Annotated in this window: 97 protein-coding genes and 1 pseudogene; 45 read left to right on the top strand and 53 right to left on the bottom strand. The window is 72.5% G+C overall.

The window, feature by feature from the left end; genetic code table 11:
- Nucleotides 1–94 precede the first annotated feature (94 nt).
- Both LZ495_RS03400 and LZ495_RS03395 read right to left on the bottom strand, forming a co-directional pair.
- Nucleotides 95–3,577, bottom strand: coding sequence for a S8 family serine peptidase (locus LZ495_RS03400; RefSeq protein WP_235050311.1), 3,483 nt, complete (start codon nucleotides 3,575–3,577; stop codon nucleotides 95–97).
- A gap of 328 nt (nucleotides 3,578–3,905) precedes the next feature.
- Nucleotides 3,906–5,021, bottom strand: coding sequence for a DUF8094 domain-containing protein (locus tag LZ495_RS03395; protein ID WP_235050310.1), 1,116 nt, complete (start codon nucleotides 5,019–5,021; stop codon nucleotides 3,906–3,908).
- A 227-nt stretch (nucleotides 5,022–5,248) separates the two neighbouring features.
- Here LZ495_RS03395 and efeO point away from each other — a divergent pair, with 227 nt between their 5' ends.
- On the top strand, nucleotides 5,249–6,376 hold the full coding sequence (gene efeO, locus LZ495_RS03390) for an iron uptake system protein EfeO (protein ID WP_235050309.1): 1,128 nt from the start codon (nucleotides 5,249–5,251) through the stop codon (nucleotides 6,374–6,376).
- Nucleotides 6,377–6,491: 115 nt separating this feature from the next.
- The gene (efeB, locus tag LZ495_RS03385) at nucleotides 6,492–7,940 is read left to right on the top strand and encodes an iron uptake transporter deferrochelatase/peroxidase subunit (protein ID WP_235050308.1); all 1,449 of its coding nucleotides are present in this window, start codon (nucleotides 6,492–6,494) and stop codon (nucleotides 7,938–7,940) included.
- On the opposite strand, the gene efeU is transcribed toward efeB, so the two are convergent.
- The 4 genes from efeU to LZ495_RS03365 form a co-directional block, all read right to left on the bottom strand.
- Nucleotides 7,913–8,815, bottom strand: a complete 903-nt coding sequence (gene efeU, locus LZ495_RS03380; RefSeq protein WP_235050307.1) for an iron uptake transporter permease EfeU — start codon at nucleotides 8,813–8,815, stop codon at nucleotides 7,913–7,915. The two genes, efeB and efeU, sit on opposite strands and share 28 nt — an antisense overlap.
- Nucleotides 8,816–9,097: 282 nt before the next feature.
- Nucleotides 9,098–10,369: an HRDC domain-containing protein gene (locus tag LZ495_RS03375; protein ID WP_235050306.1), complete on the bottom strand. Its 1,272-nt coding sequence runs from the start codon at nucleotides 10,367–10,369 to the stop codon at nucleotides 9,098–9,100.
- A gap of 209 nt (nucleotides 10,370–10,578) precedes the next feature.
- Nucleotides 10,579–11,319, bottom strand: a complete 741-nt coding sequence (locus LZ495_RS03370) for a response regulator transcription factor (protein ID WP_235050305.1) — start codon at nucleotides 11,317–11,319, stop codon at nucleotides 10,579–10,581.
- 266 nt (nucleotides 11,320–11,585) lie between these two features.
- Entirely contained in the window at nucleotides 11,586–12,185 is a 600-nt protein-coding gene (locus tag LZ495_RS03365; RefSeq protein ID WP_235050304.1) for a DUF3000 domain-containing protein, read from the bottom strand.
- Nucleotides 12,186–12,286: 101 nt separating this feature from the next.
- Here LZ495_RS03365 and hemE point away from each other — a divergent pair, with 101 nt between their 5' ends.
- Nucleotides 12,287–13,366 (top strand): uroporphyrinogen decarboxylase, encoded by a 1,080-nt coding sequence (hemE, locus tag LZ495_RS03360; RefSeq protein WP_235050303.1) that lies wholly within the window; start codon nucleotides 12,287–12,289, stop codon nucleotides 13,364–13,366.
- A 94-nt stretch (nucleotides 13,367–13,460) separates the two neighbouring features.
- Here the strand turns inward: hemE and LZ495_RS03355 are convergent, their stop codons facing one another.
- The gene (locus LZ495_RS03355) at nucleotides 13,461–14,693 is read right to left on the bottom strand and encodes a DUF4349 domain-containing protein (protein WP_235050302.1); all 1,233 of its coding nucleotides are present in this window, start codon (nucleotides 14,691–14,693) and stop codon (nucleotides 13,461–13,463) included.
- Nucleotides 14,694–14,965: 272 nt separating this feature from the next.
- Here LZ495_RS03355 and hemG point away from each other — a divergent pair, with 272 nt between their 5' ends.
- From hemG to LZ495_RS03335, 4 genes are all read left to right on the top strand, one after another.
- Entirely contained in the window at nucleotides 14,966–16,495 is a 1,530-nt protein-coding gene (gene hemG / locus LZ495_RS03350) for a protoporphyrinogen oxidase (RefSeq protein ID WP_235050301.1), read from the top strand.
- Nucleotides 16,488–17,246 carry a hydrogen peroxide-dependent heme synthase gene (gene hemQ, locus LZ495_RS03345; RefSeq protein WP_235050300.1) on the top strand — a complete coding sequence of 253 codons (759 nt, stop codon included), beginning with the start codon at nucleotides 16,488–16,490 and terminating at the stop codon, nucleotides 17,244–17,246. The genes hemG and hemQ overlap by 8 nt, the downstream gene beginning before the upstream one ends.
- Nucleotides 17,247–17,528: 282 nt before the next feature.
- A complete protein-coding gene (locus LZ495_RS03340; RefSeq protein ID WP_235050484.1) occupies nucleotides 17,529–18,041 on the top strand; it encodes a methylated-DNA--[protein]-cysteine S-methyltransferase in 513 nt (170 codons plus the stop codon).
- A gap of 89 nt (nucleotides 18,042–18,130) precedes the next feature.
- Nucleotides 18,131–18,688 (top strand): DUF4291 family protein, encoded by a 558-nt coding sequence (locus tag LZ495_RS03335; RefSeq protein WP_235050299.1) that lies wholly within the window; start codon nucleotides 18,131–18,133, stop codon nucleotides 18,686–18,688.
- Nucleotides 18,689–18,776: 88 nt separating this feature from the next.
- On the opposite strand, the gene LZ495_RS03330 is transcribed toward LZ495_RS03335, so the two are convergent.
- From LZ495_RS03330 to msrB, 4 genes and pseudogenes are all read right to left on the bottom strand, one after another.
- The gene (locus LZ495_RS03330) at nucleotides 18,777–19,625 is read right to left on the bottom strand and encodes a TIGR04222 domain-containing membrane protein (RefSeq protein WP_235050298.1); all 849 of its coding nucleotides are present in this window, start codon (nucleotides 19,623–19,625) and stop codon (nucleotides 18,777–18,779) included.
- Nucleotides 19,626–19,718: 93 nt separating this feature from the next.
- A pseudogene (locus LZ495_RS45420) lies at nucleotides 19,719–21,112 on the bottom strand (MbnB/TglH/ChrH family RiPP precursor modification enzyme).
- A 32-nt stretch (nucleotides 21,113–21,144) separates the two neighbouring features.
- Nucleotides 21,145–22,212: a TIGR04222 domain-containing membrane protein gene (locus LZ495_RS03315; protein ID WP_235050296.1), complete on the bottom strand. Its 1,068-nt coding sequence runs from the start codon at nucleotides 22,210–22,212 to the stop codon at nucleotides 21,145–21,147.
- 115 nt (nucleotides 22,213–22,327) lie between these two features.
- A complete protein-coding gene (gene msrB, locus LZ495_RS03310) occupies nucleotides 22,328–22,744 on the bottom strand; it encodes a peptide-methionine (R)-S-oxide reductase MsrB (RefSeq protein WP_235050295.1) in 417 nt (138 codons plus the stop codon).
- Nucleotides 22,745–22,914: 170 nt separating this feature from the next.
- On the opposite strand from msrB, the gene LZ495_RS03305 reads away from it, so the two are divergent.
- Nucleotides 22,915–24,435, top strand: a complete 1,521-nt coding sequence (locus LZ495_RS03305) for a carboxylesterase/lipase family protein (RefSeq protein ID WP_235050294.1) — start codon at nucleotides 22,915–22,917, stop codon at nucleotides 24,433–24,435.
- Here LZ495_RS03305 and murC read toward each other — a convergent pair.
- The 3 genes from murC to LZ495_RS03290 all read right to left on the bottom strand — a co-directional run bounded on the left by murC (nucleotide 24,422) and on the right by LZ495_RS03290 (nucleotide 27,469).
- Complete coding sequence (gene murC, locus LZ495_RS03300) at nucleotides 24,422–25,855, bottom strand: UDP-N-acetylmuramate--L-alanine ligase (protein ID WP_268822194.1); 1,434 nt, start codon at nucleotides 25,853–25,855, stop codon at nucleotides 24,422–24,424. The genes LZ495_RS03305 and murC overlap by 14 nt on opposite strands.
- 116 nt (nucleotides 25,856–25,971) lie before the next feature.
- A complete protein-coding gene (locus tag LZ495_RS03295) occupies nucleotides 25,972–26,445 on the bottom strand; it encodes a type 1 periplasmic-binding domain-containing protein (protein ID WP_235050293.1) in 474 nt (157 codons plus the stop codon).
- Between the two features lie 241 nt (nucleotides 26,446–26,686).
- A complete protein-coding gene (locus LZ495_RS03290; protein WP_235050292.1) occupies nucleotides 26,687–27,469 on the bottom strand; it encodes a pyrimidine reductase family protein in 783 nt (260 codons plus the stop codon).
- 31 nt (nucleotides 27,470–27,500) lie between these two features.
- Between LZ495_RS03290 and zapE the strand changes: the two genes are divergently transcribed.
- A complete protein-coding gene (gene zapE / locus LZ495_RS03285; RefSeq protein WP_235050291.1) occupies nucleotides 27,501–28,592 on the top strand; it encodes a cell division protein ZapE in 1,092 nt (363 codons plus the stop codon).
- Here zapE and LZ495_RS03280 read toward each other — a convergent pair.
- A complete protein-coding gene (locus LZ495_RS03280; protein ID WP_235050290.1) occupies nucleotides 28,589–29,227 on the bottom strand; it encodes a phosphatase PAP2 family protein in 639 nt (212 codons plus the stop codon). The two genes, zapE and LZ495_RS03280, sit on opposite strands and share 4 nt — an antisense overlap.
- Nucleotides 29,228–29,830: 603 nt before the next feature.
- Here LZ495_RS03280 and LZ495_RS03275 point away from each other — a divergent pair.
- From LZ495_RS03275 to LZ495_RS03260, 4 genes are all read left to right on the top strand, one after another.
- The gene (locus LZ495_RS03275) at nucleotides 29,831–30,706 is read left to right on the top strand and encodes a PPK2 family polyphosphate kinase (protein WP_235050482.1); all 876 of its coding nucleotides are present in this window, start codon (nucleotides 29,831–29,833) and stop codon (nucleotides 30,704–30,706) included.
- Nucleotides 30,707–31,216: 510 nt separating this feature from the next.
- Nucleotides 31,217–32,977, top strand: coding sequence for a cholesterol oxidase substrate-binding domain-containing protein (locus LZ495_RS03270; RefSeq protein WP_235050289.1), 1,761 nt, complete (start codon nucleotides 31,217–31,219; stop codon nucleotides 32,975–32,977).
- 161 nt (nucleotides 32,978–33,138) lie between these two features.
- Complete coding sequence (locus tag LZ495_RS03265) at nucleotides 33,139–33,675, top strand: SMI1/KNR4 family protein (RefSeq protein ID WP_235050288.1); 537 nt, start codon at nucleotides 33,139–33,141, stop codon at nucleotides 33,673–33,675.
- Between the two features lie 476 nt (nucleotides 33,676–34,151).
- Nucleotides 34,152–34,679: a hypothetical protein gene (locus LZ495_RS03260; protein ID WP_235050287.1), complete on the top strand. Its 528-nt coding sequence runs from the start codon at nucleotides 34,152–34,154 to the stop codon at nucleotides 34,677–34,679.
- Between the two features lie 10 nt (nucleotides 34,680–34,689).
- Here the strand turns inward: LZ495_RS03260 and treZ are convergent, their stop codons facing one another.
- Nucleotides 34,690–36,444 carry a malto-oligosyltrehalose trehalohydrolase gene (treZ, locus tag LZ495_RS03255; protein WP_235050286.1) on the bottom strand — a complete coding sequence of 585 codons (1,755 nt, stop codon included), beginning with the start codon at nucleotides 36,442–36,444 and terminating at the stop codon, nucleotides 34,690–34,692.
- A 372-nt stretch (nucleotides 36,445–36,816) separates the two neighbouring features.
- On the bottom strand, nucleotides 36,817–39,231 hold the full coding sequence (treY, locus tag LZ495_RS03250; RefSeq protein WP_308267558.1) for a malto-oligosyltrehalose synthase: 2,415 nt from the start codon (nucleotides 39,229–39,231) through the stop codon (nucleotides 36,817–36,819).
- Nucleotides 39,232–39,361: 130 nt separating this feature from the next.
- Between treY and LZ495_RS03245 the strand changes: the two genes are divergently transcribed.
- Nucleotides 39,362–40,495, top strand: a complete 1,134-nt coding sequence (locus LZ495_RS03245; RefSeq protein ID WP_235050285.1) for an Rv3169 family protein — start codon at nucleotides 39,362–39,364, stop codon at nucleotides 40,493–40,495.
- A 70-nt stretch (nucleotides 40,496–40,565) separates the two neighbouring features.
- On the opposite strand, the gene LZ495_RS03240 is transcribed toward LZ495_RS03245, so the two are convergent.
- From LZ495_RS03240 to LZ495_RS03230, 3 genes are all read right to left on the bottom strand, one after another.
- A complete protein-coding gene (locus LZ495_RS03240; RefSeq protein ID WP_235050284.1) occupies nucleotides 40,566–42,029 on the bottom strand; it encodes a dihydrolipoyl dehydrogenase family protein in 1,464 nt (487 codons plus the stop codon).
- Between the two features lie 86 nt (nucleotides 42,030–42,115).
- Nucleotides 42,116–44,239 (bottom strand): glycogen debranching protein GlgX, encoded by a 2,124-nt coding sequence (glgX, locus tag LZ495_RS03235; protein WP_235050283.1) that lies wholly within the window; start codon nucleotides 44,237–44,239, stop codon nucleotides 42,116–42,118.
- A gap of 185 nt (nucleotides 44,240–44,424) precedes the next feature.
- On the bottom strand, nucleotides 44,425–44,640 hold the full coding sequence (locus tag LZ495_RS03230) for a hypothetical protein (protein ID WP_235050282.1): 216 nt from the start codon (nucleotides 44,638–44,640) through the stop codon (nucleotides 44,425–44,427).
- 381 nt (nucleotides 44,641–45,021) lie between these two features.
- On the opposite strand from LZ495_RS03230, the gene LZ495_RS03225 reads away from it, so the two are divergent.
- Entirely contained in the window at nucleotides 45,022–46,515 is a 1,494-nt protein-coding gene (locus LZ495_RS03225) for a DUF5919 domain-containing protein (RefSeq protein WP_268822192.1), read from the top strand.
- Between the two features lie 90 nt (nucleotides 46,516–46,605).
- Here LZ495_RS03225 and LZ495_RS03220 read toward each other — a convergent pair whose 3' ends face one another.
- From LZ495_RS03220 to LZ495_RS45205, 13 genes are all read right to left on the bottom strand, one after another.
- Nucleotides 46,606–46,959 (bottom strand): winged helix-turn-helix domain-containing protein, encoded by a 354-nt coding sequence (locus tag LZ495_RS03220; RefSeq protein WP_308267557.1) that lies wholly within the window; start codon nucleotides 46,957–46,959, stop codon nucleotides 46,606–46,608.
- A 246-nt stretch (nucleotides 46,960–47,205) separates the two neighbouring features.
- Nucleotides 47,206–47,826, bottom strand: a complete 621-nt coding sequence (locus LZ495_RS03215) for a LysE family translocator (RefSeq protein ID WP_235050281.1) — start codon at nucleotides 47,824–47,826, stop codon at nucleotides 47,206–47,208.
- A gap of 83 nt (nucleotides 47,827–47,909) precedes the next feature.
- The gene (locus tag LZ495_RS03210; RefSeq protein ID WP_308267556.1) at nucleotides 47,910–48,806 is read right to left on the bottom strand and encodes an aminoglycoside phosphotransferase family protein; all 897 of its coding nucleotides are present in this window, start codon (nucleotides 48,804–48,806) and stop codon (nucleotides 47,910–47,912) included.
- A 103-nt stretch (nucleotides 48,807–48,909) separates the two neighbouring features.
- The gene (locus LZ495_RS03205) at nucleotides 48,910–49,659 is read right to left on the bottom strand and encodes a sirohydrochlorin chelatase (protein WP_235050280.1); all 750 of its coding nucleotides are present in this window, start codon (nucleotides 49,657–49,659) and stop codon (nucleotides 48,910–48,912) included.
- A gap of 42 nt (nucleotides 49,660–49,701) precedes the next feature.
- Complete coding sequence (locus tag LZ495_RS03200; RefSeq protein WP_235050279.1) at nucleotides 49,702–50,607, bottom strand: ABC transporter permease; 906 nt, start codon at nucleotides 50,605–50,607, stop codon at nucleotides 49,702–49,704.
- Nucleotides 50,594–51,415 (bottom strand): ABC transporter ATP-binding protein, encoded by an 822-nt coding sequence (locus LZ495_RS03195; RefSeq protein ID WP_235050278.1) that lies wholly within the window; start codon nucleotides 51,413–51,415, stop codon nucleotides 50,594–50,596. The genes LZ495_RS03200 and LZ495_RS03195 overlap by 14 nt, the downstream gene beginning before the upstream one ends.
- 96 nt (nucleotides 51,416–51,511) lie before the next feature.
- Nucleotides 51,512–52,654, bottom strand: coding sequence for an ABC transporter substrate-binding protein (locus tag LZ495_RS03190; protein ID WP_235050277.1), 1,143 nt, complete (start codon nucleotides 52,652–52,654; stop codon nucleotides 51,512–51,514).
- 112 nt (nucleotides 52,655–52,766) lie between these two features.
- Nucleotides 52,767–54,119, bottom strand: coding sequence for a sulfate adenylyltransferase subunit 1 (locus LZ495_RS03185; RefSeq protein ID WP_235050276.1), 1,353 nt, complete (start codon nucleotides 54,117–54,119; stop codon nucleotides 52,767–52,769).
- Nucleotides 54,120–55,043 (bottom strand): sulfate adenylyltransferase subunit CysD, encoded by a 924-nt coding sequence (gene cysD / locus LZ495_RS03180; RefSeq protein WP_235050275.1) that lies wholly within the window; start codon nucleotides 55,041–55,043, stop codon nucleotides 54,120–54,122. It abuts the gene before it with no gap.
- Between the two features lie 78 nt (nucleotides 55,044–55,121).
- Complete coding sequence (locus tag LZ495_RS03175) at nucleotides 55,122–55,820, bottom strand: phosphoadenylyl-sulfate reductase (protein ID WP_235050274.1); 699 nt, start codon at nucleotides 55,818–55,820, stop codon at nucleotides 55,122–55,124.
- Nucleotides 55,817–56,017, bottom strand: a complete 201-nt coding sequence (locus tag LZ495_RS44635) for a hypothetical protein (RefSeq protein ID WP_235050273.1) — start codon at nucleotides 56,015–56,017, stop codon at nucleotides 55,817–55,819. The genes LZ495_RS03175 and LZ495_RS44635 overlap by 4 nt, the downstream gene beginning before the upstream one ends.
- Nucleotides 56,014–57,699, bottom strand: a complete 1,686-nt coding sequence (locus LZ495_RS03165; RefSeq protein ID WP_235050272.1) for a nitrite/sulfite reductase — start codon at nucleotides 57,697–57,699, stop codon at nucleotides 56,014–56,016. Before LZ495_RS03165 ends, LZ495_RS44635 begins: the two co-directional genes overlap by 4 nt.
- A gap of 131 nt (nucleotides 57,700–57,830) precedes the next feature.
- Entirely contained in the window at nucleotides 57,831–57,914 is an 84-nt protein-coding gene (locus LZ495_RS45205) for a putative leader peptide (protein WP_358358745.1), read from the bottom strand.
- Between the two features lie 258 nt (nucleotides 57,915–58,172).
- Here LZ495_RS45205 and LZ495_RS03160 point away from each other — a divergent pair, with 258 nt between their 5' ends.
- Nucleotides 58,173–58,658 (top strand): MarR family winged helix-turn-helix transcriptional regulator, encoded by a 486-nt coding sequence (locus LZ495_RS03160; RefSeq protein ID WP_235050271.1) that lies wholly within the window; start codon nucleotides 58,173–58,175, stop codon nucleotides 58,656–58,658.
- A 20-nt stretch (nucleotides 58,659–58,678) separates the two neighbouring features.
- Here LZ495_RS03160 and LZ495_RS03155 read toward each other — a convergent pair whose 3' ends face one another.
- Nucleotides 58,679–60,322 (bottom strand): acyl-CoA dehydrogenase family protein, encoded by a 1,644-nt coding sequence (locus LZ495_RS03155; RefSeq protein ID WP_235050270.1) that lies wholly within the window; start codon nucleotides 60,320–60,322, stop codon nucleotides 58,679–58,681.
- An 18-nt stretch (nucleotides 60,323–60,340) separates the two neighbouring features.
- On the opposite strand from LZ495_RS03155, the gene LZ495_RS03150 reads away from it, so the two are divergent.
- The 8 genes from LZ495_RS03150 (at nucleotide 60,341) to LZ495_RS44630 (ending at nucleotide 71,242) form a co-directional block, all read left to right on the top strand.
- The gene (locus tag LZ495_RS03150) at nucleotides 60,341–61,630 is read left to right on the top strand and encodes a YihY/virulence factor BrkB family protein (RefSeq protein ID WP_235050269.1); all 1,290 of its coding nucleotides are present in this window, start codon (nucleotides 60,341–60,343) and stop codon (nucleotides 61,628–61,630) included.
- A 273-nt stretch (nucleotides 61,631–61,903) separates the two neighbouring features.
- Entirely contained in the window at nucleotides 61,904–62,974 is a 1,071-nt protein-coding gene (gene rsgA / locus LZ495_RS03145; protein WP_235050268.1) for a ribosome small subunit-dependent GTPase A, read from the top strand.
- A 229-nt stretch (nucleotides 62,975–63,203) separates the two neighbouring features.
- Nucleotides 63,204–64,193 (top strand): membrane protein insertion efficiency factor YidD, encoded by a 990-nt coding sequence (gene yidD, locus LZ495_RS43750; RefSeq protein WP_268822191.1) that lies wholly within the window; start codon nucleotides 63,204–63,206, stop codon nucleotides 64,191–64,193.
- Between the two features lie 1,196 nt (nucleotides 64,194–65,389).
- Nucleotides 65,390–66,568 (top strand): acyl-CoA dehydrogenase family protein, encoded by a 1,179-nt coding sequence (locus tag LZ495_RS03135; RefSeq protein ID WP_235050267.1) that lies wholly within the window; start codon nucleotides 65,390–65,392, stop codon nucleotides 66,566–66,568.
- Nucleotides 66,569–66,738: 170 nt separating this feature from the next.
- Nucleotides 66,739–67,230: a hypothetical protein gene (locus LZ495_RS03130; protein ID WP_235050266.1), complete on the top strand. Its 492-nt coding sequence runs from the start codon at nucleotides 66,739–66,741 to the stop codon at nucleotides 67,228–67,230.
- Nucleotides 67,227–68,156, top strand: a complete 930-nt coding sequence (locus LZ495_RS03125; RefSeq protein WP_235050265.1) for a caspase family protein — start codon at nucleotides 67,227–67,229, stop codon at nucleotides 68,154–68,156. Before LZ495_RS03130 ends, LZ495_RS03125 begins: the two co-directional genes overlap by 4 nt.
- Nucleotides 68,156–69,862, top strand: coding sequence for a type 1 periplasmic-binding domain-containing protein (locus LZ495_RS03120; protein WP_235050264.1), 1,707 nt, complete (start codon nucleotides 68,156–68,158; stop codon nucleotides 69,860–69,862). The genes LZ495_RS03125 and LZ495_RS03120 overlap by 1 nt, the downstream gene beginning before the upstream one ends.
- Nucleotides 69,863–70,036: 174 nt before the next feature.
- Complete coding sequence (locus LZ495_RS44630; RefSeq protein ID WP_235050263.1) at nucleotides 70,037–71,242, top strand: cytochrome P450; 1,206 nt, start codon at nucleotides 70,037–70,039, stop codon at nucleotides 71,240–71,242.
- Between the two features lie 13 nt (nucleotides 71,243–71,255).
- Here the strand turns inward: LZ495_RS44630 and LZ495_RS03110 are convergent, their stop codons facing one another.
- The 4 genes from LZ495_RS03110 to LZ495_RS03095 all read right to left on the bottom strand — a co-directional run bounded on the left by LZ495_RS03110 (nucleotide 71,256) and on the right by LZ495_RS03095 (nucleotide 74,610).
- Nucleotides 71,256–71,801, bottom strand: a complete 546-nt coding sequence (locus tag LZ495_RS03110) for an ATP-binding protein (RefSeq protein WP_235050262.1) — start codon at nucleotides 71,799–71,801, stop codon at nucleotides 71,256–71,258.
- Between the two features lie 343 nt (nucleotides 71,802–72,144).
- Entirely contained in the window at nucleotides 72,145–73,626 is a 1,482-nt protein-coding gene (locus LZ495_RS03105) for a hypothetical protein (protein WP_235050261.1), read from the bottom strand.
- A 63-nt stretch (nucleotides 73,627–73,689) separates the two neighbouring features.
- Nucleotides 73,690–74,112, bottom strand: coding sequence for an alternative ribosome rescue aminoacyl-tRNA hydrolase ArfB (gene arfB, locus LZ495_RS03100; RefSeq protein WP_235050260.1), 423 nt, complete (start codon nucleotides 74,110–74,112; stop codon nucleotides 73,690–73,692).
- A gap of 57 nt (nucleotides 74,113–74,169) precedes the next feature.
- The gene (locus tag LZ495_RS03095; RefSeq protein WP_235050259.1) at nucleotides 74,170–74,610 is read right to left on the bottom strand and encodes a hypothetical protein; all 441 of its coding nucleotides are present in this window, start codon (nucleotides 74,608–74,610) and stop codon (nucleotides 74,170–74,172) included.
- A 344-nt stretch (nucleotides 74,611–74,954) separates the two neighbouring features.
- On the opposite strand from LZ495_RS03095, the gene LZ495_RS03090 reads away from it, so the two are divergent.
- The 7 genes from LZ495_RS03090 to LZ495_RS03060 all read left to right on the top strand — a co-directional run bounded on the left by LZ495_RS03090 (nucleotide 74,955) and on the right by LZ495_RS03060 (nucleotide 82,234).
- A complete protein-coding gene (locus LZ495_RS03090) occupies nucleotides 74,955–77,063 on the top strand; it encodes a S9 family peptidase (protein ID WP_235050258.1) in 2,109 nt (702 codons plus the stop codon).
- A gap of 227 nt (nucleotides 77,064–77,290) precedes the next feature.
- A complete protein-coding gene (locus tag LZ495_RS03085; RefSeq protein ID WP_235050257.1) occupies nucleotides 77,291–77,593 on the top strand; it encodes an urease subunit gamma in 303 nt (100 codons plus the stop codon).
- 74 nt (nucleotides 77,594–77,667) lie between these two features.
- Complete coding sequence (locus tag LZ495_RS03080) at nucleotides 77,668–78,045, top strand: urease subunit beta (RefSeq protein ID WP_235050477.1); 378 nt, start codon at nucleotides 77,668–77,670, stop codon at nucleotides 78,043–78,045.
- A complete protein-coding gene (locus LZ495_RS03075; RefSeq protein WP_235050256.1) occupies nucleotides 78,042–79,763 on the top strand; it encodes an urease subunit alpha in 1,722 nt (573 codons plus the stop codon). Before LZ495_RS03080 ends, LZ495_RS03075 begins: the two co-directional genes overlap by 4 nt.
- Before the next feature lie 114 nt (nucleotides 79,764–79,877).
- Nucleotides 79,878–80,567, top strand: coding sequence for an urease accessory protein UreF (locus tag LZ495_RS03070; protein WP_235050255.1), 690 nt, complete (start codon nucleotides 79,878–79,880; stop codon nucleotides 80,565–80,567).
- Complete coding sequence (gene ureG, locus LZ495_RS03065; protein ID WP_372498512.1) at nucleotides 80,557–81,381, top strand: urease accessory protein UreG; 825 nt, start codon at nucleotides 80,557–80,559, stop codon at nucleotides 81,379–81,381. The genes LZ495_RS03070 and ureG overlap by 11 nt, the downstream gene beginning before the upstream one ends.
- 7 nt (nucleotides 81,382–81,388) lie before the next feature.
- Nucleotides 81,389–82,234, top strand: a complete 846-nt coding sequence (locus LZ495_RS03060) for an urease accessory protein UreD (protein WP_235050254.1) — start codon at nucleotides 81,389–81,391, stop codon at nucleotides 82,232–82,234.
- Nucleotides 82,235–82,303: 69 nt separating this feature from the next.
- Here the strand turns inward: LZ495_RS03060 and LZ495_RS03055 are convergent, their stop codons facing one another.
- Entirely contained in the window at nucleotides 82,304–82,708 is a 405-nt protein-coding gene (locus LZ495_RS03055) for a hypothetical protein (protein WP_235050253.1), read from the bottom strand.
- A gap of 194 nt (nucleotides 82,709–82,902) precedes the next feature.
- Here LZ495_RS03055 and LZ495_RS03050 point away from each other — a divergent pair, with 194 nt between their 5' ends.
- On the top strand, nucleotides 82,903–84,072 hold the full coding sequence (locus LZ495_RS03050; protein ID WP_235050252.1) for a serine hydrolase domain-containing protein: 1,170 nt from the start codon (nucleotides 82,903–82,905) through the stop codon (nucleotides 84,070–84,072).
- 48 nt (nucleotides 84,073–84,120) lie between these two features.
- A complete protein-coding gene (locus LZ495_RS03045; RefSeq protein WP_235050251.1) occupies nucleotides 84,121–84,900 on the top strand; it encodes a hypothetical protein in 780 nt (259 codons plus the stop codon).
- 19 nt (nucleotides 84,901–84,919) lie between these two features.
- Here the strand turns inward: LZ495_RS03045 and LZ495_RS03040 are convergent, their stop codons facing one another.
- Both LZ495_RS03040 and LZ495_RS03035 read right to left on the bottom strand, forming a co-directional pair.
- Nucleotides 84,920–85,267 (bottom strand): hypothetical protein, encoded by a 348-nt coding sequence (locus LZ495_RS03040; RefSeq protein WP_235050250.1) that lies wholly within the window; start codon nucleotides 85,265–85,267, stop codon nucleotides 84,920–84,922.
- Nucleotides 85,257–85,847 carry an RNA polymerase sigma factor gene (locus tag LZ495_RS03035; RefSeq protein WP_235050249.1) on the bottom strand — a complete coding sequence of 197 codons (591 nt, stop codon included), beginning with the start codon at nucleotides 85,845–85,847 and terminating at the stop codon, nucleotides 85,257–85,259. The genes LZ495_RS03040 and LZ495_RS03035 overlap by 11 nt, the downstream gene beginning before the upstream one ends.
- Before the next feature lie 281 nt (nucleotides 85,848–86,128).
- Here LZ495_RS03035 and LZ495_RS03030 point away from each other — a divergent pair, with 281 nt between their 5' ends.
- A complete protein-coding gene (locus LZ495_RS03030) occupies nucleotides 86,129–86,707 on the top strand; it encodes a hypothetical protein (protein WP_235050248.1) in 579 nt (192 codons plus the stop codon).
- Nucleotides 86,708–86,893: 186 nt separating this feature from the next.
- Nucleotides 86,894–88,048: a hypothetical protein gene (locus tag LZ495_RS03025; RefSeq protein ID WP_235050247.1), complete on the top strand. Its 1,155-nt coding sequence runs from the start codon at nucleotides 86,894–86,896 to the stop codon at nucleotides 88,046–88,048.
- A gap of 93 nt (nucleotides 88,049–88,141) precedes the next feature.
- On the opposite strand, the gene LZ495_RS03020 is transcribed toward LZ495_RS03025, so the two are convergent.
- A complete protein-coding gene (locus LZ495_RS03020; RefSeq protein WP_235050246.1) occupies nucleotides 88,142–88,738 on the bottom strand; it encodes a TIGR03086 family metal-binding protein in 597 nt (198 codons plus the stop codon).
- 286 nt (nucleotides 88,739–89,024) lie between these two features.
- On the opposite strand from LZ495_RS03020, the gene galE reads away from it, so the two are divergent.
- Nucleotides 89,025–89,981, top strand: a complete 957-nt coding sequence (galE, locus tag LZ495_RS03015; RefSeq protein ID WP_235050245.1) for a UDP-glucose 4-epimerase GalE — start codon at nucleotides 89,025–89,027, stop codon at nucleotides 89,979–89,981.
- A gap of 274 nt (nucleotides 89,982–90,255) precedes the next feature.
- Nucleotides 90,256–90,612, top strand: a complete 357-nt coding sequence (locus tag LZ495_RS03010; protein ID WP_235050244.1) for a hypothetical protein — start codon at nucleotides 90,256–90,258, stop codon at nucleotides 90,610–90,612.
- Nucleotides 90,613–90,676: 64 nt separating this feature from the next.
- Here LZ495_RS03010 and LZ495_RS03005 read toward each other — a convergent pair whose 3' ends face one another.
- The 5 genes from LZ495_RS03005 to LZ495_RS02985 all read right to left on the bottom strand — a co-directional run bounded on the left by LZ495_RS03005 (nucleotide 90,677) and on the right by LZ495_RS02985 (nucleotide 96,821).
- Complete coding sequence (locus tag LZ495_RS03005; protein WP_268822315.1) at nucleotides 90,677–91,651, bottom strand: LacI family DNA-binding transcriptional regulator; 975 nt, start codon at nucleotides 91,649–91,651, stop codon at nucleotides 90,677–90,679.
- 97 nt (nucleotides 91,652–91,748) lie between these two features.
- Complete coding sequence (locus LZ495_RS03000) at nucleotides 91,749–93,266, bottom strand: GH1 family beta-glucosidase (protein WP_372498511.1); 1,518 nt, start codon at nucleotides 93,264–93,266, stop codon at nucleotides 91,749–91,751.
- A 109-nt stretch (nucleotides 93,267–93,375) separates the two neighbouring features.
- Entirely contained in the window at nucleotides 93,376–94,329 is a 954-nt protein-coding gene (locus LZ495_RS02995; protein WP_372498510.1) for a carbohydrate ABC transporter permease, read from the bottom strand.
- Between the two features lie 5 nt (nucleotides 94,330–94,334).
- Entirely contained in the window at nucleotides 94,335–95,309 is a 975-nt protein-coding gene (locus LZ495_RS02990) for a carbohydrate ABC transporter permease (RefSeq protein WP_372498509.1), read from the bottom strand.
- A 198-nt stretch (nucleotides 95,310–95,507) separates the two neighbouring features.
- Nucleotides 95,508–96,821, bottom strand: a complete 1,314-nt coding sequence (locus tag LZ495_RS02985) for an ABC transporter substrate-binding protein (RefSeq protein ID WP_235050242.1) — start codon at nucleotides 96,819–96,821, stop codon at nucleotides 95,508–95,510.
- A 372-nt stretch (nucleotides 96,822–97,193) separates the two neighbouring features.
- Between LZ495_RS02985 and LZ495_RS02980 the strand changes: the two genes are divergently transcribed.
- Both LZ495_RS02980 and LZ495_RS02975 read left to right on the top strand, forming a co-directional pair.
- A complete protein-coding gene (locus LZ495_RS02980; protein WP_235050241.1) occupies nucleotides 97,194–97,394 on the top strand; it encodes a type II toxin-antitoxin system VapB family antitoxin in 201 nt (66 codons plus the stop codon).
- Nucleotides 97,395–97,399: 5 nt separating this feature from the next.
- Nucleotides 97,400–97,810, top strand: a complete 411-nt coding sequence (locus LZ495_RS02975) for a PIN domain nuclease (protein ID WP_372498508.1) — start codon at nucleotides 97,400–97,402, stop codon at nucleotides 97,808–97,810.
- A gap of 37 nt (nucleotides 97,811–97,847) precedes the next feature.
- On the opposite strand, the gene LZ495_RS02970 is transcribed toward LZ495_RS02975, so the two are convergent.
- Both LZ495_RS02970 and LZ495_RS02965 read right to left on the bottom strand, forming a co-directional pair.
- Complete coding sequence (locus LZ495_RS02970) at nucleotides 97,848–99,518, bottom strand: N-acyl-D-amino-acid deacylase family protein (RefSeq protein WP_235050239.1); 1,671 nt, start codon at nucleotides 99,516–99,518, stop codon at nucleotides 97,848–97,850.
- Nucleotides 99,515–100,741, bottom strand: a complete 1,227-nt coding sequence (locus LZ495_RS02965; RefSeq protein ID WP_235050238.1) for an amidohydrolase family protein — start codon at nucleotides 100,739–100,741, stop codon at nucleotides 99,515–99,517. Before LZ495_RS02965 ends, LZ495_RS02970 begins: the two co-directional genes overlap by 4 nt.
- A 124-nt stretch (nucleotides 100,742–100,865) precedes the next feature.
- Here LZ495_RS02965 and LZ495_RS02960 point away from each other — a divergent pair, with 124 nt between their 5' ends.
- Nucleotides 100,866–101,498: a TetR/AcrR family transcriptional regulator gene (locus tag LZ495_RS02960; protein ID WP_235050237.1), complete on the top strand. Its 633-nt coding sequence runs from the start codon at nucleotides 100,866–100,868 to the stop codon at nucleotides 101,496–101,498.
- Between the two features lie 50 nt (nucleotides 101,499–101,548).
- Here the strand turns inward: LZ495_RS02960 and LZ495_RS02955 are convergent, their stop codons facing one another.
- Nucleotides 101,549–102,712, bottom strand: a complete 1,164-nt coding sequence (locus LZ495_RS02955) for an aromatic ring-hydroxylating oxygenase subunit alpha (protein WP_235050236.1) — start codon at nucleotides 102,710–102,712, stop codon at nucleotides 101,549–101,551.
- 197 nt (nucleotides 102,713–102,909) lie between these two features.
- On the opposite strand from LZ495_RS02955, the gene LZ495_RS02950 reads away from it, so the two are divergent.
- Nucleotides 102,910–103,800: an alpha/beta fold hydrolase gene (locus LZ495_RS02950; protein WP_235050235.1), complete on the top strand. Its 891-nt coding sequence runs from the start codon at nucleotides 102,910–102,912 to the stop codon at nucleotides 103,798–103,800.
- A 138-nt stretch (nucleotides 103,801–103,938) separates the two neighbouring features.
- On the opposite strand, the gene LZ495_RS02945 is transcribed toward LZ495_RS02950, so the two are convergent.
- Nucleotides 103,939–104,328, bottom strand: coding sequence for an ATP-binding protein (locus tag LZ495_RS02945; RefSeq protein ID WP_235050234.1), 390 nt, complete (start codon nucleotides 104,326–104,328; stop codon nucleotides 103,939–103,941).
- A 342-nt stretch (nucleotides 104,329–104,670) separates the two neighbouring features.
- Between LZ495_RS02945 and LZ495_RS02940 the strand changes: the two genes are divergently transcribed.
- The 4 genes from LZ495_RS02940 to LZ495_RS02925 all read left to right on the top strand — a co-directional run bounded on the left by LZ495_RS02940 (nucleotide 104,671) and on the right by LZ495_RS02925 (nucleotide 110,326).
- Nucleotides 104,671–105,546: a helix-turn-helix domain-containing protein gene (locus LZ495_RS02940; RefSeq protein WP_235050233.1), complete on the top strand. Its 876-nt coding sequence runs from the start codon at nucleotides 104,671–104,673 to the stop codon at nucleotides 105,544–105,546.
- Nucleotides 105,543–105,797 (top strand): DUF397 domain-containing protein, encoded by a 255-nt coding sequence (locus LZ495_RS02935; protein WP_235050232.1) that lies wholly within the window; start codon nucleotides 105,543–105,545, stop codon nucleotides 105,795–105,797. Before LZ495_RS02940 ends, LZ495_RS02935 begins: the two co-directional genes overlap by 4 nt.
- 247 nt (nucleotides 105,798–106,044) lie before the next feature.
- The gene (locus LZ495_RS02930; protein ID WP_235050231.1) at nucleotides 106,045–109,521 is read left to right on the top strand and encodes an AfsR/SARP family transcriptional regulator; all 3,477 of its coding nucleotides are present in this window, start codon (nucleotides 106,045–106,047) and stop codon (nucleotides 109,519–109,521) included.
- 40 nt (nucleotides 109,522–109,561) lie between these two features.
- On the top strand, nucleotides 109,562–110,326 hold the full coding sequence (locus LZ495_RS02925; protein WP_235050230.1) for a hypothetical protein: 765 nt from the start codon (nucleotides 109,562–109,564) through the stop codon (nucleotides 110,324–110,326).
- Between the two features lie 192 nt (nucleotides 110,327–110,518).
- Here LZ495_RS02925 and LZ495_RS02920 read toward each other — a convergent pair whose 3' ends face one another.
- Together LZ495_RS02920 and LZ495_RS02915 are read right to left on the bottom strand one after the other, a co-directional pair.
- Nucleotides 110,519–111,388, bottom strand: a complete 870-nt coding sequence (locus LZ495_RS02920) for an ABC transporter permease (RefSeq protein ID WP_235050229.1) — start codon at nucleotides 111,386–111,388, stop codon at nucleotides 110,519–110,521.
- A 124-nt stretch (nucleotides 111,389–111,512) separates the two neighbouring features.
- Nucleotides 111,513–112,484: an ATP-binding cassette domain-containing protein gene (locus LZ495_RS02915; RefSeq protein ID WP_235050228.1), complete on the bottom strand. Its 972-nt coding sequence runs from the start codon at nucleotides 112,482–112,484 to the stop codon at nucleotides 111,513–111,515.
- Nucleotides 112,485–112,617 lie beyond the last annotated feature (133 nt).

Genomic DNA, 112,617 nt, shown 5'->3' with positions numbered 1-112,617 from the left:
CCACGGGCACGGGCTGGGGGAGGGGCAGGGGCCCGGCTGGGGCCGTGGCCGGGCCGCGCCCCCTGCCCGTCGGCAGAGGGCGCGGCCCGGGCCGTTACGCGATCACCTGGTACGCGCGGATCACCGTCACCACCGCGCTGTTCCCGGCTGCGTCCGTCCCCGAGATGCGCAGCGAGACATAGCCCGGAGCGGCGACCCCCGGCACGTTCAGCACCTGGTTGTTCGGCCCGAAGCCGGCCACCTGGGTCCAGGTCTGCCCGTCGTTCGTGGACATCTCCGCCTTGGCCGTGGCCAGGCTCACGTAGCCGTTGCCGAAGCCCGGCTGCGTCTCGAACGGCACCAGGCACATGAGCGGCGTGCCGGTCTTCACCCGGTTGTAGTCGTCGAGCGTGTCCGCACCGCAGATCGTGCGCGGCGCCATGATCGGCAGCGCGGCGGCCTGCGTGCCGGGGGTCGTGGACGTGCCGAACGTCCACGTGGCCCGGACCCGCGGGGAGAGGGTGGAGTAGGCCGTCGTCCGGGATATGTCCGCGTCGACCGTCACGGTGCTCGTCCCGGGCGGCAGCGCGACCTGCATGCCCGCGCCCTGGGTCCAGGGCTGCACGGCGAGTTGCTGCGTCCCGGCTCGGACGGTCACCTTCGAGGACGCGTCCACCGGGCTCAGCGTCTTGCCGCCGCCCCACGAGTCGCCGAAGAAGTCCACCGCCCCGGTGCGCCAGAAGTCGTCGGCGTGGCGCCCCGGTTGCCCGAACGTCAGGACGTCGCCGATGCGCGTGCCGACGGTCTGCGGCAGCACCGGGCCGACCACGGCCGCGCCGCGCACCTGCGACGTGGACGAACCCGGGCTGTAGGACTGGAAGTTGCGGTCCAGCATCGTGTTCGGCTCGCCGCCCGCCGCCTGGATCGAGAACAACGTCCCCCAGGAGATGTCCGGTGCCGCGGTCAGGTATTCGTCGACCCGGTACGGCACGGTGACCGGCGTCGGGAAGCTGATCCGCATCGGCACGCCCTTGTACGCCGCGTCGTGCCCGAGCATCCCGCCGCCGCTCGGCGCCACGCCCTGCGCCTTGTAGCGCCCGGCCAGATGCGCACTGCCGGCCTTCGTGGCCGCGACGCCCGGCACCGACGGCACACCGTTCTCGCGCGCGTCCAGCACCTCGTACCGGTACGGGCTCGACGCGGTCCCGTTCGTCCACGTGGTGCGGTTCAAGTACGTCAGCCCCGGCGCGGCGACCGGCATCACGCGGTTCGTGTGCAGCCCGCCGGTGGCCGACGTGGTGCTGCCCCGGCCGCCGAACCACAGCACCTCGCCGAACGACGGGTGCCGTGCGACGACCGTCTGCGACTCGATCGCGGCGCCCGCGGTGTCCACGGTCACGCCCATCGGCTTCATCTGCCGCGCGTCCACGGTCCAGGCCACCGGGCCCGCCCCCATCGACACCGTGCGGAACGCGAAGTCGAATGCGGTCGTCGCACCGCCCGCGTCCTTCGCGGTCAGCACCGCGCGGGCCAGGTAGTCGAACCCGTCGAGCATGCACGGATCCGCACCCGCGGCGTCCGGCGTGCAGTCCAGCGCACCGTCGACCAGGGTGAAGTTCCGGTACAGGTTGTTGCGGCCGCTGTGCAACAGCACGGTGCCCGAGGCGGGTTGGCCGTTGCGGTCGAGCGCGGTCAGGGTGAGCCGGTGCTTGGCGGGCGCGATGTGCACGGAGACCGGGAAGACGCTGCGTACCTTGCCCGCGGTGTCGGTCGCGGTGACCACCGCCACGTACGTGCCGGGCGGTGCGAGGTCGCCGCGGACCGTGACATCGGCCTTGTACGCCGCACCGGCCGCGAGAGTGGCCTGCGCGGCGGTCATCGCGACCAGGCCCGCGGGCGCGGCGGTGCCCTGCTCGGTGTAGGCCTGCACGCCGAAGTTCAGCGCGGCCGCGGAAGTGCCGCCGTTGAACAGCGTGGTGCCGTTCTGCACGGACTGGCCCGCCGGGTGCGGTGCGGGCACGTTCACCTGGCCCACGAGGTACGGCACGATGTCGCGCTGCAGCGCAGCCCCGATGTCGAGATGCCCCGCGCCCTGCTCGAACACCGTCAGACCGGGCATCGGACGGGCCGACGCGGTCAGCGCGCCCTTGATGTACAGGCTCGCCCAGGACGGGTGCTGCTGCTTGATGAGCGCGGCCGCCCCCGCCGCCACCGGGGTGGCCATCGAAGTGCCGTTCGCCGACGTGTAGTACTGGTCCACCGGGATGCCCATGCCGGTGCCCGCGGCCCGGCCGGCGACGGTGTTGGTGCCGGGCGTGACCAGGTCGGGCTTCGCGAGGTTGTCGAACTTCGTCGGGCCGCGGCCGGAGAACGACGCGATCCCGTCGCCGCCCCGGCCCGCGCCGACGGTCAGCGCCGCGGCCGCGGTACCCGGCGACGTGACCGTGCGGGCGCTCGGCCCGTCGTTGCCCGCGGCGACCACGAACAGCGTCCCCGCGAACAGCGCATAGGAGTTGATGGCGGAGACGATCGGGTCGTCCTTCTGGGCCGGGCCGCCGATGCTGAGGTTGACGATGTGCGCGCCCTGCGTCTGCACCGCCCACTCGATGCCCGCCAGGATCGCCGACTGGGGGCAGCCGGAGTTGCAGATCCGGCCCTGCACGAGCTTGGCTCCGGGCGCGATGCCCTTGTGCCGGCCGCCCGACGCGGCACCGCTGCCCGCGATGATCGTGGAGACGTGCGTGCCGTGGCCGTTCGTGTCGACGATGCCCGCGCCGGTGAAGTCCTTGGCCGCGATCACCACGCCCTGCAGGTCCGGGTGCGTCGGGTCGTACCCCGTGTCGAGCACCGCGACGACGGCCCCCGCACCCGTGTAGCCGGCCGCGGCCGCGGGAGCGGCGTTCACCAGTTTGTCGATCGCGGCGTCCTGCAGCTCGGCCTTGCCGTCCGGCCACAGCTTCGCGGCCTTGCCGCCGCCGAGCGGCGCCCGCGGGTCGCGCTGCCGCGCCGGCGGCTCCGCGCCCACGAGTTCCTGCCACGTACGGGCGGCCTGGGACTTGTCCACGGTCAGCGCGTCGGTGTCGATGCGCGCGAACGACCGGCTCTTCGCCATGCCCCGCGGCGGCGCCGCATCGGCCGCGACACCGGCCGGCCGCCGGGCCAGCACCGGCAGGACCGCGGTACTGGCGTCGTCGTAGCCCCACGCGATGAGTTGCGTGACGTCGAAGAACCCCGGGGCGATCTTCCCGGCGGCCACGGCCGCGACCGCGTCCGCGGGGAGCACGGCGATGCCGCGCTCGTCGTCGACCACGGTGAACGCCACATCCTGGCGCCCGGGCCCCGGCGCGACCTGGGCGGTCCGCCGTCCGCCGACCGTGCGCACGGTGACCTTGTCGCCGGTGATGAGCGTGACGGTCGCATCGCGGACCGGGTCCGCGGCGGGGCGGTCCCCGCTCAGGACGCCGAGCGACGACACCACCGCGGGGTCCGGCGCGCCCGGCGGCGCGGGGTCCGCGGCCAGTGCGGGTAACGGCGCCGCCAGCAGGGCCAGGAAGCCGGCGGCCGCCCCAGCGGCCTTCGTCCGACCGGATATTCGCATGTGCTTCCTCTCGCCCGGGCACCGAACGTGCCGGGGACGTTCCGGGAACGTGCAGGGAAGCGGCGCACCGAGCCCGCCCGGGCACCGCCGTGAGGTCTGTGCGTGGGGCAAGGTGACGCAGGTGGAGCAGGCGCTGCGACAGCGCGCCAGCAATCTGACATACAGTCAGTTCGGCTACAAGACGGAGGGGTTGGCGCCGCGCGACGCGGACCTTCCGGTGGGCGGAGCGCACGCATCCGCGGCTTTTCGCCGGTCGGAACACGCGAACATGCGCCGCACGAACGGGGCACGGTCCGCTTCGAATCAGCGGCCGGATCAGCGCTCCGGGTCAGCGGGCCGGCGTCGAGGAGTAGTCGAGCGGGTAGGTCACGCCCGCCATGATGTCCGGCTTGCTCACTGTGTTCCCGCTCGGCGGGATGTGGATGAAGTCCATGCTGATGTTCGTGTCGACCCAGCCGGTGATCTTCTCGCCGGGGACGTCGTCGAGGTAGCGGCTCTTGCCTTCCTGCACGATGGCTCCGTAGCCGGGCCGGACGTTCACCTTCCAGCGGTTCTCGCGCACGCACGGCACCAGCGCCCCGCCGTCGGTGGTCCGCCAGACCGGTCCCACGGCGTCCGTCCTGGGCTTGACGGTGAGTTCGTTGGAGAGCCCCTGGCTCCGCTCCTCGGCGATGTACTCGGCGATCTTGGACTCCTCGTCGAGGAGGTTCGGTCCCCATTGGCCGGGTTCGAGCCGGCGGGCGCCGCGCTGCTCGATGAGCGCTGCGCAGGTGCCCGCCGGGTCGGCGGCCAGACCGCTGCCGCCCGCGGCCGCGTCGATCGTCTCCGCGGTGCCCTTGTCCTTGCGGATGCCGGGGAGGATCAGGCCCTCTTGGACATGCGAGAGCATGGCCAGCTTCCACACCGGCTCGGCCGCGGTCTTGCGGAACACCGCGAAGATTTCGGTGCCGTCGCTGTCGCGGCCGCTCACCGCGAACCAGTTGTCCCCGCCGGGCGCCGGAGCGGGCCGCAGGACCTCGGGGGACCGGAGCGTGCCGATGAGGGGGCCGTCCAGTCGGAACCTCGGCTTCGCCAGCCGCCAACTCGCCTTGACCAGCGACAGCATGGGATCGGCCAGAAGCTTGGCCGCGGCGGCCTCGTCGAGCCCGCCGGACGGGGTGGCCGCCGAGATGTCCACCCTGGCGAGGATCGCCAGCGCCTCGGCATCCGACGGCGATCCGGCAGGCGAGGGCGAAGCGGTGGCCGACGGGCTCTTGGTGCCGTCCGGCTTGCGGGTCGCGGGTCCCGGTGCGGCGGACGCCTCCGGGACGGCCGTGGCGGTGCGCTCCGCCGACGCCGCCTCGACCGCCTTGCCGGCCGGGCCGCCGAGACCGCAGCCGGACAGTGTGAGAGTGAGCACGGCGGCGACGGCCGTACCTGCGGCGGTGAACGTGCGCCGGTGCATGGAATCCCCCCGTGACCTGGTCGGATGGGGATCTTCGCACGGCCGTCCGAACCGGGAGTGAGCGGGGGCCGAGTAGCGGCCGGGCGCGGCCGGGGGCGGGGTTGCCCATTCTTTACTGAGCTCTGGTGACCCCATGGGGTGCCGCTGACAGAATTCAGCGAAGGCTTGGCTTACTTAGCCTCGCCTTACCTTAATTTCGCTTTTCCTGTCCCCGCTGGAGCGTTCCCATGCCTGCCGTCCGCCGTTCGTTCGCCGTCATAGCCGGGACCGCCGTCCTGGCCGTTCCGGCCCTCGCCGCGTGCAGCAGCGACTCCGGCGGCGGCGACGCCGTCAAGGTCGTCGCGAGCGACAAGAAGTGCGAGGTCGCCAAGACCGAGTGGGCGCCGGGCAAGAACACCCTGAAGGTGTCCAACAAGGGCAGCCAGGTCACCGAGGTGTACGTCTACGCCCAGGGCGACCGCATCGTGACCGAGCGGGAGAACATCGGCCCCGGTACCTCGGTCGAGATCACCTTCGACATCAAGGCCGGCGACTACGAGGTCGCCTGCAAGCCCGGCATGAAGGGCGACGGCATCCGGCAGACCGTCAAGGTGTCCGGCGTCGCCTCGGAGAAGCCGCTCGACCCGCGCCTGGCCAAGGCGGTCGCGGACTACCGCGCCTACGTGCAGGCCCAGGTCGACAACGGCCTGCCGCTGGTCGAGCAGTTCGCCGCCGCGGTCAAGGCCGGCGACACCGCCAAGGCCAAGGACCTGTACGCGAAGTCCCGCTACGGCTGGGAGAGCATCGAGCCGGTCGCGGAGAGCTTCGGCGACCTCGACCCCAAGATGGACGTGCGCGAGGCCGACCTGGAGCCGAACCAGGAGTTCACCGGCTGGCACCGCCTCGAGAAGACGCTCTGGACCACCGGCACCCTCACCGCCGAGGACGGCAAGTACGCCGACCAGCTGCTGGCCGACTACAAGGACCTGCAGGCCAAGGTCGGCACCGCCGAGATCACCCCGACCTCGATCGCCAACGGCGCCAAGGAACTCCTCGACGAGGTCGCGACCGGCAAGGTCACCGGCGAGGAAGAGGCGTTCAGCCACACCGACCTGGTCGACTTCGACGGCAACGTGGTCGGCGCCAAGAAGGCGTTCGAGCTGCTCAAGCCGGTCGTCCAGGAGAAGGACGCGGCGCTGGCCACGCAGCTCGCCGCCGAGTTCGCCAAGATCGAGGCCGAACTGGCCAAGTACAAGAAGGGCGACGGCTACGTCTCCTACGAGACGGTCGGCGAGCCGCAGCGCAAGGAGCTGTCGGACGCCGTCAACGCCCTCGCCGAGCCGCTGTCCAAGCTCGCCGCCGCGGTCGCCCAGTAGCCGGACACCACCGGCAGCGCCCGTACGCCAAGAACCGGGGACCGCAGGCACGGCACCGTCTGCCTGCGGTCCCCGCCCGCGCGTCCGGGACCCGAAGCCCCGAAGGGAGTACCCGATGACCGGAGAGCCGGAGAACACGGACGCCGCGGCCGAGCCGACCAGCGGACCGGCGGCCGAGCCGACGAGCGAGCAGGCAAGCGAGCAGGCAAGCGAGCCGAAGGACAAGCCGACGGATGAACCGAAGGCCGAGCCCGCGGACGAGACATCCGCCCAGACCCAGGCCCAGGCCCCGGCCGGCGAGGCCGCCGAGGCGGACGACCGCTCCGGCGGGGTCAGCCGCCGTGCGCTCATCGGCTGGACCGGCGGCGCGCTCGCGGTCGGGGCCGGCGCGGCCGGCGGTGTGGCCGCTGCCGTGACCACCGCCGACGACGGGCCCGCCGCGAACCGGGTGACCACCGAGGCGGTGCCCTTCGAGGGCGAGCACCAGGCGGGCATCAGCACGCCTGTCCAGGACCGCCTGCACTTCGTCGCGTTCGACGTGGTCACCGACGACCGCGCCAAGCTCGTCCGGCTCCTGCAGCAGTGGACCGCCGCGGCCCGGGCCATGACGCAGGGTCAGGCGGTCGGCAAGGGCGCCGTCGACGGCATCCCGGAGGCCCCGCCGGACGACACCGGCGAGGCGATCGGCCTGCCCGCCGCCAACCTGACGCTCACCATCGGCTTCGGCCCCTCGCTGTTCGTCAAGGACAACAAGGACCGGTTCGGCATCGCGGCCAAGCGCCCGGTCGCCCTCGCCGAACTGCCGCCGTTCCCCGCGGACAACCTCGACCCGGCCCGCTCCGGCGGCGACATCTGCATCCAGGCGTGCGCGGACGACCCGCAGGTCGCCGTGCACGCCATCCGCAACCTGGCGCGCATCGGCTTCGGCACGGTCGCGGTGCGGTGGTCGCAGCTGGGCTTCGGCAAGACGTCCTCGACGACCCCGCACGCGCAGACCCCGCGCAACCTCTTCGGCTTCAAGGACGGCACCCGCAACATCGCGGGCGACGACACCAAGCGGCTCGACGAGCATGTGTGGGCCCGCGCCGAGGACGGCGCCGACTGGATGGCCGGCGGCTCGTACCTGGTGGCCCGCCGGATCCGCATGCACATCGAGACGTGGGACCGCACCCCGCTCGGCGAGCAGGAGGACATCATCGGCCGCAACAAGGGCGAAGGCGCCCCGTTCGGCGCCGCCGCGGAGCACGACGACGTGCCGCTCAAGGCACTCAAGGAGGACGCGCACGTCCGCCTGTCGCACCCGGACAGCAACGACGGCGTGACCATCCTGCGCCGCGGCTACTCCTTCGTGGACGGCTCGGACGGGCTCGGGCGCCTCGACGCCGGCCTGTTCTTCCTCGCCTACCAGCGCGACCCGCGCCGCGGGTTCGTCCCGCTGCAGCAGAAGCTCGCCGCGCAGGACTCCCTGAACGAGTACATCCAGCACGTCGGGTCCGCGCTGTTCGCGTGCCCGCCCGGGGTGCGGGCCGCGGACGACTACTGGGGCAGGGCGCTGTTCGCCTGACCGCCGGCCGCGGGCGCGGCCGACGAAGTGGACGAAGTGGATGAAGACGAGGGCGGGGCTGCGGCGGCGGCCCCGCCCTTCGGCTTGTGGAACAGGAAGATCGCCATGACCGGGACCAGGTAGGCGGTCCACACGATGCACTGGGCGACCGACGGGTTCGGCTGGAAGTTGAAGACGCCCTTGAGCAGCGTCCCGTACCAGCTGGCCGGCTCGATGGTCTCGGACACGTCGAAGGCCCGGTCGTTCAGGCCCGGCAGGAACTCGGCCTCCTGCAGGTCGTGCACTCCGTACGCGAGCACGCCCGCCGCGACCACGATCAGGGCCCCGCCGGTCCACGTGAAGAACCGCGCCAGGTTCAGCCGCACCGCGCCCTTGTAGAAGAAGTACGCGAAGACCACCGCGGTGGCGATGCCCAGCGCGACGCCGATCAGCGGGTCGGTGCCGTCCTCGGTGGCGCGCACCGCGGTCCACACGAACAGCGCGGTCTCCAGGCCCTCGCGGCCCACCGCCAGGAATGCGGTCAGCACCAGCGCGCCGGTGCCCATCGCGAGGGCGGCGTCCAACTTGCCGTGCAGCTCCGCCTTCAGGTGCCGCGCGGTCTTGCGCATCCAGAAGACCATCCAGGTCACCAGGACCACCGCGACGATCGACAGCGTGCCGCCGAACAGCTCCTGCTGCTCGAAGGTCATCTCGGCCGAGGTGAACTCCAGGAACGCGCCGAACCCGAGGCTCAGCGCCACCGCGACCGCCACGCCGCCCCACACCGGCGGCAGCCGGTCGCTGCGCCCGCTCTTGACCAGGTAAGCCACGAGGATGCTGACCACGAGGGCGGCTTCGAGGCCCTCACGCAGGCCTATCAGGTAGTTGGCGAACACCGCGGTACTCCTCGGCGCACCGGGTCGGCGCGCATGCAGACAGGTGCAATGGTGGGGTGGAAATTAGGCAAGCCTCACCAAAGCACCGCCGGGGATCGCGCGTCAATGCGCAAAGCCCCGCCAGGCCGTGACGCCACGTCAAATGTTCGGAAAGCCGAGACCAAGAGGACGTAGGGCCGGTGCGGCAAGGCGGTTCCGCCGCTCGTCGGCGCCCTGCGCGCGCAAACGCCGCGGCCCGGCGGTTCGAGGCCGCCGGGCCGTATGCGGGTTGCGGACGTGACGCTATGACTCGGGGCTTCCGTTGGCGCTCGGGCCGTGCGCGGCGATGCGCAGGAAGGCGCCGGACAGGGCCGGCGCGGTCAGGCGGATCTGCCATTCGCGGGCCCCCTGCGCCCGCAGCGCCGCGGCGACCGCATCCGCCGACGGAGCCGACGGCGGCGTCCACGACAGCCTGCGGACCGCGTCCGGGGCGAGGAGGTTCTCGGTGGGCAGGCCGTGCTCGTCGGCGATGGCCGCGACCGCCGTCTTGGCGGCCGTCAGGCGCTCGGCCGCGGCCGGGTCCTTGTCGCCCCACGCGCGCGCCGGCGGCGGCCCCTCGTGCGGCAGCGTGGACGGCGGCAGCCGGTCGTCCGGCACCGCGCGCCCCGCCTCGATGGCGGCCAGCCACGCGGCCGCCTGGCGGCGGCTGTCCCGGCCGGTGAAGCCGGGCAGCGCCATCAGCGCGGACACCGAAGCGGGCCCGGCCAGCGCGGCCTCGACGATCGCGGTGTCCGGGATCACCCGGCCGGGCGACACGTCCTTGGTCCGGGCGATCTTGTCGCGGGCCTCCCACAGCGCCCGCACGATCGCCAGCTGGCGGCGCCGGCGTACCCGGTGCAGCCCGGACGTGCGGCGCCACGGGTCCACCCGCGGCGAAGGCGGCGGCGCCGCGGCGATGGCCGCGAACTCCTCCAGCGCCCAGTCCAGCTTGCCCTGCTCGGCCAGCACCTCTTCGAGCCGGTCGCGCAGCTCGACCAGCACCTCGACGTCGAGCGCGGCATAGCGCAGCCACGGCTCGGGCAGCGGGCGCGTCGACCAGTCGACCGCCGAGTGGCCCTTCTCCAGCGAGAAGCCGAGGACCGTCTCCACCATCGCGCCCAGGCCGACCCGCGGGTACGCGGCCAGCCGGCCGGCGAGCTCGGTGTCGAAGATGCGCCCGGGCACCATGCCGACCTCGGCCAGGCACGGCAGGTCCTGCGAGGCAGCGTGCAGCACCCACTCGGCATCGGCGATCGCGGCCCCCAGCTCGGACAGGTCCGGACAGGCGATCGGGTCGATCAAGGCCGTGCCGGCTCCCGCGCGGCGCAGCTGGATCAGGTAGGCGCGCTGGCCGTACCGGTAGCCCGACGCCCGTTCGGCGTCCACGGCCACGGGACCGTCGCCCGAGGCGAAGGCCGCGACCGTCCCGGCGAGGGTGTCGGCATCCGCCACGACCGGCGGGACGCCCTCGCGGGGTGCCAGCAGAGGGACCGGCGCCGGCTGTTCGGAAACGGTTTGTTCGAAAGCGTCGGTCACCTTTACAAAATACGCCGAAACCCCGGCAGGCGATGACGCTGCCTGCCGGGGTGCCGGTGAGTCTGCCCGGTTTGATGCGATACGGCCGGGCGGTCGGACCCGGGAATTCCCGGATCGGCCCGGTCGTGTCGCGGAGCGCGGGCCGAAAGGCCCCGAAAGGCCGCGGCGCAGGACGCGCCGCGGCCCCGGGAAAGAAGCCGTGCGTCGGGTCAGCTGATGATCCCCGCGCGAAGCGCGAGGGCCACCATGCCGGCCCGGTCGCCGGTGCCCATCTTGCGCGCGATGCGCGCCAGGTGGCTCTTCACGGTCAGCGCGGACAGGCCCATCGCCTGGCCGATCGCCTTGTTGGACCGGCCTTCGGCGACCAGTCGCAGCACCTCGATCTCGCGGGCCGACAGCTCGCGGCAGCCCGAGGTGGGGTCGGTCCCGTTGTGCTCGGGACGCAGTCGTTGAGCGGCGGACATGCCCGCCATACCGTTGATGCCCGCCTGCCGTGCGTGTCCCGGAGTCAATCCCGCCCGCGCACCTGTCACGACGTAGCCCCGCACTCCCGCGGCGAGCGCGGATCGTACGGCGCCGATGTCGTCGGCAGCGGAGAGCGCCAGACCGTTCGGCCAGCCGCAGGCCCGCATCTCAGTGAGCAGGGCCAGGCCGGAACCGTCGGGCAGGTGCACGTCGGCGATGCACAGATCGCGCGGCGTGCCGGCACGGGATCGAGCCTCGGCGATGGTGGACGTCCCGACGACGTCGCGCACCCCGAGGGCCCACAGGTGGCGGATGACGGCGTCGCGGACCCGGGGGTCCGCGACGACGCCGCGCCCCCCCCCGGGGCCCCCGTGGGGGGGTAGCCCGCCGCCCCGCCCCGGGGGGCCCGCGCCGACGACCATCGCCGTGGGCTTGGACGAACGGTAGGCGAGCAGGTTTGCGGGGTGATCGAGAAGTACCGACACCGGGCCTCCTGCGCAGTGATCGCGATTCCCGAGAAGCGTTCGTTGCTTGCTCCATCGGGGTGGTCACTGTGTCCTTCGGCAGATCCGGCCTCGGCCTTTAGGCGGAAGATCAAATCCGTTATAGAACGCTTTGCCCGCGAGCGAAGCACCGCACATCGGACAACCCCCTGGTGCCGTCCCGCGGGCGCCCCGGACACGCCGACGCCCCCGCAGGGCGATGCGGGGGCGTCCGGTCCGTGACCGGCAGGGCGAACGGTACGCCGGGGTCAGCGGTCGCGCACCGCGGGCCGCGACGGCATCGGCACCACGCCGCTCTCGCCGCCGGAGGCCAGCGGCGGCAGCCCGGCGCACGTGCACAGCAAGTCGAGCCAGGCCTGCATGTGCGGCGCGAAGTCGTCGCCGACCGGAGTCCACGACGCGCGGATCTCGATCTCGGTCCGGGCGATCTGGCCTTCCAGGCCGCCGAAGCCCTGCGAGGTGGCCCGGCTGACCGTGCCGCTCGGCGCCGCGTACTGCGCGCCGTGCAGGTGCAGCGCCTCGGTCAGCCACGTCCAGCCGACCTCGGGCAGCAGCGGATCAGTGGCCATCTCCGGTTCCAGCTCGGCACGCGACATCGTGACGAAGCGGAACGTGCCCTCCCACGCCTCGTGCCCGCCCGGATCGTGCAGCAGCACGATCCGGCCGCCGCCCAACTCCTCGTCGTCCACCACGACCTCGGCGGAGAACGCCGCGGAGAAAGGCGCCAGGTTGCGCGGGCGCGGCATGTCCTCCAGCTCGATCTCCGGACGCAGCGACGCCGCTCGCATCTGCTCCACCGCGCGGCGGAACTCCGCGGGCTCCTCGGTCTCGCCGACTGCTGCTGCCATGTCCGGCAGCGTATGTGCGGGGCCGCGACCAGCCGAGGAGGCGCGCGGGCCTTGGCACCAAGGACCGGGACCATGTCCGGCAGTCTGCGAGGATGGGCCATGTGACTGACCCGCGTACCCCTGGCCCGACGCCTTCCGCCGCCCCGTCCGCAGCCGTCCGCGACTCGGCCTTCCTGCGCGCCTGCCGACGCGAACCGGTGCCGCACACTCCGGTGTGGTTCATGCGCCAGGCCGGCCGCTCGCTGCCCGAGTACCGCAAGCTGCGCGAGGGCATCGCGATGCTCGACTCGTGCATGATGCCGGACCTCATCACCGAGATCACGCTGCAGCCGGTGCGCCGCCACAAGGTCGACGCGGCCATCTTCTTCAGCGACATCGTGGTGCCGCTCAAGGCCATCGGCATGGACCTCGACATCAAGCCCGGCGTCGGCCCCGTCGTCGCCCAGCCGATCCGGTCGAAGGCCGACCTGGCGCAGCTGCGCGACCTGACCCCCGAGGACGTCCCGTACGTCACCGAGGCGGTGAAGCAGCTGACCGCCGAGCTCGGCGGCACGCCGCTCATCGGCTTCGCGGGCGCGCCGTTCACCCTGGCGAGCTACCTCGTCGAGGGCGGCCCGTCCAAGAACCACGAGTTCACCAAGGCCATGATGTACGGCGAGCCCGAGCTGTGGGCCGCCCTGCTGGACCGGCTGGCCGACATCACCTCGCAGTTCCTCAAGGTGCAGATCGAGGCGGGCGCCTCGGCGGTGCAGCTGTTCGACTCGTGGGCGGGCGCGCTCTCGATCGCGGACTACCGCGCGTCGGTCATGCCGGCCAGCGCGAAGGTCCTCGCGTCGGTGGCGTCGTACGACGTCCCGCGCATCCACTTCGGGGTCGGCACCGGCGAACTGCTCGGCGCGATGGGCGAGGCCGGCGCGGACGTCGTGGGCGTGGACTGGCGCATCCCGCTGGACGACGCGGTCCGCCGCATCGGCCCCGGCAAGGCGGTCCAGGGCAACCTGGACCCGGCGGTGCTGTTCACCCCGGACGCGACCCTGCGCGCGAAGGCCGACGAGGTCCTCGCCGCCGGACGCGCCGCGGAAGGCCACATCTTCAACCTCGGGCACGGCGTTCTGCCCAACACCGACCCGGAGCGGCTGACCGCCCTGGTCGAGCACGTGCACAGCGCCTCGGCGCGCTGACCGGCATACGCGGAGCGCCCCGGACGGATCTCGAATCCGTCCGGGGCGCTCCGCGTTTCGGCCTGCTCGGTCCGCAGCGCGGCCGACGACGCGGTTACGGGAAGCGGGGGCCGGGACCGGAGCCGTCGTCCTCGTCCGCCTCGTACGCGGGCGCAGAGTAGGGGTCCGGGTCGGGCTCGGCGGGGTCGGGCCCAGGGGCAGGGTCGGACTCGGAGGCGGGGCCTCGCGGCCGGCTCGCCCAAGGCGTGACTTCTTCCTCGCGGCTCTGCCGGAGCTCGGTCCACCGCCGGCCCAGCGCGACCGTCGGCCGCTTGCCGAACCGGCCCAGCACCAGCCACAGGACGACGCCCAGCACGGCGAACGGCAGTACCGCGGCCAGCACGATGAGGATGATCCGGACCGTCTCGTAGAACGCGTGCCAGCCGCCCTTCAGCGCGCCGTACACCGACTCGACGAAGCCGTCCTCGTCCTTCTTCTCCTTCTTCGCCTCGGCCGGCGGTGCCGGAGGCGGGTCGGCGACCGGACGCGACTTCACGGTGAGCACGATGGTCGCCAGGTCGGACTGCGCGATGAGCGTCTGCTGCCGCTTCATGAGCGATTCGAGGTCCGCCTCGCGCCGCGTCAACTCCGCCTCGATCGACACGATTTCGGTGAGCGACGTGGCCTTGGCGAGCAGGTCGCGGACCCGCGCGACGCTCTTGCGCTGGGTCTCGATGCGGCTTTCCACATCGATCACCTGCTCGGTGATGTCGGTCGCGGTGCGCGTGCGCGAGAGGACCGTGCCCAGCGTGGAGAGCCGGTCCAGCGCCGCATCGAACTGCGCGGGTGGCACCTTCAGGGTCACCTGCGAACTGATCACCGAGAACGTCTCGGTGCGGGCCGGCGTGCCCTTCGCCGGGTCGGCCGGATGCGTGATCGTGCGCGGCGTGCGGGTGGTCTGCTCGCCGCTCACCATGCCGCCCATGCCGATCGCCGTGGCGCGGGCGTGGCCGGACGCCACCTCGGGGTCGTCGGCCTCCAGTTCGACCCCGGCGGCCAGGATCATCCGGCGCGGCACCACGGCCGGGTCCGCCTGCTTGTTGCCGGGGGCGCCGGTGCTGCCCGCGCTCGCTTCCGGTGCCGGCGCGCCCGTCGCCTTCGGCGCCGCCGCGCCGGTGCCCTGCGGCACGGCGTTCGGCTTCTCGGGACCCGCAGCCCCATACGTGGCCCCGGCCCCGGCCCTGGCCCCCGAGTCGCTCGAATTCTTGTCGTCGCCGCTGCTGCACGCGCCGAGCAGCAGGACCAGACTCGCCGCCGCCGTCGCGGCAGCTGTTCTGCGCCTCAACATGCGCTCCCCCCAAGGCTGTTGTCCGGCCGCGGATGCGTACCGGAGGGCTATGTGACGGGAAGCCTCTCCGAACGGTTCCGGCCACGGGAGCACCGCGACGTAAACGTGTCCGTATCGACCGCCCGGCGTTTCCGGAACGACGGCAGCCCGTGACCCGGCCGAGCACCGCCCGTGACCTGCGCCGATATCGGGGCCGTGAGCGACCCGGCGGCGGCGCCGCGGCCGCCGGGTCGCACCCCGGGCCCGCCGAGCCGCCGTGAGACAGTGGCTGCATGCGTTCGACCACCGGCGAGCCGGCCCATTCCGGATCATCCGCAGTGCCTGGGACACGGCATGTCGTCGTCATCGGAGGCGGCATCTCGGGACTGGCCGCGGCCGAGGCGCTGTGCCGGGAAGGCGGCCCCGGCGTCCGCGTGACCGTGCTGGAGGGCTCGCCGCGTGTGGGCGGCAAGCTGTCCGCGGTCGAGATCGCCGGCGTACCGGTCGACGAGGGCGCCGAGTCGATGCTCGCCCGCCGCCCCGAAGGCGCCGATCTCGCCCGCTCGGTCGGCCTCGGCGCCGAACTGCAGCCGCCCGCCACCGCGTCCGCGACGCTGTGGACGCGCGGCGCGCTGCGGCCCATGCCGCGCGGCCACGTGATGGGCGTACCCGGCGACCTGACCTCGCTGGCCGCGTCCGGGGTGCTCTCCGCGGCCGGCCTCGCACGGCTGCCGATGGACCACGCGCTCGCTCCGCACCCGTACGAAGACGACGTCACGGTCGGCAAGTTCGTCGCCGCGCGGCTCGGCCACGAAGTGGTCGACCGGCTCGTGGAACCGCTGCTCGGCGGCGTCTACGCGGGCGACGCGTACGCCATCTCGCTGGCCGCCGCGGTGCCGCAGCTCGTACCGGTCGCCCGCGGCGGCGGCTCCCTGCTCGCCGGCGTCCGCGAACTGGTCGACCGCGCCCCCGATCCGGCCACCGCAGGACCGGTCTTCACCGGCATCGCCGGCGGCATCGGCCGGCTGCCCCTCGCCACCGCCGAGGCCGTCGAGGCGAGCGGCCGTGGCACGGTCCGCACCCGCGCCACGGTCCGCGCCCTGAACCGCACCCCGGACGGCTGGCAGGTCGTCGTCGGCGACACCCGCAGCCCCGAGCTGCTCGACGCCGACGCGGTCGTCGTCGCCGTCCCGGCCGCCCCCGCCGCCCGCCTGCTGGCCCCGCACTCGCACGTGGCCGCGGTGGAACTCGGCTCCATCGAGTACGCGGGCATGGCCATCGTGACCATGGCCTTCCGGCGCGCCGACCTGGCACATGCGCTGCCCGGCAGCGGATTCCTGGTCCCGCCCGTCGACGGCCGCCGCATCAAGGCCAGCACCTTCGCGAGCAACAAGTGGGGCTGGATCGACCAGGCCGGACCCGACACCTTCGTGCTGCGCACCTCGCTCGGCCGGGCCGGCGAAGAGGCCGTGCTGCAGCGCGACGACGCCGACCTGGTCGCCGATTCGCTCGCCGACCTGCACGACGCGGTCGGCATCGCCGCGGCGCCGCTGGAGACGCGCGTCACCCGCTGGGGCGGCGGCCTCCCGCAGTACGCGATCGGCCACCTCGGGCGCGTCGCCTGCGTCGAGGACGCCGTGGAACGGCTGCCCGGTCTGGAGGTGTGCGGCGCGGCCTACCACGGCGTCGGCATCCCGGCCTGCATCGCGAGCGGCCGCCGCGCCGCGGCCGGGGTCCTGGCCGCGCTGTCCGACGCGGCCCGCGACACCCGCCCCGGCGTGCGGGTCCGCGGGGCGGAAGAGGGACAATCGGTCCATGACTGACGCCACCACGCAGGACCCCACGCAGGACCCGGACATTCCCCAGACCGCCGTCGAGCAGGTGCCGCCGCGCCGCAAGGCCCGCGACCTGAACGCGGTCATCCGCTACACCATGTGGTCGGTCTTCCGGCTGCGCGGCCCGCTGCCCGACGACCGGGCGGCCCTCGCGATCGAGGTCGAGTCGCTCTTCGAGCAGCTGCTCGACAAGGACGTGGTGGTCCGCGGCACGTACGACGTCTCGGGGCTGCGTGCCGACGCCGACGTGATGATCTGGTGGCACGCGGAGTCCTCCGACGAACTCCAGGAGGCGTACAACCTGTTCCGCCGCACCGCGCTGGGCCGCGAGCTCGAGCCGGTGTGGTCGAACATGGCGCTGCACCGCCCCGCCGAGTTCAACAAGAGCCACATCCCGGCGTTCCTGGCCGAGGAGACGCCGCGCAACTACGTCGCGGTCTACCCGTTCGTCCGGTCGTACGAGTGGTACCTCCTGGAGGACGCCGAGCGCCGCCGCCTGCTCGCCGAGCACGGCCAGATGGCCCGCGGCTACCCCGACGTGCGCGCCAACACCGTGCCGTCGTTCGCGCTCGGCGACTACGAGTGGATCCTGGCCTTCGAGGCCGACGAGCTGTACCGCATCGTCGACCTCATGCGGCACCTGCGCGGCTCCGAGACGCGCCGCCACGTGCGCGAGGAGGTCCCGTTCTACACGGGCCGCCGCCGCCCGGTCGGCGAGCTGCTGGCGGGCCTGGCCTGACGCAGGCCGACGTACACCCGACGGACGCCTGACGTGCGTATCGGCGGGCCGCCCCGGTGCGGGGCGGCCCGCCGTCCGCCCATCGCCAGGTCCGAAAACCGCCGGTCCTCGGCCTTCCGGGAAGGCAGCATGGTGCGTACGGGTTGCGTGATGCGACCGCGCACACCGCGAACCCCCGCGAACCGCACAGGAAGGGCCGCCGCCATGAGCACCGACACCCTGGTCCAGGACGCACTGCCGCTGACCGTGGCCGGCACTGCCGCCGAATCCGGGTGGGAGCCGATGGAGTTCACCGCTCCGCAGGCCGGGCCGCCGCGCTACACCGTGGTCGGCTCGCCGGTCGGCGAACTGCTGCTGACCGGCGACGGCGAGGCGCTGACCGGGCTGTTCATGCTCCCGGACGCCAAGTACGTGCCGGAGATCGGCGCCGACTGGCGCCGCGACGACGCCCTGTTCGACACCGTCGCCGCCCAGCTGGACGAGTACTTCGCGGGCGAGCGCAGCGCGTTCGACCTGCGGCTCGCCCCGCGCGGCACCGACTTCCAGCGCTCGGTGTGGCGCGAGTTGACCACGATCCCGTACGGCCGGACCACGTCGTACGGCGCGATGGCCGCCTCGCTCGGCTCGCCGACCGCGTCGCGCGCGGTGGGCGCGGCGAACGGCCGCAACCCGATCTCGATCATCGTGCCCTGCCACCGCGTGATCGCCGCCAACGGGGCACTCACCGGCTACGCGGGCGGGCTGGACAAGAAGCAGCGGCTGCTCGGCCACGAGCGCGGCACGCAGCTGTTCTGACCTCGTACCGCTCTTCGCGGGGCCGTGCGGCCGCGCAGCCCCGCGAAAAGCGGTCGCCGCGCGGCCCGCGCTTTTGCCAGGGTGCGGGGATGCCCGCGATGCACGAGATACGCGCCGACTTCGGCGCCGACACGATCACCGTCTACCAGGCGTACCCGGCGGCCGTCGCCGACGCCGCCCTGGCCGCCGGGCAGTTCGCCGCACCCTTCTCGTTCCGCCGGATGACGTGGATCAAGCCGTCGTACCTGTGGCTGATGAAGCGCAGCAACTGGGGCCGCAAGCCCGGCCAGGAACGCATCCTCGCGGTCCGCATCACCCGCGCCGGCTGGGAGCAGGCCCTCGCGCTCGCGGTGCCGACCACCGGGGATCCGGGGGCGCTGGCCGCCGCGGACGTCCACGTGCAGTGGGACCCGGAACGCTCCCTGCGCGGCGCGGCCCTGAACCACTACAGCATCCAGATCGGCGTAGGGCGCCCCCGCATCAGGGAGTTCGCCGAGGACTGGACGACCGGCATCACCGACCTGACGGCCCGCACCCACCGCATCGCCGAACTCGTCCGCGCGGGCCGCGACGACCAGGCCAAGCGCCTGCTTCCGCCGGAACGCGTCTACCCGCTCCCGGAGGCGGTGGCCCGACGGCTGTCCTGACCCGCGGACTCTCGGCGAGGTCGTCGCCCGGCGCGCCTGCCGGGTCGGGCGCGGTCATCCCTGACCTCCAAGCGTTTTCCGTTGCCCCTCAGGGGCCGGAGCTGTCGTGGTGCGGGCCGCCGAACGACGACGTGTACTCGCCGCCGCAGCCGGACCGGCTGCCGCACGAGTCGTGGGAGCCGTTGCGGCGCAGCGCGTCGGCTTCGCGTGCGGTGGCCTGCCGGCCGCCGACTGTGAACCCACTGCCGGGCGGCAGCCCCTTCGGGCCGTGCAGGGCGACCTGCCCGGCCAAGCCGTACGGGCCGCCCGGGGCGAACCGCGGGTCGTCGGCCGCCAGGCGGAGCCGCGCACGGCCCGCAAGGGTGCGGCCCTGCAGGCTGTGCACGCCGTGCCAGAGCCCGGCCGACCCGGCAAGCCCGGCCACCGCGACGGCGAGTGCCACCGGCAACGGGAAGGCCATCAGCGGCACCACGAACGCACCTGCCGACAGGGCGAAGGCGCAGGCCGCGAGGTAGCGGACCGCGAGCCGCGGGCGGTACCCCGGCAGTACGGCCAGGCCGTCCGCGGCCAGGCGCATGCCGGTCTGCTCGACCGCTCGGGACTTCGCACCCCTGGTCCGGACCAAGGGCATCGGCACCGCGGTGTTGCGCCCGCCGGTCAGTGCGGCGGCGCGTACCGCGGCGGGCACCGGCGGCAGCTGCGCGGTGCCGGTGGGCACTGTCAGTTGACCATCGCGGGTGAGGTGGAGCTTGCCGGTGTCGACCAGGCCGACCAGCGCGGTGTAGGCCGTACGGCCCGGGCCGCCGGCCAGGAACGCGACCTCGTACAGGTCGAGTTCGCGGTCCGGGTCACCGCCGCGGGACGGCCCCGGGCCGCGCCGGGCGCGCGGCAGGAAGGCGGCGCCGACGGCGAGCAGGGCCGCCGTCGAGATCGTCACTGCGAGACTTGCCAAGAACATGGGCCCCCGCCCCCGTTCGTTCCGCTATCGGCTCGTGCGTCGGTGCGTCGGTGCGTCGGTGCGGCAGTGCGGTCAGTACGTGTCGTCGCTGTCGTCCCAGCCCGTGCTCCGGCGGCCCAGGGCGGCGCGGACGCGGGCCATGAAACCCGGCCGCGGCAAAGGGTGTTGCGGCGCCGGCGTGAGGGCTTCCTCGACCGACTGCGGCAGCGTTCCCTGGGCTCGCAGGTATTCCGTGAACGCTGCAGCGTCGGCGCGGCTGCCGCCTTCCGCGGGCTTGGGGTGGGTGCAGGCCCAGTCCATGAAGGCCCCCGGCCAGCGCTCGCCCAGGCCCTCCGCGAGTTCGGGGAGGGCGCGCAGGACGCCCTCGCGGCGCTTGGCGGCCAGGGCAATCGTCTGGATGCGGATGCGCTCGGCGTCGAACCCGGCGGGGACTGTGCCGCCGGCCACCAGTGCGGCGAGCAAGGCGGTCTGCTGCCGGGCGAGTTCGTCGCGGTCGGCGTCCGTGGCGGCGCTCTCGGAGCCCTCGGGGCCCTCGGGGCTCTCGGGGTTCCCCAAACTCTCGGTGTCCTCGGTGCCCTCGGTGGTCGTGGTGCCCGGGGGAGCGGTCATCGGGCGGCTCCGCTCTTCTGGGGTGCCCGGCTTTGGAGTGCGCGGTCCAAGATGCCGCGGATGGCCGCCAGTTCGCCTTCCAGCTCGTCGGCGGGCGGGAAGGCCGCGTCGCGCTCCAGGAGCACGCCGGGCGGAGAAGTGCGCTCGCACAGCATGCCCAGGATGTCGAGGACTTCGCCCGGCACCGGGTGCGCGTGCGTGTCGTGCCAGACGCCGTCGCGCATCATGCCGCCCGCGACGTGCACGTACGCCACCGCCTCCAGCGGCAGCGCGTCGAGCGCGGCGGCCACGTCGATGCCGTGGTTGACGCGCTCGGTGTGCAGATTGGCGACGTCGATCAGCAGCGAGACCCCGGTCGCCTCGACGAGTTCGGCCAGGAACTGGCCTTCGGTGAGCTCGTTGTCCGGCCAGGCGAACAGCGTCGCCGGGTTCTCCAGCGCGAGCGGTACCGGCAGGGCGTCCTGGGCGATCCGGATGTTCTCCGCGACCACCCGCAGCGTCTGCCGGGTGCGCGGGATCGGCAGCAGGTGCCCGGCCTCCATGCCGCCCGCCCGGACGAACGCCAGGTGCTCGCTCACCAGCGGCGCCTCCAGTGCAGTCGCCACCGTGGCGAGCCGGGCCAGCCGGGCCGGGTCCGGGCGTTCCGCGCCGCCGATGCCCAGCGAGACGCCGTGCGGGACGACGGCCGTGCCGCGGGCCCGCAGCACGCGCAGCGACTCGGGCAGGTGGTCGCGGTGGTCGGCGCACACGTTCTCGGCGATCACCTCGACGAAGTCGACGCCCGCGAGGCGCTCCACGGTCAGGTCGATCTCCGGCCGCCAGCCGATGCCGACCGCGCCGAACCCGCCTCCGCCCAGGGCGGCCGCGGTCGGGGGATTCGGGGTGGTGGTCACGAGCTGCTCCCGCAGGACGATCCGGACGACGAGGAACACGAGGACGAGGACGACGAACACGAGGACGAGGAGCACGACGACCCGGACGAGCACGAGGAACCGGACGACGCTCCCGCGCAGTTCCAGGACGAAGTCGGCCCCGAGCAACTGCCGCCCCGGACCCCGGTGTCGGCGCAGGACGCCGAGCCGCACCACGACGGGTTCGCGGCGCAGGAGCCGCCCGAACCGCCTGAGGAGTCCGAGCCGCTGTACGCGACCGCCGCGAACTCGGCGGCCGTGGCGTCCGCCGGCGCGTGCCGTCCGCGGCGGAAAATGTCGAGCAGTTCGGGGTCGGTGAGCCTGCTGATGCCGAACACCGCGACCTCACCCAGCCCGGTGCCGCCCGCGGCCGTGCCGCCCAGGGCCAGTCGCAGCCGCGGGTCGCGGCTGAACCGCATGACGTACGCAGCGCCGAGCGGCGTGAGCCGCCTGGTGCGCATCGACAGCCCGACGATCCGGGCGATCGCGAACACCAGGCCCCACAGGTGCGCGTTGACCACGAAGAACAGGAACGGGCCGATCTCGGGCAGCGTGCCCGGCACGAACAGCGTCACCACGCTGATGACCGCCGTGGCGGCCATCAGGCGCCGGGCCTGCCGGACCCCGGCCGTGCTGCCCGGCGGCCGGACCAGCCCGTATCCGGCGAGCCGGTCGCCGAGTGCCTGCACCTGCGCCGACCGGGCGCCGCGGTACCGCACCTCGTTGAGCGGTGCGGACCCGCCGGCCCGGGTGACCGGTTCGAGGACGCCCGCCGCCACCGGGTCGGCCGGGCCGCGGCCGGTCGCGGTGACCGTGCCGTCCCGGCCGATGTGCAGCGTGCCGGTGGCCCGCATGGCCAGGATCGCGACGTCCGCGGCGCGGGCCGGCCCGCCGGCCAGGAACGCCGCGAGATACAGGTCCAGGCGCTCGACCGGCGGGGTCGGGCCCGGACGCGTCACCCTGCCGCGGCGCGTCAGCACGACGGCGACGACCGCGGCGGACACCATCCACAGGAGGTACGCGACGAGTGCGGCGATCGGGTTCATAACCCGTATGTACCTGACCCGGACCCGCTTCGGACACGCCGGGGTGCAAATCGATGGGTTTCCCTCGCACCGGGACGTTCACCCCGTCCGCGTCCCGGTGCGCCGCGGCGTGCGGTCAGGCGTCCTCGGCCGGTTCGAGAGTCAGGCTGATGGAGTTGATGCAGTAGCGCTGGTTGCGCGGCGTGTAGCCCTCGCCTTCGAACACATGGCCCAGGTGGGAGCCGCAGTTGCGGCACCGCACCTCGGTGCGGACCATGCCGTACGAGCGGTCCTCGCGCAGTTCCACGCGCTCCGGGTCGGCGTGGTCGAACGACGGCCAGCCGCAGTGCGAGTCGAACTTGTCCGCGGACCGGAACAGCTCCGCATCGCACGCCCGGCAGCGGTACACGCCGACCGTCTTGGTGTCGGTGTACTCGCCGGTGAAGGCGCGCTCGGTGCCCGCCTCGCGCAGGACGTGGTACTCCTCCGGGGACAGCACGGTCAGCCACTCGTCGACCGTCTTGACCACGTTGTACTTCGGGGTGTCTGCCATACCCCTATCCAACACGCAGACCCGTGCGTACGTTCCGCACCCGTCCGCAGCGCCCGGGGCCCGGCGTTTTTCTGGCGAGATCCGTCAACGTCGCGGCGTCCGTTGCCTTCCCTGCCAGGCCTCCCGATGCTGGGGACGCCGGTGCAGTGGGCTTTCGAGGGGAGCGGCGCGTGGGCCAGATCGTGCGGACCGGGGCGGGGCAGGTCGAGGGGACGGCGAACGGCGCGGTGTCGGTGTTCCGCGGCATCCCGTACGCGGCACCCCCGGAAGGCGCCCGGCGCTTCGCCGCCCCGGAGCCGCCCGTGCCCTGGCAGGGCGTCCGGCCCGCGGACCGGTTCGGGCCGGTCCCGCCGCAGGCCGGCATGGTCCCCGGCACGCCGCCGCCTTGGCAGGCCGCGGACGGCCTCGACTGCCTGTCGGTGAACGTCTGGACCCCGGACCCGGGCGCGGCGGGCCTGCCGGTCATGGTGTGGATCTACGGCGGCGCGTGGCGCTTCGGCCGCGCCGGCGAGCCGATGTACGACGGCAGCAACCTGGCCCGCGCGGGCGTGGTGGTCGTCTCGTTCAACTACCGGGTGGGCTTCGAGGGGCTCGGGCACGTGCCCGGCATGCCGGAGAACCGGGCGCTGCTCGACCAGATCGCCGCGCTGCGCTGGGTGCGGGCGAACATCGCGGCGTTCGGCGGGGACCCGGACCGGGTCACGATCTTCGGCGAGTCGGCGGGCGGTTCCTCGGTCGCGCTGCTCATGGCCGCGGCCAAGCAGACCCGCGGGCTGTTCCACCGCGCGATCGCGCAGAGCGTGGCCGGGCAGCCGCTGCCCGTCGCCGACGCGGAGCGGGCCATGCGCCTGGTCGCCGAGGCCGCCGGAGTGCCGGCCACCGCCGACGGGCTGCGCTCGCTGAGCCCGGAGCGGCTGCTGGCCGTCCAGGACGCGCCGCTCGCCGCGATCGCCGCGCACCCGGAGGACTGGGCGTTCGGCGACACGGTCACCTGCTACGCCCCGGTGCTGGACGGCGATGTCGTGACCGGTACGCCGTGGTCGGTGCTGGCCCGCGGGGTGCGCCGCGACGTCGACCTCGTGGTCGGCTACACCACCGACGAATACCGGCTCTTCGCCGACCAGCTGGAGTCGCTGGGCAGCCTGTCCGCAGCGGTGGCCGCGGCCGCACTGGACGATGCGGCCGCCGGCGCCTACCGGCAGGCGTACCCGGGGCTCGACGACCGCGCCCTGGCCGTGGTGCTGCGCTCCGACGCGGTGTTCCGCATGCCGTCGACGTGGCTCGCCGAGGCGCACGCGTCGGCGGGCGGGCGCGCGTACCTGTACGAGTTCGCCTGGCCGAGCCCGGTCATGGACGGCGTGCTCGGCGCCTGCCACGCGATCGACGTGCCGTTCGTCTTCGGCAACGCCGACGGGGCGTTCGGCGCGATGCTGCTGGGTACCCCGCCGCCGCCCGCGTTCGGCGAGCTGTCCCGGCTGGTCCGCGAGGCCTGGACGGCCTTCGCGCACACCGGCGACCCGGGCTGGCCGGCGTTCACCCCGGCCGGCGCGAAGACGCGCATGTGGGACCTGCCGCTGCGGATCGAGAGCGACCCGCTGCGGGCCTCGCGGGCGATCTGGCGGACCGCGTCCGGACTCGAAACCGGACGCGGCACCGACAGCGAGGGCGGGACCGGGCTCAGCGCCGGTTGATCGCCTCGAGGATCTCCGGGCCGAGCAGCGTCACGTCGCCCGCGCCCATGGTCAGTACGAGGTCCTGCGGCCGGACCAGCTTGGCGACCGCCGCAGGCACCTCGGACCAGCTGTGCTCCATCCGCACCAGGCCGCCGTTGTCCAGCGCGCTGTGCGCCACGATGTGGCTGGTGATGCCCGGCTGCGGGTCTTCGCGGGCCGCGTAGATGTCCATGACCACCGCGATGTCGGCGGCCGCGAGCGCGCGGCCCATCTCGGTGCCCAGCTGCTGCGTACGGCTGAACAGGTGCGGCTGGAACACCGCGATCACGCGCCCGGTGCCGACCGCGCCGCGCGCCGTCTCCAGGTCCGCGGCGATCTCGGTGGGGTGGTGCGCGTACGAGTCGACGACCCGGACCCCGTCCGCCTCGCCCTTGAGCTGGAAGCGCCGCCGCACGCCCTGGTACTTGCCCAGCGCGCCGCCCATCTCGGCCGGGTCGATGCCGAGCGCGAGGCCGACCGCGAGGGCCATGACCGCGTTCGAGGCGTTGACGCGGCCGGGCACCGCGACGGTGAAGACGTGCTCGGCGCCGGCCTTGCCGCGCACCGTCACCTTGGCGGACAGGCCCTGCGGCTCGACCTTGACGATCTGCAGATCGGCGTCGGCGCTCTCGCCGACCGTGACCACGTTCAGCTCGGGCGCCGACTTCGCCAGCCGGGTGCGCAGCGTGCCCGCACCGGAGTCGTCCGCGGAGACCACCAGCGTGCCGCCCGGCACGATGCGGTGCGCGAAGATCTCGAACGAGTCGAGCACCTCGTCCAGCGAGGCGTAGTTGGCGTGGTGGTCCAGCTCCACGTTGAGGACGACCGCGACCTCGGGGGCGTACTTGTGGAAGCTGCGGTCGCTCTCGTCGGCCTCGGCCACGAAGATGTCGCCGTCGCCGTGGTGCGCGTTGCTGCCCGCCTCGTTGAGGTCGGCGCCGATCGCGAAGGACGGGTCCAGGCCCAGCGAGGTCAGGCTCACCGCGAGCATGCTCGTGGTGGTGGTCTTGCCGTGCGTGCCGGCCACCGCGACCGCGCGGCGGCCGTCCATGAGCCGGGCCAGCGCGTCGGCGCGGTGCACCACCGGGATGCCGCGCTCCTGCGCCGCGACCAGCTCGGGGTTGTCCGCCCGGATCGCGCTGGAGACCACCACACACGTCGCGTCCGCGGCCAGGTTCTCCGCGGCGTGCCCGACGTGCACCTGGCAGCCCAGGGCGCGCAGTGCGAGCAGTGCGGTGGAGTCCTTGGCGTCGCTGCCGGCCACCTTGGCGCCGCGGATCGCGAGGATCTTCGCGAGCCCCGACATGCCGGCCCCGCCGATGCCGATGAAGTGCGGGCTGCCCAGGTCGGCCTCGGGGGCGATCACGGGCTGGTCCGCGGGCGAGGCGGGGGATGCCATGCAGGCTCCTTCGAAAGGGTGTGCGGTGAAACGGGACGACCGGCCGGGTCACGCAGAGCCACGACCGCCCCGGACGATTCTGCACCACCGGCGGCGCCCCCGCCGGTGGCGCGCGGTCACTGCGTGTTGTGCGCGAACAGCTTGAGGACCGGGACGCCCACCTTGTGCCGGGCCCGCGAGGCCCAGTCGCGGTGGAAGAACTCCTCGATGAAGTGCGGGTCGGTGAGCACGATCACCTCGTCGGCGGAGTGCCGCTCGACCACGTCCTTGAGGATCTCCAGCGGGTCCTCGCCCGGCGCCGTCTCGCCGACCGCCTCGACGCCCCCCGCCTTCAGCGCCGCGACGCTGGCGTCCAGGGTGCGGCGGGTGACGTCGTCGCCCTCGGTGTCCGGGTCGCGCTCGACGTCGTCCGCGGCCTCCTCCAGATGGCCCAGCGCCACGTCGTCGAGGGCCCGGACCAGGCGGTGGTGGTCGGCCTTGCCGGGCAGGACCACGACGAACGAGGTCTCGACGTCCTCGTGCAGCGTCGTGACCAGGCGTACGTCCGCCTCGTCCATGACCTTCTCGATGAGCAGGACGATCGTGTACACGCGATGTCTCCCTCGGGTGCGCGGTGCCGTACCGCACCCACGATGCCACCCGGACCCCTGGTTGGTGCTGATTGCCGCCAGGCCGTGTCTGCCGGCTCTTGGTGCCCCTCGCGCGCCCTGGCACCGCACCTCGCTGCGTTGCAGGGCCTCGCGAGTACGACCGAGTACGAGCGTCGGCCCTGCGCCTTGCGATGCACGGCACCAGAACACGCGAGGGGCACCAAGATCCGTCAGACACGGCCTAACTGTCGATGTTGCGGACGTATCGGGCGAACAGGAATCCGTCGTCTTCCAGAAGCGTGTGCAACTCCATGCGCTGCGGCACCGCGGGGGCGGGCGCGTCGGTGATGCGGGTGGCGGGACCGCCGGCCATCAGCGGCCCGAGCGCCAGGCACAGTTCGTCCAGCCGGCCCGCGGCCAGGAGCTGGCCGAGCAGGTTGGGGCCGCCCTCGGTGAGGATGCGCGTCCAGCCGCGCTCGACCAGCGCGTCCACCGCGGCGCCCGGGTCGACGCCGGTGGATCCGGGCGGGCCGGCCACGATCACCTCGGCCGCCTTGCGGGCCGCGGCCAGCCGGTCCGGGTCGCAGTCGGGGCCGGTCAGGACGATCGTGGGCACGGCCGCGTCGGTGAACAGCGGCGCCGAGAAGTCCAGGTCCAGGCTGCGGGTGACGATGGCGATCACCGGTGCCGGGGGCCGCCCCGCGGCGATCCGGGCCGGCGCGTACGCGGGACGCACCTTGGCCGGCCGGTACCCCTCCTTGCGGACCGTCGACGCCCCGACCAGCACCACGTCGGCGAGTGCCCGCAGCACCCCGAAGATGCGCTTGTCGGCAGGGGAGGAAAGGCCCGCGGACAGGCCGTCGCCGGCCTGCGCGGCACCGTCGAGGCTGGCGACCATGTTGGCCCGCAGCCAGGGCCGGCCGGCCTCGATGACCTCCGCCGGGTACGCGTACAGGATGTCCAGATCGATCTCGGCCGGACTCTCCGCGACGGGCGCGGGGTCGGCGGGAAACAGACGTCGCATGCGGCCGAGTCTGGCACGCACCGTACGCTTGATGATCGTGCCCAACGTGTCCCCGGCGAGTCCGGACTCCGAGCCGGTCTCCCTCGCCTCGCGCCACCCGGTGGTCCCCGCCGACCGCATGGTGGCCGAAATGGTCCCGCCGCCCCGCTTCGACGGGGTCCGCTTCGCCACGTACATACCGGACCCGACGCAGCCCAGCCAGGCCGCCGCGGTCCAGCGCCTGGAGGAGTTCGCGGCCTCGCTCAACGCCGCGGACGGCAGCGCGGGCAAGGGCAAGCGCCGCTGGTTCGGCCGGGACAAGGCCGCGGCACCCGCGTACAGCGGCATCTACCTCGACGGCGGCTACGGCGTCGGCAAGACCCACCTGCTGGCCTCGCTGTGGCACGCGGTGCCCGGGCCGAAGTCGCTGTGCACGTTCGTGGAGCTGACCAACCTGGTCGGCGCGCTCGGCTTCCAGCAGACCGTCCAGGCGCTGTCCGGGCACCGGCTGCTGTGCATCGACGAATTCGAACTCGACGACCCGGGCGACACCGTCCTCGTCTCCACGCTGCTCGGCAAGCTGGTCGACGCGGGCGTCAAGCTCGCCGCCACCTCCAACACGCTGCCCGACAAGCTCGGCGAGGGCCGCTTCGCCGCGGTCGACTTCATGCGCGAGATCCAGGGCCTGTCCGCGCATTTCCAGTCGCTGCGCATCGACGGCGACGACTACCGCCACCGCGGCCTCCCCGAGGCCCCGGCGCCGGCGGCCGACGACGACGTGGTCACCAAGACCGCCCACGCCCCCGGCGTCACCGGCGGTGCCCTGGACGACTTCCCGGACCTCCTCGCCCACCTGGCGAGCGTGCACCCCAGCCGCTACGGCGCGCTGCTCGAAGGCGTGCACGCGGTGTTCTGGCGCGGCGTCGTCCCGGTCCACGACCAGTCGACCGCGCTGCGCCTGGTGGTCCTGGCGGACCGCATGTACGACCGGGAGATCCCGATCGTCGCCTCGGGCGTGCCGTTCGACGAGCTCTTCACCGAGGAGATGCTGCAGGGCGGCTACAAGAAGAAGTACCTGCGGGCCATATCGCGCCTGGTCGCGATGGCCCGGGACGGCGCCGAGCGGGTGCCGGCACCCCGCTAGTCGTACGGCTCCGCAGGGTCGGCGCCCCGCCACCGGAACACGGCAAGCGTCACGGCCAGGACCACCCCGCCCAGGATCCACCCGGCGACGACGTCCGAGAGGAAGTGCGCGCCGAGCAGCACGCGCGTGGCGCCCACCCCGATCGCGGACACGGCCGCCCCTGCATAGAGCCAGGGGCGGCCCCGGGCGGACAGGTGCGGCCGCAGGAGCACCACGAGCACGCCCACGGCGGCGGTCGCGGTCAGCACATGCCCGGACGGGAACGAACCGCCCGGCGCGGTCACCGCCATCCCCTCCGGGCGCGGCCGGTCGAACACCACTTTGGCCGACCCGCTCAGCCCGACCGCGACCAGCAGCGCGACCGCGGCCCACAGCACCTGCGGCAGCCGGCTGCGGCCGCCGCGCCGCCACCACAGCCACACGCAGACCGCGAGGACGACACCGCGGAACGCGAACGGATCCCACACCCAGTCGCTCAGGATCAGCAGCGTGCGCTCGCGCGCCGGGTCGGCCGCGACCCAGTGCCGGCAGTCCTCCGCGACGGCCGCATCGAGGCGTTCCAGCGGCCCCCACGCCGTCTCGACCAGCACGGTGAGCAGTACGACCACCGCGGCACCGGCGGCGGTGAGGATCACCGGCGCACGGGCGGGCCCGCATCGGCGGGCATCCGGCCCGTGCCCGGTGCGATGCCCGCGGGTGCCGGCGGTCTCGGTCCCTCTCGCCATCCTCGTCCCACCATCCTGTCCGCAGCCCCTCTCCGAACCGCTGCCCCGGCAAAGCCGATCGATGGGTCCGCGGCCGCGGAACCTGCGCCACCCCTTCGGCGCCGCCGACCTGCGCGACGGCCGCCGCTCGGGGAGGATCGTGGGCACGATCGCGATCCGACGGACCCGGTGGAGGGCTGACGCGTGGCCAAGAAGGCGGACAAGGCGGCGAAGGACGAGCTCGGGGGATCCGGCGGCGGGCAGCGCCTGCACGCGGTCCCGGACGCCGGCCCCGGCAACCCCAAGAAGCCCGGCAAGCACAAGAAGCACGCCGACATGGACAAGTCCGCCAAGTCCAGGTCAACCACCAAGTCCGCCGCCAAGTCCGCGAAGCACGGCAAGCCCGCCGGCAAGTCGCAGGGCGAGTCGGCCGGAAAGGCGCACGGAAAGGCGCACGGAAAGGCGCATGGCAAGGCACACGGCAAGGCGCACGGCAAGGAATCGTCCCCCAAGCCCGCCTCGCCGCTCCTCCGCGTGGTCCGCGGCACCGTCCCGCCCGCGCCCGCCCACGTCCCCTCTGTACGCGAAGTCCTGCGCCTGCACGGCGGCGCGGTCGACCTGGCGAGGGCCGATACCCGCGCCACGCCGCACGCCCCCGGCGGCAAGGAGGAAGCCGTCGCCGACATCGCCGCGATGGCCCCGCGCCTGGCCGAACTCCAGGAGAAGCTCTACGCCCAGGCCATGGCCGGCGGTTCGCGCAAGCGCGTCCTGCTCGTCCTGCAGGGCATGGACACGTCCGGAAAGGGCGGTGTGGTCAAGCACGTGATCGGGCAGTTCAACCCGTCCGGCTGCCACATCCACGCCTTCAAGTCGCCCACCAAGGAAGAGCTTTCGCATCCCTTCCTGTGGCGCGTCCGGCAGCAGGTCCCGGCGCCCGGCATGATCGGCATCTTCGACCGCTCGCACTACGAGGACGTCCTCATCGTGCGCGTCCGCGAGCTGGTCGCCCGCAACGTCTGGTCGCGCCGCTACGGAGCCATCAACAACTTCGAACAGGGCCTGCACGACGACGAGGTCACCGTCATCAAGGTGTTCCTGCACATCTCCTTCGACGAGCAGCGCGCCCGCCTGCTGGAGCGCCTAGACAACCCGGACAAGCACTGGAAGTTCAACCCCGGCGACATCGACGAACGCGCCGTCTGGCCCGCGTACCAGGAGGCCTACGAAGCCGCCCTCCAAAAGTGCAGCACCGACACCGCCCCCTGGTACGTCGTCCCCGCCGACCGCAAGTGGTACCGCAACTGGGCCATCAGCCGCCTCCTCCTCGAACACCTCGAAGAGCTCGACCCGCACTACCCCCAGGGCCACTTCGACGTCGCAGCCGAACGCAAGCGCCTCCTGGACACCTGATCGGCCCGTCGTACTGCACGGAAACCGCCGTCGCCCACCCGTGGCGACGGCGGTTTCCGCGTCCGGGTCCGGCGGCCCGCCGGCAACGCCGCACGGTCATCGGCCGACGACTTCGCAGGGCGAGAACCTGTTCCAATATTCGACTCAATTTCGACACGTGTCACCAGATTTGGTGAGGCGGCCCCGTTGACATGACCGGGGGCCGGATCCACCCTGGCGGTCCGGAGCGGGCGCATCCCGATATTCGCGGGAACGCCATGCCCCTCTGCACCGTGCGACACGTGCCATCAGCGGTTTCTTGATCCTTGTACGGCTCCGAACACCGCACCTGCACCGCACTCGTTCTGCACTCGTTCTGCACTTGTCCCGCAGGCGCCCCGCATCGCCGGGCGCAGCTCTTCGCGCACATCTGTTCCGCACCTCCCGCCCTTGCGCCGCGGGGCGGTCCGTCCTGCCGTCCAAACGGAACTCGATCTTGCACTTCCGTTTGCATGCCTGGGAAGGAACACCATGTCCGACGAGATCGGCACGACCGAGCAGAGCACAAGCACCGAAGACCCGGGCCGCCGTGCGGTCCTCGGCGGCCTGGCCGGGGCCGCCGCCCTGACCGCACTCCAGTGGACCCCCGCGTTCACCGTGGACAGCGCCGACGCGGCCGTTCCGCCCCCGCCCGGCCTGCCGCCCGGTCTGTCCGCGTACCTCCAGGCGTACCGCAACTGGTCCGGCGAGATCCGCGTCGACGACGTGTGGACGTGTGCCCCCGCCACGCCCGCCGACGTGGTCGCGCTCGCCAACTGGGCCAAGGCGCAAGGCTGGAAGCTGCGCGCCAAGGGCTACAGCCACAACTGGTCGCCGCTCATGATCCAGCCCGGCACGCCGACCAACGTCCTGCTCGTGGACACCACGCAGCACCTGACCGCGGTCACCGTCAACGCCGGTTCGCCGGCCAGCGTCACCGCGCAGACCGGCATCTCCATGCTCGCGCTGCTCACCGCGCTGGAGAACTCCGGCTACGGCGTGACCGCGACCCCCGCGCCCGGCGACCTGAGCCTCGGTGGTGTGCTGGCCATCGACGGGCACGGCACGGGCGTCCCGAAGACCGGCGAGACCCTGACCCCGGGCCACACCTGGGGCTCGATCAGCAACCTCGTCATCTCGCTGACCGCGGTGGTCTGGGACCCGGGCACCAGCCAGTACAAGCTGCGCACCTTCGCACGCAACGACCTGGCGATCGCCCCGCTGCTGGTCAACCTCGGCCGCTCCTTCGTCACCGAGGTGACGCTGCGGGTCGGCGCCAACAAGCGGCTGCGCTGCCAGAGTTGGTTCAACATCAACGTCGACGAGATGTTCGCACCGCCGGCCACCGCGGGGAGCAACGCGTTCGCGAACTTCGTCAACACCACCGGCCGGGTCGAGGCGATCTGGTTCCCGTTCACCCTGGTGCCGTGGCTCAAGGTGTGGTCGGTGTCGCCGTCCAAGCCCTGGTTCGCGAAGACCGTCAACGGGCCGTACAACTACCCGTTCTCCGACTTCCTGTCCGAGGACGCCGCGGACCTGCTCGGCCAGATCACCGCAGGCGCCGCCGGACTGACCCCGACCTTCTGCAACACCCAGATGGGCGTGGTGGGTTCGGGCCTCATCACGACCGGCACGTGGGACATCTGGGGCTGGTCCAAGAACCTCATGCTGTACGTGCGTCCCACCACGCTGCGGGTGACCGCCAACGGGTACGCGATCCTCACCAAGCGCGCCAACATCCAGCAGGTCGTCAACCAGTTCTACACGTACTACAAGAACGCCCTGGACGCGTACGCCTCCCAGGGCCGCTACCCGATGAACGGACCCCTGGAGATCCGCGTCACCGGCCTCGACAACCCCGCCGACGCGCAGTTCGCGGGCGCGGTGCACCCGACCCTGTCGGCGATCCGCAACCGCGCCGACCACCCGGAGTGGGACGTCGCGGTCTGGCTGGACATCCTGACGGTCCCCGGGACGCCGTACAGCCAGCAGTTCTTCCGCGAGACCGAGCAATGGATCTTCGCCAACTTCGCCGGCACGTACGCGCAGGTCCGCCCCGAGTGGTCCAAGGGCTGGGGCTACAGCGGCACGGCCGCGTGGGCCGACCCGACGATGCTGTCCACCACCGTCCCGAACGAGTACCGCACCGGCCTCCCGGCGGGGAACAACTGGGACAGCGCGGTGTCGCAGCTGAACCAGTACGACCCCCACAAGGTCTTCTCCAACGGATTCCTCAACAGCCTGTTGGTCTGAGCGGGGTGGGGGGCGGACTCGGCACCTCCTGCCGGGCCGCCCCTCTGGGGTTCGTGTCGGCCCGCCGTACGACAATGTGTCCCGACGACGGTCGGACGGGTCCGGTACAACTCTCATCACGACTGTGCCGACCGGCCACGACCTGCGCGAAGGATGGAGAAGTGAAGCCGAGGCTGTGGGAAGTTCTCGACCTCCCCGTTCGAGAGCCCGCCCCCACCGACTGGGCGCAGGTCGAAGCGTCCTTGGGGACCGCCCTGCCGGAGGACTACAAGCAGGTGGTGTCCCGCTACCGCGGACTGGTGGTCGGCGGGTTCATCCGGGTACTCCACCCCCACGGACGGCGCCAGGGAATGGACATCGTCGTCGAGGACGAGAGCAATCGCGCCTGGATCGAGTTCCTCCACGAAGAGGCGGAGTTCGGAGAGTACGAGCCGCCCCCTTACGCTGCCTTCCCACAGCCAGGCGGGATTCTCCGATGGGGCGTGACGATTGACGGCGACTATTGCCACTGGGTGACGAATCCGCACGGCCCGGATACGTGGCACGTCGTGGTCTCGGAGCACAAGGGAGACCAGTGGACGGAGTTCCCCGGGGGATTCGAGGACTTCCTCAGCGCGTTCTTCCTGGACAGGAGCAGGGTGACCTGCTTCCGACCCGACTGGCCGGCCACAGATAGCACAAGTTGCTTTCGGGAGTGAGTACGTGTCGATCGACCGGAGCGACGGGCCGCTGACCTTCACGCCGGCGAGGTGACCCGTATGTCCGACACCGTTGCCGAACTGAGCGGCATTCTCGGGTTGCCCCCGGTAGCCCCGGTACGGGAGTTCGACTGGGTGGGTGTCGAGCGGGGGCTCGGGGTCCGGCTCCCCGACGACTACAAGGCGATCAGCGCTGCGTTCCCCTGCCTGACGGTCGGGGACTACGTGCACCTCGTACCACCTGTATCGGCCGATCCGCGCGTCCATGGCCTTGCACAGGAGCAAGCCGTCTTCGCGAGTTGGCTGACCGAGATGATCGAGGACCCGTACGAGACGGAAGAGGTCCTCCACGGACCGCTCGCCGACGGCTACGGGCTTCTCGCGTGGGGCGGAACGGACGGGGGTGGCGGGGGAACGGCGAAACGCGGCCGAGGGCGCGCCGGGCCGCTGGCTTTGCGAACGGATGGGCTGACCGCATGGATATGGATGCACTGGAGAGAATCATCGGGCCGGCTCCCTATGCCGCTCCGCGAGGGGCTTGGGACGAGTTGCGCCGGGAATTCGACGTTTCGCTTCCGCCGGATTTTGTCGCGTTCACCGAGGCGTACGGGCCGGGGCACATCGGCGACATGCTCTACGTACATCACCCGGTGTCCCCGAAGCTGGAGCTCGGGGAGTTCATACGCGAGTGGATCGACTTCGCCCGCCAGGTGCCCGTCGACGAGATTCCGTACCCGGTGGGTCTCGGGGAGGGGGAGCTGATTCCGGTGGCATCCACCTCCAATGGGGACATCGTCTACCTGTTCAACGGCGGTGCGGATTTCGGCGACTGGTTCGTGGGGGTGGACAGCCGTTGCCCGGACTGGTTCGAGTACCGGATGCCCTATACCGATTGGGTCGCCGCGCTCTTCTCGGGCACGGTCGGCCGGGAGTACATAGCCGACGAATGGCCGCCGGGATCGATAAGCACGATCAAAGAGGAAGACTTCTGGCGTTACGGCTGAGCAGCCGGCGTCAGTCCGCCAGGCGGACCACTGCGGCTGAACGGGGGGCCAGTTGGAGGGTGGTGCCGGCCAGGCCTTGGGTGATTTCGGCTTGGTCCCAGGCGGCGACGACCTCTGCGCTGCCGGTGCCCATCGGGAGGGTGGCCGGTTCCTCGGCGAGGTTCACGGCGGTGCGGAAGGGGCCGCGGTGGAGCATCAGCCAGCCTGCGGGCTCGTCGTAGGTGACGTGGACGTCCGGCAGGTGGGGGTCGGAGAGTTCCGGGTGGGTGCGGCGGAGGGCGATCAGGTCGCGGTGCCAAGCCAGGAGGGCGCTGTGCGGGGCGCGGAGGGGCTCGGACCAGTCGAGGCGTGAGGCGCGGACGGTGTCGGCGGATTGCGGGTCGGGCACCTGGGCTGCGTCCCAGCCGTGCGCGGCGAACTCTGCGCGGCGGCCTCGGCGTACGGCCTCGGCGAGGGCCGGGTCGGTGTGGTCGGTGAAGTACTGCCACGGGGTGGAGGCGCCCCATTCCTCGCCCATGAACAGCATGGGCGTGAAGGGGGACGTCAGTACCAGCGCCGCGGTGGCGGCCAGGAGGCCCGGGGGCAGCAGCGCGGAGAGGCGGTCGCCCAGGGCGCGGTTGCCGATCTGGTCGTGGTCCTGCGCATAGCCGAGGAAGCGGTGCGCGGGCATGCGGGACGGGTCGACCGGGCGGCCGTGGTGCCGGCCGCGGAAGGAGGACCAGCCGCCGTCGTGCTGCCAGACCCGGGTGAGGGTCTTGGCGAGGGTGGCCATGGAGCCGAAGTCGGCGTAGTAGCCCTGGCGTTCACCGGTCAGGAGCGCGTGCAGGGCGTGGTGGAAGTCGTCGCTCCACTGGGCGTGCAGGCCGATGCCGCCGTTTTCGCGCGGGGTGACGGTGCGCGGGTCGTTGAGGTCCGACTCGGCGATCAGGAAGAGGGGTTTGTTGAGCGCGGTGCCGAGACGGTCGACGGCGTCGGACAGTTCCTCGAGGAAGGTGATCGCCCGGCGGTCCTCGAGTTCGTGGACGGCGTCCAGGCGCAGGCCGTCGATGTGGAAGTCGCGCAGCCACGCGAGGGCGCTCTCGCGCAGGTAGGTGCGGACCTCGTCCGAACCCGGGCCGTCGAGGTTGACCGCGCTGCCCCACGGGGTGTGGTAGCGGTCGGTGAAGTACGGGCCGTAGGTGGGGAGATAGTTGCCGGACGGCCCCAGGTGGTTGTGCACGACGTCGAGGACGACGGCCAAGTCGCGGGCGTGGCAAGCGTCCACGAAGCGCTTCAGGCCGTCGGGGCCGCCGTACGGTTCGTGCGCGGCCCACAGGCAGACACCGTCGTAGCCCCATCCGTGCGTGCCGGGGAACGCGGCGACGGGGAGCAGTTCGACGTGCGTGACGCCGAGGGCGGCCAGGTGGTCGAGGCGCCCGATGGCGGCGTCGAAGGTGCCGGCGTCGGTGAAGGTGCCGATGTGCAGTTCGTAGACGACGCCGCCCGGGAGTGAACGGCCGTGCCAGGCCTGGTCGGTCCAGGCGAAGCGGGTGTGGTCGTAGACGCGGGAGGGGCCGTCCGGGCCGTCCGGCTGCCACGCGGAGCGGGGGTCGGGGCGCGGGGGGCCGCCGTCCACCGCGTACCAGTAGTCGTCGCCGTGGGCGAGAGCCGGTACGTCGGCGAGCCACCAGCCGGGGCCGTCACCGGAGCGGAGCGCGCGGCGGGCTGTGGCGGTGACCAGGTCGACGCCGGACGCGTCGGGGGCCCAGACGGCGAAACGGGTCATGGGAGCCTTGGAGCCTTTCGGTCGGTCACGGGTGGTGGAAGAAGGGGGCAAGTGCCGGCAAAGGGGGTGGGCCCCTTGCGGCCACAACGGACGGGCGGGGTGGGTGGGTTCCGGGGTGGGTGGGTCTCGAAAGGGTGGGTTTCAGCGGGGCGGTTCGAGGCGGGGGGCGCAGCGGGGCGCGCGGCGGGGGGATCGAGGCAGGGTGGCTCCAGGCAGGGCGGCTCGAAAAGGGCTTCCGAGCCGGGTCTCCGAAGAGGCCGTTTCCGAGTGGCGGCCGAGCACGGTTCCGATGGGGTTCCGTGCGCGCCCTGCGGATGCACTGCGCGTCGTCCCCTCCCATCGGTCCAGCACGCCCCGCCTCTCCCGTCGCCGTCAGTGCGCCCCGTCCTCCAGCAGCGCCACCGGCAGACGCGCGAGTACCTCCGCCACCGGGGCGTCCCGGGCGATCCGGCGGCCCGTCAGCAAGTCGGTCCATGTGCCCTTCCACAGGTCCAGGCGCGTCTCGCCCCAGCCGCCCGCCGCCGCGAGCCCCAGCGGCAGGCGGGTCGCGAGCGCCACCGTGAAACCGCGGCGCATCCCCAGCAGATGCGCGGCCGCCGGCCCGTGCGCATGGACCGCCGCGTACCGCCCCTCGCGCCCGAACGCCGCCGGGTCGCGCCGGCGCCACCGCAACGCAGCCGACGTCACCAGCGTCTTCTCGTCGTCCAGATCGCGGCACGCGCCGCCCGCGTCCAGATGCGCCAGCCGTGCCGCCCCGGCCTCGAAGTCCACCGGGGCCCGGTTGTCGGGGTCCACGAGAGTACGCAGTACCCCCTCACCTCCCTGGTAGACGTCCGGCACGCCCGGCATGGCCAGTTGGACCAGTTTGGCGCCCAGCGCCGCCGTACGCGCCGCATCACCGATACGCGTCACGAACTCCTGTACGGAAGACTGAAGTTCGCGGTCATTCAGGACCGCCGTGACGTAGTCGGCGACGGCCCGCTCGTACGCCCGGTCCGGTGCCGTCCACGACGTCGACCGGCCGGCCTCGCGCATCGCCTTCAGCAGGTAGCCCTGCATGCGCTCCACGCTCACCGGCCCCGCGCCGACCAGCGTCTGCCACAGCAGATAGCTGTCGTACCGGTCCGGGCCCGGCTCACCGCGGTGCCGTTGCGCGGCCTTCTCCCAGCCGCGGACGACCGACGCCCACTCCGCCGGCATCTCGGCCAGCACCGCGAGTCGCGCCCGGACGTCCTCGCTGCGCTTGGTGTCGTGCGTGGACAACGTCGTCATGGTGTCCGGGAAGGTGGCCTGCAGCTCACGCGCGTAGTCGTGGAAGGCCTCCAACGGCAGCCCCACATGGTCCGGCTCGCCGCCCACCTCGTTGAGCGAACTCAGCACGTACCAGCGGTAGAACGCCCGGTCCTCGACGCCCTTGGCGGCGACCGCCGAGGCCACCTGCGCGAACCGCACCGCAAACTCGCCGCCCGCCGACCTGCCCGAACCGCCCGAACCCCCCTCATGCCCCAGCGCCGCATCCACAATGTGCCGCGCGGTCGCCGCCAGGCGCCCCGGCACCTCGGTCAGCGCCGCCCCCAGCAGCGCCGCCGCCTCGGCCGGAGCCGGCTCCCCGGGCACCACGTACGGCCGGTACGCAGGCACCGACGCCAGCAGTTCCCTCAGCGCATCGCCGCGGTCCGGCTCGTGCACCCCGATCCACTCCAAAACCCGCTCCAGCCGCGCCACTTCCGCAACCAGCCCGGACTCCAGGACCTCCAGCTTCCCCACCCGCGCGACCGGCGCGAACCCCGGATCGGACGCCCCGGTCAGCTCGTGGTGCAGCGCCCGCAGTTCCTCGGCGCCCTCCGGATCCGTGAAGACACCGTCCACCCGGCGCAGCACGTCGTACCCGGTGGTCCCGGCGCAGTCCCAGTCGGCGGGCAGGTGCTCTCCGCCGGTCAGGATCTTCTCGACCACGATCCACGTCTCGTCGGACGTCGCGGCCCGCAGCCGCCGCAGATACCCGCGCGGATCGGCCAGCCCGTCCGGATGGTCCACCCGCAGCCCCTGGATCAGCCCCTCGCGGACCAGCCGCAGGATGACCGCATGGGTGGCCGCAAAGACCGCCTCGTCCTCCTGCCGCAGCCCTATGAGCGAGGTGATGGTGAAGAACCGGCGGTAGTTGCCGCGCAGGTCGCCCTCGCGCCAGTCGGCCAGCCGGTAGTGCTGCGCATCCAGCGCAGCCCGCAGCGGCATGTCCGCGGTCCCCGCACGCAGGGGAAAGGCGTGCTCGAAGTACCGGACCCCTTCGTCCGTCGCCCTTATGTCCGCCACGGCCACGTCGAGTGGCGCCCCCAGCACCGGCAGCAGGACCTTCCCTCCGCCCGCATCCCAGTCGATGTCGAACCACCCCGCATACGGCGACTCCCGCCCGTGCTCCAGCACCGACCAGAACTGCCGGTTCAGCGACTCCGGCGCGGGCACCGCCATGTGGTTCGGCACGATGTCGACCACGATCCCGAGCCCGTGCGACTGCGCCTCGGCGGCCAGCACCCGGAACCCCGCCTCCCCGCCGAGCTCGGGGGAGACCTGCGCGTGGTCGACCACGTCGTACCCGTGGGTGGACCCGGGCACCGCGCGCAGGATCGGCGACAGATACAGATGGCTGACCCCCAGCGCGGCCAAGTACGGCACGGCGTCCGCCGCCTCGGCGAACCCGAAATCAGGCTGGAGCTGCAGACGGTACGTCCCGGTGGGGACCACGGGTGGCGTCATGCGGAACCAGTGCCCGGTGTGTCTCCGCGACACGCCGTGTTGCTCCATATGAGTGGTGATGCCGTGCCCTGAGCCCGGCCCCGCCCGGGTCCGCCACCCCTGGCAATTTTTGTTGTGCTGGTCAACAATCCGGGGGATCGTCCCGAGAATCGGAGGCCCGGACGTGCTGACCAGCTTCGACGACTTCCCCGTGCACCAGACGCCGATGCCGGTGGCGGTGCCCGCGAGCAGTGACCGGAACGCGTACGGGCGCTACTGGTTCGGCGCCGCCGAGCGGAGCGGGCGGTTCATCGTCGAGGCGGCGTTCGGGCGGTACGCCAACCTCGGGGTGGCCGACGCGCACCTGTCCATCTCGCGCGGCGGTGTGCAGGACGCCTTCCACGCCTCCGGCCCCGCCCCTGCCGACCCCGCGAGCACCGGCGTGGGCCCCTTCCGCCTCCGGGTCGCCGAGCCGATGCGGCACCTGGTGATCACCATCGCCGACAACTCCACCGGCATCACCGCCGACCTGGAGTGGCGGGCGCGGGTCGGGGCGCTCGAAGAGGACCACACCGTGATGCATGACGGCGTCGGCCGCGTCATGGTCGACATGGCCCGCTTCCTGCAGTTCGGCACGTGGGCCGGGCAGGTGACGGTCGACGGCGAGACCACCGAGCTGGCGCACGCCGACGTGGTCGGCGTGCGGGACCGCTCCTGGGGCGTGCGCCCGGTCGGCGCGCAGCCGCAGGGACGCCCCGCGTCGCAGCTGCCGAACGCCTGGCTCTGGGCGCCGGTCCACTTCGCCGACGAGTGCCGCACGCTGGGCTACTTCCAGAAGCCGGGCGGCGAGATCTGGCGCGGCGACGGGTTCGCGATCCCCGCCCCGGACCGGCCGTACGACCGGGTCCCGCAGGTCACCGGGCACGGCGACGCGGGCGTCCTGCGCCTGGAACCCCTCGGCGACCGGCTCACGTTCGCCCCCGGCACGCGCCGCGTCACCCGCGCCGAGTTCGACGTGCGGATGCCGGACGGCAGCACCCAGACCCTCGAACTCGAACCGCTGCGGCACATCATGATGAAGGGCCTCGGCTACACCTCGCCCGAGTGGGGCCACGGGCTGTGGAAGGGCGAGGACGCGACCGGCCGCGAGACCTGGAAGCTCGACGAGGCCGACCCGGGCGACTTCACCGCGCAGCACCTGCACCACGTCGTGAAGGCCCGCATCGGCGACCGCGAGGGCGTCGGCTTCCTGGAGCAGATCATCTTCGGCCCGCACCGCCAGTACGGCTTCACCGAACTCCTCGACGGCGCCCGCTGAGCCGCCGAAGCCGGACAGGAGCCGGTCCGCGGGAGGGCGGAGGACGGCCGGGCGCGCACGGCCCGATGCGTCAGCTGCCGTCCTTGCCCTCGCCGTCCCGGTACGCCTCCAGCAGCCGCAGCCACACCTCGCTGATCGTCGGGTACGCCGGGACCGCATGCCACAAACGCGCGATCGGCACCTCGCCGGCCACCGCGACCGTCGCGGAGTGCAGCAGCTCCGCGACGCCGGGCCCCACGAACGTCGCGCCGACCACGCACTCCCGGTCCAGGTCGACCACCATGCGCGCCCGGCCGCGGTAGCCCTCCGCGTAGAGCGACGCACCGGACACCGAGCCGATCTCGTAGTCGACCACACGCGTGCGCAACCCGGCCGCCTCGGCCTGCCGCGCGTTCAGACCGACCGCGGTGGCCTCCGGGTCGGCGAACACCACCTGCGGGACCGCCGCGGTGTCGGCGGTCGCGGCCTGCGCACCCCAGCGGCCGGTGTCCGCCGTGCCGCCGGCCGCGCGGACCGCGATCGCCGATCCCGCGATCCGCGCCTGGTACTTGCCCTGGTGGGTGAGGAGCGCACGGCGGTTCGCGTCGCCGACCGCGTACAGCCACCCGTCCGGGACCGCCTCGACCCGGCAGCTCTCGTCGGTCGCGAACCATGACCCCGGCGTCAGGCCCACGGTCTCCAGCCCCAGGTCGGCGCTGCGCGGCGCGCGGCCGGTCGCGAAGAGGATCTCGTCGGCTTCCAGGACACTGCCGCCGTCGAGCGTCGCCCGCACCGGACCCGCCGGATCGGGGCGTTCCACCGCGGTCACCGACGTACCGAAGCGCACGTCGACGCCCGACGCGCGCAGCCCCTCGACGACCAGCTCGCCCGCGAACGGCTCCATTTGCTCCAGCACCGCCGCACCGCGGACCAGCAGCGTGACCTGCGCACCGAGGGCCTGCCACGCGCATGCCATCTCGACGCCCACCACACCGCCGCCGACCACCGCGAGGCGCCCCGGCACCGACGTCGCAGAGGTGGCCTCCCGGCTGGTCCACGGGTGCACGTCCGCCACCCCGGGCAGGTCCGGGAGTACTGCGCGGCTGCCGGTCGCGACGACCACCGCATGCCGCGCGGCCAACACGCTCACGCCGCCGTCCGCCGCAGTCACCTCGACCCGCCGCGGCCCGGCAAGCCGCCCGTGACCGCGCACGAGCACCGCGCCGATGCCCTCGACCCACGCGACCTGGCCGTCGTCGTGCCGGTGCCCGACCATCTCGTCGCGCCGGGCGAGCACCGCGGCCGCATCCAGCGGACCGTGCACGGCCTGCGCGGCACCCGGCAACCGCCGCACATCGGCCAGCGCCTGGGCGGGCCGCAGCATCGCCTTGCTGGGCACGCAGGCCCAGTACGAGCACTCGCCGCCGACCAGTTCGCCCTCCACCACCGCGCAGCTCAGCCCGGCGGCCCGCACCCGGTCCGCGACGTTCTCACCGGCCGGTCCCGCGCCCACGACCACCACGTCGTACGCCGTCGTCTCATCCGCCCCGCTCATCAGCCCTCCGGAGTCCGTGGTCCCGACGTCCGGCCGGGACGGTCGCCCGGCCGCACCGCCGGACCGGTTCCCCGGCCCGGGCCGTCTCACGCCTGCGGCCGCTGCAGCAGCGCCATCGCCCGGGCCGGCACCTGCCACTGCTCGCCGGCCCGGACCTTCGGGTGGTCCTTCGGGTCGCGCGTCGCGCAGCCCGCGTCCGCGGTGTCGACCAGCACGGTCCACTCGCTGCCGTGGTTGAGCGGGATGTGGAACGCCAGATCCTCGTGCGACGCGTTGAACAGCAGCAGGAACGAGTCGTCCGAGATCGGCTGGCCGCGCGGGTCCGGCTCGCTGATGGCCTGGCCGTTGAGGAAGACCGCGAGCGACTTCGCGGTGGCCTCGCGCCAGTCCGCGTCCGTCATCTCCTCGCCGGCCGGGGTGAACCACGCGATGTCGGACAGCTCGTCGTGGGTGCCCTGCATCGGGCGGCCGTGGAAGAAGCGGCGGCGCCGGAAGACCGGGTGCTTGTGCCGCAGCCGGGTGAGCATGCGCGTGAAGGCGTGCAGCTCGCCCGGCTCGTCCTTGTCCGGCCAGTGCACCCACGCCAGTTCGCCGTCCTGGCAGTACGCGTTGTTGTTGCCGCCCTGGCTGCGGCCGAACTCGTCGCCGTGCGAGATCATCGGCACGCCCTGGGAGAGCAGCAGGGTGGCCATCATGTTGCGCTGCTGCCGGGCCCGCAGGGTCAGGATCGCCGCATCGTCCGTGTCGCCCTCGGTGCCGCAGTTCCAGGACCGGTTGTAGCTCTCGCCGTCCCGGTTGTCCTCGCCGTTGGCCTCGTTGTGCTTGTCGTTGTACGACACCAGGTCGCGCATCGTGAAGCCGTCGTGGCAGGTCACGAAGTTGATCGAGGCGATCGGGCGGCGGCCGTCGTCCTGGTACAGGTCCGAGGAGCCGGTCAGCCGCGAGCCCAGCTCGGCCAGCGTGCGCTCCTCGCCGCGCCAGAAGTCCCGGACCGTGTCACGGTACTTGCCGTTCCACTCGGTCCACAGCGGCGGGAAGTTGCCGACCTGGTAGCCGCCCTCGCCCACGTCCCACGGCTCGGCGATCAGCTTGACCTGCGAGACCACCGGGTCCTGCTGCACCACGTCGAAGAACGACGAGAGCCGGTCCACCTCGTGGAACTGCCGGGCCAGCGTGGCCGCGAGGTCGAAGCGGAAGCCGTCCACGTGCATGTCGGTGACCCAGTACCGCAGCGAGTCCATGATCAGCTGCAGCACGTGCGGGCTGCGCATCAGCAGCGAGTTGCCGGTGCCGGTGGTGTCGAGGTAGTACCGCTTGTCGTCGGCGAGCCGGTAGTACGACTGGTTGTCGAGGCCGCGGAACGACAGCGTCGGGCCCAGGTGGTTGCCCTCCGCGGTGTGGTTGTAGACCACGTCCAGGATCACTTCGATGCCGGCCGCGTGCAGCGCCTTCACCATCGAGCGGAACTCCTGCACCTGCTGCCCGCGCTCGCCGGTCGACGAGTACGCGTTGTGCGGCGCGAAGAAGCCGATCGTGTTGTAGCCCCAGTAGTTGCGCATGCCCAGCCGGGTCAGCCGGTGGTCGTGCACGAACTGGTGCACCGGCATCAGCTCGATGGCCGTGACGCCCAGGTCCACCAGATGGTCGATGATCACCGGATGGCCCAGTGCCGCGTACGTGCCGCGGATCTCCTCGGGCAGCCCCGGGTGCATCTGGGTGAGGCCCTTGACGTGCGCCTCGTAGATGACGGTGTCGTGGTACTCGATGCGCGGCGGCCGGTCGTTGCCCCAGTCGAAGTACGGGTTCACCACGACCGAGGTCGACATGTACGGCCCCGAATCGCCCTCGTTGGGCAGGTCCGGATGGTCGAACGAGTAGCCGTAGACCGCCTGGTGCCAGGTGATCTCGCCGGACATCGCCTTCGCGTACGGGTCCAGCAGGAACTTGTGCGGATTGCAGCGGTTCCCCGCGGCCGGGTCGAACGGGCCCTGCACGCGGTAGCCATACCGCTGCCCGGGCTGCACCCCCGGCAGGTACGCGTGCCGCACGAACGCGTCGGTCTCGCGCAGTTCGATGCGCTCCTCGCCGCCGTCCTCGTCGATCAGGCACAGCCACACGCGCTCCGCGGCCTCCGAGAAGACCGCGAAGTTCGTGCCGGCGCCGTCGTAGGTGGCGCCCAGCGGATAGGGGCGTCCGGGCCAGACCTGCATGGGCAACCTGTCGTCTCGGTACGTCTCGGTACGTGGTGCTCGGCGCGTGCGAGCGGGGCTACCCCCGCATCCTCGCCTACCGCGGCCGCTTCATGCGCGCCTTGTGGCCGGCCTTCCCCCGGATGGGTGGCCGACACACCGGGCCCAGGCCCGGAGCGCGGCGGCTGCGGGCCCGTGCCGATCCGTCAGATCCAGTCGAGCAGTTCGGCCGCCAGCATCTCCTGCGCGCACGGCCAGGCCGAGCCGCAGGTGCAGGTGGCCGGACCGCCGGCGGTCTCCGGAGTCTCGGGGGAGCGGTGGTGGCAGTCGAAGATCTCCGCGACGACGTGCCGGTACCGGTCGAACTCTGCGTCGATCTCGATGCCCGTCATGTGGGCAGTGCTGCTGGGCGTGGCCATCATGGCGACCTCCTGCTGGTGCCACGGGGTTCTCGCCGGTACAGACGGGCGGCGGCGGCCTCCCGGTTTCATGCGGGCACGCCGAAGTCGCGAGTTGAGGGAGCACCCTCACCGGTCCGTGGACTGTTGGCAATGATTGCCGAGGAATGGTCCAAACTCTCATGATTGCCTGCCGTAGAAACACCGTGTCGCAACTAATAGGTCCGCAAGGCGCAACCCGGACTGCCGTAACTGCGCGTACCGTTGACGCGCGTATACGGCGGGTCGACCCGTGCGCCTGAAGTACGCTCGACCGGTTCCGGGCGATCGCCGCACCGCGGGCGCGCGCCGACGTCCGGGCGCGGCGCCGCGGCGGCAGGACCGAACCATGCGATTGGGGACGCTATGACCGACCTGGGCCCGAACCCGCCTGCCCCGGAGCCGGACGATCTTCCGGACGCCGGGACGGAGGGTGCGGACAAGGCCGCCGGCCCGGGCGACGACCTGGCGGATCCGACCGCGCCCGAGGAGTCCGGACCCGGCCGCCTCCCGCGCAACCCGGCCCGGCCCGCACCGGGCGGCGAATCCGACGGCACCACCGGCGGCAAGGGCGGCACCACGGGCGGCGACCAGGGCAACACCCGCCCCGGATACGGGAACGCCGCCCGGCTGCCCTTCCCCGGACCGCGCAGCGCCGCCGACGACGGCGACCTCCCGCAGCTCGACGGCAGCGGCCCGCCGCCCCCGTCCGGACCCGTGCCGATCGTGCCCGAGCCGCTCGAACCGGGCGACCTGTCGTGGGCCGAGGACGACTGGAGCTCGGCCCTCCTGCGGGCCCGCCGCGCGGGCCGCGCGTACGTGTACCTCAACCTCGTCGAGCAGCGCCTGCGCTCGGTGGTACGCCAGGTCCTGCTGCCGGTGTACGGCACCGTCGAGCACGCCGCGCACGACGACGGCGCCTGGGTGGTCGCCGCGGCCGGCCCCACCCAGAGCGAATGGGTCGAACGCGCCGAGGCGGTCCGGGAGATGAGCCGGCGGCGCGGCTACATCGTGGACCCCGCGGACGACGACCTGGTGGCCTTCCTGACCCTCCCGCAGCTGCGCGAGCTCTTGGTCCGCAACTGGTGGTGCTTCGCGCCCTATCTCACCGACCGCCGGTCGCTCGAACGCGCCCTGGAGGAAGTGGAGATCGGGCGGCACATCGTGGCCCGCAACCGCGTGCTGTCGCCCGACGTGCTGCGCCAGGTCGAGCGCGCCTGCACCAAGGTGCTGGCCGAGCTCGACGGCCGGCTCGGCAGGCACGCCGGGGAGCGCCTCGCCCTCGACGCGGTCGAGGAGCTGTTCGCGGGCCGGTACGGCGACATGGTCGCGGTCTTCCCGGACCGCTCCGCGCTGCAGCGGAAGTTGCCGTTCGCCGACCTGGTCGGCGAGGCCCGCACGATCGACGCGATGGGCGTCGCGCTCAACCTGCTGTGCCAGAACTACTCGGGCCGCGAACTGCACCGGCTGGCCGCGGCCGGCTGCCGCATGCGCCTGCTGTTCCTCAACCCGGCCGGCGACGCGATGCGGCAGCGCGAGCGCGAGGAGGGCGTGAAGCGCGGCATACTGTCCCGGCTCACCACCATGAACATCCTGCACGCCCGCAAGATCCGCGCGAAGCTCGCCGAACCGGACCGCATCGAGATCCGGGTGTACGAGGAGACGCCGCGCTTCAACGCCTACCTCGTGGACAGCGACGCCGCCGTGGTCCAGCCGTACCTGCGCCGGGCGCGCGGCGTGGAGTCACCGTCCTTCGTGCTGCGCGCCGGAAGCGACGCCGCCGACCCGCGGCGCGGCCTGTTCGCGCTGTTCGACGAGGAGTTCGAGCAGCTGTGGGCGGTCGGCAAGCGCACCGCCTGAAAGCGGTGCGCCCGCCGATCCCGCGACCGCAGAAGCCTGCGATGTCCCGCGAGGCCAAGCGCTACGAGACCGTGTGAGGTCCCGGGGTCCTCAGATGGACGGCAGGTACTTGTAGCCCACCCGGTGCACCGTCGACAGCCGCCGCTTGTGCCGGCCGCCGACCTTGCGGCGCAGGCGCGCCACGTGCACGTCCACGGTGCGGCCCTCGCCGGAGTCCGGATAGCCCCACACCGCGTCCATCAGCTGGCGGCGCGTGAAGACCCGGCGCGGATTGCCCAACAGGTGGGCCAGCAGCCCGAATTCGAGGAAGGTCAGCTGCAGCAGGCGGCCGTCCACGGTCGCGGTGCGGCCGGACAGGTCCAACTGGAGGCCGTCGTCCTCCAGCACGATGTCGGTGGCGGCGAAGGAGTCCAGGGCAGGCGGAAGCAGCAGAGTGTGCGTCATGGCGGCAGGTGTCCTTAAGAACGGAGGAAGCGAACGGCTTGCGGATGAGGGTTCATCGCGAAGCCGGACACACGCAGCTGCACACACGGCAGTAGTCCACCGCGCGGCGCCGGGTCAGTGTCCTCCGGTTCATGAAGCGATCGTACGTGCGTCACACCACGCCGCAATGCCCGTTCCGTCCCCCGAGACAGAATCCCAAGGGGTGAGACGCGCTATCCACGAAGCGAGAAGCGGCAGGCGAATGCCTCAGCTCTCCACGGCCATTCGCACCCCGAGCACCAACAGGACCCCGCCCGAGACCTGTTCGAGCCGCTTGCGGACCCCGGCCCGCGAGACGACCTTCTTCATGCGGCCCACGAACCACACGTAGGTGCCGTAGTAGCCGACCTCGAATACCGCCCACAGCGCGGCCAGCCCGATCATCGTCGGCAGCTGCGGCGCCCCGGCCGGCACGAACTGCGGCAGGAACGACATCGCGAAGATCGCCGCCTTCGGGTTGGCCAGGTTGATCGCCAGCCCCGACCGGTACGACGCCCACGGGGAGCGCACCTTCACGTCCGCGTCCAGGTCCGCCTGGCCCTGCCCGCGCCACGCCGCGCGCAGTGTCTGGATGCCGAACACGATCAGCACCGCCGCTCCGACGTACCGCATGACGTCGTACGCCACCTCGGACGCGGCCAGCAGCGCGGTGAGCCCGAACGCCGCCACCACACCCCAGATGAAGACGCCGGTCTCGTTGCCGAGCACGGTCGCGAAGCCGGCGCGCTTCGAGCGCAGCGACTCCTTGATGATGAGCATGGTGCTCGGGCCGGGCGCGGCCGCGACGATCGTGCAGGCGCCGAGGAAGGCGAGAAGTGTGGTCAGCATGGGCTCATGCTCGGACCGCCCCGGTCACCTGTCCAGCGAGTTCTGCACCACACCCGGTACGCCGAGGATCCCCGGCGGAGAGCTCAGAACGCGTGCCAGCGCGACGTCGTGTCGCCGGTGCGCAGGCAGCGCACCCGGTGCGCGAACTCCTCCTCGGCCGCCGGATTGCCCGGAACATGCTGGGCGACCCACGCGGTGGCGGCCAGTTCGCGCACGTCGCGCAGCACCGGATAGCCGTCCCATCCGGTCACGTCGAACCCGTACTTCCTCGCGAACCGCTCGACCGAGCCCTCCGGCAGCCCGTACCGCACCGCGGCCATCGGGGTCAGGATCAGGTCCAGCTCGCGCAGATCGGATGCCACGTTCTCCAGGTCGAGCAGCACCGCCCGGCCCCCGTGCACGCCCACATTGCGCAGCAGCGCGTCGCCGTGGATCACCCCGGGCGCCAGCACCGGGCGGACCTGCGCGTACGCCTCGGCCAGCGCCGCCTTGCGGTCCAGCAGGAACCGCCGGTCGTCCAGGTGCACGGCCGCGTCCGCGGAGTCCAGCCAGGTCTCCACCAGCGCCAGCGGTTCGCGCCGGGGCAGCGCGAACGGCGGTTCGGGCAGCGCATGCAGCCGCTTGAGCAGCTTCGCCAGGTCGCGCACGTCCGGCGTGCCGTCGGCGGGCGGCAGTATCTCCCAGAAGGTGACCGGCCGCTCGGACACCTCCAGAGGCTGCACCGGCACCGCCGCGGCGGGCCGCACGGTCGGGAAGTCCAGCGCGCACAGCCACTGCGCGACCGCGACTTCACGGCGGGCCCGCTCCTTGAGGTGCGGCCCGCGCGCGATGCGCGCGACTATCCCCACCCCGGGCAGCGCGAAGACCGCGTTCTCGCCGAAAGCCAGGAGTTCCGCGCCGTCGGCCGCCCCGGGATCGATCCCCGCCGTATTGCAGGCCCGCGCCAACACCGCCCGCTCGGCAGCAGCTGTGTCGATCACGCGTCAGATGCTACTGGGTAGGCCAACTCTGTTCCGACAGATTGACGTCCTCCATACCCGGGACGTTCGGCAATTCGAGCGGGACGGGGGGCCTTTCGGGGCCTCAGGCGCTCTTGGCGCCGGCCAGGCCGAGCGCCTCGTCGTACCGCAGCGCGGCCAGCGCGGCCACCTCGTCGGTGTCGCCGACCGGTACGGTCACCAGGTCGGCGCCCGACTCGGCGGACTGGCGGGCGATGCGGTCCGGCAGGAAGCCCGGAGCCAGCATGTACGTCGCGACCGCAACCCGCTCCAAGCCGGTGCGCCGCAGGTCGCGGACCGCCTCGCCGACCTCGGGGCTGAGCGCCGAGGCGAAGGCGGTGACCACCGAGCCCCAGCCGGTGCGGCGCCAGGTGCGGGCCAGGTCGGTCAGCGCCGCGTTCGCCGCGGCGTCGGTGGAGCCGGCCGAGGCGAGCACGATGCCGTACGCGTCGTCGCCCGGCCACACGCCCGCCTCGCGCAGCCGGCGGTCCAGCGCGGCGAGCAGCAGCGGATGCGGACCGAGCGCGGCCGCGGTGCGGACCCGCAGCCGGAGCTGCCGGCCCGCATCGAGCATCGCCGGGACGTCGTGCTTCGCGTGGTACGCCGTGGACAGCAGCAGCGGGACCGCCACCGCCTCGCGGACCCCGTCCGCGGCCAGTGCGGCCAGCTTCTCCGGCACCCGCGGACCGTCGTGGTCCAGGTACGCCACCTCCACCCGCACGCCCGGCCGGGCACGCCGCACCCGCGCCGCGAGCGACTCGGCCGTCGCGGCGTGGCGCGGGTCCCGGCTGCCGTGCGCGATGGCCAGCAGCGCGGGTGCGGGTGCGGTTCTCATGGGGGCGTCGTTCCGAGGGGAGAAGAGGGCAGGGACAGGAGGCTACTTGGAGATCAGCAGACCGCGCTGGCGCAGCACGAGCTTCTCCAGCGGCGAGAAGAACAGCAGCTCGATGCCGATGCCGACCAGCAGGATCATGAAGACCGCGGTGAGCATCATCGGCATGTCGCCCAGGTCGCGGCCCTGGTTCATGAGCTGGCCCAAGCCGTACCCGAGGTCCGGCGATGCGGCGATCAGCTCCGCAGCCATCAGCGAGCGCCAGCTGAACGCCCAGCCCTGCTTGAGGCCGGCCAGGTAGCCGGGCAGCGAGGCGGGCAGCAGCACGTGCCACACGCCCAGCAGGCCGGTGGCGCCGAGCACGCGCCCGGCCCGGATGAACAGCGGCGGGACCTGGTCGACGCCGGAGACGATGCCCTGCGCGATCGACGGGACCGCACCGAGCAGCACGACCGCGTAGATCGCGCTGTTGTTCAGGCCGAACCAGATGACGGCCGGCGGCACCCAGGCCACCGACGGCAGCGACTGCAGACCGGACAGCAGCGGGCCGATCGCCGCGCGCACCCAGCGCACCCGGGCCACCAGCAGGCCGAGCGGGGTGCCGATCGCGATGGCCATCAGGAAGCCGAGGAAGGCGCGTTCGAGGCTGACCCAGAGGATCTGGTGGACCTCGCCGGCCTGCCACTGGACCATGAACGCGTCCCACACGTCGGCCGGCGACGGCAGCGCGTAGCGGGGCTTGACCTCGGCCCAGTAGGCGATCTGCCACACCAGCAGCATGAACGCGATGGCCAGGATCGGCGGGCCGATCTTGCCGAGCGCGGTCCGCCACAGCGGGGCGCGGTCCTTCTCGTACGTCTCCAGCGCGTCCAGGCCGGCTTCCAGGCCCGCGACGTCGTCGGAGGACGGCACATCCGCCGCGGCCGTCTTCGTCAGGTCAGTGCTTGCCATGGCGGCGGATCTCCCCACGGAGCTGTTCGGTGATCTCGATGGACAGCGCCGAGACGTCCGGCGACTCGATGCGGCGCGGCTGCGGGATGTCGATGGTCCACTCGCGGGCGATGCGTCCCGGGCGGGACGACATCAGCACCACGCGCTGGGCCAGCCGGACCGCCTCGCGCACGTTGTGCGTCACGAAGACGACCGAGCGGCCGGTGTCCGCCCAGATGCGGGTGAGCTCGTCGTGCAGCACGTCGCGGGTGATCGCGTCCAGCGCGGCGAACGGCTCGTCCATCAGCAGCACCTCGCCGGACTGCGCGAGCGCGCGGGCCAGCGCGACGCGCTGCCGCATGCCGCCGGAGAGCTCGTGTACGCGCTTCTCGTACGCGGTGTCCAGGCGGACCAGCGCGAGCAGCTTCTGGGCTTCCTCGCGGCGCTGCTCGCGCGGCACGCCGCGCAGCTTCAGGGCCAGTTCGACGTTCTTGCCGGCCTTGAGCCACGGGAAGAGCGCGTGCTCCTGGAACATCAGCGCCGGGCGGCCGCCGTTGACCTCGATGGTGCCGGCGCTCGGCTTGTCCAGCCCGGCGACCAGGTTGAGCAGGGTCGACTTGCCGCACCCGGACGCACCCAGCAGGCAGACGAACTCGCCCGGGGCGACGGTCAGGTCGATGTTGTCGAGGACCGGCGCGCCGTCCGCGCGGCCGAAGACCTTGGTGACCTTGGACAGGCGGACGGCAGGCGCGCCGGTACCGGCGGTGCCGTTCTCGCCGGCCGCCGGAGCGGCGGCCGTCAGCGGCTGCTCGTGCACGGTCTGGGACATCGCGTCCGCCTTTCGCGGGTGGGAGTCGCCGGGTAAGCGGTCGGTACGGTGCTGCGGGGCGGGGCCGACTCGTGGTGGCCCCGCCCCGGTGCCCTGCTACTTCTTGCCGAGTCCGGCGTCCTGGACGGCCGGCTTGCCGCTCGCGGTCAGCAGCTTGTTGAGGATCGTCAGGTCGTAGATGCCCTTGATGTCGGCGTCCTTGGTGACTCCGACGTGCACGCCCTCGTCCTTGAGCTTGAGCAGCGAGGCGGCCAGCGGGTCGTTGGTGACCTCGATGTTGGGCCACGCCGCGTCGATGACCGGCTTGGGCAGTTCCTTCTTGGTGTACTCGAGGAGCTGCGCGTTGACGTCGGCCTTGGCCTTCTCCGCGTTCGCGTTGATGAACTCGGTGGTGGCCAGCTGGCCGCGGAGCAGCGCCTCGACGGTGTCCGGGTGCTTCTCCAGGAAGTCCTTGCGGACGATCAGGTTCGTGGTGACGAACTTGCCCTCGGGCCACAGCGTGCGCTCGTCGATCAGCACCTTGCCGCCGGCCTCCTGGACCAGGCGGGTCGCCCACGGCTCGGGCAGCCAGCCGCCGTCCAGCTCGCCGCTCTTGAACAGCGCGAGGGTCTGGGCGTTGTCGGTCGGCACGATGCTGACGTCGCCGCCGCCCTTGGTGTCGGTCTTGAGGTTGTTCTTCGCCAGCCAGGCGCGGACCGCGACGTCCTGCGTGCCGCCCAGCTGCGGCGAGGCGATCTTCTTGCCCTTGAGGTCGGCGGCCGAGTTGATGTTCGGCTTGACGACCAGCGAGGCACCGCCGGAGGTGGTGCCCGCGACGATGCGCAGCAGCTCGCCGTTGGTCGAGGTGAAGCCGGAGATCGACGGGTTCGGGCCGATGTACGTGGCGTCCAGCGAGCCGCCCTTGAGCGCCTCGATGGCCGCCGGGCCCGCGTTGAACACCGTCGGGGTGATCTTGGTGGTGCCCAGCTCCTTGGCGTAGAAGCCTTCCTTCAGACCGACCAGCGGCGTCGCGTGCGTGACGTTCGCGAAGAACCCGAGGCGCAGCTCGGAGGCGGACGTGCCGGCGGGCTTGCCGGCCTGGGACGCGCCCGGGGACTGCTGGGCGGCGGCGGGGTCGGTCTTGTCGCTGTCCTTGTCGTCGCCGTAGCCGCAGGCGGAGACCACGGCGAGCAGCGGGACAATTGCGAGGGCTATGACGGTACGTACGGTTCTGCGACGCTGGACGCGGGCAGCAGGCATGAGGGACCTTCCCTGGGTGACCGTGCAGGGGCACGGAATTCGACGGGTTTTGATGGACGGGACGGGGAACGGGACTTGCGCTACGGGTGTCGGCCGGATCCCGGAGGATCGGCTAGCGACATCGCTCCGTAGTGGAGCCCGGCTCGCCGCCGCGGTCCACGAACGCCGGACCGGCCATGCCGGCCGTCAGCGTCGATCCGTCGGATTCGTCGATGAGGAGGAAGGAACCGGTGCGGCGCCCGGCCGCGTACGGGTCGAGCGCGAGGGGCTGCGCGGTCCGCAGCACCACGTGCGCGATGTCGTTCGGGTGCAACTCGCCCGGCGCGGACTGCCGTTCGAGGGTCTGGATGTCGACCCGGTAGGGGATCTCCCGGACGATCGCCTTGACCGTGCGGGTGGTGTGCTTGAGCAGCACCCGGTCGCCGGGCCGCAGCGGCTTGTCCGCCACGTGGCAGACCGTCGCCTCGATGTCCTGGGTGGCCACCGGGGCCTCCTCGGCCGGGGCGATCAGGTCGCCGCGCGAGACGTCCACGTCGGACGACAGCCGCAGCGTGACCGACTCGCCGGCCTGCGCGCGGTCCACCGTCGCGCCGAGCCGGTCGATGCCCTCGATGGTCGAACGCGAGCCGGACGGCAGCACCACGACCGGGTCGCCGGTACGGAACACGCCGGACGCGACCTGGCCCGCGTAGCCGCGGTAGTCGCGGAACTCGTCGTCGCTCTGCGGGCGCAGCACGAACTGCACCGGGAAGCGCGCCGGCCCCTGCTCGTCCTGGCCGCCGGTCTCGACGGTCTCCAGGTACTCCAGGAGCGTCGGGCCGCCGTACCAGTCCATGTGCGCGGACGGGTCCACCACGTTGTCGCCGCGCAGCGCGGAGACCGGGATGGTGGTCACGTCCGGGATGCCGAGCTCCTTGGCGAACGCGGTGAACTCGTCGGCCACCGAGGCGAAGACGGCCTCGTCGTAGTCGACCAGGTCCATCTTGTTGACCGCGAGGACCACGTGCGGGACGCGCAGCAGCGCGGCCACCGCGGCGTGCCGGCGGGTCTGCTCGACGACGCCGTTGCGGGCGTCCACCAGGACCACGGCCAGCTCGGCGGTCGACGCGCCGGTCACCATGTTGCGGGTGTACTGCACGTGGCCCGGCGTGTCGGCCAGGATGAACCGGCGCTTGGCGGTCGCGAAGTAGCGGTACGCCACGTCGATGGTGATGCCCTGCTCGCGCTCGGCGCGCAGGCCGTCAGTCAGGAGCGCGAGGTCCGCCTCCTCCATGCCGCGGTCGCGGCTGACCCGCTCGACCGCCTCCAGCTGGTCGGTCAGGACCGACTTGGAGTCGTGCAGCAGGCGGCCCACGAGCGTGGACTTGCCGTCGTCGACCGAGCCCGCGGTGGCCAGCCGGAGCAGGCCCACCGGCGCGTCCACGGCGGCCGAACCCTCGGCGGTGCCGGGAATGTTGCTGGTCATTTAGAAGTATCCCTCGCGCTTGCGGTCTTCCATCGCGGCCTCGGACAGCTTGTCGTCCGCGCGCGTGGCACCCCGTTCGGTCAGTCGGCTCACCGCGATCTCGGCGATCACCTCGGCCACCGTGGTGGCCGGGGACTCCACCGCCCCGGTACAGCTCATGTCGCCGACCGTGCGGTACCGGACGACGCGGCGCTCCAGCGCCTCGCCCTCCTTCGGGCCGCCCCAGTCGCCGGGCGCGAGCCACATGCCGTTGCGCAGGAAGACGTCGCGCTCGTGCGAGAAGTAGATCTCCGGGAGCGGGATCTCCTCGCGCTCGATGTACTGCCACACGTCCAGCTCGGTCCAGTTGGACAGCGGGAAGACCCGGACGTGCTCGCCCACGCGGTGCCGGCCGTTGTACAGGTTCCACAGCTCGGGGCGCTGGCGGCGCGGGTCCCACTGGCCGAACTCGTCGCGCAGCGAGAAGACACGCTCCTTGGCGCGGGCCTTCTCCTCGTCCCGGCGGCCGCCGCCGAAGACCGCGTCGAAGCGGTTCTTCTCGATGGCGTCGAGCAGCGGGACGGTCTGCAGCGGGTTGCGGGTGCCGTCCGGGCGCTCCTGCAGGCGGCCGCTGTCGATGAACTCCTGCACGTGGCCCACGTACAGGCGCAGCCCGTGCTCGGCCACCGTGCGGTCGCGGTACTCGATGACCTCGGGGAAGTTGTGCCCGGTGTCGACGTGCAGCAGCGCGAACGGGATCTGGGCCGGCCAGAACGCCTTGCGCGCCAGGTGCAGCATGACGATGGAGTCCTTGCCGCCGGAGAAGAGGATCACCGGCCGCTCGAACTCGCCCGCGACCTCGCGGAAGATGTGGACCGCCTCGGCCTCGAGCGCGTCCAGGTGGGAGAGCGCGCCGGGCGCGGAAAGCTCGACCGCGGTTGTCACTTGCTCCTCCAGGAGGTCGGGGCGGTGGTCGGGTGCTGCGAGTGGTGCTTGCGCGGCTGCGCTATGTGCGGGGCCATGTCAGTGGATCCCGCACTCGGTCTTGGCCCGGCCCGCCCAGCGGCCGGCCCGGGCGTCCTCGCCGGGGGCCACGCGGCGGGTGCAGGGCTCGCAGCCGATCGAGGCGTACCCGTCCATGAGGAGCGGGTTGGTCAGTACGCCGTGCTCCAGGATGTAGGCGTCCACCTGGTCCTGGTCCCAGCGCGCGATCGGGGAGATCTTCACGCGGCGCTTCTTGGCGTCCCAGCCGACCACGGGGGTGTCCGCGCGCTCCGGGGAGTCGTCGCGGCGCAGGCCGGTGGCCCACGCGTCGTAGCCGTCCAGGCTGGTCTGCAGCGGGGCGACCTTGCGCAGTGCGCAGCACAGGTCGGGGTCCCGGTCGTGCAGCTTGGGGCCGTACTCGGCGTCCTGCTCGGCGACCGTCTGGCGCGGGGTCAGCGTGATGACGTTGACCGGGTAGACCGCGGCGACCGCATCGCGGGTGCCGATGGTCTCCACGAAGTGGTAGCCGGTGTCGAGGAAGATCACGTCGATGCCGGGCTGGACGCGCGACGCCAGGTGGGCGACGACGGCGTCCTCCATCGAGGACGTCACCGCCCAGCGGGTGCCGAAGGTCGCGGACGCCCAGCCGAGGATCTCCTCGGCGGTGGCGTCCTCCAGCTCGCGTCCGGCGGTGAGGGCGAGCTGCTCCAGCGCCTCGTCGGTGAAGGTCGTGGTCACTGCCCCTCCTTCTCGGATGTCGATGCGGAACTTGCCGGTTCGGGCGTGGTGTTCGCGTTGAACACCAGGCCCAGGTACTTCAGCGTGAACGCGCGGCGGCACGCTCCGCAGAGCCAGGCCCCGTGCCCCTCTTCGTGGGGGCGCAGGTCCTCGTCCCCGCAGTACGGGCAGTAAAAGGGCGCCGCTCGCTCGCTCATGACAGGTCCGCCTCCGTGGCGCGCGCCGCCCACTGGGCGAACCGCTCGCCCTCGGTGCGCTGCGCCTCGAAGTTGCGGACCACGCGCTCGACGTAGTCGGGCAGGCCGTCGGCGGTGACCTTCAGGCCGCGGACCTTGCGGCCGAAGCCGGGGTCGAAGCCGAGGCTGCCGCCCAGGTGCACCTGGTAGCCCTCGACCTGATTGCCCTCGTCGTCCAGGACCAGCTGGCCCTTGAGGCCGATGTCGGCGACCTGGATGCGGGCGCAGGCGTTCGGGCAGCCGTTGATGTTGATGGTGAGCGGCTGGTCGAAGTCCGGGAGGCGCTGCTCCATTTCCTCGATCAGGCGCTGGCCGCGGCCCTTCGTCTCGACGATGGCCAGCTTGCAGAACTCGATGCCGGTGCAGGCCATCGTGCCGCGCCGGAACGGGCTCGGGGTGACCCGCAGGCCGAGCGCCTCCAGGCCCTCGGTCAGCGAGGCGACCTTGTCTTCCTCGATGTCGAGGATGAGCATCTTCTGCTCGACGGTGGTGCGCACCCGGTCCGAGCCGTGCGCCTCGGCGAGGTCGGCGATCTTGCCGAGCGTGGCGCCGTCGACGCGGCCCACGCGCGGCGCGAAGCCGACGTAGAACTTGCCGTCCTTCTGGCGGTGCACGCCGACGTGGTCGCGCCACACGCCGCTGGGCTGCTCGGGCGCGGGGCCGTCGATCAGCTTGCGCTGGAGGTACTCGTCCTCCAGGACCTGGCGGAACTTCTCGGGTCCCCAGTCGGCGACCAGGAACTTCAGGCGGGCGCGGTTGCGCAGCCGGCGGTAGCCGTAGTCGCGGAAGATGCTGATGACGCCTTCCCAGACGTCCGGCACCTCCTCCAGCGGCACCCAGGTGCCGAGGCGGACCGCGAGCTTGGGGTTGGTGGAGAGCCCGCCGCCGACCCACACGTCGAAGCCGGGGCCGTGCTCGGGGTGGTTCACGCCGACGAACGAGATGTCGTTGATCTCGTGCGCCACGTCCAGCAGCGGCGAACCGGAGATCGCCGACTTGAACTTGCGCGGCAGGTTGGAGTACTCGGGCTTGCCGATGTAGCGCTTGTTGATCTCGTCGATGGCCCAGGTGCCGTCGATGATCTCGTCCTCGGCGATGCCGGCGGTCGGCGAGCCGAGCACGATGCGCGGGGTGTCGCCGCAGGCCTCGGTGGTGGACAGGCCGACGCCTTCGAGGATGCGCCAGATCGCCGGGACGTCCTCGATGCGGATCCAGTGGTACTGCACGTTCTGCCGGTCGGTGACGTCCGCGGTGCCGCGGGCGTACCGCTCGGAGACCTCGGCGACCGCGCGCAGCTGGGCCAGGTTCAGCCGGCCGCCGTCGATGCGGACGCGGAGCATGAAGTACTCGTCGTCGAGCTCGTGCGGCTCCAGGACACCGGTCTTGCCGCCGTCGATCCCGGGCTTGCGCTGGGTGTAGAGGCCCCACCAGCGCATCCGGCCGCGCAGGTCGCTGCCGTCGATGGAGTCGAAGCCCCGGTGCGCGTAGACGTTCTCGATGCGCGCACGGACGTTGAGGCCGTCGTCGTCCTTCTTGAACTGCTCATTGGCATTGAGCGGCTCGCGGTGGCCGAGCGCCCACTGCCCCTCGCCGCGATGGCGAGCGGTCTTGCGGGGTCCGGCGGCCGAGGAGGAGGTGGCCATGGGGCGTCCTTTGACGGTGTGTCTGGACGCGCGCCGCACACGGCGGTCCCGCTCCGCGCCTATTCAGGCGACTGGACGCAGGCTGCCGGCACGACCGCGCGCCCGGCAGCGAATGGTTGCGGGCGGGGGTCTCATACCGGCATACAGAAGGCGCTGGACATGCGTCCGAGGTCGACATGCAGTCGACCAACGAGGGCGATTCCGGCGCGAGACATGCGGAAAGGTTGGCATGGCGGCGGCACGTCGTCCATCTTCGTCCGCCATACGAACGCAAATCTTAATATGTGGACACGCAATCTCAACAAGTGAGATAGCGTGCGCATCACGGACGCCCCGAGTTGCGGATGTGGTGCGTTTGGTTACGGTACGGGAGGCCCGAACACGTTCCCGAGAGGGTGCGCCGGGCCCCGGGGGACCAGCGCGGCCGCGCGTGGGGCGGCCGTGGGAGCGGGACCGGTAAGGAGCTGATCGTCGTGTCCGGAGACGTACTCGACCGCCCGGAGTGCCGGGCGGGCGACGAGCACCGCGAGGCGTCGGTCGAGACGCTGCGCTACGCCTTCAACGGGTTCCTCGCCGCGGTCCGCGCCGACCGGGCCGCGCGCAGCGCGGGCTCCGACTCGCCGCAGGTGCAGCGGCACCGCGTGCTGGTCACCCTCGCCGACGAGCTCGACCTGGACACCGCCACGCTGGCCGGCGTGGTCGGCCTGCCGCTCGCGCACATGAGCGCCCTGCTCGAGGTGCTCGGCCGGGAAGGCCTGGTGGAGGCGGTGCGCGCGGGCCGCGGGCGGGGCGGCACGGTCATCCGGCTCACCCCGTCCGGACTGCGCGCCCTCGACGAGCTCGACACCGTCTTCCGCAAGCACTGGGAAGCGGCCCTGGCCGACCTGCCGGCCGACGACCTGCGCACCGCGGCCCGGGTCATCAGCCGGCTGACCGGCGTGATCGTGCCGGCACGCTGAACCTCCGCGGCCCGTCCGTCTCAGGCGCCGGGCAGCAGCGGGCGGGCCCGGTCCACGATGGCGGCGGTGTCGATGCCGCGCGGCAGCGTCCCGAACATCAGGCCGCCCTCGCCGCCGAGGCGCCCCGCGCAGAACGCGTCCGCGACGCCGGGCGGCGACCAGCGCAGCACCAGCGAGCCGGACAGCAGCAGCGCCATCCGCTCGATCAGCCGCCGGGCGCGCATCTCGACGCCGTCCAGGTCGGACAGCTCGACCAGGAAGTCCTTCACCGCCGCATCGAAGCGGTGGTCGGCGCCGCGGGCCAGGCCCAGCTCGCGCAGGAACGCGTCCAGGCAGGCCGGGTCGCGGCGCAGCGCGCGCAGCACGTCCAGGGCCTGGACGTTGCCGGAGCCCTCCCAGATCGCATTGACCGGCGCTTCCCTATATATGCGCGGCATACCGCTGTCCTCGACGTAGCCGTTGCCGCCCAGGCACTCCATCGCCTCGGCGGCCACCGCGATGCCGCGCTTGGTCGTCCAGTACTTGGACACCGCGACCGCAATGCGGAACAGCGACTGCTCGACGGGGTCCTCCGAGCGGTACGCGGCGGCCAGCCGCAGCGCGAGGAGCGTGGTGGCCTCCGACTCGACCGCCATGTCGGCCAGCACGTTGGACATCAGGGGCTGGTCGATCAGCAGCCGCCCGCCGACACTGCGGTACGCCGCATGGTGCGCGGCCTCCGAGACGGCCCGGCGCATCAGCGCCGCCGACCCGATCGTGCAGTCCAGCCGGGTGGCCGCGACCATGCCGATGATGGTCCGGACCCCGCGGCCCTCCTCACCGAGCCGCCGCGCCCAGGTCCCGTCGAACTCCACCTCGGAGGAGGCGTTCGACCGGTTGCCCAGCTTGTCCTTGAGGCGCTGCAGCATGAACACGTTGCGGCTGCCGTCCGGCAGCACCCGCGGCACCACGAAACAGGTCAGCCCGCCCGGCGCCTGCGCGAGCACCAGGAACACATCGCACATCGGCGCCGAGCAGAACCACTTGTGCCCGGTCAGCAGATACTCGCCGTCGGCGGCCAGCGGCACGGCCTCGGTGGTGTTGGCGCGCACGTCGGTGCCGCCCTGCTTCTCGGTCATGCCCATGCCGGCCAGGCAGCCGGGCTTGGTGCCGGGCGGCACCAGGAGCTGCCCGCCGTACTCCGCCGCGGTCAGCCGCGGCTCCCATTCGGCGGCCAGCACGGGGTCGGTGCGCAGCGCGGGGACCGCGGCGTACGTCATCGAGACCGGGCAGCCGTGGCCGCCCTCGGCCTGGCTCCAGGTCATGAACGCGGCCGCGCGCCACACGTGCGCCTCGGGCTTGTCGACCGCCCACGGGGTGCCGGCCAGGCCGTACCCGACCGCGGTGCGCATCAGTTCGTGCCAGGCCGGATGGAACTCGACCTCGTCGATGCGGTTGCCGTACCGGTCGTGGGTGCGCAGCTCGGGCTCGTGCACATTGGCCAGGCGGCCCAGCTCCTGGACGTCCGGGGAGCCGGCCAGCTTCCCGAGGTCGTGCAGGCGCTCGATGTCGGCGTCGGGCGCGTGTCTGCGGACCGCGTCGACGAGTACTTGGTCCGCGCCGAAGACGTCATGACCGGTCAGCGGGGGCGGCTGGTTGGCGACCACGTGGGTAGGACGGCCCATTCCCGATACTTTAGAAGCGTGGCAGCGGACAAGAAAGTACGTACGCCGGTCCGCGGTCCCGGCCGCATCCGGTTGCGGAGCGCATTGTGGCGGATAGTCCGCGAGACGTTCATGGCGTGCTACCACAACCGCGTCACCGGCCTGGCCGCCGAGGCCGGGTTCTTCATGCTGCTGTCGCTGCCGCCGCTGCTGCTCGGCCTGGCCGGCACCATCGGCTACCTGCAGGGGGCCATCGGCCAGGACACCATCGACGGGCTCAAGCAGGACATCATCGACGGGAGCGGCAACGTCCTGTCCCAGAAGAGCGTCGACCAAGTCGTCGTGCCGCTGGTCAACGACGTCTTCGCGTCGGGCCGCGCGGACATCATCTCGGTCGGCTTCGTGATCGCCCTGTGGTCCGGCTCGCGCGCGCTCAACGTCTACGTCGACACCATCACGATCATGTACGGCCTGGACGGCAAGCGCGGCATCGTGAAGACGCGCCTGCTGTCCTTCGGGCTGTATGTGGTCGGCCTGGTGCTCGGCATGTTCCTGATCCCGCTGCTGCTGGCCGGCCCCGAGCTGGTGGTCAAGACGTTCCCGCACTTCGAGGGGACCGTGCACATCCTGTACTGGCCGGTCCTCGTGGTCATGTCGGTGTGCTTCCTGACCACCCTGTACCACGTGTCCGTACCGGTCCGGACGCCGTGGCGCGAGGACATCCCGGGCGCGCTGGTCGCGCTGCTGCTGTGCATCCTGGGCAGCTTCCTGCTGCGCGTCTACCTGGCCACCACGGTCGACGGGCCGAGCGTCTACGGCTCGCTCGCGGCACCCGTCGCGGTGCTGGTGTGGATGTACTTCGCGGCGATGGCGATCCTCATCGGGGCCGCCATGAACGCCGCGATCGACCAGGTCTGGCCCAGCCAGGAGACCGCGCAGGCGCGTGCCGAGGCGGAGAAGGAGCGCGCCGCCGCCGAGATCGCCACCGCGATGGCCGCGGTCCGCCGGGCCGGCAAGCACCGCGGCCTACCCGAGGACTGGGACCCGGAGGCCGGCGACGACACCGTCGACCTGATCGCCCCCGACGAGGGCTCCGACGGCGACGAGCCGCCCGCCGAGTTCCCGGAGCGCTGGGCCAACTACCAGCCGCCGCGCGGCAACCGCCCGGAGGGGCGGAACGGCGCCCACCGGCTGGACGCGGGCTCCCCGCCGGTGCAGCTGCCCGCCGGGCAGGCCCCGCCGGGGCTCTCCCTCGACGAGCAACTCTGGCCGCCGGTACGGCCGGGCGGCGGGCCGCCGGACGAGCGCACCCGGCACGACCCGCGCTGAGAAGGCCTTTCGGCCCGGCGCGCGACCGGCCCGATGCCGTATGCTGGTCGGCGGCGTACGCGCCCGACCTGTCGAGGACGAGACGAGCGGAGGAGGTGGAGACCGTGATGGCACATGTCACCTGGATGGCGGCTGTCGTTGTCGGCGGCCCCGCTTCTGCATCCGTCTCATACCTCCGGGTCCCCACCGTCTAGCCACCGTCCAGCCGCCACTTCGGCCGCTGCGGCAGCGTCACACGCTTCACGGGACCCGTACCGAAGGGTCTTCACTCAGTTGCGTACCGAATCTTCTTTCGGTTCTTCCCGTTCCACTTCTCTGTCCTTCCTCGGCTGGGACGCCGACCGGGAGGCCGAGTTCGCGCCGTACGCGGAGCTCGGCCTGACCGCGGGGCGCGTCTCGCGCGTCGACCGCGGCACCTGCGACGTCGTCACCGGCGAAGGCACCATGCTGCGCGCCGCGCACGGCAGCGGTCCGATGCCGTGCACCGGCGACTGGGCCGCGGTCCTCGACGACCCCACGCACGACGAACCCGTCGTGCAGGCGCTGCTGCCGCGGCGCAGCGCGCTCACCCGCGCGGTGGCCTCCGGGCGCTCCGAGGGGCAGGTGCTCGCGGTCAACGTGGACGCCGTGCTGCTCGTCGTCCCGCTGGACGTGACCCCCGACCTCGGCCGCGTCGAGCGCCTGCTCACCGTGGCCTGGGACTCCGGCGCCCAGCCGGTCGTCGTGCTCACCAAGGCGGACACCGTCGACGACGCCGACCAGGTGTGCGAAGAGGTCGTCGGCGCCGCGCCCGGCGCCGATGTCGTCGTGGTCAGCTCGGTCACCGGCGAGGGCCTCGACGTGCTCGGCGCCCTCACGGCCGGCCGGACCGTCGCGCTCATCGGCACCTCGGGGGCCGGCAAGTCCACCCTCGCCAACGCGCTCACCGGCGCCGGCCTGGTCACCGGCGAGGTGCGCCAGGACGGCAAGGGCCGGCACACCACCACGTGGCGCGAGCTCGTCCCGCTGCCCGGCGGTGGCGTGCTGGTCGACACCCCGGGGTTGCGCGGCATCGGGCTGTACGACGTCAACGACGGCATCGACCTGGCGTTCTCGGACGTCGAGGCGTTCGCCGAGGACTGCCGCTTCGCGGACTGCGGCCACGTGGCCGAGCCCGGCTGCGCGGTCCTGACCGCGGTCGAGCTGGGGCAGCTGCCGCTGCGCCGACTGGAGAGCTACCGCAAGCTGCGCCGCGAAGCCGACTGGATCGCGTCCCGCACCGACTACCGCCTGCGGGCGGAGCGGGCGCGGGAGTGGAAGGTCATCCACAAGGAAATGCGCCGCAACCCGTCCCCGAAGAAGTAGTGGGTACACCGGCCGCCACGATCACTTCGCTCGGCAACGGGCGGGGTAATGGTGCCCTCCTGTGGAAGCCCATCCACAAGGAGAAGCGGCACAATGCGTCGCCGAATAAGTAGCGGCACCGCGACCGCCCCGCCCGGGAACCGGGCGGGGCGGTCGCGCCCTCTTGTCGGGTACCGGGTTGGATGGAACCTTCTTGGCACCCGGCGTATGGGAATGGGGAGGACTCGGCATGGCGCACTATCCGAACAACGGGAACCCGTTTGCCTCGGGAGGTGCGATGGGGGGCGGCGGCCCGTACGGCGGCAATCCGTACGGCTCCGGCGGCGGCCAGGCTCCGGTACCGCACATGCGCGAGTGCATCGCCCCGTTCAGCGACCCCTATCCGTGCCAGCAGCCCTGCGGGCATCAGCGGAACTGCCAGTCGCCGTACCAGAACCCCTGTGCGCGGCCCTGCGGCGACGACGATGACGACGAGCCCGAGTTCGAGGGCGGCGAGGAGTCCGGCGGCGGCGACGGGTCCTTCGACTTCGGCGGCGGGGGCGGCGGTGGTGGTCGTGGTGGCCGCGACCGCGAGGGCTTCTTCGGCCGCGGCGACGGTTCGAGCGGCGGCTCGGGCGGCTCGGGCGGTTCCGGGGGCTCCGGCGGTAACTCGGGCGGCACCAGCGGCCCGGGCAGCTCCGGCAGCTCGGACGGCACGCCGTCCGGCGGCGGGGGCGGCGGCGGAGGCGGCAAGGACGGCTGCGGCTGCGGCGGCGGGGGAGGCAACTCCGGTGGCAGCGGCAGCGGCAGCGGCAGCGGTGGTGGCGGAGGTGGTGGCGGCTGCGGCGGAGGTGGCGGCGGTGGAGGCGGCGGCGGCGGTTGCGACATCTGCCTGCTCCGCATCGTCCTGATCATGCCGTTCATCGTGCTGTGGTCCGTGCTCCGCGCGCTGGTCGGACGCCCGGTCCGCACCGAGGCCCACCGCAAGCCGCTCTCGCACACCGACCGCACCGAGCCCCACGGCCGCACCGCACGCACCATGTTCCGTGCCGTGCGCTGGTACCGCCTGTCGGTGAGCCCGCGCACGGAACCGGTCTGCCGGTACACCCCCAGCTGCTCCACCTACGCCGCGACCTCGCTCCAGCGCCACGGCGCCTGGAAGGGCGCCCGCCTGACCATGCACCGCCTTTCCCGCTGCAACCGGAGCCACCCCGGCGGCCACGACCCCGTCCCGAAGTAGGGAGGGCAACGCACCAAGGCAGGGCGGACCCCGACCTCGGAACCCGCCCTGCCCGCGTACCCATACGCCACGCCACGCAGTCGCGAGACGAGGCAGTACGAGGGCCGCCGCAGGACCCACCGACGATCCCGGGCTGCGAGCCCGCCTCGACCTGCCGACGAGCGCCGACCACCACACGAGCGCCCGTCGCCCGCGCCGCTGCATGGCGTCCCCCGCGTGCGCGGACTGCCGTCGGCCCTGCGAGTCCGCCCGGCCGACCGACGCGCGGCACCCGCGACCCCGCGCGCGCTGCGCCGCTGCATGGTGTCCCCCGCGTGCGAGGCCTGCGGTCGGTCCTGCGGGTCCGCCCGGCCGACCGACGGGCGGCACCCGCCACCCGCGACCGCGCGCGCTGCCCTCGTAGTTTCGTCTCGCGTCGGCCTCCGCGCGCGCTGCGCCGCTGCATGGCGTCCCGCGCGTGCGAGGCCTGCGGTCGGCCCTGCGAGTTCGCCCCGCCGACCGACGCGCGGCACCCGCCACCCGCCACCCGCGGTCCTGCGGGTCCGTCCGGCCGACCGATGCGCGGCACCCGCTACCCGCGACCCCGCCCGCACTGCGCCGTTGCATGGCCCCGCCCGCGCGGGCGGGGCTGGTGGCTGTGCGCGGTCGGCAAGTTCGACGTGCGCGTCCGCCATGCCAGGGCTGCGCTGCGGTGGCCGGTCGGCAGGTTCGGCCGTGTCGCTCGCGTCCCCGTTGCGTCGAGGCGCGGCGGTGCCTCGTGATGCCCTCCACTCGACCTGTGCCGCCGCGTGGGCGTCGCCCCGCGGCTTCGTCCCCGCTCGCTCCCCGCCCATGTGACGGGCGGCCTGCGTCGGTGTCCCTCCCGAGCCCCGACTCGTGTCCGGCGTCCCCCGCGCCCTTGTCTTCCCTCCTTGTCTCGTCGGCGTGTGGCGCCTCGTTCGGGCGCCGCCCAAGAGGCGACTGCGGGGCGCGCGGGCGGCGAGTGTGCTTGGCGGGGTTGATCGGCCGGGGCGACTTCGCGTCGGCTGCCCTTGCGCCGTGCTGCCGGTGGTCCTTCAGGTCGTCGCGGTGCGGCGTCGGCGGGGTGTGTACCGTCACTCGATCTTCGTGGCGGGGGAGACATCACCGTCTACCGAGTGGTAGCAAAGTGGGCGGAACGGGCGGCGGAGCAGCCGGCCGACGACCGGGAGGCTGACATGGCGCTCGCGCCGATCGATCCGCGGGACCCCCTGGGCATCGACGACTTGTTCGATGCCGAGGAGCTGGCCGTCCGCGACACCGTGCGCAGGTTCTGTGCGGAGCGGGTGGCGCCCTATGTCGCCGACTGGTTCGAGCGCGGGGAGATGCCCACCGTGCGCGAGTTGGCGCTCGAGCTGGGACGGATCGGGGCCTTCGGGATGCACCTGGAGGGCTACGGGTGCGCGGGTGCGAGCGCGGTGCAGTACGGCCTTGCCTGCCTGGAGTTCGAGGCGTGCGACTCGGGGCTGCGGTCGCTGGTGTCGGTGCAGGGCTCGCTGGCGATGTTCGCGATCCACCGGTTCGGCTCGGAGGAGCAGAAGCAGGAGTGGCTGCCGCGGATGGCCGCGGGGGAGGCCATCGGCTGCTTCGGGCTGACCGAGCCGGACCACGGCTCCGACCCCGCCTCCATGCGGACGCATGCCAAGCGGGACGGCACCGACTGGATCCTCGACGGCCGCAAGATGTGGATCACCAACGGCTCGGTGGCCTCGGTGGCGGTCGTGTGGGCGCGTACCGATGAGGGCGTACGCGGGTTCGTGGTGCCGACCGACACGCCGGGGCTCTCGACGCCCGACATCCACCACAAGATGTCGCTGCGCGCGTCGGTGACCAGCGAACTGGTGCTCGACCAGGTGCGGTTGCCGGCCGAGGCGGTGCTGCCCGGTGTCGTCGGCATGCGCGGGCCGCTGACCTGCTTGGGCGAGGCGCGGTACGGGATCGTCTGGGGCTCGCTCGGGGCCGCGCGCACGTGCCTGGAGACGGCACTCGACTACGCGGCGACGCGCGAGCAGTTCGGCAAGCCGATCGCCGGATTCCAGCTCACCCAGGCCAAGTTCGCGGACATGGCGGTCGAACTCCACAAGGGCCTGCTGCTCGCGCTGCACCTCGGCCGCCGCAAGGACGCCGGCAAGCTGCACCCGGACCAGGTCAGCTTCGGCAAGCTCAACAACGTCCGCGAGGCCATCGAGATCTGCCGCACCTCGCGCACCATCCTGGGCGCCAACGGCATCTCGCTGGAGTATCCGGTCATGCGGCACGTCACCAACCTGGAGTCCGTACTGACGTACGAAGGCACCTCGGAGATGCACACGTTGGTGATCGGCAAGGCGCTGACCGGCCTGGAGGCCTTCCGCTGACCCGCGGCCCGACCGGGCGCGCTGCCCGGCGCGCAGCCGAGTGCGCAGCCGGCTGCGCGGCCGAGGGAACTCCCGCTATCCCGCGCGGTGTCGACGAGGACACCGCGCGGGCCCCGGGGTTTGCGCAACAATGACCCCGAGATGATCGTTGGCCGACTGGGGGAGCCGCGATGACGGGTCGGAGCGACGGGCAGACGGGCGTCCTGGTGTTCACCGCGTACCTCGCGGACGACGTACCCGACGACGAACTCGTCGACCAGGCCCGCGAGATGGACCAGCTGTACGCCGAACTCCGCGGTGCGGGAGTGAACGCCGAGGTCCGGCGGCCCGAGGAGGCCCCGGAGGGGTTCCGCGGTGTCGAGCCGCAGGCGCTGCTGACCATCGCCATCGGCATGGGCCAGGCGCTCGCGGTGAACGTGATCGGCGACATCCTGGTGCGCTGGCTGCGCGGCTCGCGGTTCCGCCGCGTGCGCGAGCAACGCCCGGACGGGACAAGCGAGATCGGCGGTGTGGATCCGCCGCTGCCGGAAGCACGGCCGGAAGCCGAACCGGCAACGGAGCCGGGCGCCGCCGGCGCGGGCGAGGACGGCGCCGAGGACGCGGACCCCGGCGACGACGACGGCGAGCGCGGGACCGGCGGCCGTCCGGACGGCGCCGCGTGATCGGTGACGGCCGCCGCGGCGCGCGCGGCGCCCGGCCGCAGGCCGCCCGCCGGGCCCTGCTGGTGACCGGGTCGCGCTTCCGCGACGAGGACCGCTATCCGCGGCTGACCTCCGCGGTCGAGGACGGCCGGCACCTGGAGGCGCTGCTGCGCCGCGACGCGTCGCACATCCTGGGCGGGTTCGAGGTCGAGCGGCTGCACAACGCCAAGGCGGCGAGCATCGAGGAGCGCATCGAGGCGCACCTGGAGGACGCCGAGCCGGGCGACACCCGCTTCCTCTACCTGTCCACGCACGCCGACCGGGCCGAGCCGGAGCGCGGCGACAAGGGCCCGCCCAAGGTCTACTTCGTCGCGGAGGACACCACGCGCGCCCGGCTGGCGAAGTCGGGGCTGGCCGCGGGGTGGGTCGCGGACGCCATCGCGGCCTGCCAGGCATCGACCGTCATCGTGGTGGTCGACACCTGCTACGCGGGCGCGATCGCCGAGGAGTTGGCGTTCAAGCGCAATCTCACCGAGGAGCTGCGCGGGCCGTCCGTCGAGGAGCGCCGCAAGCGGCAGGACCCGCGGTCGAGCATCCTGCTGCGCGCCCAGGACCACGTCCCGGGGGCGGGGCTGCACCACGTCGGGCTGGTGCCGACCGTGGTGATCCTGGCGTCCTGCCGGGCCACCGAGCGCGCCGCGGCGGGCGGCGGGTGGAAGCCGTCGGAGTTCACCCGGGCGTTCATCGACACCGTGCGCAGCGGTGCGGGCGTCGGCCCCGAGGTGTACGCGGCGCTGTTCCGGACGGTGCTGCCGCAGGTGGACGCCCAGGTGCGGAGCAACACCCGGGTCGCCGGGCAGCGTTCCGAGCTGGTGGTGGTGAGCCCCGAGGACCCGGACGCCGAACCGGGCGCCGGGCCCGGGAGCGGTTTCGGCGGAGGCGCTTGATGGGCCTTGCCAAGATGTTCCGCGCGATCGTCGACTGGTTTCAGCTGCACCGCCCGGCCACCCGCAAGGGAACGGTGCTGCTGGCCGCCGGGGTGTGCCTGGCGGTGGCCGCGGCGGCCATCGTGCCCGCGCTGCTGACCGGCGGGGACGGGAAGAAGAAGGTGCCGCCTACGCAGTCCCCGACCGCCGCGCCGCCGGCCCCGATCGCGCCGGTCGGCGACACCTGTGCGCCGCCGGCCGGCCCGGTGCAGCCGTGGACCTGGCTGGGCACGCCGGGCGGCGCCGCCGACCCGCGCTGCGTGGGGTTCGCCACCGGCCCGTCCGCGGTGCTGGCGCACGGCGATCCGGACATCGCCGCGATCCTCGACCTGGTCGGGCAGGACAACCGCAGCGTCGAGCAGCGCGGCAAGCCGACCGTCACGGTGGTGGCGATGCTGCCGCTGACCGGCGACGCCCAGAACCGGCCCATCGACGTACTCGGCGGGGTCTACCAACTGCGCGGTATCCACACCGCATTGCGCGAGCACAACGGCGACGGATCGGACGCCCACCCGGGCACCCTGCCGCTGGTCAGGCTGGTGGTCGCGGACGTCGGAGCGGGTTTCTCGCATGCCGAGGCGGTGGCCGCCAAGGTGATCGAGTCCGGTCGGCTCGACCCGTCGTTCGCCGGGGTGGTCGGGCTCAACCAAGGCCGCGGGACCACGTCGTCCGCCATATCGCTGTTCGACGAAGCCAAGATCCCGATGCTGGCCACGACGGCGACCTCGGACGACCTGACCGCGCCGCAGGCCGGGCGTCGCATGTTCGCGTGGTACTGGCGGATCGCCGCGAAGAACAGCGCCGAGGCCGAGCTGATCGTGAAGTTCCTGCGCGAGGTGGATCCGGCCACCAAGGCGCCGCGGGCGAAGCGGCCGTTCATCGTGTTCCGCGACAAGGACGCCTACAGCACCAACCTGGCGGGCGACGTCCAGTCGGCGTACTACGCGAGCCCGCCCGGCACCTGGCCGCATGCCCGGGCGTACCAGGGCCAGGACCGCCTCGCCCTGCAGGCCGAGATGGCCAAGGCGGTCGAGCCGGCCTGCGCCGAGGCGGCCGCCGGGCGCGGCTACGACGCGGTGGTGTTCACCGGGCGGGCCGACGACCTGCGCAGCCTTTCCGCGGCGATGGACGAACGCGGCTGCAAGGCCCTGCCGATCGTGGCGGGCGACGACCTGGCCGTGCTGGAGTCGGCGAAGACGATGCAGCGCCCGGGCGCCGCCGCGGCGCTGTCGTTCTCCGACGACCGCCCGCTCTACTTCGTCGACTACGCGCCGACCACCAAAGAGCTCTGGCCGGACGCGCCCGACGTCCGGGCGCACGCCTTCTTCGCGCAGTTCGCCGCGGCCAACCCGGGCGTGCTTCCGTCGAGCTCGTCGATGGCGGCGTACGACGGCCTGATGGTGATGGCCGCGGCGGCCCCGAAGGACGCGGGGGCGAAGTCCGGCGACGCGCTGCGCGAGGCGGTCCGGGCCGGGCTGGACGGGACCTGCGGTGCCGCGGCCGTGCGCGGTGCGACCGGGGTGATCTCGTTCGACACCGTCGGCGATCCGCAGCAGAAACATGTCGTGGTCCGCAAGTTCGACCGCGGGAACCCGAGCCCGGTGGTGGCTCGCACAGGTGTGCTGGTCGGGCCCATACCGGAGTGCGCGGCTCCGGCGCGCGGGTAGCCGGATACCCGGTCCGCGGGCGGATTCGCGCGCGCGGGGCGCCGATTCGCCGGGATCCGGGTCTTCTGGCGGCCGCCGATTGGCACTACCTTGCTCCCCAGCGTTTTCCGGCCCGTCGTCCCACGGTCACCGGTGCGTTCTACGGCCGGTGCAGGGCCGAGGAAGAAGGTACGCGTGAGTGCGCAGTCCGGCCCGGCGAGCACGAGCCAGGCTCTCGACCCGGGCTTCGACCCCTTCGCCGACGCGGTGCTGGCCGACCCCTACCCGGCCTGGGCGCGGGTGCGCGAGGCCGGCGCGGCGGTCCACATCCCGCTGCACGACGTCTGGGCCATCGGCCGGTACGCCGACGTGCGCGAGGCGCTGCGCGATGCGGAGACGTTCTCCTCGGCGGGCGGCGTCGGGCTGCGCCGGCTCGCCGACCCGGTCGAGGCCGGGCTGCCCAGCGGCGTCGACCCGCCCGAGCTGGACCGCTACCGGCGCCTGATGGGCGCCCAGTTGGGGCCGCGGCACCTGCCGAAGCTGGGCGACATGATCCGGATCCGGGCCGAGGACCTGGTCGCCGACCTGCTGGCGCGCGGCACGTTCGATGCGGTGCAGGACTGGGGGCGCACGTTCCCGGTGGAGATCCTCGGCGACCTGGTGGGCCTGCCGGTGCAGGGCCGCGAGCGGCTGCCGCAGTGGGCTGCCGCGGTGTTCGACAACTTCGGACCGGAGAACGAGCGTTCGACGGCCGCGCAGCCGCTCCTCGACGACCTCATCCGGTACATCGGCGAGGTGGTGACCCGCGAGAACCTCGACCCGGACGGCATGGGCGCCAAGGTGTTCGAGGCGGCCGACCGCGGCGAGGTCAACGAAGTCGAGGCGATGTCGGTCATCATGACGTTCCTGGTGTCCGGCATGGGCACGACGTCCGATGCGCTGGCGCAGCTGCTCCTGCTGCTCGCCGAGCACCCCGACCAGTGGGCGGCGCTGCGCGCCAACCCCGCGCTGATCCCCGGCGCGTTCGAGGAAGTGCTGCGCTACGACGCCCCCGTCCAGGCGTTCTTCCGGCATGTCACGTGCGACACCGAGGTCGACGGGGTGAAGGTCCCGGCCGGGGCGCGGGCGATGCTGCTGTTCGGCGCGGCGAACCGGGACGGGCGCAAGTGGGCCGACCCGGACCGCTTCGACGTGGGCCGCAACCCGGTGGACCACCTGGCGTTCGGCTCGGGTGCGCACAGCTGCGCGGGCCAGGCGCTGGCCCGGCTGGAGGCGAAGGCGCTGCTCGTGGCGCTGGTGGGCAAGGTCGCCCGGATCGAGCCGGCGGGGGAGCCGCGGCGGCGGCTCGGGCACGTGTCCCGGGCGCTGGAGAGCGTCCCGGTCCGGGTGGTGCCGGCCTGACCCGGTCGCGGGTTCAGGACGGCTGGAACGCGGGCACCCGCACACGGATGGTCTTGCCGGTCTGCGAGGGCAGGACGTCGATGACGCCGTGCGCCTCGGCGACCGTGAGTTTGACGATCAGCAGTCCGCGGCCGTCCTCCGAGTCCTCGTCGGTGTCCATGAGCGCCCGCGGCCGGAACGGGTGGTCGTCGGTGACGTCGAGCCGGATGCGGCCCTGGGTGAGAGCGAGTGTCACGCGGACCCGCTCGGTCAGAACCGCAGCGTGCCGGACGGAATTGGACACGAGTTCGGTCGCCACGAGTAAGAGGGTGTCTTCGAGATCGGCGTGAATACGCCAACCCCGCAAGACATCGCGCAGGCGGTGCCGGACTTCGGGAACCGCGGCGACCACCGGCGGCAGCGTCCAGCGGACCAGGACCGGCCCCGGGGGCGGGCCGGGCGCCCCCGGGGCCGATTCGGAGCGCGGGTTCGGACAGCTCTCGCCGACCCGCCGGACGCGCGCATCGGCGCTTTCTCGGTGTGCGGCCCGGCGCGAACCGGGGCGGCCGGGCACGGTCATGGGCTGCCCGTAAGGGGGAAAGCGGGGGAAAACAGCGGGACTGTGTCGGCCGGACTTCGTGTCGGGGCCGAGGGGCGGCATGCGACCGCGAAGGGATGGTGCATCCCTGAATCCTCAAATGTGCGGAACGGCTTGGATGGCCAGTGTGGAGCGCCCCGTGGTGAAGCATCCATGGTTTTCCGCCTGTGATCCGGAATGACATCGGTCGTGATGCTTTGCCGGTCAGGTTTGCCCGTATCTGCATACTGATGGTCGACGCCGCGCGGTGTCCAGGTGCGGACTCAACGTGACGAATAAGGCGTACCGCAAGAATGCCCGCCTTACTCCCGTTCGCCACCCCGCGCTACTCCTCCGACTTCCGATCGTCCGAAGGACGGCCGCTCTCCGCGCGGGACTTGGGCTCGTCGGCCTCCCAGGTCGCGGTCTTCCGGCCGGCCGCCGGAGCCTGGCCCGCGGGGGCCGCCGGCGTCGCGGGGACCGCGGCCGCGGGGGCGAGCCGGTCGGCGTGGTCCTCGGCGGCCGCGGCGGCGGTCTCCAGGAGCGCCAGGACCAGCAGCACGAGCACCGCGACCAGGAACACCGAGGCGGGCGTGGGGTGGTTCCACAGGAACAGCCACAGGCCGCCGAGGCCGATCACGCCTGCGTAGAGGGGCGCGCGGTGCGAGGCGATCCACGCCCCCGCCTTGCCGGTGCGTACGCCCGCATCGGACGCCGCGCGCCCTGCGAAGCCGAGGCCCTTCGTGGCGCCGCCCCGGGCCATCACGGCGAGCTTGGCCGGGCCGTACAGGAACGCGGCCAGCGCTGCCAGTACGCCGATCAGGCCGAGCGTGCGGGCCGACTCGCGGATGAAGCGCACGAGCGCGTCGAAGATCGCCGCGGCGGCGTCCTTCTCGACGGTCGCGGGCAGCTTGTCGAGGTAGATGCGGCGTCCGATCACCAGGGCGAGGCCGAGGACGAGCATCGAGACCAGCAGGCCGATGCCGAAGCCCATGATGCCCCGCCGCCGGTTGGGTGCGATCCACACGCCGAGCGCGGCCAGCGCCAGGGTGATGATCGGCAGCCACCAGCCGACCGCGTGCAGCAGCTCGACCCCGTCGCGGACCTTCTCCAGCTGGTCGGACTGCACGAGCACGATGGACCGGTCGACCTCGGGGATCGAACCGGCAAGCGAGAAGCCGCGGTCCACGAGGCGCTGCTCGACCTGCGCGATGATCGGCCCGAGCTGCAGGGTGACGGTGCCGCCGTCGACGTCCAGGGCGCCGTCGCCCTGCCCGGTCAGGGCCTTGACGACGGCCGCGTGCGCATCGCGGTTGACGGTGGTCCACAGGTCGGCGAACACGTCGCTCTGCACGACGTTCTCCGCCTGGGTGTGCACGAAGCTCTGCACGCCGCTCTCCAGCGGGCCGGACAGCCGCCGCAGGGTGTCCGCGGCGTTGGCCGGGAGGCCGTTCTCGGCGAGCGTGTCGGCCAGCGCATCGGTGACCTGGTCCATGTCGATGCGGCTGGTGATGGCGTTGGTGATGCGGTTCGCGACGGCGTTCTGCACCGCCGGGTCTTCGGCGAGCGGTGCGACCGTGGCGACGTAGCGGTCGGTGTCCTCGATCTGGTCGCTCGCCCACACCGCGACCACCGACACCAGGGCCAAAATGGAAGCCAGCGTGATGGCCAGGATCGCGCCGACGGTACGCAGCCGGCGTTTGCCGCGCCCCGAGGTGCGCTTGCGCAGGCGCGCGAGCTCGGCGCGCTCCCCGTCGTCGAGGGGATGGTCGCCTGACGACGGCTCAGGGGGCGTGGGCGCTGCGGCGGATCCTGAGGTGCTGGCCATACTTGATTTTGGCCAGACAATCGGACAAATGCGACATTTAACACCCGGCTGGGTGGGCGGCGGCTACTCGCCGGGGGCGCGGCGCAGGCGCTTCAGCTCGCCGCGGCGGGTCTTGGCGGCCAGCCGCCGCTCCTTGGACCCGCGGCTCGGCCGGGTGGGGCGCCGCGGGGGCGGCGGCGGTGCGGTGGCCGCCACCAGAAGCTCGGCCAGGCGGCGCTGGGCGGCCTGCCGGTTCATCAGCTGAGAGCGCTGCTCCGAAGCGGCAACGGTGATCACCCCGTCGACCAGCCGGTCGGCGAGATTGGCCAGCGCACGCATCTTGAGCGGCTCGGGCAGGGCGTTGGTCCCGGCCAGGTCGAAAGACACCTCGGCACGGCTGTCGGTGGTGTTGACGGACTGCCCGCCGGGCCCGGAGGACCGCGAAAAACGCCACGACAGCTCGGCCGCGGGCACCACCGAGCCGCGGATATCCAGATCTGTCGGCATGCCCCCATTGTCGACGCTGCAGGGTGCCGCGGGCGAGGGGGTTTCCGCGGCGTGCGGTCAGCGGGGTCGTCGGCGGCGGAAGATACGCGGGTTGCGCACCCAGAAGATCTCGCGGCCGCCGGGCCGGGACAGGAGGACGTGGCGGCGGGGGTCTCCGGCGTACCAGAGCTTGGCGCCGAGCAGTTCTTCGTGGCGGGGCCCCATGCCGAGCACGTTCAGCCGGTATGTCGCGCCGGTGACCGGGTCGGTGATCGTCACCCCGGCATGGCGCCAAGAGCCGCCGGACTCGAAACGGCCGACGAGAGGGCGCCAGGGATGCCGGGACAGGGTCCGCCGGATGCGGACGCTGTTGACGCGGGCGCCCAGGGCGATCAGGAACGGCGTCGCGGAGACGGCCAGCATCTGGTTCCGCTGGTGCGCCGGCAGGTCCGGGCCCGCTTCGCCCAGCAGCCACAGACCCGTCGCCGCGACGGCGAACACCGCCAGGCCCCGCGTCATAAGGAACTCCCTGATGCGCACATACTCGCGGAACGCTTCGCGTGTGGCGGGCGTGGCGAGCGCAGGCTGCGTCGCTTCAGGTCCGGCTGCCGTCTCCATCGAGCCTCCCCTGTGGCGCAGGAGGCCAGTATGCGAGCCCGACGGGCGGAGGGCCATATCCCTTGAGGCAGTGGGTAGTTGGGCGGCCCAAGGGAGGTGCGCGCCTGCGGAGGGCGGTGCGGGGCCGCTGTCCGGGCAGGGGCGGGGCGGCCGTGGAAGGCATGTGCTGCATTCCCCGGGCGCAGGGCGGACACCGGGTGCCGTGCGGACGTCGTGGGTGCCGCTCTGCGGGGCAGAATCGGGGGATGACAGTTCAGAGGGAACTTCCGTACGGGTCCTGGCCGTCTCCGATCACTGCGGAGGCGCTGGTGGCGGGCGCCGCGTCGCCGGGGGAGGTGCGGGTCGACGGTGCCGACGTGTGGTGGTCGGAGTCCCGGCCCTCGGAGGGCGGCCGGGAGCAGTTGGTGCGCCGTGCGGCCGGCGGGGAGCGGGTCGACGTGCTCCCCGAGGGGGTGTCGGCGCGGACCCGGGTGCACGAGTACGGCGGCGGCGCGTGGGCGGTGCGCGGCGGGGTGCTCGTCTATGCGAACTGGGCCGACCAGCGGCTCTACCGGCTCGACCCCGGGAGCGCGGAGCCGGTGCCGGTGACGCCCGAGCCGTCCGTTCCTCATGGGTGGCGGTTCGCGGACGCCGAGATCGTGCCGGCCGGGGTGTGGGGCCCCGGCGCGTGGGCGGTCGCGGTGCGGGAGAGCCACGAGCCGACCGCGGTCGAGGCGCACGGCGAGGCGGTCAACGAGATCGTCGCGATCCCGCTGGACGGTTCCGCGGTCGCCGCCCCCGGCGCGGTCCGGGTGCTGGTGACCGGGCCGGACTTCGTGTCCTCGCCGCGCGTGGCCCCCGGCGGTGGGGCGCTGGCGTGGACGCAGTGGAACCACCCGGACATGCCGTGGGACGCCACCGAGTTGGTCGTCGCGCGCGTGGACGCCGGGGCGGACGGCCCGGAGCTGACCGGTGCCGAGGTGGTCGCGGGCGGTCCGGGCGAGTCGGTGGTGCAGCCGACCTGGGCCCCGGACGACTCGCTGTGGTTCGCTTCCGACCGCCGCGACGGCTGGTGGAACCTGCACAGGGTCGGCGCGGGCGGGCAGGTCGAGGTGGTCGCCCCGGTCGACGCCGAGATCGGCGGCCCGCAATGGCGCTTCGGGGCGTCCTGGTTCGCGTTCCTGGCGGACGGCCGGGTGGCCTGCGCGCTGGAGCGCGACGGGCTCTACGACCTGGCGATCGCGGACCCGGTACGCCCCGAGCAGCCGCCGCAGGCCGTGGTCACCGGGCTGACCTGGGTGGACCAGGTCGCCGCCGGACCGGCGGGCGGTGCGGACATCGTGCTGGTCGGGGCCGCGCCGGCCGAGGAGGCCGAGCCGCTGGGCGTCTCGCTGCAGCACGCGCACGTGGTCGCCGCGGGCGACGAAGGCGACCCGGACGACACCGAGTTCGACATCATGGGCACCGCGGAGGCCCCCGAGGTCGGCCACGCGCTGCTGGAACGCCTGCGCCCCGCCCGCGAGTCGGTGGTGGGCCGCGAGTGGTTCTCCATCCCCGAGCCGATCTCGTTCCCGTCCGCGGACGGCCGGGTCGCGTACGGCATCCTCTACCGGCCGCGCAACCCGGAGGCCGCCGCCCCCGCGGGCACGCTCCCGCCGCTGCTGGTCAGCATCCACGGCGGCCCGACCGCGATGACGCGCGCGATGCTCACGCTCAACATCCAGTACTGGACCACCCGCGGCTTCGCCGTGGTGGACGTCAACTACGGCGGCAGCACCGGATACGGCCGCCCGTACCGCGAACTGCTCAACGGCGCCTGGGGCGTGGTCGACGTCCAGGACTGCATCGCGGCGGCCCGGCACCTGGCCGGGACCGGCGTCGCCGACCCCGGCAAGCTGGCCATCCGCGGCGGCTCGGCCGGCGGGTTCACCACGCTCGCCGCGCTGGCCGCCGGCGACACCTTCGCGGCGGGCGCCAACCACTTCGGCGTCGCGGACCTGGCCGCGCTGGCCCGCGACACCCACAAGTTCGAATCGCGCTACCTGGACCGCCTGGTCGGCCCGTACCCGGAGGCCGCCGACCGCTACAAGGAGCTCTCCCCGATCAACCACACCGACGACCTGTCCTGCCCGCTCGCGGTGTTCCAGGGGCTGGAGGACGAGGTCGTGCCGCCCGCGCAGTCCCAGATGATCGTGGACGCGGTGCGCGCCAAGGGCCTGCCGTACGTCTACCTGACCTTCGAGGGCGAGCAGCACGGCTTCCGCAAGGCGGAGAACATCATCCGCTGCCGCGAGGCCGAACTCTGGTTCTTCGGAAAGGTGTTCGGCTTCGAGCCGGCGGACGCCATCGAGCCTCCGCCGGGCGAGGGCTTCTGACCCGTACGCGCTGCGCAGGCACGCCCGTGCTTCACCCGTTCGGCCGGGCGTGCCTGCGATGTGGTCCGTTCCACAACCGGAAAACTGCTGGTCAGCCCGGCCGGTGACGGCCAGTGAGAATTTGGATACATCCCGGCAACAATGACCGCATCGGCGGGAAACAGAAGCCGTGAATTCTCGAGGCAGCCAGGAGGGCACCGGCAGAACCAGGAACGGGGGAGAAGAGCGTGCTGCTGACCCCGCACGAGCAAGAGCGCCTGATGCTCTCGTACGCCGCCGATCTCGCGCAACGGCGCAGAGACCGCGGCTTGAGACTCAACTATCCCGAGGCGGTCGCCGTCCTGTCGTCGTTCCTGCTCGAAGGAGCCAGGGACGGCCGCAGCGTGGCGGACCTCCAGGAAGCCGGACGCCATGTGCTCGGCCGGGACGACGTCATGGACGGCGTCCCCGAGATGCTGGGGGAGGTGCAGATGGAGGCCACGTTCCCGGACGGGACCAAGCTCGTGACGGTCCATCACCCGATCCCGTGACCGCCGCCAAGAACGGTGCGAAGAACCGGGGTTCCGCGCCCGGTTCGCGGGCGCGGAGCGCGGGTCGCCCGGTCATCCCCGGCGAAGTCCTCCTCGGCACCGAGCCGGTGCCGCTCAACCCGGGCCGCCCGGTCACCACGCTGCGCGTCCTCAACACGGGCGACCGGCCCGTGCAGGTCGGGTCGCACCTGCACTTCCCGGCCGCCAACGACGCCCTCGACTTCGACCGCGCCGCGGCGTGGGGCAAGCGGCTTGACGTCCCGGCCGGCACCGCGGTGCGCTTCGAACCGGGCGTGGCCCGCGAGGTCGCGCTCGTGCCGCTGGCCGGCGCGCGCGTCGTCCCCGGCCTGAAGGCGGGCCGCGGCGGCACGCTCGACGACTTTGCCGGCCCGCACACCGCGGCGCCCGCAGGGGATCCGGCAGCGGCATCGGCACCGGAGGTGTCCTCGTGAGCTCCCTCGACCGGCACCGCTACGCCCTGCTGTACGGCCCCACCACCGGCGACCGCATCCGGCTCGCCGACACCGACCTCGTCGTCGAGGTCACCGAGGACCTGTGCCGCCCGCACGGCGCGGGCGGCGACGAAGTGATCTTCGGCGGCGGCAAGGTGATCCGCGAGTCCATGGGCCAGTCGGTCGCCACCCGCGCCGACGGCGCTCCTGACACCGTCATCACCGGCGCCGTCGTGCTGGACCACTGGGGCGTGGTGAAGGCCGACATCGGCATCCGCGACGGCCGCATCTGCGGCATCGGCAAGGCCGGCAACCCGGACACCATGGACGGCGTGCACCCGGACCTGGTGATCGGCCCGTCCACCGAGATCATCGCGGGCAACGGCCGCATCCTCACCGCCGGCGCGGTCGACTGCCACGTGCACCTGATCTGCCCGCAGCAGTTCGACGAGGCCCTCGGCGCGGGCGTCACGACCATGATCGCGGGCGGCACCGGGCCGGCCGAGGGCAGCAAGGCCACCACCGTCACTCCCGGTGCGTGGCACCTGGCCCGCATGCTCGAATCGCTCGACGAGATCCCGATCAACTTCGTGCTCCTGGGCAAGGGCAACACCGTCTCCGACGAGGCGATGTGGGAGCAACTGCGGGCCGGGGCCGCCGGTTTCAAGGTGCACGAGGACTGGGGATCGACGCCCGCCGCGATCGACGCCGCACTGCGCGTCGCCGATGCAGCCGGCGTGCAGGTCGCCCTGCACAGCGACACGCTCAACGAGACCGGCTTCGTGGAGGGCACCCTCGCCGCGATCGGCGACCGGACCATCCACGCGTACCACACCGAAGGCGCCGGCGGCGGGCACGCGCCCGACATCATCACCGTCGCCTCGATGCCCAACATCCTTCCGTCGTCCACCAATCCGACCCGGCCGCACACCGTCAACACGGTCGAGGAGCACCTCGACATGCTCATGGTGTGCCACCACCTCAACCCGTCGATCCCGGAGGACCTCGCGTTCGCCGAATCGCGGATCCGCCCCTCGACCATCGCCGCCGAGGACGTCCTGCACGACCTCGGTGCCATCTCGATGATCGGCTCGGACAGCCAGGCCATGGGCCGGGTCGGCGAGACGGTCCTGCGGACCTGGCAGACCGCGCACGTCAACAAGGTGCGGCGCGGTGCACTGCCCGGCGACGGGCACTCCGACAACCTGCGGGCCCGGCGGTACGTCGCGAAGTACACGATCTGCCCGGCCGTCGCGCACGGCCTCGACGACGAGATCGGCTCGGTCGCGGTCGGCAAGCTCGCCGACCTCGTGCTGTGGGACCCGGCCTTCTTCGGCGTCCGGCCGCACGTCGTGGTCAAGGGCGGCGCGATCGCGTACGCGGCGATGGGCGACGCCAACGCGTCCATCCCCACGCCGCAACCGGTGCTGCCGCGCCCGATGTTCGGCGCGGCAGCCCGTACTGCGGCGGCCACCAGCGTGCATTTCGTGGCCCCGGCGGCGCTGGATGCGGGGCTCGCGGACCGGCTCGACGTGCGGCGCCGCCTGGTCCCGGTCGCGGATGTCCGCGGCCGCGGCAAGGCCGCGATGCCGTTGAACGACGCCATGCCGCACATCGAGGTCGACCCCGGCACGTTCGAGGTCCGCATCGACGGCGAGAAGGTGGAAGCGCAACCGGCGGCAATCCTGCCGATGGCGCAGCGTTACTTCCTGTTCTGACGGCCCGTCAACAATGGGCCGGCGGCTCCCCGGAGCCCGTCAGGCAGAATCGCAAAGCAGCGGTGACCGGCCAGAATCCGGAATCGACGGCTAGAACGGTTAGAGGTGGTTGTCATGGGAGCAGGTCTTCTTTTGCTGGGCGACTCGCGGCTTCCGGCGGGCGGGCACGCCCATTCCGGCGGACTCGAGAACGCCGTGGCGCGCGGCGAGGTGCACGACCTCGACACGCTCACCGACTTCCTGCTCGGCAGGCTGTACGGCAGCGGCGCGGTCCAGGGCGCGTTCGCGGCCTGCGCCGCGCTGGTGGCCGGTCCGTACGCCCTGGACGCGCACGGTCCGTGGGCCGAACTCGACACCGAACTCGACGCCCGCACCCCCTCCGCCCCGTCCCGGGCCGCCTCGCGCGCCCAGGGCCGCTCGCTGCGCCGCATCGCCCGCGCCGCCTGGCCCGAGGAGCCGTGGACCGCGCTCGGCGTCTCGCCGCACCACGCCGTCGTGCTGGGCGCCGCGGCCACCCGGGCCCGCCTGGACGAGCGCGAAGCGGCCGTCCTCGCGGTCACCAACACCGTCAACGGCCCGGCCTCGGCCGCGGTCAAGCTCCTGTCCTTCGACCCCATCGCGGTCACCGTCGTCCTCGCCGAAATGGCCGGGCACTGCGACCAGGTCGCCGAAGAAGCCGCCGATGCGGCCCGCACCGTGCACGCCGACGGCGACTGGGACCGGCTGCCCGCCTGGTCCGCGCCCGGCCTGGACGTCTGCGCCGAACTGCACGCCCGCGAGGAGGTCGTTCACTTTGCATCTTGACCACGACAACAGCCCCGGAATCGGGAGCGGTTCGCACCACCGGCAGGGCTTTCCCCCGGTCGTCCCCGGCTCCCGTCCGCTGCGGATCGGGATCGGCGGACCGGTCGGCTCGGGCAAGACCGCCCTGGTGGCGGCGCTGTGCCGGGCGCTGACCGGGCGTGTGTCGCTGGCCGTGGTGACCAACGACATCTACACCACCGAGGACGCCGACTTCCTGCGCGCCGCGGGCGTGCTGGAACCCACCCGCATCGCCGCGGTGCAGACCGGCTGCTGCCCGCACACCGCGGTACGCGACGACATCAGCGGCAACCTCGACGCCGTCGAGGACCTCGAAGCCGCGCATGGGGACCTGGAGTTGGTCATCGTCGAATCCGGCGGCGACAACCTCACGATGACCTTCAGCCGCGGCCTCGCCGACGTCCAGCTGTTCGTCATCGACGTGTCCGGCGGCGACAAGGTGCCGCGCAAGGGCGGCCCGGGCGTCACCCGCTCCGACCTCCTGGTGGTCAACAAGACCGACCTGGCCCCGATGGTGGGCGCCGACCTGGGCGTCATGGACCGCGACGCGGCCCGCATGCGTCCGGGCACGCCCGTCGTGTTCCTGTCGCTGCGCGGCGAGACGGGCGCGGCGCCGGTCACCGAATGGGTCCTGGCCCAACTGGCCGCGTGGCAGGCGGGCACCGCGGTCCCGGTCGCCGCGGATGCGGCTGTCGCCCTGGGCGCCGTACCTGCTTACCCTGCCGCTGACTCCGCGGCTGGTCCTGCGGCTGCCCCTGCGGCTGCCTCCGCCGCTCTGCCGACCGCGGCCGGGTGATACGACCGTGCAGGCCAGTGCGGTCGTCCGGGCGGAGACGGCACCCCCGCGGCGCGGCTCGCGCCACCCGGGTCCGGAGACCCGGGTGGTGGAGATGCGCGGCCAGGTGCCGCTGCTGCCCCGCATCACCTCCGTCCCCGGAACCGCGGCGGAAGTCGTCTTCGTGGCCGGCGCGGCCGGTCCGCTCGGCGGCGACGAGCTGACCGTACGCATCGAGGTGGGCGCCGGGGCCCGCCTCACCGTACGCACCGCCGCCGCCGCGGTGGTCCTCCCCGGCACCGGCGAACCGGCCCGCCAGCACGTCGAGATCGTCGTCGAAGACGGCGGCGAACTCGCCTGGCTCCCGGAGCCGGTCGTGGTCTCCGCGGGCGCCCGCTACGAGTCGACCGTGAAGGTCACCCTGGGCCGCGCCACGCGCCTCCTGATGCGCGAGACGCTGGTGCTCGGCCGGGCCGCCGAACCGTGCGGCGACGCGGTCGCGCACTGGAACGTCGTCGCCGAAGGCCGCCCGCTGCTGCGCCAGCAGTCCGCGTACGGCCCCGCCGCCAAACCCGGCTGGCGCGGCCCCGCGGGCACCTCCGGCGGCACCGTCGTGGCCGCCGAACTCCGCTTCCCGGATATCCCGGGCAGCACCCCGCGCCTGCCGAGCGCGGTCGGCCGAGCAGTCTGCGAACTCGCCGGCGGCGGCCTGCTCACCACGGTCATGGCAGCCGACGCCCTGACCGCCGACCGCCTCCTGGCCGCCCCACCGGAGCCGCTCCCGACCGCCCCGGACCAGCCCCCGCTGCCCACCGCCACCGTTCCGTCCCTCGGCCCCCAATCCCCGTCCCGCCCGCGAATCGCCACCCCCTGACGGCGCCGCCGGCGGAACTGGAGATCGTCTGGATGAGGGCGTGACGCGGAGGGCTGCCCACGGCTCTGGTCAGGCTATTCCGCCGACGACGGCGCGGCCTTCGGTGGCGGCCGCTTCGTAGAAGCGGGCTATCTCCAGGAACCCGGTCCAGCCCTCGGCGGCCAATCCGGTGGTGACGGCGGCGACTTCCGCGGCGGTGAGGACGAATACGTAGTCGTGCCCGTGGTCGCCTTCGAGGGCGGTGCAGCCTTCGCCGGTCGCCTGGGCCAGCGCCGGGTACACGTCCATCCAGTCGACCGTGCCCTCTTCGGCCTCCGCGCGGCCCTCGGCGATGTCCCCGAGGGCGCGGAAGTCCTCGCCGTGCGCGTCGCTGCTGCTCTCGTCGTCCAGGAGTGCCGCGGCCGAGTCCGGGGTGCGGCGCACCTCTTCGGCGCGGGCGGGGTCGGTCTTCACCAGCGTCAGCCACATCGACATGGCGTGCGTCCTCTCGGTAGGCGCCTGCACCCGCCCGATTCCTCCGGGCCGTGCGGAGCGTACCGGCCGCCGCCGACACGCCCGGGCGGGCGACGGGTTCACCCGAAAGGCTCGGTGCGCCGCACCGGGCGGCGGCATCCGGGCACCGATGATCGCCGGGACCGCAGTGACCGCAGTCCCGGTTGGAGTCCCATATGAGAGCCGCTTCCGCCCTACGCCGCGCCCTGGCCGCCGCCGCACTCGCGGTGGCCGTCGTCCTGCCGACCGCGCTGCCCGCGCATGCCGCGCCCCCCGCGCATCCCGCCGCGCACGACCCCGTCGCCGCGCAGCTCGACGCGGCCATCCCGCAGACGATGCGGGACGCCGGCATCCCCGGCGCGATCGTCGGCCTGTGGCGTGCCGGCAAGCCCGACTACGTGCGTACGTTCGGTGTCTCCGACCTCGCCACCGGCGCACCGATGCTCCGCAACATGCACCTGCGGATCGGCAGCGAGACCAAGACCTTCACGGTCACCGCCCTCCTGCAGCTGGTCGACGACTGCCTGGTCGGGCTGGACGACCCGATCTCCAAGTACGTGTCCGGCGTCCGCAACGGCGACAACATCACCTTGCGCCAGCTGGCCGAGATGCGCAGCGGACTGTTCTCGTACACCGAAGACGCGGACTTCACGAAGGCCCTCCTTGGCCGGCCCTATCGCCAGTGGACGCCCGCGGAGCTGCTCCCGTACGGCATGAAGCACGACAACAAGTTCCCGCCCGGCACCGCGTTCGACTACTCCAACTCCAACATCGTGCTGCTCGGCATGGTGATCGAGCGGATGACCGGACGCGACCTGGCCTCCGTGATCCGCGACCGGGTCATCCGGCCGAGCGGACTGCGGCAGACGCGGTTCCCCTACGGTGCCGAGTTCCCGCAGCCGCACCCGCACGGCTACAGCAACCAGACCCTCGACGGCCAGACCGCGGACACCACGGACTGGAACTCCAGTTGGGCCTGGGCGGCCGGCGCGATGACCTCGAACTTGCGCGACCTGCGGACCTGGGCGAAGGTCGTCGCCACCGGCGCACTCCTCAGCCCCGCCACGCAGGCCGCCCGCCTGGACACCAAGCCGACCGGCTTCCCCGGAACGGCGTACGGCCTCGGCATCCTCACGACGAACGGCTGGATCGGCCACAACGGCTCGCTGCCCGGCTACGAGACCGTGACCGTCTATCTCCCGGAGCAGGACGCCACCCTCGTCGTCATGATCAACACCGACAGCCTCAGCGGCGGTCAGGAGCCGAGCACGTTGCTCGCGCGGGCCATCACCACGATCGCCACGCCGGGGAACATCTACGCCGGAAAGCCGCGCGCCGGAATCTGAGTACGCATGCTCATCCGGGCGCCGACCAGGGCCAGCCAAGCTGTTGCCATGCGAACGCCTGTGATTTCCAAGCTTGTTGTGGCCACCGCACTCGCCGGTCTGTTCCTGACCGGCTGCGGCACCAAGGACGGCTCCGCCGGCTCGGCCGGCTCCACCCCGCAGCCCCCGTCGTCGAGCGACGACGGGGGCGCGGGCAAGCCCGGCTTTCCCGGTCCCGAACCCGGCCCTGACGACCGGGTCGCCTACGACGAGTCGGCAATGCGGGTCTTCGAGGTGAACACGGACTTCATGGCGGCCTGCTTCCCCGGCGGCAAGGCCCGGCTCGAAGAGCTGATGCGGGCCGCGGAGGCGTCGGGCGAGGAAGCGGAGCTGCCCGACGAGTTCTGGGAGGGGGTGTACGGCCCCGGCGGACCTCCGATACCGGTGGGACCCGACGGCAAGCCGATCGCCTTCGATGCCCCCGCTCCTCCCACGCCCATCCCGACGCAGACCGGACCGGTCCCCGAAGTACCGCTCATCAAGATCGAATCCTGTGTCGCCGGGGAACACGCGAAGCGCATCACCCAGGGATTCGGCACCCGGCGGCCGGCGACCTACGAGGCCATGCGCGGCACGCTGACCGGGCTCGACTACCCGGCGGACCGGATCATCCGGATGCCGGACCACGCCGGTGGGCCCCGCGTCCGCGTGGACCTGCGCTTCATGACCGAGAACCTGGTCATCGAGGTCACCGCCGCGGGCAACGGCGTGGCGGTGGAGGGCTTTGGCGCCCCGGCCGAGGGCGATGTCCATCTCGACGTCGCCCAGGTCGTGCGCAAGCCGGCCTGACGCCCCCTCCCGCGGCCGGTCAGCCCTTGGTGCGGGTCAGCGTGCAGACTCCGTCCTTGCAGGCGCGGCGCAGCCGGCCGGCCGAGATGGTCTCGGCCAGCCCTACCGCCCAGCACATCGGGCAGCCGCGCAGCGCGACCACGCCGACCGGGGCCAGCAGCAGGCTCGGCCAGCCGGCCCAGGGCAGGAGGGCCAAGGACGCGATCAGCGCCCCGAATCCGATGGCTCCGCGGGCCAGGTGCCGCGGTACGGACGAACTGGCGAAACTGCCGCGCGCAGGCTGATCGGGCCCGTCGTGTGCGGCGTCCGCGGCGGTGTCCGCGGACGGCTTGGCGAGGGTCGTGGTCGTACCGGAATCACGGCTCATCGTGGGATCCCTTCGCTTCGATCGTTCCGTACGGTTCCTCGCGCAGTGCTTCCCGGACCGCGGAACGCGCGCGGTGCAGACGGGACTTCATGGCCGCGGTGCTGAGCCCCAGACGGGCCGCGACAGTGCGGCCCGGCAGGCCCTGGATGTCCCGCATCACGAGCACGTGGCGCTGGTCGGCGGGCAGCGCGGCCACCGCGGCCGCGACGCGCTCGGCCTCCAGGCGGAGCAGGACGTCCTCCTCGGCGGACCGCGCGCTGTCCCCGAAGTCCTCGAGCGCTTCGTCCGGGGCGGGAGCGCGGTGCATCAGCGCACGGGTGCGGCGGAGGCACTCGTGGCGCACGATGCGGAACATCCACGACGCCAGGGCACCGGAAGCGCGCAGCATGCCGATCTTCCGATACAGGATGATCAGCGCTTCCTGAGCTGCGTCCTCGGCGTCCTGCGGGGTCGCGCACAGCGTGTTGGCGAACCGGCGCACGTGCGGGTACGAGCCGTGCACCAGCGCGGTGAGCGCCTCGACCTCACCGCGCTGGGCCGCCGCCACCAGGGTCGCGCCCGGCCAGGTGTGCTCAGCCACGCTTGCACTTCCGGCGGCGCAGCAGCGTGGCGGTGCACGCGCAGATCAGCAGCGTGACGGCGACGGCTATGACGACGGCGGTCATGGGGTCCTCCGAAGGGTCCGCGGCGGACGGTGTGGTCCGCACGGATATGAGAGGCGCGGCTTCCGGAAAAGGATTCACCCCGCTTCCGAGCAGGCCGCACTCGGCCCCGCCCGGCCCTGCTCACCAGGGCACGGCGATCTCCCTGACCTACGATGGAAAAGGCCTCCGTGCCGTGCGCGGGCGTACGAAGGGAGCCGTGCCGGTGCTCATCAAGAAGGCCGTCCTGGACGGCATCGCGAGCGGCGACATCGACCTGCTGTTCCGGACCTGGGACGCCGAGCGCGTCCACGCGGGCAGCACGCAGCGCACGGCCATCGGCGTCCTGGCCGTGGACGCGGTGGAGGAGACCGACCCGGCCGAGCTGACCGAGGAGGACGCCCGCCGCGGGGGATACGCGTCCCTCGATGCCCTGCGCCACGACGCCGAGACCCGCGACGGCACGCTCTACCGCATCACCCTGCACCTCGCGGGCGAGGACCCGCGCATCGCCCTCCGCGCCGAGATCCCGCGCGGCCGCGAGCTCACCGCGCTGCGCGACCGGGTCCTGCACATGGGCGACTGGGCGGTACCGACACTGGAGATGATCGCCGCCCAGCCGGGCGTCCGCGCTCCCGACCTGGCCGCGCAGGCCGGCCGCGAGAAGCGCCCCTTCAAGGCCTCGGTACGCAGGCTCAAGGAGCTCGGCCTGACCGAGAGCCTTGCCGTCGGGTACCGGCTCTCGCCGCGGGGGAAGGCCGTCCTCAGCGCGGTACGGAGGGCCACGGCTTCTGCGTGAGCCGTGCTCGGAACTCGAACCGGTCGGCCGGCCTGCCGGCTTGGCGGGAACGCGTACCGGTCTTTGGGCTGTGGGCGGTCGTCCCGGGATGGCACACTCCGAACGGCGGGTTCGCGGGCTTGGGGGGCGCACGGCGGAGGGGGCGCCGACGCCGTGGTGCTGGTATCGAACCGGGGAGGAAGCGTCATGCCAGATCCGATAGGGGCCACCGACGAGCAATTACGCCGCACGGCCAAGGAATTCACCGACCGTTGGATCGAGGACACCGAGCGTGCTTTGGCCGACAAGTGGGAGAACCGGAGCGTCCTGACGACGGTTTTCGGCGACCTTCCCGAGAAGCGGCGCCCGATGTGGCGGGATGTCGCCGTCCGGACGGTGCGCGAGAGCACCATCGCATTCCGCCGGGCGGCGGAGAAGCGGCGTGCCGAGGTGGCGGAGCAGGCTTTCGTCTTGCTGCGGGACGCGGATCCGCGCCTGACCGCGGCGGCAGTCGCCACGCCGTCCCCGGAGACGCGCAAGATGCTCCAAGCGCTCGCGCCGAGCACGGTCGCCGGAGGTGAGCTTGCCGCCATATTGGCCGCAGGCGATGCGGCCGGCGCCGAACTCGCGGCGCGGGCACCGGTGCTCGACGACCTGTGGGCCGCCAAAGGCGGCGAATTGGCGCTGCTGCGCGACTCGTTGGGGGCTGTGGTCAAGCATGTGACCGACATCGAGACCGCGTTCGGCGCGACGTGGGACCGCCGGCCGGCCCTGCTCGCGCTCGGCGACGAACTCGCCACCCGCGATGCCGTACGTCCGATCCTGGCCATCGTGGAGCGGACGCGCGACGACGCGGACCGGGCGGTGCGCATGCTGCCGCCGAACGCGACGCTCCGCGAACAGCACCAGGCCCTGGCTGTTCCCTTCGACCGGGCACGGGCCACCGTGCGGCCGGCGATCGAGCGGATGGCGGCGGCGTCGGCATCGACCGACACCACGGTCGCCGCCTACGAACTGCGCTTCGTGGGCAAGGACGCCCTGCACGCGGGAATGCTCGACGACTTCGTCGACGTGTACGGCGCCGCGGCGGTGGAGGCTTTCCTGAAGGTCACGCCGCGTGTCGCGCACAGGGTGTACCAGCTCGTGCTTGGCTACGAGATGTCCCAGAACATGGCCCAGGAAGTGGCCATCGGCACGTGGCGGCTCGCGGAGGCCTTTCCCGCGGGCACGACGGCGCCGGTGCTGGCATGGGTCTTCGAGCAGATCGCGGCCGTGCAGAACCCGCAGATCCTGCCGTCCCAGCTGCGCTACATGGCGCAGAACGCCCCGGTCATCCCGTCCGCGGCCGCGCCTTCGCCTTAAGAGGGGTCGAGCGGGGAACACGCCGCCAACCTGGCGCAGCCCGCTCGACCGCTCGACCGCCGCACCGTCCGGCTGCCTGTCAGCCTGTTCCCCTCAGCTGGGCGTCTTCCGTCCCGAGAACGCCGCCAGTGCCTCGTAGGTCGGGGCGTCGGCGGCTGCCTCGACCTCCGCACCGATGAATCCGCCGCCCGCCTCTCCGCGCATCGCCGGGACGATGTTGGCCCGGCTCCACGCGAGGGCAAGCTGCCCGACCTCTTCGTCCAGCTCGCGCACGTCCTCGCCGAGCGCGCTTGCCAGGTCCCAAGCGTGGACGGCCAGTTCGGTCGTCTGCTGGGCGACCGCCCAGGCCCCCGGCACCTCGCCGAACGGCAGCCGCTGCGGGCGGTCGACCGCGCCGGGAGCGGCCCACGCGCTGCGCAGCCGGGACGCGGCGGCTTCGTACGCGGCCGCCCAGTCGTCGCCCATCGCGGCGCCCACTCCGACGGCGTCGCCGCCGTCCCGCGCCTCGGTCACCAGGGCGAAGCGGACCACCTCTTCGACGGCGTGCGCGACCAGGTCGCGCACGTCCCACAGCGCACACGGCGTCGGCAGAGCGCGCTGCTCCGGCCCGATCCGCCCGATCAGTGCGCCGAGTTGCCCGGTCGCCCGAGCGAGCAGGGCGACGCCGTCCTGGACGTGCACGGTCTCCATGGACACTCCCGAAGGCTCGACGCGGTGCACGGCCGTCCCGGCACCCGCGGTTCTCAGGAGCACAGACCCGCGGGACCGCCGAAACTCATCGGCCGGCGCCGGTCCAAGCGGCGGTTCCGGGTGCGCATTTCGGGCATGCTGAACGCCTACCCTCCGTGCCCGGGGTCGCGCGGTGCGTACGCACCCAGCTGACGGAGTGTCAGATGCGCGAAGCGGGGGAATCAAAGATGGTTATCATCTTTGGTCCGCATGATGAGGGTTCTGTTCGAGAGGTGGAGGCGGACCCATGCGATTGCTCGTTACCGGTGGCGCCGGGTACATCGGTTCGGTCACCGCGGCGATGCTGCTGGAGGCCGGGCACACGGTGACCGTGCTGGACGACCTGTCCACCGGGCACCGGGACGCCATTCCCGGCGGTGCGGAGTTCGTGCAGGCCGATGTGACCGAGGCCGGGCAGGTGCTGAGCCGGGACCGGTACGACGGCGTGCTGCACTTCGCGGCGCGCTCCCTGGTCGGGGACTCCGTCGTCGACCCGGCCGAGTACTGGCGGATCAACGTCGGCGGCTCGCTGGCCCTGCTCGACGCGCTGCGCGAGAACGAGGTGCCGCGGTTCGTCTTCTCGTCGACGGCGGCCACTTACGGCGACCCCGTCACGTCCCCGATCCTGGAGACCGCGGAGACCCGCCCGACCAACCCCTACGGCGCCTCCAAGCTCGCGGTGGACAACATGATCAGCTCGTACGCGCACGCGTACGGCCTGGCCGCGGTCTCGCTGCGCTACTTCAATGTGGCCGGCGCCTACCAGGGCTTCGGCGAGCGGCACGTGCGCGAGACGCACCTGATCCCGCTGGTCCTGCAGGTCGCGCAGGGCGTGCGCGAGCAGATCGCGGTGTACGGGACCGACTGGCCCACGCCGGACGGCACCTGCATCCGCGACTACATCCACGTGGCCGACCTGGCCCGCGCCCACCTGCTGGCCCTCGACGCGGCCACCGCCGGCCGGCACGAGATCTGCAACCTCGGCAACGGCGTCGGCTTCTCGGTCCGCGAGGTGATCGAGGCGGCCCGCGCGGTCACCGGCCACGCCATCCCCGAGGCGGCCGCCGAGCGCCGCGCCGGCGACCCGGCCGTCCTCGTGGCCTCCGCGGACCGGGCGCGCGAGCTGCTCGGCTGGAAGCCGGAGCACCCGGGGCTGGACCGCATGATCGGCGACGCCTGGGAGCTGGTGCGCCCCGGCGCGTGACGCCGGGCGAGCAAGCAGCACGCCGGACAGGCACCGGACAAGCACCGGGCGAGCACCGGAAGAGCAGGGGAAAAGACGAAGGGCGCCCGGCCAAGGGCGCCCTTCTGTGCGAACTACACAGGTTCGCGAGCAGGCCCGATCCTACCCGATCGGAACCGGCTCACCCGACCTGCCGCATATTCCGCTATTTGCGGTGATTGCGGGCAGACTGATGATCATCATTAAGGGTGCGCCGGCCGGTGCGCCCTGCTCACCGGTCTCCCGAGGAGTAGGCATGGCCTCCTGGTTCTCCCGCTTCCGCCGCGACGACAGCGGCGGCGACCCGGGGACGCCGGTCGTGTACGAGGTGGTCGGCGCCGGGGTCTCCGAGCTGACGTACAGCTACGGCGACCCGGCCAAGGGCGAGGAGACCCGGGTCGTCGACGTCCGGACCCCGTGGCGCGAAGAGGTCAGCATGAGCGGCCTCGGCGTGCTGCCCATGCTGACCGTGACCTGGGCGCCCTCCGACGGCGGCCCGCCGCACACCGCCGAGGTGCGCATCTCGGTGGCCGGCGAGCCGGCGCTGCGGGCGACCGTCGTCGCGGAGTCGTCGAGCGCGTCGTTCGTGGTCCACCCGTTCCCGGGCGCGTGACGGCGGCGGCGGCCGAAGCAGCCGAAGCCGCCGCGGCACCCGCGCCGACCGCCGGCCGGGTACGTCAGGCCGACGCGCGCACGACCAACCGGGTCGGCAGGATCTCCGGTTCGGCCGGCCGGCCCGGGATCGCCGCGTCCAGCAGCAGCCGCGTCATGCGCCGCCCCTGCTCGTGCACCGGCTGGTGGACCGTGGTCAGCGGCGGGTCGGACCACAGCGCGGCGTCGACGTCGTCGAAGCCGACCACCGCGACGTCGTCCGGGACCCGCCGGCCCGACTCGCGCAGCACCGCGAGCGCCGCCGCGGCCATCAGGTCCGAGGCCGCGAACACCGCGTCCAAGCCGGGTGCCCGCTCCAGGAGTTCGCGCATCGCCGCGGTGCCGGACGCCCGGGTGAAGTCGCCGTGCACGACCACCGGCTCGCCCTCGACCGCGTCCAGGTAGCCGGCCAGCCGGTCGACGCCCGCGCACATGTCGGCCGGCCCCGCGATGGTGGCCACCCGGCTCCGCCCCAGGTCGTGGAGGTAGCGGGTGGCCAGGCGGGCGCCGCCCACGTTGTCCGCGTCCACGTAGACGAGGCCGGCCGTCGGGCCCAGCGGGCGGCCGCCGACCACGACCGGGATCCCGGCCCCGACCAGCCGCCCGGGGAGCTGGGCGTCGCCGTGCAGCGACACCAGCAGCGCGCCGTCGACGTGGCCGCCGCGCAGGTAGCGCTCCAGCCGCTGCTGGTCGGCGTCGGTCTTGACCATCATCAGCACGAGCTGCGTATCCGTGCCGGACAGCTCCTCGCTCACCGACCGCACGATGCCGGTCAGGTACGGGTCGCCGAACAGATGCGCCTCCGGCTCCTGGATGACCAGGGCCACCGAGTCGGTCCGCCGCGTCACCAGGGTGCGCGCGGCGCGGTTCGGCACGTAGCCGGTGGCCGCGATGGCCGCCTCGACGGCTTCGCGCACCTGCGGGCTGACCTTGGGCGAGTTGTTGATGACGCGCGAGACGGTGGCCCGCGAGACGCCGGCTACGGCGGCGACGGTCTCCAGGGTCGGGGTGTCCGGGGTGGGGGCGTCCGGGGCCGGGGCGTCGAGAGGCGGCGCGTCGAGGGTCGGGGCGTCGTGCGGTGCCCCGGGCGTCGTCTCCTCAGGCACCCTGCGACTCCCCGTTCCCGTTGCCGCCGCGGTGGGCGGCGATGACCGACGCGTACCAGTGCGCGCTGTCCTTGAGCGTACGGCGCCCGGACGCGAAGTCCACGTGCACGATGCCGAACCGCTTGGCATAGCCGTAGGACCATTCGAAATTGTCCAGCAGCGACCATACGAAATACCCCCGCACGTCCGCACCGTCCGCGATGGCGCGCCCGATGGCGGCCAGGTGCTCCGCGATGTACGTGCGGCGCTCGGGGTCCGCGAACCGCCCGTTCCCGGCAGGCCCGGCCGCGGTGTCGTCGTCGTACGCCGCACCGTTCTCGGTCACCAGCAGCGGCAGCCCGGGGGCCTCCGCCCGCAGCCGCATGAGCACGTCGTACAGGCCGCTCGCGTCCACCGGCCAGTCCATCGCGGTACGCGGTCCGGGAGCGTGTGCGAAGCGGATGTCCTCGCAGCCCGGCCACGGGGTCGAAGTACCGCCGCCGTGGCCGTCGTTGCGTGGATCACCGGGCCGGGCGCCGCCGCCCACGAGGGTCGGCGTGTAGTAGTTCACGCCGAGTTCGTCGAGCGGCTGCGCGATGCGCGCGAGGTCGCCGTCGCGCAGGAACGCCCAGTCGGTGATGCCGGCCGTGTCGGCGAGAACGTCCGCGGGATAGCGGCCGTGCAGCAGCGGGTCGAGGAAGATGCGGTTGGCCAGGCCGTCGATGCGCCGCGCGGCGTCCACGTCCGCGGGGTCGGTGGACAGTGCGCGTACCGCCGCCGGGTTGTGCACCAGCGAGATACGCCGGTCCTCGGGCAGTTCGGCGCGCAGTGCGGCCACCGCCTCGCCGTGCGCGAGGAGCAGGTGGTGGTGGGCGGTGAGCGCGGCGGCCGGGTCGTTCAGGCCGGGCGCGTGCACGCCGGACGCGTACCCGAGGAACGCCGAGCACCACGGCTCGTTGAGCGTGGTCCAGCGCCGCACCCGGTCGCCCAGCCTGGCGGCCACCGCGCCGGCGTACTCGCCGAAGCGGGCCGCCGTGTCGCGGTTCGTCCAGCCGCCCGCGTCCTGGAGGTACTGCGGCAGGTCCCAGTGGTAGAGGGTGAGGGCCGGTTCGATGCCCGCGTCGAGGAGGGCGTCGACCAGCCGGTCGTAGAAGGCGAGTCCGCGCGGTTCGATGCGGCCGCCCGGCTCGGGGACGATGCGCGGCCAGGCGACCGAGAAGCGGTACGCGGACAGCCCGAGCGACTTCATGAGCGCGACGTCGCTGCGGTAGAGCCGGTAGTGGTCGGCCGCGACGTCGCCGGTGTCGCCGTTGCGCACGCGGCCTGGGGTGCGGCTGAAGGTGTCCCAGATGGAGGGCGTACGTCCGTCGGCGTCCGCCGCGCCCTCGATCTGGTACGAGGCGGTCGCCGCGCCCCACAGGAAATCGGGCGGGAACGCGGCGGCGGCCGAGGACGGCCGCAGGTGGGCCGGGGCGGTCTCGTCGCCAGCGGACTGGTCGTCGGTGGTCTGGTCGTCGGCGGTCGTGCGCACGCGTAGTCCTTCTCTGTACGGGAGTCCGGGAGCCCAAGAGTCGAAGAGCCCAGGAGTCCGGGAGGCCAGGAGCCCGGGGGGTGAGGGCGAGGGGAGCAGTGGTGCCGGTTCAGCCCTTCACGGCGCCGCGCATGATGCCGCCGACGATCTGCCGGCCCAGCAGGCCGAAGACCACCAGCACCGGGAGAGTGCCGAGTACCGTGCCGGCCAGGATCACGGACTGGTCGGGGACGTAGCCGCCGCCCAGCGAGTTGATGGCGACCTGGACGGTCGGGTTGTCCTGGCTCAGCGCGATGATCGGCCAGAAGAAGTCGTTCCAGGTGGTCATGAAGGTCAGCAGGCCCAGCACCGCCATGGCGGGCCGCGCGGCCGGGAGCACGATGCTGCGGAAGATCCGGAAGTACGAGGCGCCGTCGACCCGCCCGGCCTCGATGAGTTCATCGGGCAGGGCCTCGGAGAGGTACTGCCGCATGAAGAACACCCCGAAGGCGGTGACCAGCGTCGGCAGGATGACGGACTGGAGTTCGTTGGCCCAGCCCAGTTTCGCCATCATCATGTAGAGCGGGATCAGGCCCAGTTGCGGCGGGATCATCATGGTCGCGACGGTCAGCGACAGCAGTGCCCCGCGGCCGCGGAACCGCAGCTTGGCGAAGGCGAATCCGGCGAGCGTGCAGGCGAGGACCGTGCCGATCGCGACCGTTCCCGACACGATCGTCGAATTGACCAGCGCTTTGCCGATGTTCGCCTGCTCGGCGGCCTGCTCGAAGCTGCCCGTCCCGCCGCCCGGCAGGAAGGGCGGCGGCACCGCGTTGATCTCGGCGTTCGAGTGCGTGGCGGCGACGATCGACCAGTAGAACGGGAACGCCGACACGAGCGTGGCCAGGATCAGGACCGCGTACGTGAAGACCCCGGCCTTGTCGCGGCCCCCGCCGCGGCGGCGCGGCCGGCGGCTTCCGGGGGTGCGCCGCATGCGCGGGAGGCGCGGCGGGCCGCCCGGCCGGTCGGACGTCCCGGCGTCGTCGATCCGAACGTCCTTGCCCGGGCTCGTGGTTGCTGACGACATGGGGGTCACCCCTTTCCGGGCTTGGCCGCGGTGAGTGCCGCAGCGCGCTTGAGGCGGTACCGGACGATCGCCGCGTTGACGCCGACGACCAGCGCGATGATCAGGAACATCAGCCACGCGATCGCGGCGGCCTTGCCGAGCGAGAAGTACTGCCAGCCGGTCTGGTACATGTACAGCCCGGTGGTCTGGTACTGCCGGGACGCACCGCCGTTCATGCCGGTCGTCCCGCCCTGCAGCAGCAGCGGTTCGCCGAAGATCTGCAGGGCGCCGATGGTCGAGACGATGATCGTGAAGACGATCGTCGGCCGCAGCCCGGGCAGCGTCACGTGCCGGAACTGCTGCCACCGGTTGGCGCCGTCGAGCATCGCGGCCTCGTAGCGGTCGTACGAGATGGCCTGCATGGCGGCGAGGTAGATGAGCGCGTTGTAGCCGGTCCAGCGCCACGTCACGATCGTCGAGACGGCGATCTGGGACGGCCACTTCTCGTTGAACCAGTCGACCGGATCGATGCCGATCAGGCCCAGGAACCAGTTGAGCATGCCGTAGTCGCGGCCGAAGAGCCCGGCGAAGACGAGCGTCGCGGCGGCCACCGAGGTCGCGTACGGCAGGAGCACCGCGACCCGGAAGAACGTGCGGCCGCGGAGCCGGTAGTTGAGCAGGTGCGCCAGGCCGAGCGCGAGGCAGAGCTGCGGGACGGTGGAGATGACGCCGATGGTGAAGGTGTTCTTGAGCGAGTTCCAGAAGAACTCGTCCTGGAGGAGCGTCGTGTAGTTGTCGAGCCCGACCCAGCTCATCGCGTCCGGGTTCTGCAGCCGCACGCGGTGCAGCGAGACGTAGCCGGTGTAGACGAGCGGGAACAGCCCGAACGCCGCGAACATCACGAAGAACGGGGCGATGAAGGCGTACGGCGCGGCCTTGGTGCCGCGCCGCCGCCACAGCTGACGGGTGGTCAGCAGGCGGGCGGGGGAGGTGACGGCCATGCGGGGGTCCTCGTCGGGGGTGGCCGAGGTCGGCGTCGGGAGCGGGGCGCGGCGCGGGTTCTCGGGGCGCGGGTTCGCGGCGTGCGGGGCGGTGGGGGCCCCCCCCCGCCCGGCCGGGGCCGCGGGGGGCGCCGGGGGGGGGGGGCCCCTTCGGCCGGGGGGGTTTGGGGGGCCCCCGGGGGCGGTCGGCCAGGCCGGTCAGCCCAGTGCGGCCTTGACCGACGCCTTGGCGTCCTTCCAGGCGTCGTCCGGCTTGACGCCCTGCGCCTCGACCGCGTTCAGCGCGTTCTGGATCGCGACCTTGACGTCGTTGTCGCGCACGCCGAGGGTCTGGACCGGCATCTTCTGCGCGGCCTGGCTGAAGATCTGCCCGATCGGCGCGCCGTTGAAGTACGGGTCCGTCGTCGCGGCGACCTGCGAGATGGCGGTGGTCCGCGACGGGAACGAGCCGCGCCGCTCGAACAGCTTGACCTGCTGCTCCTTGGCGGTCAGCCACTGCAGCAGCTCGTACGCCTCCTTGGCGTGCTTGGCGCCCTTCGGGATGGCGAGGTACGAGCCGCCCCAGTTGCCGGTGGCGCCGGGCGCGGCCGCGACGTCCCACTTGCCCTTGGTGGCGTCGCCGGCCTTCTCCTTGATGTAGCCGATCATCCACGACGGGCACGAGATGGTGGCGAAGCCGCCCTTGGCGAACGCCTGGTCCCAGTCGGTCTGGAACTGCACGAGCTTGGCGCTGAGCCCGTCCTGCGCGGCCTTCGCGGACAGGTCGAACGCGCTGCGCACGGCGGGGTTGGTGTCGTAGATCAGCTTGCCGGAGGCGTCGTAGTAGAACGTCTGCTGCTGGCCGATCATCGCGTTGTACATGCCGGTGACGCTGTCCATGTACGACGAGCCCTTGGGGGCCTTCGCGGCGAACTGGCGGCCCACGTCCAGGTAGCCCTCCCAGGTCGACCACTTCTGCGCCAACTCGTCACGGCCGGTGGGCAGTCCGGCCTGCTGGAACAGGTCGCTGCGGTAGCAGATGGCCATCGGGCCGACGTCAGTGCCGAGGGCCAGGCTCTTGCCGTCCGCGGTGGTCGCGGCCTTCGCCTTCCAGCTCAGGTATTCCTGGGTCTGCGTCTGCGCGCCGAGGGTGTTGAGGTCGAGCCACTTGTCGGCCTGGTTGTTCACCACGTCGACGATGCGGCCGACCTCGATGCCCTGGATGTCGTCCAGGTCGCCGCCCCCGCCGAGGCGGGTCTGGAGGGCGGGCCAGTAGACCTCCTCCTTCTGGGTGGCGTTCTGCTTGATCTTGATGTTCGGGTGGAGGGCCTCGTACTCCTTGTAGAGCCCGGCCTCCTCGTAGCCGAACGAGCCGAACAGGCCCACGGTGAGCGTGATCTGCCCGGGCGCGTCGGGCGAACCGGAGTCGCCGCCCTTGTCGTCGTCGGAACCGCAGCCGGCAAGGGCGGAGCCGGCGAGTACGGCGGCGCAGAGAACGGCCAGCGCTCTGTGGCGGCCGGGGGGCGTGCGCATGGGGGACCTCCTGGGGACGAGGAGACGGGCAGGCGGGAAACGCGGCCGCGCGGACGGGCGCGGCGGCGCGGCGGGGCAGCGGTACGGCAAAGCGGCGGTACGGCAGTGCGGCAAAACAGACGTGCGGCAAAGCAGAAGTGCGGCGGAACGGCGCCCGGCACAGCTCGGAATACAGCAGGCGCAGGCGCAAGAAGGCAGGGCAAAGCAGCGTCGAAGCGCTCCCTGTTACATCTGCGTGAGAGCGCTCTCACACCCAGGAGATTGGACCGCCCCGCGCACACTGTCAAGACCGGGAGGGGCTCAAGAGGTGATATCGATTGACCTGTCGAGTTGATATCATGGCTGCCTCGGTCGTTTCAGGAGGAGGCAGCCATGAGCCGTACGGTGATAGACGTCGATGACACTTTGCTGGCCGAAGCCCAGCGGCACTACGGGACACCGACCAAGGTGGCGACGGTCAACGCGGCACTTGAAGCGGCCGTGAAGTTGGCCAGGCGTCGTGAACTGGCCGAGGCAATTGCCGCAGGCGAGTTCGACTTTTCGGACGACGGCCCTGGCGGAGCCGCGAGGTGAGCGGTGTGCGCTACCTCATCGACAAGTCGGCCCTCGTGCGCTGGGGGAAACCCGCAGCCAAGCCGCTGCTCGATGAACTGTCGGAGAGAGCACTGCTCGCCGTGACGGGCGCAGTCGAGTACGAAATGCTCTTCAGTGCCCGCAACGTCGGTGAGGCAGCACGCATCAAGCGGCTGCTCTACGGCTTCGACTACGTACGCTGTACCGACGAAGTCTGGGACCGGGTGGTCGAGGTCCAGCAACTTGCGATCGCCAAGGGCATCCACCGGTCGCTGTCGATGGCAGACCTGATCATCGCGGCCACGGCGGAGCGGCACGGCTTGGTCGTGCTTCATTACGACGGCGACTACGACATGATCGCGGCCCTGACCGGTCAGGTTGTGCGATGGGTCGCTGCTCCGGGGACTGCGGACTGACCTGCGTCGATGTGGTCTGCAGCCCCCGGAGCTGTTGTCAGGCGCGCGCGGGGACCCTGACCACCTGGCCCGGCAGGCCTGCGTCTTCGGTGCGGGTGCCGTCGATCTGGATCGGGGTGCCGTTGACCACCACGTGGCGGATGCCGGTGGGCTGGTCGGCGGTGAGGCGTTCGCCGTCGGCGGGGAAGTCGCGGACGCGGCGGATCGGGCCCGGGGCCACGGTCGCCGGGTCGAAGACCACGATGTCGGCCCACTGCCCCGGACGCAGGTAGCCGCGGTCGGTCAGGCCCAGGATGTCGGCCTGCACGCCGGTGAGCTTGCGTACCGCGGTCTCGATCGGCATGAGCGACCGCTCCCGCACCCACTTGCCGAGGAAGTCGGTGGCCTGCGGGGCGTCGCACAGCTGGCCGACGTGCGCGCCCGCGTCGGACAGGCCGAGCGTGCAGTGCTCCTCGGTGAGGATGCCGAGCAGCGCGTCGACGTCGTCGTTGGCCAGAATGCAGCGCATCCGCAGGTCGAGGCCCGGCTCTTCGAGGGCCAGGTCCAGCAGCAGGTCGAAGGGGTCGAGGCCGCGCTCGGCGGCCACCTCGTCCAGCTTGCGGCCCAGCAGGTCGGGGTGCGCGGCCGACTCGTCGACCGTGTACGTGCCCCAGCGCGGCACCAGGAAAGCGCCTTCCGCCTTCCACGCCGCGCGGGCGCGCTCGCGGAACTCCGGGTCGGCGTACGCTGCCCGGCGCTCCTCGAGGCCGCCGGCCATCAGCTCGCCGAAGACCGGGTTGGAGTTCAGCGTGAACGGCTCGAGGAGCGTGAACGAGAACGTCAGCGGACGAGGGCTGACCTGCGGCCACACCTGCGCGCCCTTGGCCCAGCCGGCCCGGTTGAGGGCCACCAGGCGTTCGTGCGAGCCGGCCGGGGTGGTCATCAGCGCGGTGTAGGTGAACGGCACGCCGACGCCCGGCTGGATGTCGTACAGGTCCGGGATGCCGAGCTGCTCGCCGGGGGTGAACTCGACCACGCCGCGCCGCTCTTCGCGTACCACGTCGAGCAGCGCGTCGATCTCGGCGCGGTCCGCGTGGCGGCTCGGCACCGGCTTGCCGTCGATGCCGCGGTGGGTGGGCGCGAAGCTGGTCGCGAAACCGGCTGCGCCGGCCCGCAGCGAGGCGCGCAGCACCTCCTGCATCTCGGCGATCTCGTCGGCGGTGGCGGCGCGTTCGTACGCGTCCATGCCCATGACGTACAGCCGCAGCGCGGTGTGCCCGATGTACGCGGTGTAGTTGAGGCCGACGCCGCGCCGCTCCACCGAGTCGAGGTAGCCGGGGAAGTCGCTGAAGTCCCAGGGGATTCCGGCTTCCAGGGTGGCGACGTCCATGTCCTCGACGTTCTCCAGCGTGCGCGCGATGACGCCGTGGTGCTCGGGGCGCGTCGGGGCGATGGAGAAGCCGCAGTTTCCGGCCACGACCGTCGTGACGCCGTGGAAGCACGACGGGGTCAGCGCCGGGTCCCAGAAGACCTGGGCGTCATAGTGCGTGTGGATGTCGATGAAGCCGGGCGCCACGATGTGCCCGGTCGCGTCGAGCGTGCGGCGGCCGGACAGGCCGGGGCCTATCGCGACGATGCGGCCGCCGGTGACCGCGACGTCGGCCGCGTAGGGTGCGGCGCCGGTGCCGTCGACCACCGTGCCGCCGGTGATCACGAGGTCTGCGGTCATGCCGGGACGCCCTTTCGGTCGGGGGTTCCTGCCGGGGAGGCGGGCAGGTCAGGGAGAGAAAGTCCGTACAGTTCGGCGCAGTTGCGCCACAGGATGGCATCGCGCACATCGTCGGAGAGGTGCGCGGTGTGCTCCGCGAGGACCTGCTGCGAGTGCGGGAACGTCGAGTCGGAGTGCGGGTGGTCGTTGGCCCACATCAGGCGGCGGTGGTCCATCAGGTCGGTGACCCGGAACGCCACCGCGTCGTCCTGGAAGGTCAGGTGGACGTGGTCGCGCACGTACTCGCTGGGCAGCCGCGACAGGTCGCGGTCGCCGAGCCAGTTGCCGTGGTAGCGGACCGCGTGGTCGGCCCGGTACATCCAGTGCGGCATCCACCCCGCGTCCGCCTCGACGCACACCACCTTCAGCTCGGGCACGCGGTCGAACACGCCGCCGAAGACCAGCGTCCCGATGACGTCCTGGCAGCCGCGCATGATGCCCAGGAAGCTGTTCATCTTGGGGCCGCGGTACTGCGGGCTGCCGATCTGGTCGTTGCCCGAGGTGAGGATGTGGAACGCGACCGGCATGCCGAGTTCGGCGGCGGCCCGCCACAGCGGGTCCCAGCGCGGGTCGTCGTAGTCGCCGGCCTCCTGCGCGCAGGCCGGGTGGCCGGGCATCATCACGCCGCGCAGCCCGAGCGCCTTCATCCGGGCCAGGTCCTCGACGCCTTCCGCGACACTGCGCAGCGCGGTCTGGCCCATGCCGATCAGCCGGTCGGGCGCGTGCCCGGCGAACTCCTCGGCGAGCCACAGGTTGTACGCGTCGAAGCAGGCCTTCTTGTAGTCCGCGTCCGGGTGGTTGCACAGCAGCATGCCGACCGACGGGTAGATCACCTCGGCCAGCACGCCGTCCCGGTCCTGCTCGGCAAGCCGCGCGACCGGGTCCCAACCGCCCTGGTGGAGCTGCTCCCAGCCGGTGAACTCGAACGGCCCGACGGTCTCCGGCGGGCGGCCCGCGGCGGCGATCATGCCGTACGGGATGCGGTTGCGGCCGTTGTCGATCAGCATCACCGCCCCCATCCGCGGGTCGGTGGCGGCCACCGGCGCACGGTCCCGGAAAGCCGGATCGATGCGGTCCACGTAGCAGTCGCCCGGCTCGGTGACATGCGAGTCCGCGGATATCGCGGCCAGCTTCGGCGGCGTCGGCGGAGTCTCGGGAGGTGGAGAAGTCGTCGCGGTCCCCATACCGGTCCTCTCACGTGCGGCACGCCAGCCGCCGTGTCGCAGGCAAGCGGCAGCGGTGCGCGCGACGGCGGGCACGCAATTGATGAGTGCACATTAAGTAGCGCGTCCGTTAGTTTCAACGGTTGTGGGACGTAATCCAGAGGCCACGCGCCGCGAGCTGCTCGATGCCGCCGCGCGCCTCTTCGCCGAGCGCGGCATCGCCGCGGTGTCGCTCAACGAGATCAACACCGCGGCGGGGCAGCGCAACGCATCAGCTCTCCAGTACCACTTCCGCTCCCGCGAGGGCCTGCTCAGCGCCCTGCTCGAACGGCACATCCCGCAGGTCCGCGAGCGCCGCAGCGAACTGCTCGCGCTCGCCGACGCGCACCCGGAGAAGGTGCGCCGGGCCGCGGAGGCCTTCGTCCTGCCGCTCGCCGAGCAGCTGGACGCGGACGAGTGGCGCGGCCGTGCGTTCCTGCGCATCGTCGCCGAGCTGATGGCCGACCCGACGCGCAGCGCCCCCGAGGTGCGGGCCCTGCTGGACGCGACGGCCGCGGACGAGGCGTACGCCCGCATCTGGAAGCACGGCCGCCAGGTCCCGGCCCTGCTGCGCCCCGAGCGGATGCGCGTCGGCGGCACGATGGTCCTGCACGCGCTCGCCGACCGCGCCCGCCTCCTCGACCACGCGGGCCGCCCGACCCAGATCGCCCCGGAGCTGTTCGTGGGCAACCTGGTCGACATGTTCCTGGCCGCGACCCTGGCCCCCGTGGCCCGCTGAAGCAGCAGCGGGACGCCCTGAAGCAAGGGCGTCCCGCTTGGTCCGGCTGCTCAGCTCGCGTCGGCGAGGGCCTTGTCCCAGACGTGGTGCCAGTGGGCGACGGCCGACTCGCCCATGCCGATGACCATCGTGTCGATGCCGTTGGCGAAGCCGCGGTGGCAGGCCTCGGCGCCGGGGAAGTCCTCGGTGACCAGCACGCGCTTGTTGGTCTCGTGGTTGCTGCGCGCCGTCGCGGTGCTGTTCTCGTCCAGGGGGTCCCAGGTGCCCTCGGTCATGTGGATGACCGACTCGCCGGGGACCTGGCCGGGGTAGACACGGAGCATCGTGGTGCTCAGCGGGCTCTCGATGAGGACGGTGGACGGCAGGACGGTCTGCACGTTGACCATCGGCAGCCGGGCCGGCCAGTTCTCCTCGGGGACCGCGTCGAGCGCCTCGAAGCCGGCGATCGGGACGGCGAAGCGGCTGTGCGGGCCCCACGTGTCGACGATGCCGTTGTTGAGCACGATGCCGTGGATGGTGGCCTTGTGCAGGAAGGGGATGTGGTACCCCTCCAGGTTGATGTCGACGGTCAGCTTCCAGTTGGCCTTGAGCGTGAAGGTCTCGCTGACCACCGCGCGGGTCCGGTCGTACGGGAAGCCGGCGAAGGCCTCCTCGACGTCCGCGAGCGCGCCCTCGACCTCGACGTCGGGGCGCAGGCCGACCACGATCAGGCCGGCGGATATCGCCACCGGCAGCTTCTTGAGGCCGAACTGCTTGGGGTCGATGCCCGGGAACTGCGGGCGCGAGGGCAGGCCGACCAGGGAGCCGGCCGAGTCGAACTGCCAGCCGTGGTAGCTGCAGATGAAGCGGCGCGCGCTGCTGCAGCCGGTGCCGGAGGTGCCCTCGCGGTCGGCGGTCTCGGGGGCGACCGGCATGCCGCGGTGCGTGCAGGCGTTCAGGAACGCGTGCAGTTCGCCGTCCTCGTCGCGGGTGACCAGGACCGGCATGCCGTCCACGTCGCGGGCCAGGAAGTCGCCCGGTTCGGCGACCTCGCCGGCCCAGCCGACGACCTGCGGGGTGCGGCGGAAGAGGACCTCGCGCTCCCGGGCCAGGCGCTCGGGGTCGGTGAACACCGAGCTGTCCACCTGCAGCGGGGCCTCGCCGAGGTCGAGCGTGCGCTCGGTGATGTGGTCGATGATGCGGCGTCCGGTGGCGACGACGTCCTCGTGCTTCATGCCCGCTCTCCCGCTGCTTCGGTGCTCCCGTACCCGCTCCGGGGCGGCGGTCGCGGCCGGCCTCCCGGCTGCCGCCCGCCCGAGCGGTTTCTAATGAGAGTTCATTATGTGAAGGGGGTCATGACAGCGTCAATGACCGATGTGTTCTCATCAAGGGGGAGGCACGGGGGGAAGTACGCGGAGGTCGGACGAAGCACATGCAGTACAAGGTCGAGTCGGTGCAGTACGACGTGGCCGGCGTCCACCTGTCCGGGCTGCTCGCGCGGTCCGCGGTGTGGCCCAGCCGCGGCACGGTCCTGGCCCTGCACGGCGGCGGCTCGCACGCCGCGTACTGGCACCGCGACTCGGCTCCGGACACCTCGCTTCTGCTGCTCGGCGCCTCGCTGGGCTGGACCGTACTGGCCGTCGACCGGCCCGGGTACGGCGCGTCGGCAGGGCTGCCGCGCGACCGCCAGGACCTCGACCACCAGGCCGAACTGCTGTTCCGGCTGGCCGATGTGCTGCCCGCGTACCTGGGCGGCGCCTTCGGCGGCGGCCTCTTCCTCGCCGCGCACTCGATGGGCGCGATCCTCGCGCTCCGCATGGCGGCGACCGAGGAGGGCAAGCGGCTGCTCGGCGTCGCGGCCGGCGGCGTGCCGCTGCGCTATACCGAGGAGAAGGCCCGGGCGATGGCCGCGGTGCCGACCGACGGAGAGCTGGTGCCGCCGCTGCGCGGGCCCGGGACGGGCGCCGAGACCTACTTCGGCCCGCCCGGCACCTACGACCCGGCGCTGCTGACCCGCGAGGGGCGCGTGGTCGCGCCGGTCCCGATCGCCGAGTTCTGCGACGCCCGCGACAACCCGCTCACGCTGCCCGGCATCCTCGGCAAGGTGCAGGTGCCGGTGCACTGGACCGTCGCGGAGTACGAGAGCTCCAACCTGGCCGGGCCCGAGGTGCTGGAGGAGGCCGGCCGGCTGCTGGCCCAGGCGCCGCGCGTGGAGCTCCACACGCAGCCCGGGGTCGGCCACAACATGAGCCTGCACCACGCTGCGCGGGCGTATCACCTGCGCATCATGGCTTTCGCCGAGGAGTGCCGGGCGCGGGTCTGACGGGACGCCGGACCGGGGGAGCGGGCGCGTTCCGGGCGCGTTTCCGGGGGTGCCGGGGCCGGATCCGGGACGGGCGTGGGCGGGATGTGGCAGCCCCTCGCCGACCCTGCCGCAACTCCACTCGATCGGGTGAAATCCTCAGTCAGCCCGGAGAGTGAACCAGACCACCTTGCCACTCGGCAGGGCGTCGGCTCCCCAGCTGTGCGCGAGGCACTCGACGAGTGCGAGGCCGCGTCCGAACTCGTCGTCGGGACCCCCGCCGCGGGCCGCAGGCAGCCGCGGGCAGGGGTCGCGCACTTCGACGCGCAACCCGGCGCCGTCGTGCACGACGGTGAGCGAATGCCAGGCTCCCGGGCCGACGTGGATCAGCACGTTGGTCAGCAGTTCGCTCATCAAGAGGCTCGCGACATCGGCGAGTTCGCCGAGGTCCCAGGCCTTCAGGACGCGCTCCGCGCTGCGGCGGGCCCGGTGGACCGCGAGGTCCGAGGCCGAGAGTTGGACGCAGTAGTGACGGACGTCTTCCGCCATCACCGGCATAGTCATCCTCCGAGGGCACACGCATGGGGTGCGTGAGATGGGGGCCGCGCGGTCGGGGTTTTTGGGAACCGTGAGCGACCCGAAGGCGACGGTGAGTCAGATCGGACTTTCAGCGTGCCGTGCGACCACCAAGCCTGCAACTCCCATTCTTGGACTGTTGGGCGTTTTCGCGTACTGGTCACGAAGCGCCTCAACGTGGTGCACACTGTCCCCCCATCGCAGCCGCGAAATCCACCCGGCGCGCCCGCACCCCGGAACCCCCGCGCGGCGCCCGGACCGGATGCAGCGCGGCCGCGCCCGGCCCCATCCCTCGGATTCCCCCGGAGGCGCACCGTGGCCCTGGCCCCCAATCCCACCGTCCGCCAGCGCCGGCTCGGCACCGAGCTGCGCCGGCTCCGCGAGCACCGCGGACTGAGCCTCGAGGACGTCGCCGCGCGCCTGGAGTGCTCCGACTCCAAGGTCAGCCGCATCGAACTGGGCCGCAGCGGCGTGCGGCCCGTGGACCTGCGCATCCTCCTCGACCTGTACGCGGTCGAGGACGAGGACGAGCGCGAGGCCCTGCTCACCCTGGCCCGCGAGGCCAAGAAGCGCGGCTGGTGGCGGAGTTACTCCTCGGTGCTGCCGCCGTCGTACACCGAGCTGCTCAGCCTGGAGGCGGACGCGTCCGGCATGCGCAGCTACGAACTCTCGCTCGTGCCGGGCCTCTTGCAGACCCCGGACTACGCCCGTGCGGTGATCTCGTCGGTGCGCGACGACCTCACCCCGGACGAGGTCGACACCCTGGTCCGGGTGCGCGGCGAGCGCCAGACGATCCTGGACCGCACCGGTCCGGACGGCGAACCGGCGTTCCAGCTCACGCTGGTCCTCGGCGAGGCCGTGCTGCGCCAGGCGGTCGGCGGGCGCGAGAGCATGCGGGCCCAGCTGGCGCACCTGGCCGAGGCCTCGCAGCGCCCCAACATCCGGATCCAGGTGCTCCCGTTCGCGTGCGGCGCACACCCGGCCATCGAAGGGGCGTTCGCCATCATCGATTTCCCCGCATTGTCCGATCTGGACGTGGTGGTGGTCGACAGCCGCACGAGTAGCCTCTATCTCGAGGAACCCGACCACGTCCGCGTCTATCAGCGGATGTTCGAGGACATCCGCGCTTCCGCGCTCTCGTACGGGGACTCGACGTCCATGATCGAGCACGCTGCAAAGGAATTGTCTTGAGCAACGCACAGCACGATCCCGCTTCCCCGGGCACTTCTGTCGCGGCCGATGTCGCCGCAGCTCACGCGGGCTTGCCGTGGCACCGCAGCACTTACAGCGGCGGCGCCAACAACTGTGTGGAAGCCGCCGGTTCGGGGGCTTCCGTGCGGGTCCGCGATTCGAAGTCGGTACCCGGTCCGATGCTCGCCGTGGCCCCCGCGGCCTGGGGCGAATTCCTCGGCCGGGTGGGCCGCAGCGGTTCCGCCCACTGAGTATCCGCACCACCCGAATTCACTCTAAAGCGTGATGTGAATTACCCGTAAGAGTGAATTCGCACGATGATCACTTCGATGGTTCCCCCCACCGGCCGAATCCCCGTGTTCCGGGCCCGGACGGTGCGCTCGCCACCCGCCCTGAAGCGGGTCCGCGGCACCTCTGCCCCGAGCTCGAGGACGCCGCACCGCACCCCCGGCCGAGCCGGTCGCCGACCTTCCGGGCGTCACCTGGAAGAGTGGGGGTGTGTATGTATCGGTGCTGGGCCCGCTTCAGGTGCGGGACGAGGTAGGGGAACCCGTCCCGGTCTCCGGCACGCGCCTGCGCGTCCTGCTGACCCGGATGGCGCTGGACGCCGGCCGGCCGGTGCCCGCGGACGTCCTGGTCCGCGCGGTCTGGGACGAAGACGAACCGAGCGGCGCGGCGAACGCCCTGCAATCCCTGGTCTCCCGGCTGCGCCGCATGCTCGGCCCCGAGGCCATCACCTCCGGACCGGCCGGCTACGTGCTGGCCGTCGACCCGGGCGCCGTCGACGTGCACCGGTTCGAACGCGCCGCGGCGGACGGCCGCCGCCTGCTGGCCGACGACGACCCGGCCGCGGCCGAGGCCCGGCTGGCCGAGGCCCTGGGCCTGTGGCGCGGCGCCGCCCTTGCGGATGCCGCCGAAGCGGGCTTCGCGGCCGGACCGGCCGCCCGGCTAGAAGAGCTGCGCCTGACCGCCCTCGAGGACCGCGTCGATGCCCGACTGCGGCTCGGGCAGGCGGCCGAGGTGGTGCCGGAACTCGAACAACTGGCGATGGAACACCCGTTGCGCGAGCGCATCCACGGCAGGCTGATGGCCGCATTGGACGCGGTCGGGCGGCGGGCGGACGCGCTGGCGGTGTACCAGACGCTGCGCACCGAACTGGCCGACGAGTTGGGCATCGATCCTTCGCCGGAGCTGGACGCCGTGCATATGGCGATCCTGCGCGGGGAGCCGACCATTGCCACGCCGGGTTCGGTGGCGGCCGGGTCTGCCGCATCCCGGGCTGCCGCATCAGGGCCTGTCGGGTCCGGGGCCGCGGGATCCGGGGCCGCCGGGTCCGGTGACGAGACGCTTGCTGCTGCGGTGTCCGGCGCCGCCGAGACGGTTCGTACGAGCGAACCCGCTGCGGCGCCGGCGGCAACCGCGGCCGGCACCACGACGCCGGCCTCCGCAGCCGACCCCGCGCCCGACTCCGCCCCCGCGCCCGCCGCTGCCCCCGCGTCCGCTTCCGCTCCGGCTCCCGCGACCAACCTCACCGCCCGCCTCACCAGCTTCGTCGGCCGTGACGACGAACGCAGCCGCCTCGCCGGGATGCTCGCCGAGTCGCGCCTCGTCTCGGTGGTAGGCCCCGGCGGCGCCGGGAAGACGCGTATCACCGTGGAGACCGGAACCGCGCTGCTCGCGGACTTCCCCGGCGGCGTGTGGATCGTCGAACTCGCCCCGGTGCACGACCCGTCCGACATCCCGCAGGCGATCCTGGGCGCGCTCGGCCGCCGCGAGAGCGGCATCCTCGCCTCCGGCATGGTCGAGTCGCCGGGCGGCAGCGGCGGCCGCGACGCACCCCGCGATGTCCTGGCCCGCGTGGTCGAACTCCTGGTGCGTCGACCCGCGTTGCTGATCCTCGACAACTGCGAGCACCTCGTCGCGGACATCGCCGAGGTCGCCGACACCCTGCTGGCCCAGGCGCCCACGCTGCGCGTCCTGACCTCGACCCGCGAGCCGCTGGGCATCGTCGGCGAAGCACTGTATCCGCTGGGCCCGCTGGGGCTGCCGGGTGAGACGGCCGATTCCGCCGCGGCCCTGGCCTCCCCGTCGGTAAGGCTGTTCGCGGACCGCGCCAAGGCCGTACGGCCCGGCCTGGTCATCGACGGCGCCAACATCGGCGCGGTCGTGGAGATCTGCCGCCGCCTCGACGGCATGCCACTGGCCATCGAACTCGCCGCCGCGCGCACCCGGTCGCTCACCCCGACCCAGATCGCCCGGCGCCTCGACGACCGCTTCAAGCTGCTCACCGGCGGCAGCCGTACCGCCATGCCGCGGCACCAGACCCTGCGCGCCGTCGTCGAATGGAGCTGGGACCTGCTGGACGACCGCGAACGCGCGGTGCTGCGCCGGCTGTCGGTCTTCGCGGGCGGTGCCACCCTGGAAGCCGCCGAGGAAGTCCTCTCGGACGGCGAACTCCTCGAGCCTGACGACGTGTTGGACCTGCTGGCCGGGCTGGTCGACAAGTCGCTCGTGGACGTCTTCGGCACCGGCGAACCGCGCTACCGCATGCTGGAGACCATCGCCGCCTTCGCCGCCGAACGCCGCGAGGACGACGGCGCCGACGCCGGTATCGCGCAGCGGCACGTGGACTGGGCCATCCGGCTGCTCGAACGCCTCGACCCGATGCTCCGCACCGGCGACCAGCTCGATGCCATCGGGGTCATCGCCGAGGAGCACGACAACTTCGGCACCGCGCTGCGCTTCGCCATCGACGCGGGCGATGCCCGCTCGGCGGTCCGCGCGGTCTCGCTGATGGGCTGGTACTGGACCATCCGCGGCTACCACCGCGAGGCGTCCGCCTGGCTCGGCGACGCCCTCGCCGTACCGCACGGCGGCAACCCGCCGGACCCGGAGTCGCGCGTCCTGGCCGAGTGGTTCCACGGCACGACGCTCGTCGTCACCGGCGGCGAACCGGACGGCGTGCGCTGGCTGATGCGCAGCCGCTGGCACATGCGGCAGCTCGCGGGACCGGTCACCCACCCGCTCGTGCTGCTCGTCGAATCGCTGACCGCGGCGCTGCGCGACTACGTGACCGGCACGATGACCGCACTCGGCGCCATCGAGGAGCACGGGGACCGCTGGGTCCGCGCCGTCGTCGACCTGATCGCCGGGCACGTCGCGGTCAACGGCGGGCAGACCGACGAGGGCGTACGGCGGCTGCGCCGGGCCCGTGTCCGGTTCCTGGAGATCGGCGACCGCTGGGGCCGGTCGTCCGCGGCGGGCGGGCTCTCCGAGGTCTACCGGTTCGCGGGGCGCCTGGAGGAGGGCATCGCGGCCATCGACGAATGCCTCGAACTGGTGCGCGTGCTGGGCTCCGACGAGGACGTCCCGCTGCTGCTGGCGCGGCGCGCCCAGGCGTACTGGCAGCTCGGCGACGAAGAAGCCGCGCTCGCCGACATGAACGCCGCCATCGAGGTGGCCGGCGACGCGGACACCGCCGGGGGCGTCGTCCTCGCGTACGCCTGGGCCGGCGACTTGGCCCGCCTGCGCGGCGACCGCCCCGAAGCCGAGAAGCAATACGCCCGCGCCGTGGCGGAGTTGCCCACCGCGCGCATGGTCCCGTTCCAGATGATCGCGTACCTGCACCTGAGCCTGGCCTACTTCGCCGAGGCCCCGCACGAGCGCAGCAAGGCCAAGGAAGCCCTCGACACCGCCCTCGCCGCGGCCCTCGACAGCCGCGACATGCCGGTGGTCGCCAGCGTCGCCGAGGGCCTGGCCTGGTGGACCTTCACCGGCGGCGACCCCGAATCCGCCGCGGCAATCCTCGGCGCCGCCACCGCCACCCGCGGCCACGTGGACCTCGGCAGCCCCGACGCCATCCGCGTGACCGCAGACGTGAAGGAAGCCCTGCCCGAGGACACGTACACCAAGGCCCACGACCGAGGCCTCGCCCTGTCCCACGCAGAAGCCCTCGACCTCTTCAAGTCGGTCTAGCCGTGGCACAACCCGCAGATCCCCCGAAACGAGCGACCAGTTGGAAATCGAGGACATCCACAGGGATCCCCGGCTGATCCTCGATGCCGCGGACTGGGATGCGTTCTTGGTCGACGGTTGGTCCTTCTCGACGGCCGAGACACCCGGCAAGCTGCGGGACATCCTGTCCGGAGACCACAGGACCGTGGTGCGCGGCGTCGATCACCTGACGGCGTATCTGATCCACCAAGGGACGCCAGGGCCGTCGACGATCCCGGCGGCCCGGTACGTCGCCGCGGTGCTCGCAGGACCGGTCAGCGACGACGCAGACGCGTACATCCGGCGGCCGGACAGCCACACGTCACGCTGGCGGATGCTGGGATGGCTGGATGAAGTCGCCTACACAGTAAGTACGTTGCTGGAAGCGAAGCGCATAGAGCAGTGGGGTCTCGATGCGGCGCCGAGTGGCCCGGTGTTCGACGGGATTCGGAGGGTGCGCCCCGAGTTGTTCGCAGGGGTACTTCCGTGGATCGCGGATCCGATGCCGGACGTGCGTGACGCCGCGCTCTTCGCGGCCATGAACCTGGCGGACGACCCGCGCCTCGCCGCCTACCGGCCGGAAGTGGCACGGCAGATCTCGGAACACGTACTCGGCGCCGCCGACCCGACGCATCCCTCCGCCCGGGCCGTGGCGACGGTTCTGGGTGGGTGGGGCGAGGACGTGGCGGCCCTCCAAGCCGCCATCGAGCCGGAGCAGCCGCCGGAAGCCTGGGCCGGTCCTGTCTGGAACAGCGAGTGGGGCTCGGTGGACGAGCCGCCGTTCTGACAGGGCTTCGGAGCAGGAGGCTGCGCCGCTTTGGACATCGAAGATGCCATGAACCACTGCGCCGAGCACCATGCACCGAACCTCCCGCCCGGGCTACGAGAATGGCAATCCGAAGAGGTAGCCCCGCCGGTTGCGGGCATGCTGCGGGCCCGGGAGCTGGGGGCTTCCGGGCCTGCGGCATGTGGGGGTGGATCAGGTCTTGGTCTTGTACTTGTGGACCGCGAGCGGGGCGAAGACGGCGAAGATGACGGCGGCCCAGGCCAGGGTGGCGAGTGCGTCGCCGGTGGCGGAGCCGCCTTCGACGAGGAGGGTGCGGACCGCGCTGGTCAGGTGGCTGACGGGGTTCACGTCGACCCAGGCCTGCAGCCAGCCGGGCATCGTCTCGGCGCGGGCGAAGATGTTGGCGCCGAAGGTCAGCGGGAAGCCGAGCAGCATTGCGGTGCCCTGGACGCTGCGGGGGTTGCGCATGGTGACGCCGAGGACGACGAAGATCCACGACATGGCGAAGGCGAAGACGAGGACGAGCGCGATGGCGGCGAGGACCTCGAGGGGGCCGGTCTGGACGCGGAAGCCGATCGCGGAGCCGAAGCCGAAGACGATGGCGATGGAGACGACGTACCGGCAGACGTCGCCCAGCACCGCGCCGCCCAGCGGTGCGAAGCGTGAGATGGGGAGCGACCGGAAGCGGTCGAAGACGCCCTTGTTGATGTCCTCGCAGAGACCGACGCCGGTGCCGAGCGAGGCGAAGACGACGGTCTGGACGAGGATGCCGGGCAGGACGAACTGCAGGTAGTCCTGGGTACTTCCTTCGATCGCGCCGCCGAACAGGTAGACGAACATCACGATGAACAGGATCGGCTGCAGCGTGAGGTCGATGAACTGCTCGGGTTGGCGCTTGAGCTTGACCAGACTGCGCCAGGTGAGCGTCAGGGAGTGCCTGACCACGGCGAACGGATCAGCGCGCCGGGGGATTTCGTCGTGTCCGATGCCCGGGCCGGGATGGGGGAGCTTGGGTGCGGACTTGGTGGTGTCGTCGGCTGCGGTGCGGGTGGCGGTGGTCATGACTGGCTCCGGAGAAGAACGAGGGTGAAGAGCACGGCGATCAGGGCGCAGCGCTCGATCCACGGGGAATACGGGAGATGGACGGCAAGGCGCGTGCGGTGCCGCGGCGGCCTGGCCTCGGGGATCATGCGGCGGCCGGTTCCGGCTGGGCGTCCTCGGCGGGGTGGCCGGTGAGTTCGAGGAAGACCTCGTCCAGGCTGGGCAGCCGCAGCGCCAGCTCGGTGGCCCGGATGCCGGCCTCGTCGAGGCGGCGCACGACGTACGGCAGCAGGTCCGGGTCGTGCACGGCCGTGGTGACGAGGCCGGGACGCGTGGTGCTGTCCGGCGCACTGCCGGTCAGCTCGGCGACGATGGCCGCGGTCTCGGCCAGCCGGGCCGGATCCGCAGGGCGGATCTCCAGGCTCTGGCCGCCGACCTGCGCCTTGAGCGAGTCGGCGGTGCCGTTCGCGATCACGCGGCCGTGGTCGATGACGGCGATGTCGTTGGCCAACTGGTCGGCCTCGTCCAGGTACTGCGTGGTGAGCAGGACGGTGACGCCGTCCTCGGCGACCAGATTGCGGACCAGCTCCCAGACGTCGCCGCGGCTGCGCGGGTCGAGGCCGGTGGTCGGCTCGTCCAGGTAGAGGAACTGCGGCCGGCCGACCAGGCTCGCGGCTAGGTCGAGGCGGCGGCGCATGCCGCCCGAGTACGTCCCGGGCGCGCGGTGCGCGGCCTCGGTGAGCTCGAAGCGCGCGAGAAGCTCGTCGGCGCGGGCCTTGGCCTCGGCACGGGAGAAGTCGAGCAGGCGGCCGATCATCACCAGGTTCTGGTAGCCGCTGATGTCCTCGTCGACCGAGGCGTACTGACCGGTGAGGCCGATCAGGCGGCGGACCGGGGCGCTCTGCCGCACGACGTCGTAGCCGCCGATGCGGGCGTACCCGGCGTCCGGCTTGATGAGCGTGGCGAGCGTGCGGACCGTGGTGGTCTTGCCGGCCCCGTTGGGCCCGAGCAGCGCGAGGACGCTGCCCTGGCGGGCGACGAGGTCGATGCCGTCGATCGCGGTGGTGCTGCCGTACTTCTTGACGAGGCCTTCGGCTTCGATGGCGTAGGAAGTCATCGTGGTCTCCCGGGGGATTCGCTGTGGTTGACGAGAACCACCGTGCCCCGCCCCCCTGGCACGCCCCGCACCCCGCACTGGCACGCTCCGGCGCCGAGCGGACGCGGCTGACACGGCGCTGACATGACGCTGA

This window comes from Yinghuangia soli (assembly GCF_021502675.1).
GTDB lineage: Bacteria > Actinomycetota > Actinomycetes > Streptomycetales > Streptomycetaceae > Yinghuangia > Yinghuangia soli.
This window is presented reverse-complemented; position numbering and strand designations above follow the sequence as displayed.

Excerpts from the sequence above, each read along its gene's own strand:
- LZ495_RS03110 (WP_235050262.1), bottom strand. The coding sequence starts at position 71,801 with ATGACCGTGCCCGGCCGCCCCGGTTCGCGCCGGGCCGCACACCGAGAA.
- LZ495_RS02920 (WP_235050229.1), bottom strand. The coding sequence starts at position 111,388 with ATGACCACCGCCACCCGCACCGCAGCCGACGACACCACCAAGTCCGCA.
- LZ495_RS03400 (WP_235050311.1), bottom strand. The coding sequence starts at position 3,577 with ATGCGAATATCCGGTCGGACGAAGGCCGCTGGGGCGGCCGCCGGCTTC.
- LZ495_RS03195 (WP_235050278.1), bottom strand. The coding sequence starts at position 51,415 with ATGTCCCAGACCGTGCACGAGCAGCCGCTGACGGCCGCCGCTCCGGCG.
- LZ495_RS03315 (WP_235050296.1), bottom strand. The coding sequence starts at position 22,212 with ATGAACCCGATCGCCGCACTCGTCGCGTACCTCCTGTGGATGGTGTCC.
- LZ495_RS03090 (WP_235050258.1), top strand. The coding sequence starts at position 74,955 with ATGACAGTTCAGAGGGAACTTCCGTACGGGTCCTGGCCGTCTCCGATC.
- LZ495_RS03135 (WP_235050267.1), top strand. The coding sequence starts at position 65,390 with ATGGCGCTCGCGCCGATCGATCCGCGGGACCCCCTGGGCATCGACGAC.
- LZ495_RS03040 (WP_235050250.1), bottom strand. The coding sequence starts at position 85,267 with ATGAGCCGTGATTCCGGTACGACCACGACCCTCGCCAAGCCGTCCGCG.
- msrB (WP_235050295.1), bottom strand. The coding sequence starts at position 22,744 with ATGGCAGACACCCCGAAGTACAACGTGGTCAAGACGGTCGACGAGTGG.
- LZ495_RS02965 (WP_235050238.1), bottom strand. The coding sequence starts at position 100,741 with ATGGGGACCGCGACGACTTCTCCACCTCCCGAGACTCCGCCGACGCCG.
- LZ495_RS03395 (WP_235050310.1), bottom strand. The coding sequence starts at position 5,021 with ATGCACCGGCGCACGTTCACCGCCGCAGGTACGGCCGTCGCCGCCGTG.
- LZ495_RS03240 (WP_235050284.1), bottom strand. The coding sequence starts at position 42,029 with ATGAGCGGGGCGGATGAGACGACGGCGTACGACGTGGTGGTCGTGGGC.
- LZ495_RS03155 (WP_235050270.1), bottom strand. The coding sequence starts at position 60,322 with ATGGGCCGTCCTACCCACGTGGTCGCCAACCAGCCGCCCCCGCTGACC.
- LZ495_RS03165 (WP_235050272.1), bottom strand. The coding sequence starts at position 57,699 with ATGGCCACCTCCTCCTCGGCCGCCGGACCCCGCAAGACCGCTCGCCAT.
- efeO (WP_235050309.1), top strand. The coding sequence starts at position 5,249 with ATGCCTGCCGTCCGCCGTTCGTTCGCCGTCATAGCCGGGACCGCCGTC.
- LZ495_RS03045 (WP_235050251.1), top strand. The coding sequence starts at position 84,121 with ATGCGAACGCCTGTGATTTCCAAGCTTGTTGTGGCCACCGCACTCGCC.
- LZ495_RS03070 (WP_235050255.1), top strand. The coding sequence starts at position 79,878 with ATGGGAGCAGGTCTTCTTTTGCTGGGCGACTCGCGGCTTCCGGCGGGC.
- LZ495_RS02985 (WP_235050242.1), bottom strand. The coding sequence starts at position 96,821 with ATGCGCACGCCCCCCGGCCGCCACAGAGCGCTGGCCGTTCTCTGCGCC.
- glgX (WP_235050283.1), bottom strand. The coding sequence starts at position 44,239 with ATGCAGGTCTGGCCCGGACGCCCCTATCCGCTGGGCGCCACCTACGAC.
- LZ495_RS03205 (WP_235050280.1), bottom strand. The coding sequence starts at position 49,659 with ATGAGAACCGCACCCGCACCCGCGCTGCTGGCCATCGCGCACGGCAGC.
- LZ495_RS03270 (WP_235050289.1), top strand. The coding sequence starts at position 31,217 with ATGTCCGACGAGATCGGCACGACCGAGCAGAGCACAAGCACCGAAGAC.
- LZ495_RS03230 (WP_235050282.1), bottom strand. The coding sequence starts at position 44,640 with ATGATGGCCACGCCCAGCAGCACTGCCCACATGACGGGCATCGAGATC.
- LZ495_RS02995 (WP_372498510.1), bottom strand. The coding sequence starts at position 94,329 with ATGTCGTCAGCAACCACGAGCCCGGGCAAGGACGTTCGGATCGACGAC.
- LZ495_RS02955 (WP_235050236.1), bottom strand. The coding sequence starts at position 102,712 with ATGAAGCACGAGGACGTCGTCGCCACCGGACGCCGCATCATCGACCAC.
- LZ495_RS03220 (WP_308267557.1), bottom strand. The coding sequence starts at position 46,959 with ATGACGCACACTCTGCTGCTTCCGCCTGCCCTGGACTCCTTCGCCGCC.
- LZ495_RS03355 (WP_235050302.1), bottom strand. The coding sequence starts at position 14,693 with ATGTTGAGGCGCAGAACAGCTGCCGCGACGGCGGCGGCGAGTCTGGTC.
- LZ495_RS03105 (WP_235050261.1), bottom strand. The coding sequence starts at position 73,626 with ATGGCCAGCACCTCAGGATCCGCCGCAGCGCCCACGCCCCCTGAGCCG.
- zapE (WP_235050291.1), top strand. The coding sequence starts at position 27,501 with ATGATCGTGCCCAACGTGTCCCCGGCGAGTCCGGACTCCGAGCCGGTC.
- LZ495_RS02980 (WP_235050241.1), top strand. The coding sequence starts at position 97,194 with ATGAGCCGTACGGTGATAGACGTCGATGACACTTTGCTGGCCGAAGCC.
- arfB (WP_235050260.1), bottom strand. The coding sequence starts at position 74,112 with ATGCCGACAGATCTGGATATCCGCGGCTCGGTGGTGCCCGCGGCCGAG.
- LZ495_RS03365 (WP_235050304.1), bottom strand. The coding sequence starts at position 12,185 with ATGGCAGCAGCAGTCGGCGAGACCGAGGAGCCCGCGGAGTTCCGCCGC.
- LZ495_RS45205 (WP_358358745.1), bottom strand. The coding sequence starts at position 57,914 with ATGTCTCGCGCCGGAATCGCCCTCGTTGGTCGACTGCATGTCGACCTC.
- LZ495_RS03120 (WP_235050264.1), top strand. The coding sequence starts at position 68,156 with ATGGGCCTTGCCAAGATGTTCCGCGCGATCGTCGACTGGTTTCAGCTG.
- LZ495_RS03340 (WP_235050484.1), top strand. The coding sequence starts at position 17,529 with ATGGAGTTCACCGCTCCGCAGGCCGGGCCGCCGCGCTACACCGTGGTC.
- LZ495_RS02915 (WP_235050228.1), bottom strand. The coding sequence starts at position 112,484 with ATGACTTCCTACGCCATCGAAGCCGAAGGCCTCGTCAAGAAGTACGGC.
- hemG (WP_235050301.1), top strand. The coding sequence starts at position 14,966 with ATGCGTTCGACCACCGGCGAGCCGGCCCATTCCGGATCATCCGCAGTG.
- LZ495_RS03215 (WP_235050281.1), bottom strand. The coding sequence starts at position 47,826 with ATGCTGACCACACTTCTCGCCTTCCTCGGCGCCTGCACGATCGTCGCG.
- LZ495_RS03260 (WP_235050287.1), top strand. The coding sequence starts at position 34,152 with ATGGATATGGATGCACTGGAGAGAATCATCGGGCCGGCTCCCTATGCC.
- LZ495_RS03130 (WP_235050266.1), top strand. The coding sequence starts at position 66,739 with ATGACGGGTCGGAGCGACGGGCAGACGGGCGTCCTGGTGTTCACCGCG.
- LZ495_RS02945 (WP_235050234.1), bottom strand. The coding sequence starts at position 104,328 with ATGGCGGAAGACGTCCGTCACTACTGCGTCCAACTCTCGGCCTCGGAC.
- LZ495_RS03185 (WP_235050276.1), bottom strand. The coding sequence starts at position 54,119 with ATGACCAGCAACATTCCCGGCACCGCCGAGGGTTCGGCCGCCGTGGAC.
- efeB (WP_235050308.1), top strand. The coding sequence starts at position 6,492 with ATGACCGGAGAGCCGGAGAACACGGACGCCGCGGCCGAGCCGACCAGC.
- LZ495_RS03010 (WP_235050244.1), top strand. The coding sequence starts at position 90,256 with ATGGCCTCCTGGTTCTCCCGCTTCCGCCGCGACGACAGCGGCGGCGAC.
- LZ495_RS03025 (WP_235050247.1), top strand. The coding sequence starts at position 86,894 with ATGCCAGATCCGATAGGGGCCACCGACGAGCAATTACGCCGCACGGCC.
- hemQ (WP_235050300.1), top strand. The coding sequence starts at position 16,488 with ATGACTGACGCCACCACGCAGGACCCCACGCAGGACCCGGACATTCCC.
- LZ495_RS03335 (WP_235050299.1), top strand. The coding sequence starts at position 18,131 with ATGCCCGCGATGCACGAGATACGCGCCGACTTCGGCGCCGACACGATC.
- LZ495_RS02990 (WP_372498509.1), bottom strand. The coding sequence starts at position 95,309 with ATGGCCGTCACCTCCCCCGCCCGCCTGCTGACCACCCGTCAGCTGTGG.
- LZ495_RS44635 (WP_235050273.1), bottom strand. The coding sequence starts at position 56,017 with ATGAGCGAGCGAGCGGCGCCCTTTTACTGCCCGTACTGCGGGGACGAG.
- galE (WP_235050245.1), top strand. The coding sequence starts at position 89,025 with ATGCGATTGCTCGTTACCGGTGGCGCCGGGTACATCGGTTCGGTCACC.
- yidD (WP_268822191.1), top strand. The coding sequence starts at position 63,204 with ATGGCGCACTATCCGAACAACGGGAACCCGTTTGCCTCGGGAGGTGCG.
- LZ495_RS03225 (WP_268822192.1), top strand. The coding sequence starts at position 45,022 with ATGACCGACCTGGGCCCGAACCCGCCTGCCCCGGAGCCGGACGATCTT.
- LZ495_RS03055 (WP_235050253.1), bottom strand. The coding sequence starts at position 82,708 with ATGTCGATGTGGCTGACGCTGGTGAAGACCGACCCCGCCCGCGCCGAA.
- LZ495_RS03020 (WP_235050246.1), bottom strand. The coding sequence starts at position 88,738 with ATGGAGACCGTGCACGTCCAGGACGGCGTCGCCCTGCTCGCTCGGGCG.
- LZ495_RS03200 (WP_235050279.1), bottom strand. The coding sequence starts at position 50,607 with ATGGCAAGCACTGACCTGACGAAGACGGCCGCGGCGGATGTGCCGTCC.
- murC (WP_268822194.1), bottom strand. The coding sequence starts at position 25,855 with ATGGCATCCCCCGCCTCGCCCGCGGACCAGCCCGTGATCGCCCCCGAG.
- LZ495_RS02950 (WP_235050235.1), top strand. The coding sequence starts at position 102,910 with ATGCAGTACAAGGTCGAGTCGGTGCAGTACGACGTGGCCGGCGTCCAC.
- treZ (WP_235050286.1), bottom strand. The coding sequence starts at position 36,444 with ATGACCCGTTTCGCCGTCTGGGCCCCCGACGCGTCCGGCGTCGACCTG.
- LZ495_RS03050 (WP_235050252.1), top strand. The coding sequence starts at position 82,903 with ATGAGAGCCGCTTCCGCCCTACGCCGCGCCCTGGCCGCCGCCGCACTC.
- LZ495_RS03095 (WP_235050259.1), bottom strand. The coding sequence starts at position 74,610 with ATGACGCGGGGCCTGGCGGTGTTCGCCGTCGCGGCGACGGGTCTGTGG.
- LZ495_RS03290 (WP_235050292.1), bottom strand. The coding sequence starts at position 27,469 with ATGCGACGTCTGTTTCCCGCCGACCCCGCGCCCGTCGCGGAGAGTCCG.
- LZ495_RS03190 (WP_235050277.1), bottom strand. The coding sequence starts at position 52,654 with ATGCCTGCTGCCCGCGTCCAGCGTCGCAGAACCGTACGTACCGTCATA.
- LZ495_RS02970 (WP_235050239.1), bottom strand. The coding sequence starts at position 99,518 with ATGACCGCAGACCTCGTGATCACCGGCGGCACGGTGGTCGACGGCACC.